This is a genomic window from Saxibacter everestensis (genome assembly GCF_025787225.1).
Taxonomy (GTDB): domain Bacteria; phylum Actinomycetota; class Actinomycetes; order Actinomycetales; family Brevibacteriaceae; genus Saxibacter; species Saxibacter everestensis.
Genome location: NZ_CP090958.1, coordinates 1369653 through 1484995, shown reverse-complemented (window position 1 = coordinate 1484995; position 115343 = coordinate 1369653). Strand labels below are relative to the sequence as shown.

Annotated in this window: 107 protein-coding genes, 1 tRNA gene, 1 other RNA gene and 1 riboswitch (2 of these 110 cut by a window edge); of the genes, 47 read left to right on the top strand and 62 right to left on the bottom strand. The window is 64.1% G+C overall.

The genetic code is table 11. The annotated features are described in order from the left end of the window. Both LWF01_RS07155 and LWF01_RS07150 read left to right on the top strand, forming a co-directional pair. On the top strand, nt 1–637 hold the end of the coding sequence (locus LWF01_RS07155; RefSeq protein ID WP_349640346.1) for an FAD-dependent monooxygenase. 1073 nt of this gene lie to the left of the window's left edge; only the last 637 of its 1710 coding nucleotides appear in the window; its start codon lies beyond the left edge, outside the window; its stop codon occupies nt 635–637. 75 nt (nt 638–712) lie between these two features. Further along, nucleotides 713–1990, top strand: coding sequence for an aspartate aminotransferase type Ic (locus tag LWF01_RS07150; RefSeq protein WP_349640345.1), 1278 nt, complete (start codon nt 713–715; stop codon nt 1988–1990). Between the two features lies 1 nt (nt 1991). Here LWF01_RS07150 and LWF01_RS07145 read toward each other — a convergent pair whose 3' ends face one another. From LWF01_RS07145 to LWF01_RS07130, 4 genes are all read right to left on the bottom strand, one after another. Further along, the gene (locus tag LWF01_RS07145) at nt 1992–2789 is read right to left on the bottom strand and encodes an SDR family oxidoreductase (protein ID WP_349640344.1); all 798 of its coding nucleotides are present in this window, start codon (nt 2787–2789) and stop codon (nt 1992–1994) included. Continuing rightward, nucleotides 2789–3643 (bottom strand): 3-hydroxybutyryl-CoA dehydrogenase, encoded by an 855-nt coding sequence (locus LWF01_RS07140; RefSeq protein WP_349640343.1) that lies wholly within the window; start codon nt 3641–3643, stop codon nt 2789–2791. The genes LWF01_RS07145 and LWF01_RS07140 overlap by 1 nt, the downstream gene beginning before the upstream one ends. Nucleotides 3644–3712: 69 nt before the next feature. Further along, entirely contained in the window at nt 3713–4204 is a 492-nt protein-coding gene (gene def / locus LWF01_RS07135; RefSeq protein WP_349640342.1) for a peptide deformylase, read from the bottom strand. Next, nucleotides 4197–7598, bottom strand: coding sequence for a pyruvate carboxylase (locus LWF01_RS07130; protein ID WP_349640341.1), 3402 nt, complete (start codon nt 7596–7598; stop codon nt 4197–4199). The genes def and LWF01_RS07130 overlap by 8 nt, the downstream gene beginning before the upstream one ends. 164 nt (nt 7599–7762) lie before the next feature. Between LWF01_RS07130 and LWF01_RS07125 the strand changes: the two genes are divergently transcribed. From LWF01_RS07125 to LWF01_RS07115, 3 genes are all read left to right on the top strand, one after another. After that, nucleotides 7763–8932 (top strand): metallophosphoesterase family protein, encoded by a 1170-nt coding sequence (locus LWF01_RS07125; protein ID WP_349640340.1) that lies wholly within the window; start codon nt 7763–7765, stop codon nt 8930–8932. After that, a complete protein-coding gene (locus tag LWF01_RS07120; RefSeq protein ID WP_349640339.1) occupies nt 8929–12090 on the top strand; it encodes an AAA family ATPase in 3162 nt (1053 codons plus the stop codon). The genes LWF01_RS07125 and LWF01_RS07120 overlap by 4 nt, the downstream gene beginning before the upstream one ends. A 95-nt stretch (nt 12091–12185) precedes the next feature. Further along, nucleotides 12186–12986 (top strand): ParA family protein, encoded by an 801-nt coding sequence (locus tag LWF01_RS07115; RefSeq protein WP_349640338.1) that lies wholly within the window; start codon nt 12186–12188, stop codon nt 12984–12986. Nucleotides 12987–13368: 382 nt separating this feature from the next. Here the strand turns inward: LWF01_RS07115 and LWF01_RS07110 are convergent, their stop codons facing one another. Continuing rightward, complete coding sequence (locus LWF01_RS07110) at nt 13369–13947, bottom strand: MerR family transcriptional regulator (RefSeq protein WP_349640337.1); 579 nt, start codon at nt 13945–13947, stop codon at nt 13369–13371. A 201-nt stretch (nt 13948–14148) separates the two neighbouring features. Beyond that, a complete protein-coding gene (locus tag LWF01_RS07105; protein ID WP_349640336.1) occupies nt 14149–15030 on the bottom strand; it encodes a lysophospholipid acyltransferase family protein in 882 nt (293 codons plus the stop codon). 122 nt (nt 15031–15152) lie between these two features. On the opposite strand from LWF01_RS07105, the gene LWF01_RS07100 reads away from it, so the two are divergent. Both LWF01_RS07100 and LWF01_RS07095 read left to right on the top strand, forming a co-directional pair. After that, a complete protein-coding gene (locus LWF01_RS07100; RefSeq protein WP_349640335.1) occupies nt 15153–15905 on the top strand; it encodes an alpha/beta hydrolase in 753 nt (250 codons plus the stop codon). After that, nucleotides 15902–16498 (top strand): hypothetical protein, encoded by a 597-nt coding sequence (locus tag LWF01_RS07095; RefSeq protein WP_349640334.1) that lies wholly within the window; start codon nt 15902–15904, stop codon nt 16496–16498. The genes LWF01_RS07100 and LWF01_RS07095 overlap by 4 nt, the downstream gene beginning before the upstream one ends. Before the next feature lie 9 nt (nt 16499–16507). Here the strand turns inward: LWF01_RS07095 and LWF01_RS07090 are convergent, their stop codons facing one another. After that, nucleotides 16508–17539, bottom strand: a complete 1032-nt coding sequence (locus LWF01_RS07090) for an ROK family glucokinase (protein ID WP_349640333.1) — start codon at nt 17537–17539, stop codon at nt 16508–16510. Further along, a complete protein-coding gene (locus LWF01_RS07085) occupies nt 17539–18546 on the bottom strand; it encodes an ROK family glucokinase (RefSeq protein ID WP_349640332.1) in 1008 nt (335 codons plus the stop codon). The genes LWF01_RS07090 and LWF01_RS07085 overlap by 1 nt, the downstream gene beginning before the upstream one ends. Nucleotides 18547–18653: 107 nt before the next feature. Between LWF01_RS07085 and LWF01_RS07080 the strand changes: the two genes are divergently transcribed. Beyond that, nucleotides 18654–20453 carry an AMP-dependent synthetase/ligase gene (locus LWF01_RS07080; RefSeq protein WP_349640331.1) on the top strand — a complete coding sequence of 600 codons (1800 nt, stop codon included), beginning with the start codon at nt 18654–18656 and terminating at the stop codon, nt 20451–20453. A gap of 108 nt (nt 20454–20561) precedes the next feature. On the opposite strand, the gene LWF01_RS07075 is transcribed toward LWF01_RS07080, so the two are convergent. After that, nucleotides 20562–20900 carry a hypothetical protein gene (locus LWF01_RS07075; RefSeq protein WP_349640330.1) on the bottom strand — a complete coding sequence of 113 codons (339 nt, stop codon included), beginning with the start codon at nt 20898–20900 and terminating at the stop codon, nt 20562–20564. A 177-nt stretch (nt 20901–21077) separates the two neighbouring features. On the opposite strand from LWF01_RS07075, the gene LWF01_RS07070 reads away from it, so the two are divergent. Both LWF01_RS07070 and LWF01_RS07065 read left to right on the top strand, forming a co-directional pair. Then, nucleotides 21078–22913: a DEDD exonuclease domain-containing protein gene (locus LWF01_RS07070; RefSeq protein WP_349640329.1), complete on the top strand. Its 1836-nt coding sequence runs from the start codon at nt 21078–21080 to the stop codon at nt 22911–22913. A gap of 56 nt (nt 22914–22969) precedes the next feature. Next, nucleotides 22970–23251, top strand: coding sequence for an Lrp/AsnC family transcriptional regulator (locus LWF01_RS07065; RefSeq protein WP_349640328.1), 282 nt, complete (start codon nt 22970–22972; stop codon nt 23249–23251). A gap of 2 nt (nt 23252–23253) precedes the next feature. On the opposite strand, the gene trpD is transcribed toward LWF01_RS07065, so the two are convergent. Continuing rightward, the gene (gene trpD / locus LWF01_RS07060; RefSeq protein WP_349640327.1) at nt 23254–24336 is read right to left on the bottom strand and encodes an anthranilate phosphoribosyltransferase; all 1083 of its coding nucleotides are present in this window, start codon (nt 24334–24336) and stop codon (nt 23254–23256) included. 233 nt (nt 24337–24569) lie between these two features. Between trpD and ctaE the strand changes: the two genes are divergently transcribed. The 5 genes from ctaE to LWF01_RS07035 all read left to right on the top strand — a co-directional run bounded on the left by ctaE (nt 24570) and on the right by LWF01_RS07035 (nt 30240). Beyond that, nucleotides 24570–25208 carry an aa3-type cytochrome oxidase subunit III gene (ctaE, locus tag LWF01_RS07055; RefSeq protein ID WP_349640326.1) on the top strand — a complete coding sequence of 213 codons (639 nt, stop codon included), beginning with the start codon at nt 24570–24572 and terminating at the stop codon, nt 25206–25208. A gap of 44 nt (nt 25209–25252) precedes the next feature. Beyond that, complete coding sequence (gene qcrC, locus LWF01_RS07050; RefSeq protein WP_349640325.1) at nt 25253–26038, top strand: cytochrome bc1 complex diheme cytochrome c subunit; 786 nt, start codon at nt 25253–25255, stop codon at nt 26036–26038. 49 nt (nt 26039–26087) lie between these two features. Beyond that, entirely contained in the window at nt 26088–27131 is a 1044-nt protein-coding gene (gene qcrA, locus LWF01_RS07045) for a cytochrome bc1 complex Rieske iron-sulfur subunit (protein ID WP_349640324.1), read from the top strand. Beyond that, nucleotides 27128–28822, top strand: coding sequence for a cytochrome bc1 complex cytochrome b subunit (gene qcrB, locus LWF01_RS07040; RefSeq protein ID WP_349640323.1), 1695 nt, complete (start codon nt 27128–27130; stop codon nt 28820–28822). The genes qcrA and qcrB overlap by 4 nt, the downstream gene beginning before the upstream one ends. Before the next feature lie 311 nt (nt 28823–29133). Next, on the top strand, nt 29134–30240 hold the full coding sequence (locus tag LWF01_RS07035; RefSeq protein ID WP_490384689.1) for a DNA polymerase IV: 1107 nt from the start codon (nt 29134–29136) through the stop codon (nt 30238–30240). Between the two features lie 287 nt (nt 30241–30527). Here the strand turns inward: LWF01_RS07035 and LWF01_RS07030 are convergent, their stop codons facing one another. The 6 genes from LWF01_RS07030 to LWF01_RS07005 all read right to left on the bottom strand — a co-directional run bounded on the left by LWF01_RS07030 (nt 30528) and on the right by LWF01_RS07005 (nt 36150). Then, nucleotides 30528–30929, bottom strand: coding sequence for a cytochrome c oxidase subunit 4 (locus LWF01_RS07030; protein WP_349640322.1), 402 nt, complete (start codon nt 30927–30929; stop codon nt 30528–30530). Continuing rightward, complete coding sequence (gene ctaD, locus LWF01_RS07025; RefSeq protein ID WP_349640321.1) at nt 30926–32644, bottom strand: aa3-type cytochrome oxidase subunit I; 1719 nt, start codon at nt 32642–32644, stop codon at nt 30926–30928. The genes LWF01_RS07030 and ctaD overlap by 4 nt, the downstream gene beginning before the upstream one ends. Beyond that, a complete protein-coding gene (ctaC, locus tag LWF01_RS07020; RefSeq protein WP_432762002.1) occupies nt 32641–33456 on the bottom strand; it encodes an aa3-type cytochrome oxidase subunit II in 816 nt (271 codons plus the stop codon). Before ctaC ends, ctaD begins: the two co-directional genes overlap by 4 nt. Before the next feature lie 163 nt (nt 33457–33619). Next, nucleotides 33620–34279, bottom strand: a complete 660-nt coding sequence (gene aat, locus LWF01_RS07015; protein ID WP_349640320.1) for a leucyl/phenylalanyl-tRNA--protein transferase — start codon at nt 34277–34279, stop codon at nt 33620–33622. 31 nt (nt 34280–34310) lie between these two features. Next, a complete protein-coding gene (locus LWF01_RS07010) occupies nt 34311–34667 on the bottom strand; it encodes a HesB/IscA family protein (RefSeq protein ID WP_349640319.1) in 357 nt (118 codons plus the stop codon). Nucleotides 34668–34785: 118 nt separating this feature from the next. Then, on the bottom strand, nt 34786–36150 hold the full coding sequence (locus LWF01_RS07005) for a dipeptidase (RefSeq protein ID WP_349640318.1): 1365 nt from the start codon (nt 36148–36150) through the stop codon (nt 34786–34788). A 22-nt stretch (nt 36151–36172) separates the two neighbouring features. On the opposite strand from LWF01_RS07005, the gene LWF01_RS07000 reads away from it, so the two are divergent. Next, nucleotides 36173–36763: a DUF3043 domain-containing protein gene (locus LWF01_RS07000; protein WP_349640317.1), complete on the top strand. Its 591-nt coding sequence runs from the start codon at nt 36173–36175 to the stop codon at nt 36761–36763. Here LWF01_RS07000 and LWF01_RS06995 read toward each other — a convergent pair. Both LWF01_RS06995 and LWF01_RS06990 read right to left on the bottom strand, forming a co-directional pair. Further along, the gene (locus LWF01_RS06995) at nt 36760–37032 is read right to left on the bottom strand and encodes a hypothetical protein (protein ID WP_349640316.1); all 273 of its coding nucleotides are present in this window, start codon (nt 37030–37032) and stop codon (nt 36760–36762) included. The two genes, LWF01_RS07000 and LWF01_RS06995, sit on opposite strands and share 4 nt — an antisense overlap. Before the next feature lie 7 nt (nt 37033–37039). Then, complete coding sequence (locus tag LWF01_RS06990; protein WP_349640845.1) at nt 37040–38092, bottom strand: quinone-dependent dihydroorotate dehydrogenase; 1053 nt, start codon at nt 38090–38092, stop codon at nt 37040–37042. A gap of 162 nt (nt 38093–38254) precedes the next feature. On the opposite strand from LWF01_RS06990, the gene LWF01_RS06985 reads away from it, so the two are divergent. Next, on the top strand, nt 38255–39808 hold the full coding sequence (locus tag LWF01_RS06985; RefSeq protein ID WP_349640315.1) for a leucyl aminopeptidase: 1554 nt from the start codon (nt 38255–38257) through the stop codon (nt 39806–39808). A gap of 13 nt (nt 39809–39821) precedes the next feature. Here LWF01_RS06985 and LWF01_RS06980 read toward each other — a convergent pair whose 3' ends face one another. Then, on the bottom strand, nt 39822–40190 hold the full coding sequence (locus LWF01_RS06980; protein ID WP_349640314.1) for an oxidoreductase: 369 nt from the start codon (nt 40188–40190) through the stop codon (nt 39822–39824). A 137-nt stretch (nt 40191–40327) separates the two neighbouring features. Between LWF01_RS06980 and lpdA the strand changes: the two genes are divergently transcribed. The 3 genes from lpdA (at nt 40328) to LWF01_RS06965 (ending at nt 44628) form a co-directional block, all read left to right on the top strand. Next, nucleotides 40328–41725, top strand: a complete 1398-nt coding sequence (lpdA, locus tag LWF01_RS06975) for a dihydrolipoyl dehydrogenase (RefSeq protein ID WP_349640313.1) — start codon at nt 40328–40330, stop codon at nt 41723–41725. Between the two features lie 32 nt (nt 41726–41757). Then, complete coding sequence (sucB, locus tag LWF01_RS06970) at nt 41758–43605, top strand: 2-oxoglutarate dehydrogenase, E2 component, dihydrolipoamide succinyltransferase (RefSeq protein WP_349640312.1); 1848 nt, start codon at nt 41758–41760, stop codon at nt 43603–43605. A gap of 129 nt (nt 43606–43734) precedes the next feature. Next, entirely contained in the window at nt 43735–44628 is an 894-nt protein-coding gene (locus LWF01_RS06965; protein ID WP_349640311.1) for a TIGR01777 family oxidoreductase, read from the top strand. A gap of 7 nt (nt 44629–44635) precedes the next feature. Here the strand turns inward: LWF01_RS06965 and LWF01_RS06960 are convergent, their stop codons facing one another. Continuing rightward, on the bottom strand, nt 44636–46186 hold the full coding sequence (locus LWF01_RS06960) for a serine/threonine-protein kinase (protein ID WP_349640310.1): 1551 nt from the start codon (nt 46184–46186) through the stop codon (nt 44636–44638). A 103-nt stretch (nt 46187–46289) separates the two neighbouring features. Between LWF01_RS06960 and lipB the strand changes: the two genes are divergently transcribed. The 3 genes from lipB to LWF01_RS06945 all read left to right on the top strand — a co-directional run bounded on the left by lipB (nt 46290) and on the right by LWF01_RS06945 (nt 48845). Then, nucleotides 46290–46949 (top strand): lipoyl(octanoyl) transferase LipB, encoded by a 660-nt coding sequence (lipB, locus tag LWF01_RS06955; RefSeq protein WP_349640309.1) that lies wholly within the window; start codon nt 46290–46292, stop codon nt 46947–46949. Nucleotides 46950–47058: 109 nt separating this feature from the next. Then, entirely contained in the window at nt 47059–48066 is a 1008-nt protein-coding gene (lipA, locus tag LWF01_RS06950) for a lipoyl synthase (RefSeq protein ID WP_349640308.1), read from the top strand. A 41-nt stretch (nt 48067–48107) separates the two neighbouring features. Further along, the gene (locus LWF01_RS06945) at nt 48108–48845 is read left to right on the top strand and encodes a DUF4191 domain-containing protein (RefSeq protein WP_349640307.1); all 738 of its coding nucleotides are present in this window, start codon (nt 48108–48110) and stop codon (nt 48843–48845) included. A gap of 62 nt (nt 48846–48907) precedes the next feature. Here the strand turns inward: LWF01_RS06945 and LWF01_RS06940 are convergent, their stop codons facing one another. Further along, the gene (locus LWF01_RS06940; RefSeq protein WP_349640306.1) at nt 48908–49348 is read right to left on the bottom strand and encodes an RDD family protein; all 441 of its coding nucleotides are present in this window, start codon (nt 49346–49348) and stop codon (nt 48908–48910) included. 258 nt (nt 49349–49606) lie between these two features. On the opposite strand from LWF01_RS06940, the gene glnA (LWF01_RS06935) reads away from it, so the two are divergent. Beyond that, the gene (gene glnA, locus LWF01_RS06935; protein WP_349640305.1) at nt 49607–51031 is read left to right on the top strand and encodes a type I glutamate--ammonia ligase; all 1425 of its coding nucleotides are present in this window, start codon (nt 49607–49609) and stop codon (nt 51029–51031) included. A 313-nt stretch (nt 51032–51344) separates the two neighbouring features. On the opposite strand, the gene LWF01_RS06930 is transcribed toward glnA (LWF01_RS06935), so the two are convergent. Beyond that, complete coding sequence (locus LWF01_RS06930) at nt 51345–52004, bottom strand: formylglycine-generating enzyme family protein (RefSeq protein WP_349640304.1); 660 nt, start codon at nt 52002–52004, stop codon at nt 51345–51347. Nucleotides 52005–52169: 165 nt separating this feature from the next. On the opposite strand from LWF01_RS06930, the gene LWF01_RS06925 reads away from it, so the two are divergent. Then, the gene (locus tag LWF01_RS06925; protein WP_349640303.1) at nt 52170–52559 is read left to right on the top strand and encodes a DoxX family protein; all 390 of its coding nucleotides are present in this window, start codon (nt 52170–52172) and stop codon (nt 52557–52559) included. Between the two features lie 10 nt (nt 52560–52569). Further along, nucleotides 52570–53985 carry a mycothione reductase gene (locus tag LWF01_RS06920; protein ID WP_349640302.1) on the top strand — a complete coding sequence of 472 codons (1416 nt, stop codon included), beginning with the start codon at nt 52570–52572 and terminating at the stop codon, nt 53983–53985. Between the two features lie 18 nt (nt 53986–54003). On the opposite strand, the gene LWF01_RS06915 is transcribed toward LWF01_RS06920, so the two are convergent. Further along, nucleotides 54004–55701 (bottom strand): MFS transporter, encoded by a 1698-nt coding sequence (locus tag LWF01_RS06915; RefSeq protein ID WP_349640301.1) that lies wholly within the window; start codon nt 55699–55701, stop codon nt 54004–54006. Nucleotides 55702–55810: 109 nt separating this feature from the next. Between LWF01_RS06915 and LWF01_RS06910 the strand changes: the two genes are divergently transcribed. Beyond that, complete coding sequence (locus LWF01_RS06910) at nt 55811–57019, top strand: sensor histidine kinase (RefSeq protein ID WP_349640300.1); 1209 nt, start codon at nt 55811–55813, stop codon at nt 57017–57019. Beyond that, nucleotides 57016–57684 carry a response regulator gene (locus LWF01_RS06905; protein ID WP_432762001.1) on the top strand — a complete coding sequence of 223 codons (669 nt, stop codon included), beginning with the start codon at nt 57016–57018 and terminating at the stop codon, nt 57682–57684. The genes LWF01_RS06910 and LWF01_RS06905 overlap by 4 nt, the downstream gene beginning before the upstream one ends. A 42-nt stretch (nt 57685–57726) precedes the next feature. Here the strand turns inward: LWF01_RS06905 and LWF01_RS06900 are convergent, their stop codons facing one another. The 11 genes from LWF01_RS06900 to glgA form a co-directional block, all read right to left on the bottom strand. Further along, nucleotides 57727–58137: a hypothetical protein gene (locus tag LWF01_RS06900; protein ID WP_349640299.1), complete on the bottom strand. Its 411-nt coding sequence runs from the start codon at nt 58135–58137 to the stop codon at nt 57727–57729. Between the two features lie 112 nt (nt 58138–58249). Continuing rightward, complete coding sequence (locus LWF01_RS06895; protein ID WP_349640298.1) at nt 58250–59386, bottom strand: hypothetical protein; 1137 nt, start codon at nt 59384–59386, stop codon at nt 58250–58252. Continuing rightward, on the bottom strand, nt 59386–60513 hold the full coding sequence (locus LWF01_RS06890; RefSeq protein ID WP_349640297.1) for a phosphotransferase family protein: 1128 nt from the start codon (nt 60511–60513) through the stop codon (nt 59386–59388). The genes LWF01_RS06895 and LWF01_RS06890 overlap by 1 nt, the downstream gene beginning before the upstream one ends. Then, nucleotides 60510–62327: an ABC transporter ATP-binding protein gene (locus LWF01_RS06885; RefSeq protein ID WP_349640296.1), complete on the bottom strand. Its 1818-nt coding sequence runs from the start codon at nt 62325–62327 to the stop codon at nt 60510–60512. Before LWF01_RS06885 ends, LWF01_RS06890 begins: the two co-directional genes overlap by 4 nt. Beyond that, on the bottom strand, nt 62324–63478 hold the full coding sequence (locus tag LWF01_RS06880) for a glycosyltransferase family 4 protein (protein ID WP_349640295.1): 1155 nt from the start codon (nt 63476–63478) through the stop codon (nt 62324–62326). The genes LWF01_RS06885 and LWF01_RS06880 overlap by 4 nt, the downstream gene beginning before the upstream one ends. Further along, a complete protein-coding gene (locus LWF01_RS06875) occupies nt 63469–64698 on the bottom strand; it encodes a glycosyltransferase family 4 protein (protein ID WP_349640294.1) in 1230 nt (409 codons plus the stop codon). Before LWF01_RS06875 ends, LWF01_RS06880 begins: the two co-directional genes overlap by 10 nt. Beyond that, entirely contained in the window at nt 64685–65893 is a 1209-nt protein-coding gene (locus LWF01_RS06870) for a glycosyltransferase family protein (protein WP_349640293.1), read from the bottom strand. Before LWF01_RS06870 ends, LWF01_RS06875 begins: the two co-directional genes overlap by 14 nt. A 168-nt stretch (nt 65894–66061) precedes the next feature. Beyond that, on the bottom strand, nt 66062–66730 hold the full coding sequence (locus LWF01_RS06865) for a response regulator transcription factor (RefSeq protein ID WP_349640292.1): 669 nt from the start codon (nt 66728–66730) through the stop codon (nt 66062–66064). Beyond that, nucleotides 66727–68190: a sensor histidine kinase gene (locus tag LWF01_RS06860; RefSeq protein WP_349640291.1), complete on the bottom strand. Its 1464-nt coding sequence runs from the start codon at nt 68188–68190 to the stop codon at nt 66727–66729. Before LWF01_RS06860 ends, LWF01_RS06865 begins: the two co-directional genes overlap by 4 nt. Next, a complete protein-coding gene (locus tag LWF01_RS06855; RefSeq protein ID WP_349640290.1) occupies nt 68156–68815 on the bottom strand; it encodes a DedA family protein in 660 nt (219 codons plus the stop codon). Before LWF01_RS06855 ends, LWF01_RS06860 begins: the two co-directional genes overlap by 35 nt. Before the next feature lie 113 nt (nt 68816–68928). After that, on the bottom strand, nt 68929–70116 hold the full coding sequence (gene glgA / locus LWF01_RS06850; RefSeq protein ID WP_349640289.1) for a glycogen synthase: 1188 nt from the start codon (nt 70114–70116) through the stop codon (nt 68929–68931). Between the two features lie 83 nt (nt 70117–70199). On the opposite strand from glgA, the gene glgC reads away from it, so the two are divergent. Continuing rightward, nucleotides 70200–71468 (top strand): glucose-1-phosphate adenylyltransferase, encoded by a 1269-nt coding sequence (gene glgC, locus LWF01_RS06845; protein ID WP_349640288.1) that lies wholly within the window; start codon nt 70200–70202, stop codon nt 71466–71468. Here glgC and LWF01_RS06840 read toward each other — a convergent pair. The 9 genes from LWF01_RS06840 to LWF01_RS06805 all read right to left on the bottom strand — a co-directional run bounded on the left by LWF01_RS06840 (nt 71465) and on the right by LWF01_RS06805 (nt 80932). Continuing rightward, nucleotides 71465–72859: a dicarboxylate/amino acid:cation symporter gene (locus LWF01_RS06840; RefSeq protein WP_349640287.1), complete on the bottom strand. Its 1395-nt coding sequence runs from the start codon at nt 72857–72859 to the stop codon at nt 71465–71467. The two genes, glgC and LWF01_RS06840, sit on opposite strands and share 4 nt — an antisense overlap. A 99-nt stretch (nt 72860–72958) precedes the next feature. After that, the gene (locus tag LWF01_RS19255) at nt 72959–73042 is read right to left on the bottom strand and encodes a putative leader peptide (RefSeq protein WP_432762015.1); all 84 of its coding nucleotides are present in this window, start codon (nt 73040–73042) and stop codon (nt 72959–72961) included. A gap of 37 nt (nt 73043–73079) precedes the next feature. After that, a complete protein-coding gene (locus tag LWF01_RS06835; RefSeq protein WP_349640286.1) occupies nt 73080–73985 on the bottom strand; it encodes an LLM class flavin-dependent oxidoreductase in 906 nt (301 codons plus the stop codon). Then, nucleotides 73982–74875, bottom strand: coding sequence for a 5-oxoprolinase subunit C family protein (locus LWF01_RS06830; protein WP_349640285.1), 894 nt, complete (start codon nt 74873–74875; stop codon nt 73982–73984). Before LWF01_RS06830 ends, LWF01_RS06835 begins: the two co-directional genes overlap by 4 nt. Then, nucleotides 74875–75504, bottom strand: coding sequence for a 5-oxoprolinase subunit B family protein (locus LWF01_RS06825; RefSeq protein WP_349640284.1), 630 nt, complete (start codon nt 75502–75504; stop codon nt 74875–74877). The genes LWF01_RS06830 and LWF01_RS06825 overlap by 1 nt, the downstream gene beginning before the upstream one ends. Continuing rightward, nucleotides 75501–76265, bottom strand: coding sequence for a LamB/YcsF family protein (locus tag LWF01_RS06820; RefSeq protein WP_349640283.1), 765 nt, complete (start codon nt 76263–76265; stop codon nt 75501–75503). Before LWF01_RS06820 ends, LWF01_RS06825 begins: the two co-directional genes overlap by 4 nt. A gap of 19 nt (nt 76266–76284) precedes the next feature. Beyond that, nucleotides 76285–79347 carry a bifunctional [glutamine synthetase] adenylyltransferase/[glutamine synthetase]-adenylyl-L-tyrosine phosphorylase gene (locus LWF01_RS06815; protein ID WP_349640282.1) on the bottom strand — a complete coding sequence of 1021 codons (3063 nt, stop codon included), beginning with the start codon at nt 79345–79347 and terminating at the stop codon, nt 76285–76287. Then, entirely contained in the window at nt 79334–80671 is a 1338-nt protein-coding gene (gene glnA, locus LWF01_RS06810) for a type I glutamate--ammonia ligase (protein ID WP_349640281.1), read from the bottom strand. The genes LWF01_RS06815 and glnA (LWF01_RS06810) overlap by 14 nt, the downstream gene beginning before the upstream one ends. A gap of 63 nt (nt 80672–80734) precedes the next feature. Beyond that, on the bottom strand, nt 80735–80932 hold the full coding sequence (locus LWF01_RS06805; RefSeq protein ID WP_349640280.1) for an SPOR domain-containing protein: 198 nt from the start codon (nt 80930–80932) through the stop codon (nt 80735–80737). A 260-nt stretch (nt 80933–81192) separates the two neighbouring features. Here LWF01_RS06805 and ald point away from each other — a divergent pair, with 260 nt between their 5' ends. Then, nucleotides 81193–82311 carry an alanine dehydrogenase gene (ald, locus tag LWF01_RS06800; RefSeq protein ID WP_349640279.1) on the top strand — a complete coding sequence of 373 codons (1119 nt, stop codon included), beginning with the start codon at nt 81193–81195 and terminating at the stop codon, nt 82309–82311. Between the two features lie 290 nt (nt 82312–82601). Here the strand turns inward: ald and LWF01_RS06795 are convergent, their stop codons facing one another. Continuing rightward, nucleotides 82602–84518, bottom strand: a complete 1917-nt coding sequence (locus tag LWF01_RS06795; protein WP_349640278.1) for a DUF222 domain-containing protein — start codon at nt 84516–84518, stop codon at nt 82602–82604. An 852-nt stretch (nt 84519–85370) separates the two neighbouring features. Next, a complete protein-coding gene (locus LWF01_RS06790; RefSeq protein ID WP_349640277.1) occupies nt 85371–86108 on the bottom strand; it encodes a FadR/GntR family transcriptional regulator in 738 nt (245 codons plus the stop codon). A gap of 108 nt (nt 86109–86216) precedes the next feature. Here LWF01_RS06790 and map point away from each other — a divergent pair, with 108 nt between their 5' ends. Then, nucleotides 86217–87092 (top strand): type I methionyl aminopeptidase, encoded by an 876-nt coding sequence (map, locus tag LWF01_RS06785; protein ID WP_349640276.1) that lies wholly within the window; start codon nt 86217–86219, stop codon nt 87090–87092. Between the two features lie 70 nt (nt 87093–87162). After that, entirely contained in the window at nt 87163–88029 is an 867-nt protein-coding gene (gene ppgK / locus LWF01_RS06780; protein WP_349640275.1) for a polyphosphate--glucose phosphotransferase, read from the top strand. A 29-nt stretch (nt 88030–88058) separates the two neighbouring features. Here the strand turns inward: ppgK and rnpB are convergent. Then, nucleotides 88059–88455: RNase P RNA component class A (gene rnpB / locus LWF01_RS06775), an RNA gene on the bottom strand. 18 nt (nt 88456–88473) lie between these two features. Then, the gene (locus tag LWF01_RS06770) at nt 88474–89925 is read right to left on the bottom strand and encodes an RNB domain-containing ribonuclease (RefSeq protein WP_349640274.1); all 1452 of its coding nucleotides are present in this window, start codon (nt 89923–89925) and stop codon (nt 88474–88476) included. Between the two features lie 57 nt (nt 89926–89982). Between LWF01_RS06770 and LWF01_RS06765 the strand changes: the two genes are divergently transcribed. Next, nucleotides 89983–90744: a YaaA family protein gene (locus tag LWF01_RS06765; protein ID WP_349640273.1), complete on the top strand. Its 762-nt coding sequence runs from the start codon at nt 89983–89985 to the stop codon at nt 90742–90744. Between the two features lie 6 nt (nt 90745–90750). On the opposite strand, the gene LWF01_RS06760 is transcribed toward LWF01_RS06765, so the two are convergent. Next, nucleotides 90751–91518 carry a zinc ribbon domain-containing protein gene (locus tag LWF01_RS06760; RefSeq protein WP_349640272.1) on the bottom strand — a complete coding sequence of 256 codons (768 nt, stop codon included), beginning with the start codon at nt 91516–91518 and terminating at the stop codon, nt 90751–90753. Then, a complete protein-coding gene (locus LWF01_RS06755; RefSeq protein ID WP_349640271.1) occupies nt 91494–92381 on the bottom strand; it encodes a Nif3-like dinuclear metal center hexameric protein in 888 nt (295 codons plus the stop codon). Before LWF01_RS06755 ends, LWF01_RS06760 begins: the two co-directional genes overlap by 25 nt. 17 nt (nt 92382–92398) lie before the next feature. Between LWF01_RS06755 and LWF01_RS06750 the strand changes: the two genes are divergently transcribed. Then, a complete protein-coding gene (locus tag LWF01_RS06750; RefSeq protein ID WP_349640270.1) occupies nt 92399–93913 on the top strand; it encodes a fatty acyl-CoA synthetase in 1515 nt (504 codons plus the stop codon). 89 nt (nt 93914–94002) lie between these two features. After that, a tRNA-Val gene (locus tag LWF01_RS06745) sits at nt 94003–94076 on the top strand. Nucleotides 94077–94236: 160 nt separating this feature from the next. Here the strand turns inward: LWF01_RS06745 and LWF01_RS06740 are convergent. Both LWF01_RS06740 and LWF01_RS06735 read right to left on the bottom strand, forming a co-directional pair. Next, the gene (locus LWF01_RS06740; protein ID WP_349640269.1) at nt 94237–94917 is read right to left on the bottom strand and encodes a response regulator; all 681 of its coding nucleotides are present in this window, start codon (nt 94915–94917) and stop codon (nt 94237–94239) included. Continuing rightward, complete coding sequence (locus LWF01_RS06735; protein WP_349640268.1) at nt 94914–96062, bottom strand: sensor histidine kinase; 1149 nt, start codon at nt 96060–96062, stop codon at nt 94914–94916. Before LWF01_RS06735 ends, LWF01_RS06740 begins: the two co-directional genes overlap by 4 nt. 257 nt (nt 96063–96319) lie before the next feature. On the opposite strand from LWF01_RS06735, the gene LWF01_RS06730 reads away from it, so the two are divergent. Beyond that, the gene (locus LWF01_RS06730; RefSeq protein WP_349640267.1) at nt 96320–97708 is read left to right on the top strand and encodes a serine hydrolase domain-containing protein; all 1389 of its coding nucleotides are present in this window, start codon (nt 96320–96322) and stop codon (nt 97706–97708) included. Here the strand turns inward: LWF01_RS06730 and LWF01_RS06725 are convergent. Continuing rightward, nucleotides 97694–98875: a PEP/pyruvate-binding domain-containing protein gene (locus LWF01_RS06725; protein ID WP_349640266.1), complete on the bottom strand. Its 1182-nt coding sequence runs from the start codon at nt 98873–98875 to the stop codon at nt 97694–97696. The genes LWF01_RS06730 and LWF01_RS06725 overlap by 15 nt on opposite strands. Before the next feature lie 58 nt (nt 98876–98933). Here LWF01_RS06725 and LWF01_RS06720 point away from each other — a divergent pair, with 58 nt between their 5' ends. Both LWF01_RS06720 and LWF01_RS06715 read left to right on the top strand, forming a co-directional pair. Further along, on the top strand, nt 98934–99329 hold the full coding sequence (locus tag LWF01_RS06720; protein ID WP_349640265.1) for a DNA-binding protein: 396 nt from the start codon (nt 98934–98936) through the stop codon (nt 99327–99329). Beyond that, nucleotides 99326–99973 (top strand): transcriptional regulator, encoded by a 648-nt coding sequence (locus LWF01_RS06715; RefSeq protein WP_349640264.1) that lies wholly within the window; start codon nt 99326–99328, stop codon nt 99971–99973. Before LWF01_RS06720 ends, LWF01_RS06715 begins: the two co-directional genes overlap by 4 nt. Nucleotides 99974–100127: 154 nt before the next feature. Here LWF01_RS06715 and LWF01_RS06710 read toward each other — a convergent pair whose 3' ends face one another. Both LWF01_RS06710 and LWF01_RS06705 read right to left on the bottom strand, forming a co-directional pair. After that, entirely contained in the window at nt 100128–100301 is a 174-nt protein-coding gene (locus LWF01_RS06710) for a hypothetical protein (RefSeq protein WP_349640263.1), read from the bottom strand. A 690-nt stretch (nt 100302–100991) separates the two neighbouring features. Then, nucleotides 100992–101582, bottom strand: coding sequence for a VOC family protein (locus LWF01_RS06705; protein WP_349640262.1), 591 nt, complete (start codon nt 101580–101582; stop codon nt 100992–100994). Nucleotides 101583–101665: 83 nt separating this feature from the next. On the opposite strand from LWF01_RS06705, the gene LWF01_RS06700 reads away from it, so the two are divergent. Further along, a complete protein-coding gene (locus LWF01_RS06700) occupies nt 101666–102631 on the top strand; it encodes a helix-turn-helix transcriptional regulator (RefSeq protein WP_349640261.1) in 966 nt (321 codons plus the stop codon). 28 nt (nt 102632–102659) lie between these two features. Further along, nucleotides 102660–102806 carry a hypothetical protein gene (locus LWF01_RS06695; protein WP_349640260.1) on the top strand — a complete coding sequence of 49 codons (147 nt, stop codon included), beginning with the start codon at nt 102660–102662 and terminating at the stop codon, nt 102804–102806. A gap of 279 nt (nt 102807–103085) precedes the next feature. Here LWF01_RS06695 and LWF01_RS06690 read toward each other — a convergent pair whose 3' ends face one another. Further along, a complete protein-coding gene (locus LWF01_RS06690) occupies nt 103086–104060 on the bottom strand; it encodes a helix-turn-helix transcriptional regulator (protein ID WP_349640259.1) in 975 nt (324 codons plus the stop codon). A gap of 134 nt (nt 104061–104194) precedes the next feature. Between LWF01_RS06690 and LWF01_RS06685 the strand changes: the two genes are divergently transcribed. Further along, nucleotides 104195–104590: a RidA family protein gene (locus LWF01_RS06685; RefSeq protein ID WP_349640843.1), complete on the top strand. Its 396-nt coding sequence runs from the start codon at nt 104195–104197 to the stop codon at nt 104588–104590. A 34-nt stretch (nt 104591–104624) separates the two neighbouring features. Here the strand turns inward: LWF01_RS06685 and LWF01_RS06680 are convergent, their stop codons facing one another. The 4 genes from LWF01_RS06680 to LWF01_RS06665 all read right to left on the bottom strand — a co-directional run bounded on the left by LWF01_RS06680 (nt 104625) and on the right by LWF01_RS06665 (nt 107880). Next, nucleotides 104625–105626, bottom strand: a complete 1002-nt coding sequence (locus LWF01_RS06680) for a MerR family transcriptional regulator (RefSeq protein ID WP_349640258.1) — start codon at nt 105624–105626, stop codon at nt 104625–104627. A gap of 4 nt (nt 105627–105630) precedes the next feature. Continuing rightward, entirely contained in the window at nt 105631–106203 is a 573-nt protein-coding gene (locus LWF01_RS06675) for a HEAT repeat domain-containing protein (RefSeq protein WP_349640257.1), read from the bottom strand. Between the two features lie 148 nt (nt 106204–106351). Beyond that, on the bottom strand, nt 106352–107302 hold the full coding sequence (locus LWF01_RS06670; protein ID WP_349640256.1) for a DMT family transporter: 951 nt from the start codon (nt 107300–107302) through the stop codon (nt 106352–106354). Continuing rightward, nucleotides 107299–107880, bottom strand: coding sequence for a TetR/AcrR family transcriptional regulator (locus LWF01_RS06665; RefSeq protein ID WP_349640255.1), 582 nt, complete (start codon nt 107878–107880; stop codon nt 107299–107301). The genes LWF01_RS06670 and LWF01_RS06665 overlap by 4 nt, the downstream gene beginning before the upstream one ends. A 121-nt stretch (nt 107881–108001) precedes the next feature. On the opposite strand from LWF01_RS06665, the gene LWF01_RS06660 reads away from it, so the two are divergent. The 5 genes from LWF01_RS06660 (at nt 108002) to ribH (ending at nt 112001) form a co-directional block, all read left to right on the top strand. After that, nucleotides 108002–108181, top strand: coding sequence for a hypothetical protein (locus LWF01_RS06660; protein ID WP_349640254.1), 180 nt, complete (start codon nt 108002–108004; stop codon nt 108179–108181). A 93-nt stretch (nt 108182–108274) separates the two neighbouring features. After that, a riboswitch (FMN riboswitch) is annotated at nt 108275–108402 on the top strand. A gap of 140 nt (nt 108403–108542) precedes the next feature. Next, nucleotides 108543–109589, top strand: a complete 1047-nt coding sequence (gene ribD, locus LWF01_RS06655) for a bifunctional diaminohydroxyphosphoribosylaminopyrimidine deaminase/5-amino-6-(5-phosphoribosylamino)uracil reductase RibD (protein WP_349640253.1) — start codon at nt 108543–108545, stop codon at nt 109587–109589. Nucleotides 109590–109600: 11 nt separating this feature from the next. Next, nucleotides 109601–110215, top strand: a complete 615-nt coding sequence (locus tag LWF01_RS06650; RefSeq protein WP_349640252.1) for a riboflavin synthase — start codon at nt 109601–109603, stop codon at nt 110213–110215. Beyond that, entirely contained in the window at nt 110212–111507 is a 1296-nt protein-coding gene (ribB, locus tag LWF01_RS06645) for a 3,4-dihydroxy-2-butanone-4-phosphate synthase (protein WP_349640251.1), read from the top strand. Before LWF01_RS06650 ends, ribB begins: the two co-directional genes overlap by 4 nt. Next, nucleotides 111504–112001, top strand: coding sequence for a 6,7-dimethyl-8-ribityllumazine synthase (ribH, locus tag LWF01_RS06640; RefSeq protein WP_349640250.1), 498 nt, complete (start codon nt 111504–111506; stop codon nt 111999–112001). Before ribB ends, ribH begins: the two co-directional genes overlap by 4 nt. A gap of 39 nt (nt 112002–112040) precedes the next feature. On the opposite strand, the gene LWF01_RS06635 is transcribed toward ribH, so the two are convergent. From LWF01_RS06635 to LWF01_RS06625, 3 genes are read right to left on the bottom strand one after another with little or no spacing between them, the layout of a single operon-like run. Next, complete coding sequence (locus tag LWF01_RS06635; protein WP_349640249.1) at nt 112041–112475, bottom strand: HIT family protein; 435 nt, start codon at nt 112473–112475, stop codon at nt 112041–112043. A gap of 31 nt (nt 112476–112506) precedes the next feature. After that, a complete protein-coding gene (locus tag LWF01_RS06630; protein WP_349640248.1) occupies nt 112507–113052 on the bottom strand; it encodes a redoxin domain-containing protein in 546 nt (181 codons plus the stop codon). Next, the gene (locus LWF01_RS06625) at nt 113052–113477 is read right to left on the bottom strand and encodes a DUF3052 domain-containing protein (protein WP_349640247.1); all 426 of its coding nucleotides are present in this window, start codon (nt 113475–113477) and stop codon (nt 113052–113054) included. Before LWF01_RS06625 ends, LWF01_RS06630 begins: the two co-directional genes overlap by 1 nt. 235 nt (nt 113478–113712) lie before the next feature. Here LWF01_RS06625 and aceE point away from each other — a divergent pair, with 235 nt between their 5' ends. Continuing rightward, nucleotides 113713–115343: the 5' portion of a pyruvate dehydrogenase (acetyl-transferring), homodimeric type gene (gene aceE, locus LWF01_RS06620; RefSeq protein ID WP_349640246.1), read on the top strand. The gene runs 1132 nt beyond the window's last position; the window shows 1631 of its 2763 coding nt (coding positions 1–1631); it begins with the start codon at nt 113713–113715; the stop codon falls past the right edge of the window.

Here is a 115343-nt window from a genome sequence, read left to right as displayed (position 1 = left end):
GCAAGGCATGAATACTGGACTGCAGGACGCCCACAACCTCGCCTGCAAACTCTCTGACGTGATCCGCAACCATGCGCCGGACAGCTATCTCGACCGTTACGGCGCCGAGCGACGACCCGTCGCACTCCGGATAGTGGCCAGCACAGACCGGCTATTTGGCCTGGTGACTTCGGAGAATCAGCTGGCTCGCCTAGTCCGCAGGTTCGGCCCGCGGTTCATCGGTCCACTGCTGATTCGCATCCTGCCGAGGCTTTCCGGTTCCGCCCGGCTCTTTGGGTATATTTCGCAGACCCGCATTCATTACTGGATGAATGACGATGCGAAGGCCGCCGCCGGTGGAAAACGCGGCCGAATCGTCGGGCGCCGTTTGCCGTGGTCCGGCGCGAACTACACCTGCTTACAGGATCTGTCCTGGCAGGTCCACACCTACGGCGATGTCGATGCCGCCTCCGTTGCACGGCTGCGCAGAAACCTCGCCCTCGACATCCATTGCTTCCCGGACGCACGGAACAACGGACTCGAACCAGGACAGTTCTATCTGGTGCGCCCCGACGGTTTCGTCGCTGCCGCCGCACCTGGCGACCTTGCCGAGGCCGCCATCCGCAAGGCGTTGCCCTACCCGACCAGCGAACCATGAGGATTCAGCGAGATTGGCGTTCGATATGCTGAACGTAATCTTTGGTTCCAAGCCCCTGAAGGAGGCTCTCGTTTCATGGCGCTCGCTACGCTCACCCCGGAACGGCTCACACAACTCCATTCCGAGCTGAAGTCCAGCTACGAAGCGCTGAAAGATCGAGACCTGAAGCTGGACCTCACCCGCGGTAAGCCCTCTCCGGCTCAACTCGATCTGTCGGCCGACCTTCTAACTATCGTCGGTCCGGACTCTTACACCAGCGCCGAAGGCACCGATACCCGCAATTATGGCGGCCTCGACGGGCTGGTCGAGCTGCGAGAGATCTTCGCCGAACTCCTCAACGTGCCGGTCGATCTGCTCCTCGCCCAGGGCAGTTCGAGCCTCACCCTGATGTACAACACGATGAGCTTTGCCATGCTGCATGGCGTTTCGGATCAGGCCACCCCGTGGATTCGGTCGGACAATGCGCCGAAGATCTTGTGCCCCTCCCCCGGCTACGACCGGCACTTCGCGCTCTGCGAATCCCTTGGCATCGAACTCGTTCCCGTCGCCATGCTCGATGATGGGCCGGATCTCGAAGCGGTGCGGGCGCTTGTCGCGAACGACCCCGCCGTCAAGGGCATCTGGGCCGTCCCTGCCTATTCCAATCCGACCGGAGCCGTGTTCGGTGAGGACATCACCCGCGAACTGCTGGCGATGCCGACCGCCGCCGACGACTTCCGGATCTTCTGGGACAATGCCTACGGGCTGCACCATCTCACCGATGACGAGGCTCCCGTCCTCGACGTGCTGGACATTGCGGCTGAGGCCGGTCATCCCGACCGTGTCTTCATCTTCGCGTCGACCTCCAAGATGACGTTCGCCGGTGCGGGTGTGTCGTTCTGGGGCAGCTCGCCGGCAAACGTCGCCTGGTTCAAGCGGCATCTCGCCGCGCAGTCGATCGGCCCGGACAAGATCAACCAGCTGCGTCACGCACGGTTCTTCGGCGATGCGGCAGGGGTTCGCGCCCACATGGCCCGGCACCGCGCGATCATCGAACCGAAATTCGCCATCGTGCACAAAGTCCTCGAGGATCGGCTGGGCGACTCCGGCGTCGCACACTGGTCCTCGCCTCGCGGTGGCTATTTCGTCAGCCTCGACGTCCTTCCGGGCACCGCGGATCGAGTGGTCAGCCTGGCGAAAGACGTCGGCGTAGCGATGACCCCGGCGGGAGCGGCCTTCCCGTACGGGAACGACCCGGAGGACAAGAACATCCGGATTGCGCCGACCATGCCAACCGAGGACGACGTCGCCGTGGCCATCGACGTGCTGGCAACCTGTGTGCTGCTGGCGGCAGCCGAAAAGCTCGCAGCGTAAGCTACTTCTCCGACAGCCACTGGCCGAACGTGACGCCGTTGGTTACGGCGTCATCGGGAACCAGGTTGCGCCCCGCCCGAAGGAAGGCGCCAAACTTTCCCGGCACATGCACCGGAACTGTAAGCGCACGGTGCCGGGTCTTGCCCTGCGCTTGACGGGCGAAAGTCCACTGCCTCGCGAGCTCGCGCATGGAGAGGATTTCCGGGCCGCCGATGGTGATCTGCTGGCGTCCGCTACCCGCACCCAGGCTCTCACTACGGGCGGCATCGACCACCGCGGCGGCTACATCCCGAAGGTCGATCGGCTGAAAGCTCGTGTGCGTGAACACCGGTAGCACGCGCGCCCGGGACGGGGTACTCCACATCATCCCGAGGAACTCGTGGAATTGGGTCGAGCGCACCACCACGTTGTTGCGGTTCGCTGTGCTGAACAGTCGTTCCTGTTCCGCCTTTGCCCGGTAGTAGCCAAGCGCGCACTGATCGACATTAACGATCGAAAGCAGCACGGCCCGCTCCACGCCGGAAGCCCAGCACGCCTGCATCAGGTTCTCGGCCCCGTCGGTCAGCACTCGCTGGGATCTCGGCGTTTTGCCGTCGCTGGCGTCGATCACGGTATGAACATTCGCGGTTGCCTCGGCTAGCCCGGCACCTGTCAGCAGGTCACCACGCACAAAGCTGACGCCGTCATCCTTGGCGCGCCGGTTGCCGCGAGTCAACACCCTGACCTGCATGCCGCGGGAAACCAGCTCGGCGACGATCCGGCTTCCCGCCGCACCAGTGCCACCCACCACGAGATACATCAGCGATAGTCGTCGTAGAACCCTCGGCCGGCCTTCTTGCCGAGGTAACCGGCATCGACCATCCTGCTGAGCAGGACCGGAGGTGCGTAGGCCGGGTCGTTGGTTTCGCCGTGCATGGACCGGGCGATTGCCAGCGTGGTATCGAGGCCGACGAGGTCGTTGAGTCGCATCGGGCCCATCGGATGAGCGCAGCCGTTGATCATTCCGGTATCGATATCTTCGAGGGACGCCATTCCGGATTCGTACATCCTGATGGCGCTGAGCAGGTACGGCACCAGGAGTGCATTGACGATGAATCCAGGCCGGTCCTTGGCACGAATAGTTGTTTTCCCGAGGGTGTCCCGTGCGAAAGCCTCACCTCGGTCGGTAACCTCGGGTGCGGTCAGCACGGACGAGATGATCTCCACCAGCGGCTGCACCGGCGCGGGATTGAAGAAGTGCATTCCGATCACCTGCTCCGGGCGGCTGGTGGCCTGCGCAAACCGGACAATCGGCATCGACGACGTGTTTGACGCAAGGATCGCATCACCATTGCTGACGATCCGATCGAGTTCGGCAAACAGCTTCTTCTTGATCTCTTCGTTCTCGCTGGCCGCTTCGATCACGAGGTCACGATCGGCCAGGATGTCGAGGTCCGTGCTGAACGTCATCGATTCAAGGGCGGCGTCACGCGCGTCCGGCTCTAGCTTTCCCCGTTCGACCGCCCGGCTCAGCGAGGCTTCAACCCTTTTTCGGCCGGAAGCCACGGCTTCCTCGCTGATGTCGCGCACCACGACATCCAGTCCGGCCCGAGCCGCGACCTCCGCGATGCCTGAGCCCATCAGCCCGCATCCGACTACGCCGACTTTTTGCACGCGCAACTCCTATGATTTTGTGACAATCGCCATACCCATCCTATGCGGGGGGCCAGGCGGCTTTGAACCCTAGAACCAGTCCGATTTCCGAACCTGTTTCAGCGCCTCACGCCGGTTCGGTTTGCTCAGTCGATCGAGGTAGACGTATCCGTCCAGGTGGTCGGTCTCGTGTTGCAGACACTGCGCCATGATGCCGGAACCTGAGACGGTAATCGGCTCGTTACGCAGGTCGACGCCTTTGACAGTGGCATGTTCATAGCGAGGCGTCGGGAACCAGAGCCCAGGCACCGAGAGACACCCTTCCTCGATTTCGCGCAGTTCACCTGAGGTCTCGACGACTTCGGGATTGATCACGTAACCGAGCTCATCGTCGACGTTGTAGCTGAATACGCGCATCGACACCCCGATCTGGGTGGCTGCCACGCCTGCCCGCCCGGGCAGTGCCGTGGTATCGAGCAGGTCTTCGACAAGGTCCTTCAGCTTCTGATCGAAGACCGTCACCGGCGTGGTCGCCGATTTCAGCACCGGGTCGCCGAAGTACCGGATATCTCGTTCAGTCACCGATGACCGCCACCAGGTCGCCACCCTCTGCTTGCTGCACATCGGCAAGCGCGATTCGCTGCACCGTTCCGGCGACCGGCGTCGTGATCGACGCCTCCATCTTCATCGCCTCGATCGTGGCAATTGTTGCGCCGGCTTCGACCGAGTCGCCGACGGCCACCGATATCGTCACGACTCCAGCGAATGGCGCCGCTACCTGCCCGGGGTTGCTGGTGTCGGCCTTCTCCGCTGTCTTCACATCCACCGTGATCGACCGGTCCCGGACGGACAGCGGACGGAGCTGGCCATTCAGGGTGCACATCACGGTGCGCATGCCCCGTTCATCGGGAGCACCGACGGCCTGCAGCCCGGCGATCAGCCGCACGCCCTTTTCCAACACGATTTCGTGCTCTTCGCCCTCACGCAGGCCATACAGGTAATCGGTCGTTTCAAGGACAGACGTGTCGCCGAACGTCAGGCGCGCATTGTCGAATTCCTTCGTAGGTGCGGGAAACAGCAGACGGTTGAGCGTGTGCTGCCGGGCGGTGCCCTTGTCGTCAAGAGCGGCCAGGTCATCCTGGCTCAGGTCGGCTATCGCCTGCTTCGAGGTACGGCCCTGCAGGGCCTTCGTCCGGAACGGCTCGGGCCAACCGCCCGGTGGATCACCGAGGTCGCCGTTGAGGAAGCCGATCACCGAGTCAGGGATATCGTAGGAACCGGGGTTCTCGGCGAAGTCGGCAGGATCGGCGCCGACCGCCACCAGGTGCAGTGCAAGGTCACCGACCACCTTGGACGACGGCGTCACCTTGACCAGGCGGCCAAGAATGCGATCGGCCGCCGCGTACATCCGCTCGATCTCTTCGAACTTCTCCCCCAGGCCGAGTGCCACCGCCTGCTGCCGGAGGTTCGACAGCTGCCCACCGGGGATCTCGTGCTCGTAGACCCGCCCGGTCGGCCCTGGCAGGCCCGATTCGAACGGCCCGTACAGCCGGCGCACCGACTCCCAGTAGGGTTCCAGCTCGCCGACTTTGCTCAGCGACAGACCGGTGTCGCGCTCGGTGTGCGCGAAGGCTGCCACCACGCTTGAGAGTGATGGCTGGCTCGTTGTGCCGGACATCGATGCGGTTGCTGCGTCCACCGCGTCGGCGCCAGCCTCGGAAGCCGCGAGCAGTGTGGCCAACTGACCGCCCGGAGTGTCGTGCGTGTGCACGTGCACGGGAAGGTCGAAGCGTTCGCGGAGCGCACCGACCAGGGTCCTGGCCGCGGGGGCGCGCAGCAGGCCGGCCATGTCCTTGATACCGATGATGTGCGCGCCTGCGTCGACGATCTGCTCGGCCAGGCCCAGGTAGTAGTCGAGCGTGTACAGCTTCTCGCCTGGATCGCTCAGGTCACCGGTGTAACAGAGCGCGACCTCGGCCACGCCGGAGTTGGTGGCGCGCACCGCGTCGATGGCGGGACGCATCTGGCTGATGTCGTTGAGGGCATCGAAGATTCGGAAGATATCGACGCCGGTCTCGGCGGCCTCGGCAACGAACGCGTCGGTGACCTCGGTCGGGTACGGCGTGTAGCCGACGGTATTGCGACCGCGTAGCAACATCTGCAGCGCGATATTCGGAACCGCTTCGCGGATCTGGGAAAGTCGCTCCCAGGGATCTTCGGCCAGGAAGCGCAGCGCCACGTCGTAGGTTGCGCCACCCCAGCACTCGAGGCTGAGCAGTTCCGGGGTAAGCCGCGCGACATGTGGCGCGACAGCGAGCAGATCCCGGGTTCTGACCCGGGTCGCCAGTAGCGACTGGTGTGCATCCCGGAACGTGGTATCCGTGACGGCAAGCCGTTTGCTCGCGCGAAGATCGGCGGCGAATCCTTCTGGGCCGAGTTCAAGCAGCCGCTGCCGGGAGCCGGCGGGGGCCGTAGCTTCAAGGTCGACGGCGGGAAGCTTCTCGCGTGGATCGACCGAAATCGGGGCATCGCCATATGGCTTGTTGACGGTGACGTCGGCGAGCCAGCTCAGTAGCTTGGTGCCCCGGTCCGCGCTGGTTCTGGCCACCAGCAGCTCCGGACGTTCCTCGATGAATGCCGTCGAGAGATCGCCTGCGGCGAAGGCGGGATCGTCGAGCACCGCCTGCAGGAATGTGACGTTCGAGCTGACGCCGCGGATCCGGAATTCGGCCAGCGCGCGTTTCGCCCGGTTGACGGCGAAACCGAAATCCCGGCCGCGGCAGGTGAGCTTGACCAACATGGAGTCGAAGTGTGCGCTGACCTCGGCTCCGGCGTAGACAGTTCCGCCATCGAGCCGGACTCCGGCACCGCCTGCCGAGCGGTAGGCGGTGATCATTCCGGTGTCTGGCCGGAAGCCGTTTGCCGGATCTTCCGTCGTGATCCGGCACTGCAGCGCGGCGCCGACGACCCGGACGGTGTCCTGGCTCAGCTCGAGGTCGGCCAGCGTGTCGCCTGAGGCGATCCGCATCTGCGACTGCACCAGGTCGACTTCGGTGATTTCTTCGGTGACCGTGTGCTCGACCTGGATCCGCGGATTCATTTCGATGAAGACGTGCTGACCGGCCCGTTCGCCGGCCGTTTCAAGGAGGAACTCGACGGTGCCGGCGTTCTGGTAATTGAGCGCGCGGGCGAACTTCAGGGCGTCGGCATGCAGCGCGGAGCGAATATCCTCGTCGAGGTTGGGCGCCGGAGCGATCTCAATGACCTTCTGATGCCGGCGCTGCACGGAACAGTCCCGCTCGAACAGGTGGATCGCCTCGCCGTTGCCGTCGGCGAGGATCTGTACCTCAATATGCCGGGGACGCTGCACAGCCTGCTCAATGAACACGGTCGGATCGCCAAAGGCGCCTTCCGCCTCGCGCATAGCGGCGTTCAGCGCGTCCTTAAGTTCCTCGGCCTTGGCGACCCGGCGCATGCCGCGGCCACCGCCGCCGGCGACTGCCTTCACGAACAGCGGGTAGGCCATGTCCGCCGCGCCTGCCAGCAACTCGTCGACGTCGGACGAAGGTTTGGTGGAATCGAGTACCGGGATGCCGGCAGCCTTGGCGGCCTGCAGTGCCTGGACCTTGTTCCCGGCAAGTTCCAGCACGTCGGCTGGCGGCCCGATGAACGTGATGCCGGCGTCGTCGCAGGCTCGGGCCAGGTCGGGATTCTCCGAGAGGAAGCCGTAGCCGGGATAGATGGCGTCCGCGCCGGACTCCTTGGCGACCCGCATTATCTCGGCAACGTTCAGGTACGCGCGGACCGGATGGCCCTCCTCGCCGATCAGGTAGGACTCGTCCGCTTTGAGGCGATGCTCGGAGTTTCGGTCTTCATGCGGGAAGACCGCAACGGTGCGGGCACCCAGCTCGTAGGCGGCGCGAAACGCACGCACCGCAATCTCACCGCGATTGGCGACTAATACCTTGGAGAACATGAGGGCAGGCTCCTTCAGCGAGTCAGTGCCTCGCATCATTACGTTATGACTGATAGTTACCGTACCGGGACGCCGGTGCCGGTCACTAATCAGGCCGGGCTACCGGGCGGCACACCCGGCGAGCGTCCCGGGCAGTGTCAGAGCTGCGTCATAGAGTCGACAGTATGAGAATCCTGCACACTTCCGACTGGCACCTGGGGCGGTCATTCCACGGCGTGGGGATGGCGGAGGCTCAGCGTCAGTTTCTCGATTTTCTGATTACCACCGTCGCCGAACAGGACGTCGACGTGGTTGTCGTGGCCGGTGACGTCTATGACCGTGCGCTGCCGGCGCCGGACACAGTGGATCTGCTGGATGACGCACTGCACCGGCTGATCTCTGCCGGTGCCAGGGTGTTCGTCACCAGCGGGAACCACGATTCGGCCAGGAGACTCGGCTTTGCCCGGCGGCTGGTAGAAGCTTCAGGCCTGTCGCTGCGGACCCGGCTGGAGGATATCGCCGTGCCGCTGGTGCTGGACGACGAATACGGTCCGGTGCTTTTTTACGGCATCCCCTACCTCGAGCCGGCACTGACCACGGAGATACTCGGGGCCGCCGAACGCAGCCATACAGCGGTTCTCACCGCGGCCACCGCAGCGATCCGGGCAGACCTCGAGCAGCGCAGCGCCGCGGCTGGTGGCCGGCCGCTGCGCTCCGTGGTTGCGGCGCACGCATTCGTATCCGGCGCGGAGGCCAGCGAATCGGAACGGAAAATCGCGGTGGGAGGGGTTGAATCCGTGTCCCGGTCCGTGTTCGATGGCTTCGATTACGTTGCCCTCGGCCATTTACACGGCAGGCAGCGGTTGAGCGACAACGTCCGGTATTCAGGCTCGCCGCTCCCCTATTCATTTTCCGAAGCAGCGCACACAAAGGGCGCCTGGCTGATCGACCTCGATGCGTCCGGAGTAAGCGACGTCTCCGCGCTCGATGCCCCGGTCTATCGTCGGCTTGTCGATCTGGAGGGCGAGCTGGAGCACCTGCTGGAAGGCGCCGACTATTCACACGCCGAAGACGCATTTGTTTCAGTGACCCTGACGGATGCCAGCCGTCCCAAGGCTGCGATGGAACGGCTCACCGGACGTTTCCCGCACACGGTAGCGCTGAAGTTCGCGCCCGCCGGCAGGCCGGATCAGCCGGAGCACAGCTATTCCAGTCGGCTCCGGGCGGCAAAGGACGACGTGGACGTGTGCACGGGTTTCGTCGAACACGTCTCGGCCACTGCCGTCACACCGGCCGAGCGGTCCGAGCTACGGGCAGCGGTCGAAGCCGTACGGCTTGAAGAGGCAGAGGTATGAGACTTCATCGGGTATCAATCCAGGCGTTCGGTCCTTTCGCCGGGCGGGTCGAGATCGACTTCGACCGGCTTTCCGAGCAGGGGCTCTTTCTGCTGCACGGACCCACCGGCGCAGGAAAGACCAGCATTCTGGATGCCATTTGCTTCGCGCTGTATGCGAAGGTTCCTGGCGCCCGCGCCGACGCGAAGCGGCTGCGCAGCGACCATGCCTCGTCGGGCGTCGCACCCGAAGTAGTCGTCGACTTCAGCGCCCGCGGCCGGCGCTTCGAGGTGACCCGTTCGCCGGAATGGGACCGGCCCAAGACCCGCGGTGACGGGCAGACTAAGGAAAAGGCTCGCACCCTGCTCCGGGAGTTTGCCGACGGACACTGGCTCGAGGGAACCCGCGATCACCGGGAGAGCCAGCTGCAGATCACCGAACTGCTGGGCATGAAAGTCGAACAGTTCACCCGGGTCGTGCTGCTTCCCCAGGGTGAATTCGCCACCTTCCTGAGGGCCGATGCGGCAGACCGGGCGAAACTGTTGCAGCAGCTGTTTTCGACCGAACGATTCGAAGCCGTTGAGGACTGGCTGATCGCTCGGGATGCCGAGGCCCGGGACGCGGTCGACTCGTTGCACGCCCAATGGCGCGAGCTGGCCGCCCAGGCCGCGCAGACCGCGACAGTGCTCACGGCAGCCGACCCCACGGCTGAGGACGGGGACAGTGGAACCGAGGGCGGCCGCGTCAGGAGCGATGCCGGTGAAAGCGGCGCGGAGGCAATTGTCGGCGCGGAGGCTGGCGGCGCGGCTATTGTCGGCGCAGTGGCCGCCGGCGCGGAGGCTGGCGGCGCGGAATCTGACGCCGCTGTGCTCCGGGAACGTCCCGACTCCGTCGATCCGAATGAACTGCGTGACTATCTCGAATACCTCAAACACCGGTTCGCCCGCCGCCTAAACTCGGCGCAGCTAGCGGCAGCCGGAAAAGAAGCCAGGGTCAAGGAACTCTCGAACGAACTCGAGGCATTGCGGGCCCGGTCGAAGCGGGCAGCGGAGCTGGACGAGCTGATAGAGCGCGAGCACCGTTTTCAGGATGCGGCAGACGCACGCGCCGACCGCGATGCCCAACTGAAGCTGCATCAGCAGGCCGAGCCGCTTCGCGAGCTGCTCGAGAGCGCGGAACGAGCCGAGACAAGCCATGAAGACGCTGTCCAACTTGTCGGATCGATGCAGGACGAGGCCGGCTTCGATCAGTCGCCGACAGCAGAAGACATCACTTCCGAACTGGCGAGGCTCGATCCCGAGATCGTCCGGCTCGAAGACTCCGTTGCGCAGGAACGTGATCTGCTGGCACGCAGGGAGAACCTGGCCGCCGAACGCCGGGCCTTGGCCGAGAGTGAAGCTCTCGCCGACCAGCAGGAAACCGAATTCACAACGCTGGGCACAACGCTGTCTCAGCTGGCTGAGGAAATAACCCAGCACGTCCCGGTCGCCTCCCGCCTCGAAGCCTGTCGCGCCGCGCACGCAGCCGCCATCCAGCGACACGATGCCGCAGCAGTGGCAGCCTCGCTCGAAGCCGATGTCGCACTATTGCAGGCAAAGACGGATGAGCTATGGGATAAGGAACGGGCCGCGCATACCGCGTTTCTCGACCTGCGCGCCGCGCGACTCGACCAAATGGCTAGCGAGCTGGCCGCCGGATTGCAGGCCGGGTGTGCCTGCCCGGTCTGCGGCAGCACCCGGCATCCGCGAAAGGCTGAGCCGGTGGACGGCGCCGTTACCGGCTCGGACGAGAAACGGGCAGAGAAGTTCTTTTCCGAAGCCCAGTCCAGACACAGAAAGGTTCAGGCCGAGCTCAGCGTGGCGCAGTCAAAGGCGGCCGAGGCCCGCGGACGATCCGGCGACCTCAGCTGTGACGAAGCCTCCGGCCAGCGGGACGCTGCCCAGGCAGAGCTTCGGCTCGCCGAGCAAGCGACATCGCGTGTCCTCGAACTGCACGATGAGAGTGATGCGATCGAACAGTCCAGGTCACGGCTGAAGCCGGAGATCGAAAGGCGGCGTGCGCTGATCATGCAACACGGGGCCACCCTAGTGGCCGCCGCCGCTGGCATCGAGCAGATGGCAGACAAACTCGCTGGACTGCGCGGCGATGACGAGAGCCTGATCACCCGGCTACGACGCCTGACTCTCCGACGCACGATCCTGCAAAAACTGCAGTCGGGCATCTGGGAATTGGCCCACGCTGCGGCTGAGCGCACGAAGACAAGACAGCATGTGGCGCGGCGGGCCGCCGAAGTCGGATTCGGCTCGGTCGACGAGATGCGCGCTTCGCTGCTAAGCACAGCCGAAACGACGAAGCTCCTCGCGGGCCGCGATGCGGACTTCACGCTTCGTGCTGAGTTACAAGCCTCCCGACGGCGTCCAGAGATCGCATTGGCCGCCGAAGAGGCACCGGCCAATGACGAGTTGCCCGACCTCCTGGCCAGAACGGTGACCGAGCACGGTTCGGCTAGCGCAGCACTCGTTGCGGCGCGGAATGCGGTTGCTGTCCTGCAGACCGCGCAGGAAGCGCTGATCGACAAGGCTACGCAACTCGAAGCATCGATTGCCGGAGGTCAGGCCGTTCACGACCGCTACGAACTCAATCACCGGCTGGCCGAACTGGCCCGAGGTGGCACCGACAATGCGCTGCGAATGTCATTATCGAGCTACGTGCTGGCCGCACGCCTGGAAGAGGTTGCCGCAGCGGCGACCCAGCGTCTGCTGGTGATGAGCGATGGTCGTTACGAACTGCGCTACAGTGACTCGCTCGCCACCCGCGGCAGGAAGTCCGGGCTGGGCCTTGAGATCCTGGACGGCTACACCGGACTGAGCCGGAACCCGAAGACGCTCTCAGGTGGCGAGTCATTCCAGGCGTCGCTGGCACTCGCGCTGGGCCTCGCCGACGTGGTCAAGGCTGAGTCAGGCGGAATCGATCTGGAGACGCTCTTTGTCGATGAGGGTTTCGGCACGCTCGACGAGCAAAGTCTGGAAAAGGTGATGGACATCCTGGATGACCTTCGCTCCGGCGGACGAGCGGTCGGCGTGATTTCCCATGTCGCCGAGATGCGGTCCAGGGTCACATCCCAACTCGAGGTGCTGAAGACCCGCGATGGGTCTACCCTGCGCGAGATCCAGAGCTGATTGTCTTTCAAGTTTCGCCGCATCGATCGCGGAATTTGCTTCGGCTCGGAGTGCCCTTAGAAGATCGGCAGCCGTCGTCGTATAGCGTTTACCGTGTGCTTGTTTTAAGTGTTAGCAGCCTAAAGGGCGGGGTCGGCAAGACATCTGTGACATTGGGCTTGGCTTCGGCCGCCTACGCCAGAGGGATTCCGACCCTCGTTGTGGACATGGATCCGCAGGCAGATGCCTCTACCGGACTGGAGATTCCTTCCTCCACCCGCAGCGACCTGTCAGACGTTCTGGCCGCGCCCAAGTCGCGGACGCTTGAAGCGACGATTACCCCAAGCGGCTGGGTCGGCGACCAGCTTGGACACCTTGACGTTATTCCGGGCTCGCCACGCTCCGCGGAGTTCGACCGGCCCTCGCTCTCGGACAAGTACCTGCGTCGACTCGAGGACGCGCTGCAAAAGGTCGACCACGGATACCGTCTGGTGCTGATCGACTGCCCACCGTCGCTGAACGGATTGACCCGCACGGCCTGGGCAGCAAGCAACCGGGTACTCGTCGTCACCGAGCCCGGGCTGTTCTCGGTTGCCGCGGCTGACCGCGCCCTGCGAGCCACCGATGAGCTGCGGCGCCAGATCGCCAGCCAACTCCAGCCGCTCGGCGTCGTCGTGAATCGGGTCCGGCCGCGTTCCATTGAGCACGAGTACCGAATTAACGAGCTTCGGGAAATGTTCGGCCCGCTCGTACTCAGCCCGCCGGTTCCGGAGCGCAGCGTGCTGCAACAGGCCCAGGGCTCGGCCCGTCCAATACATTCCTGGCCTGGCGAAGCGGCCGCCGAGCTGTCGTCGGTGTTCGACCAGCTTCTGGACCGCGCGCTCCGCACCGGTCGGCTCCGTCACCGCGGACGGTAGACGCAGCGCACTCAGCACAGCCCGGCGGTAGACACGACGCACCCACGCGACACAACACCCCAGCGCGGCCCGGCAGTAGACACACCGCACCCAGCGCAGCCCGGTAGTAGGCACGGCGCACCCACGCGACACAACACCCCAGCGCAGCCCGGTAGTAGGCACGGCGCACCCACGCGACATAACGCCCCAGCCCGGCCCGGGGCCCACACGGTAGACGCGCCGCCCGGACAACGCGGCTCCCCCACCCCGGCGCGGTCCAGCGGTAGATGCAGCGTCCCGAAGCGATAAGACACTCTCGCTGCGCAAGCGGCCACCAAACAGACAGGGTCGGAATCCCCTGGATTCCGACCCTGAAAAAACTGTTAGGCGCTAGCCGATGCCACTAGCCAATCTTGCGTGCTTCTCGACGCTTGGCCAGCTCGTCATTGACGTGAGGCTGTTCTTCCTCGACCCGCTCGCTGGGCAGATCGGAGAGGCTGCCTTCAACCTCGCGCCACACCCTGCCGACTGCGATCCCGAAGACTCCCTGGCCGCCCTGAAGCAGGTCAATGACCTCATCGGCCGATGTGCATTCATAAACGCTGGCGCCATCGGACATCAGGGTGATTTGGGCAAGGTCTTCGACACCACGTTCCCGCAGGTGTTCGACGGCCGCGCGAATCTGCTGAAGCGAGACCCCGGTATCCAGCAGGCGCTTGACCACCTTGAGCACCAGAATGTCGCGGAAGCTATACAGGCGCTGGCTGCCGGATCCGGCAGCGCCCCGAACAGCCGGGACCACCAGGCCGGTGCGGGCCCAGTAATCGAGCTGACGGTAGGTAATGCCTGCAGCGCCGCAGGCAGTCGGACCGCGGTAGCCGACCTCGTCGTCCAGAACTGGCAAGTCTTCGTCGAAGAGCAGCCCCTGGGCGTTGCCAGGCACAGCGCTAGCGCTAAGTGGTTCTTCGCTTGAGCGGTTCACACCGGCTCCTCCTTATCATGCCCCGCGGGGGAAGTGTCCTCCACGAAAGGCCTCTCTATCAGGTTAACCGATTTCAAGGCGATTCCACGGCAGAACGTGGGGACTTCAGATATGAACCTAGGCGGGAGCGGGGTCCGGGTCAACGACCGAGGCTGTTTCGGGGCCGCGTGTCGCGCAATCAACGATTTCCCGGTAGGCGTGTCACGCGACGTCGGACCCCTTGTCCTCTTGTCCATCGCCGTCGTCTTCGCTGTCTGCCGTCCTGCCGGACCTGTCCGGATCCTTGCCGCCGATCACCCCATCCGAGGCCGGAATGCCGCCAGCGGCTTTATCTGTTGGTGCGGGTCGGCCGCCCGGCGCCTCCGGCCCGGCAGCCTGCTTCTTCGCAATCGCTGCCTTCTTGCCGGCGATGATCCGCTGCTTGGCCGTGGAAGCGTACATATCGACGTACTCCTGGCCCGATAGCCGCATTAACTCGTACATCAGTTCGTCGGTGATGGCGCGCAGCACGAAGCGGTCCGCTTCCATCCCTTCATAGCGCGAAAAGTCCATCGGCTTCCCGATCACGACACCAACGCGTCGAACCTTCGGAATAACCCGGCCCTCGGGCTGGATGATGTCCGTGCCGATCATTGCGACCGGGATAATCGGAACTTTCGCCTCCAGCACAAGTCTCGCCACACCGGTTCGCCCGCGGTACAGCCGTCCGTCCGGGCTGCGGGTGCCTTCGGGGTAGATGCCGAGCAGGGTGCCTTCGTTGAGCACGCCGAGACCTGACCCGAGGCCATCAGCCGATGCCTTGCCGCCGGAACGATCCATCGGCAGCTGGTTCGTCAGCTTGAAGAACCAACGGGTGAAGCTCCCCTTGACGCCCCGGCCGGTGAAATAATCTTTTTTGGCCAGGTAGACAACCGGACGGGGGACTACCAACGGGAGAAAGATCGAGTCAGAAAACGACAGGTGATTTCCGGCAACGATGGCACCGCCCTCTTCGGGGATGTTTTCCAGCCCGCGAACCCATGGCCGGAACACGATGCGCAGAAGCGGACCCACAAAGATCCGCTTCATCATCCAGTAGAACACCGTCACCTCCGTTACGACCCCGCGATGGGCCGCAACCAACTCTAAGACGAAAGCCGGGCCGTTGTCGCGGCAAGGTCTGCAATTGGCATTTTCCGGTCAGGAAAACATGTCAGACTTCTGTCATGGTGACTACGCCGGGAACCGAAGAATATTTCTATGACGCCAAAGGCTCAAAGGCGATCGGCGTGCTGTTGATACACGGATTCACCGGTTCCCCATTTTCGCTGCGTCCCGTCGCCGACGCCCTGGTAGACAGCGACATCACGGTCAGAGTACCGCTCCTCCCCGGCCATGGCACCAGCTGGCAGGAGATGAATCGGTCGACCTGGCACCAGTGGCTGGAAACGGTTAAGACGAGCTACGCCGAGCTTTCGGCCAGCTGCGACAAGGTCATCGCTCTTGGCATTTCCATGGGCGGCGGGCTGGCGCTCCGAATGGCAATTGAGCATGCAGACATCGCCGGCGTCATCCTGATCAATCCGGCGGTGATGATCAAGGACCCCCTACTGCCGTTGCTCCCTGCCTTGCGACGGGTCCTGCCGTCAGTCGCAGCCATCGGCGATGACATCAAGAAGCCGGGCGTCACCGAACACGCCTATCCGCGTACACCGCTCAAAGCGGTTCATTCGATGCTTGAGCTCTATCGGGACACAAGGCAGAATCTGGATAAGGTCACCCAGCCGGTACTGCTCTTCAACTCGACCATCGATCACGTCGTTCCGCGGGAATCGACAGAAATCATCTGGAAGAAGATCTCCTCACATGACAAAGAAAAGGTAATGCTCCGCAATAGCTACCATGTGGCGACCCTCGATCACGATGCGCCCGAGATCATCCAGCGTTCCCTGAAATTCGTCGAAAGGTTGAGCAGATGACCGGCGACGATCCGCGCCATAACGTCAGCGATGAGGAATGGGCCGATCTGGTGGCACGGATGCGCGGCGACGATGACGGCGGAATCTTGGTTGAACCGGAGCCTGCCAGCGCAGGCCGCCCTCCCGAGGGCGAACAGCCTTCAGATCCCGAACCGGACGAAATGGATCCCGGGCGATCCATCAGTGACGACGCCGGGCCCGGAGAGGTTGCGACCGGAAAGCCTTCCGACGATCGGAGCAAGCCTGCCGCCGACAGGTTCGACGCCGCGGAGGCAGACGACGACGGCTGGGACGATATCAAGCCGGCATCCTCCGTGGCTGACGATGTCAGTGAACCCGACGCCGCTGAGGACAAGTTCGAGCCGCCGGAGCCGCCCGAGTTCGATCTGAGCAGCACATCTCCGCTGCTCGTCCTGTCCTGGTTCTGCGCCCTTGCGTCACCCGCATACATTGTCGTGGTCGCACTGTTCTGGCGCGCCGCACCGACCTGGACGATCGGACTCGGGATCGCCCTCTTCGTCGCCGGGGTGACCGGCCTGCTCTGGCACCTGCCGACCAAGCGCGACAACAACGACGATGGCGCAGTGGTCTAGCGTTCGACGTCAGCCACCGGGAACGCTCCGCGCCCATCGGCGAGAGGCAGCAACCCTTGCCAGGTCGGCCGCCCCGACCAGACCTGCATCCGGGCCGAGGTGCGCCAGCCGGATATCGGCTGCCGGTCGGTAGCCGCGACCGGTCAGGTTCCTGGCGAAACTTTCCCTGGTCGGTTTCATCAACAGCTCACCCGCGCTGCTGACGCCACCGCCGATAACGAATGTCCCGGGGTCGAAGGCCGCAGCGAGATTCGCCAACCCCAGGCCGAACCAGTCGCCGACCTCCGTGAAGAGATCACAGGCCGCCCTGTCGCCGTTACGGGCCGCCTCGGTGACCAGCGGCCCGCGGATCTCGTCGACATTCCCATTGGCCCGCTCCAGGATTTCCTGCGCTATCGGTGATCCGGCCCGGGCAAGCTCCCGTGCCTCCCGCCCGAGGGCGTTGCCGGAGGCGTACTGCTCCCAGCAGCCGCGGTTTCCGCACTCACACCGGTGCCCGCCAGGCACGATGACCATGTGCCCGAACTCGCCGGCGGCTCCATAGCGGCCGCGTTCGACTCGACCGTCGATGATGATCCCGCCGCCGATACCGGTGCCAAGAGTTACGGCAAGCAGCCGGTTCTCGCCCTGTCCGGCGCCAAAGCGCCATTCCGCCCACGCCGCGGCGTTCGCGTCATTCTCAATCAGTACTGGGCGCCGGAGCTGCGACTGCAGTGCTGCCTGCAGCGGTTCGTTACGCCAGGCAAGATGCGGCGAGAACATCACGCTTGAACCTTCGGTGTCCATCCAGCCAGCCGCTCCGATACCGATCGCCACGATGTCGGCATCCCTGGTCAACTCGTCGACCACCGTGCCAATTGTCTGCTCCACCGCGCGCGCATCCCGGCTCGGAGTGTCGGTGCGCGCCATCGTAAGAATCCGGCCGTCGATATCGACGATGCCGCCGGCGACCTTCGTGCCACCGATGTCGATACCGAGCGCGAGCCCGCGCTCTCGCACCCGCCAGGGAGCACGAATCCCCCGGTCCTCTTTGCCGCGCACTAGCCGGCGCTGCTTCCTGCCCCACGGCCGACGCCGGAACCTCGCGAGGCGAGAAGGCCTAGGTCGGCGGCGCCAATCATTCCGGCGTCACCCCCAAGTGTCGCCACCGAGAGGGCAAGTTCCGGCCGTTTGGCCCGAGCCGGTAAATGTTCGCGCAGCGCGTCGCGGGCAGGCTTCAGCAGCAGTTCGCCAACCTCGGAAAGTCCCCCGCCAATCACGACGAGGCTTGGATCGAGTACGGCTGCGAGCTGTGCGATGCCGACGCCCAGCCATTCACCGAGGCCGGCTAGCAGCTCGGCTGCCTCCCGGTTCCCCTGCGCAGCAGCTTTCGACACCAGCTCGCCGGTGATGTCATCACCTTCCGCTCCGATCGCCGCCCGGAATCGCTCCGCTTCCGGGCTGTTCGCCGCGGCGAGCTGCTGTGCAGACGCGGTAAGGGCCGAACCGGAGGTGTACTTCTCCCAGCAGCCGCGATTCCCGCAGCCGCAGAGGATGCCGTTCGGAACGAGCCTAAGATGTCCAAGCTCGGCAGCCATTCCAAACCCGCCTCGAAGCAGCTCACCTTCTGCGATGATCGCCCCGCCGAGCCCGGTGCCGAGGGTCAGCAGCACCAGATCTTCGGCGTCCCGGCCACCGCCGAACTGGAACTCGGCCCACCCGGCGGCGTTGGCATCGTTTTCAACCACGACCGGAAGGCCAGTCGCCTGCTCCACCGGTTCCTTCAGGTTCTCGTCCCGCCAGGCAATATTCGGCGCGAACATCACGGTGGACCGCGCCGCGTTCACAAATCCGGCGGCCGCGATCCCTACGCTTTCCACCGGGTATTCGTCGGCGAAAGCACGGATTTCGGCGATCAGAACCTCAAGCAATGCCTTCGGATCATCCGCCGGCGTCGGCTTCCGGCTCGATTTCAGCAGAGTGCCCGCCGGGTCGACGAGCCCGGTGGCGATCTTGGTGCCGCCGATATCCACGCCAAGACCGAGCTGTTCGGAAGAAATAGTACGCATGCCTCTTACCGTATCGGCAATTCGCACTGTCACCGCAGGGATGGTGGCGTGTCAGCGTGAACGGTTGGTTGTGTGCCGGCCCCGCGGCATCAGTAGGATCGGCTTCTGTGCGGGAAAACTCAATTGAACAAGTAATCAGTGCCGACGCTTCATCGAATATCACCGATTTGCTGCTGGATCGGGTAAGCCGGCTTCCAGATCACCCGCTGTTCGCGCTCCGAAAGGACGACCACACCTGGGCGGACGTCACCGCCCGGGAGTTCCTCGAGACGGTGCACGCCGTTGCCAAGGGATTCATCGCCGCGGGCCTGCAGCCCGGCGATCGGGTCGGAATACTCTCGCGTACCCGCTACGAGTGGACGATAACCGATTTCGCCCTGTGGTTCGCCGGCGCTATCTCCGTGCCGATCTACGAAACCTCTTCCGCTCAGCAGATCGCCTGGAACCTCGGCCAAACCGGAGCAGTCGGCGTAGTCGTGGAGTCCGCACACCACCAACAGTCCACGCTCTCGATCCAAGCCGGGCTGCACGCTCTGACGAATATCTGGTGCATTGAATCCGGTGCCCTCGAGCAGCTGAAGGCGCGTGGCGCGGAGGTAACCGATGACGTTCTGGAGGCTCGCCGCCGCAGCGCCACGGCTCAGGACACCGCAACCATCATCTTCACCTCAGGTACGACGGGCGCACCCAAGGGGTGCGAGCTGAGTCATGCCAACTTCGTCGACCTGGCCCTGAGCGCCCGGCAGCGCATTCCGGAGGTGGTCATGAACGACGAGCCGAGCAGCCTGCTATTCATGCCACTGGCGCATGTTTTTGCCCGTTTCATCGAAGTCCTCAACGTTGCCTCCAACGTGCGCACCGGCTTCACCGCGTCAACGGCGGACCTGCTCGACGATCTGGGCAGCTTCAGGCCGAGCTTCATCCTGGCCGTGCCGCGGGTGTTCGAGAAGGTTTACAACAGTGCGGCCAAAAAGGCCGGATCGGGCAGCCGGGGAAAGCTGTTTTCAGCAGCGGTGAACACGGCCATCGACTTTTCGACGGCCCTCGACAGCGCGCGCGGACCCTCGATCGGGTTGAGAATGCGTCACGCGCTGTTCGGCAGGCTTGTCTACTCGAAGCTCAAGTCCGCTATGGGCGGCCGGCTTGGCTATGCCGTGTCCGGCGGAGCATCGCTCGGCGCGCGGCTGGGGCACTTCTACCGGGGCATCGGTCTGACGGTTCTGGAAGGATACGGCCTGACCGAGACCACTGCGCCGATAGTGGTCAATTGCCCGGACGCCCAGCGGATCGGCACGGTCGGCCCTCCGCTGCCAGGTTCGGCGATACGCATTGCCGACGATGCTGAGATCCTGGTTCGCGGAATCGGTGTTTTCCAGCGGTACTGGAACGACCAGGCGGCTACCGCAGCGGCGTTCACCGACGGCTGGTTCCACACCGGTGACTTCGGTTCGATCGACGACAACGGCTATCTCTCTGTGATCGGCCGCAAGAAGGAGCTGCTGGTGACCGCCGGTGGCAAGAACGTATCGCCGTCAGGAATCGAGAACCGGGTCAGCGCCGAACCGGAGGTGGCCCAGTGCATGCTGGTCGGCGACGGCAGGCAATTCATCGCGGCTCTGGTAACACTCGATCGGGACATGATCGAGCGCGACAGGTCCAAGGACTCCCCGGAGGTTATCCAGGCCGTGCGCACGGCCTTCCAGGAAGCGAACCAGTCGGTTTCCCGCCCTGAACAAGTGAAGAAATTTCTGATCCTCGATTCCGAGTTCACCGAGGCGGATGGAACGCTGACTCCGTCACTGAAGCTGAAGCGCAACGTGATCGCGGAACGGTTCGGTTCGGACATCGACGCGCTGTACGCCACAGCCGGACACGACGTGACACCGAGGGAGAACGCCCCGGCTTAGCCGCCGTACCGAATTCTGCTCGACGCAGTTGACGAAGAGGCGCTAGTTGCCAGAGCGCTAGCCGAAGAACGGCACCAGTCGCCGAAGCGCCAGCCGAAGAACGGCAGCCTAGCCGGCGTGACGTATCTGCCCGCGGCCGTTCCAGCGCCGGCTGGCGCCTGTCACCGGCCAGGCATCGCTCGGATAGTCCGCCTCGTCGGCGTGATCAATCGTCGAAACATACGGCGGGATCAGGCCGGCATCCGAGAGCACGGCGAGTGCGTCCAGTTCCCGTGCGTCGAACGTCGCCGGAGCATCGAGAATCCAGTCGGGGCGATAGGCCGGTTGCTCAAGCAGTGGTTCGGGCAGATTGTGGACAGCTGCCACCAGGCAGCTTTCGCAGTGCTCGGCGCCTCCGGTACCCCCAGGTTCGAAACCATTGTCGGTGTGATTGCACTCGATGATCATTTTCAGCTCACCCTTCCTTCGCGTGCGGTTATCTGATGTCGGCCGGAGCGTTCCTTCCGGATTCCGGCGAGGCACCGGACACTCTGGCAGTTCATGGCGGTAGATCGACTAAGACAAATCACACGTTAGGGTGCGTCACTGACATCGACTGTCAGAGCCGGCTGGCAAGCTGATTTCATGCAGGAACGAATGAAGGCCCTTCCCGGCCACCGAGCCGGCCAGCGAAGCGGGTATCGAGCCGGAACCCTGCCGACCGGGAACAGCCCGGCGTCAGACGCAGCGGCTGCTTTCGGCGCCGTGCCGGACGGCTATCACCTGGATCAGTTGACGATCGACGACCTGGGGACCCCGCTGATCGACGTGACGTTCGTGGTCGTCGACCTCGAGACCACCGGCGCCGCGGCATCGGCCAATGCGATAACCGAGATCGGCGCGGTGAAGGTACGCGGTGGCGAACAACTTGGCGAATTCCAGAGCCTGGTGAAGCCCGAAGGCGAACCAATCTCACCGTTCATCACCGCGCTGACCGGAATTTCGAATGCCATGGTGGCAAACGCACCGTCCACCGCCACGGTTCTGCCGATGTTTTTCGAGTTCGCCCGGGGATCCGTGCTGGTGGCGCATAATGCTCCGTTCGACATCGGGTTCCTCAAGGCGGCAGCAAAGGCACTGGAGATTCCGTGGCCCAACTTCCAGGCAATAGACACCGTGAAGCTGGCCCGCGCCACGGTCAGCAAGGATGAGGTCCGAAATCACAAACTGTCGACGCTTGCCGGTTTTTTCGGCGCGTCGACCGTCCCCGATCACCGCGCGCTTGCCGACGCGAAGGCCACTGTCGATGTCCTGCACGGCATTATCGGTCGCCTCGGTTCGCAGGGCATCTCCAGCCTCGAAGAGCTCAGCCAGGTCACATCGACGGTCACCGCCACCCAGCGCCGGAAGAGCTACCTCGCAGATGGCCTGCCGACCGGCCCAGGGGTCTATCTCTTCACTGACGGCGCCGGTCGCATCCTCTACATCGGCACCTCCGGGAACGTTCGCAACCGGGTCAAGAACTACTTCACCTCATCCGAGCGACGCTCCAGGATGTCGGAGATGGTGGGCATCGCGGAGAAAGTCACCGCTATCTCGTGTTCAACCCTTCTGGAGGCCCAGGTCAGGGAACTGCGGCTGATCGCAGAACACAAACCGCCCTATAACCGCCGGTCCCGCCTGCCCGAGCGCGCCCCCTGGGTGAAACTCACGGTCGAAGACTTTCCCCGGCTGTCCATCGTGCGCAAGGTCTCCGACGACACCGGAGACGGTGCCGCCTACCTCGGCCCGTTCTCCTCACAGCGCACGGCCGAGGCCGTTGTGATCAGCCTGCAGGACACCTTTGCCCTCCGCCGCTGCCGGAAGCCGTTGTCGGCTGGCACGATCGCCGGTCACCTCCCATGCCCGGCCGCCGAGATCGGCAAATGCGGCGGGCCCTGTGCGGGCATCACGGACACCGCAGCGTATTCCGCTGTGGTGGACGAGGTGCGGGCCGCAATGACCGGACGCACCAGCACCGTCGAGGGTCAGCTGCACAGCAGAATCGCGAAGCTGGCCGCCCAGCAACGGTACGAGGAGGCAGCCGAATCCCGGGACGCCCTGATCGGCTTCCTGCGCTCATATCAGCGCACGGACGAGGCCCGGATGCTGGCTGAATGCGACGAGATCGCTGCCGCGCGCAGAATCAGCTCGGGTCGGCTGGCGGGCGGCTGGGAAATCGTTCTGGTCCGGTATGGCCGGCTTGCCGGGACAACAGTTTGCCGACCCGGCGATAATCCGCGTGCGGCACTCGCCGCGCTGGCCCACACCGCAGAGTCCGTTGAACGGCCCCCGGCGCCCTTGACTGCTGCCTTGCCGGCTGAGTCAACCATGGTCGCCCGCTGGCTGGCCGAAGAGGGAGTTCGGCTGGTGGAAGTCTCCGGCCTTCTCCGTTGCACGGTGAGCCCCGCACACTCCGCCCTGGTTAGGCTAACGGCATAGTTGTACGCGGGCCCGACTATCCGTGGCTAAGCGAAACGAGCAGTGAGGAACCGAAGATGATTACCGCCATTGTGCTGATCTCGACCGCAGTTGACCACATCCCGGAGACGGCAAGCATGCTTGCCGAGGTGGACGGCGTCAGCGAAGTGTACTCAGTCACCGGCGATCACGACCTCATAGCACTCGTCCGGGTGTCCGCCCACGAGCAGTTGGCCACCGTCATCTCGGACAAGATGTCCAAGGTGCCCGGGGTTGTCGCCACGACAACGCATATCGCGTTCAAGGCCTACTCGAAGCACGACCTCGAGGCCGCGTTCGACATCGGACTCGAAGACTGAGCTCAGCGGAAGCTGTGGCTCTTCGCCACGAGCTCTTCGAGCTTCCTGGCCGCCTTGCCCGAGTCGATCAGCTCCCCCGCCTCGCCATAGGCACGAGCCAGCCGTTCCGGCAGCGGGCTCGATAGGTCGTCCCGCCGGGCGGCAACCATGGCGGCGGCCGCATTCAGCCGGACGATATCGCGCACCGGGGACGCTTCACCGTCGAGCACGCGCCGGGTCACATCCGCGTTGAACGTCGCGGCGGCCCCACGCAGGTCGGCGACCGTGGCCCGCGGAATACCGAGGTCGAGCGGTTCGAAATGACTGTGCGAAACCTCGCCCGCCCGCACTTCCCAGACATCGCTTGGCGCTGTGGTTGTCAGCTCGTCCAGGCCGTCCTCGCCGCGGAAGACCAGCGCGTCTATGCCGGCGCGGCCGAGCACACCGGCGATCAGCGGAGCCATTCGGAGGTCGGCGACTCCGATCGCGGAGGATTTCGCCCGGGCAGGATTCGTCAGTGGCCCAAGCAGGTTGAATGCCGTCGGCACCCCCAGCTCGCGACGGGCGGCCGCCGCAAACCGCATAGCCGGGTGGAATACCTGCGCAAAACAGAATGAGATCCCGGCCAGGTCTGCCAGCTGCCCGACCTGCTCCGCGGTCAGGTTCAGATTGACCCCAAGTACTTCAAGCACATCCGCCGAGCCGGATGCCGATGATGAGGCACGGTTACCGTGTTTCACTACCCGGTAACCCGCGGCCGCAACGATCATGGCAGCGGTGCTCGAGATGTTGACCGTCTTCGCACCGTCTCCGCCGGTTCCGACGATATCGACGCTGTCTTCCAGCCCGGTCAGCGGCACTGAATGATCCAGCATCGCCTCAACCAGACCGTGCAATTCCTCGACTGTCTCGCCCTTGGCCCGCAGCGCGATCAGGAAGCCGGCGATCTGGGCGTCGCTCGCCTCACCGCCCATCACCTGGTCCATCGCCCACCTGGCATGTGCCGAATCGAGGTCCTGCCCGGCGAGCAGCGGCCTGAGGATCTTCGGCCAGGTCAGTTCGCCGGCAGCGGGTTCGGTCCCGGGAACTGATGAGCTGAGCGACACGTTGATCTCCTCGAAAACACTGATGGTTGTGACGGCTAAATGCTATCGGTAAGCCTTGTGCAGCGAGCGGGCGAAACAGTAAGGTTTACCTTATTCGTAGCGACTAAGGTAATCCTAAGACCAAGGCAGAGAACCGCAGCAATTCGGGGTTTTCGCTACACGACGTAGAAAAAACCGACCCCAACCGCGGGGTCGGTGATGAATATCCGTCCGAGACCCGTAATAATGAATGCGTGTCAACAGCGACTGCACCTCACTCAGCACCTGCCCACCCAACGGTGAATCGGCCCAATACCGTCTCCGTCGGCACCATCGTCTGGCTGGCCAGCGAACTCATGTTCTTCGCTGGACTCTTCGCCATGTACTTCACACTTCGCTCGGTTGTGCCCGAGCTGTGGACGACGGAAGCCGCGAAGCTCGCCATCCCGTTCTCGACCGTGAATACGTTGATCCTGGTATCCAGCTCGTTCACCTGCCAGTTCGGCGTCTTCGCCGCCGAACGGTTCCAGGTGCACCGCCAGGGATCCGTGTTCAACCCGGTCAAATGGGGCATGACCGAATGGTTCGTCCTGACATTCATCCTTGGCGCGACATTCATCGGCGGTCAGGTGTACGAGTATGCGACGCTCGTCAGCGAAGGCGTCAGCCTGTCATCGCACGCCTACGGTTCTGCTTTCTACCTGACGACCGGATTCCACGGCCTGCACGTCATCGGCGGCCTGGTCGCCTTCCTGTTGATAATCGGCCGCGGTTTCGCAGCCAAGAACTTCGGCCATTTCGAGGCAACCTCGGCAATCGTCGTGTCGTACTACTGGCACTTCGTCGACGTCGTCTGGATCGGGCTGTTCATCGTGATCTACCTGATCAAGTAAGAGATTTAAGCATTAGTACCAACGCACGAGACGAGGAATAACCAGTGAAGGCACTCGCGGCCAGACGCAGGCACCCGATGGCTATCGGTGTGCTTCTCCTGCTGGGACTCTTGGTGACGGGTGGGGCCTACGCCCTCTTCACCAACGACAGTTCTGCTCAGGCCCAGACCGCAAGCGCGGATCAGATCGATGAAGGCGAAAAGCTCTTCATCGCCAACTGCGCCACCTGCCACGGCATGAGCGGAGAAGGAACGGATAACGGGCCTTCGCTGATCGGGGTTGGCGCTGCCGCGGTCGACTTCCAGGTCGGGACCGGCCGGATGCCGCTGCAGATGCAGGGACCACAGGCACCGGTCAAGCCAGGCCAGTTCACCGATGAGCAGACCAAGCAGCTCGCTGCCTACGTCGCCTCCCTCGCGCCGGGGCCGGCCATTCCGGACGACGAGTTCCTGGATACCGCGGAAGGCGACGCGGCCGAGGGCGGAGCATTGTTCCGCTCCAACTGCGCGATGTGCCACAACGTGGTCGGTGCCGGAGGCGCCCTCACCCGCGGTAAGTACGCCCCGAATCTTAGTGACGTTTCCGCAGCCCACATCTACGAGGCGATGCAGACCGGACCGCAGAACATGCCGATCTTCAACGATGCCAACCTGACGCCGGAAGACAAGCGCGACATCATCACCTACCTGCAGACAGTCAGTGAAGACGACTCGCCAGGCGGTTTCAAGCTTGGTTCACTCGGCCCGGTATCTGAGGGCCTCTTCGTCTGGGTCTTCGGACTGGGCGCGGTTATCGCGATCACCGTCTGGCTTTCAGCGCGGGCGAAGTGATGGACCAATTAACAATGTATTCAGCAGCTTCGACTAGACGAGGAAGATCATGACCTCGAATGAGCAAACGCCAAGCGGCAATAGCTCTCTCGCGACAACCGACGGCGAACTAGAGCGGTTCGAAAATCCGGGCTTCCCCGAACACGGCCATCGGCTGACCGACATCGACCCGATCGCCGCCAAGCGATCGGAACGGCAGATCGCCGGCCTCTTCGTCGTCTCGATGCTTGGCACACTTCTCTTCATCGTGTCCTACTTCGTGTTCACGCCCGAAGAGTCGATGTCCAGCATCCGGGTATCGAACCTGATGCTCGGCCTCGGGATGGGAATCTCGCTCTTCGCCATCGGCGTCGCAGCGGTGCTCTGGGCCAAGAACCTGATGCCCGACCACGAGTTCGTCGAAGAACGCCATGACATCCATGGCTCAGAAGAAGACCAGGCCGTTGCGCTGGAGATCATCAACCAGGGTAAGGAAGAGTCGGGCATTGCCCGCCGGCCTCTGATCAGGAACACCCTGATCGCCGCCATGGCGCTGATGCCGCTTCCGGCCGTCCTGGTCTTCCGCGACCTGGGCCCGCTGCCCGGCAACAAGCTGCACGAGACGCTCTGGGACAAGGGCATCCGGTTGGCCAAGGACCCTGGCGGTATTCCCGAGTCCCCCGGCCTGATCAAGGCCTCGGACGTTACCATCGGCTCTGTTTTTCACGTCATCCCGGAAAACCTGCACGATGCCGAGCACGCACTTGAGGAAAAGGCCAAGTCGGCCGTTCTGCTGATGCGCCTTGACCCGTCCGACCTCAAGGAAGACGAAGACCGGAAGAGCTGGTCGTACAACGGAATCGTTGCCTACTCGAAAATCTGCACGCACGTCGGCTGCCCGGTGGCGCTATACGAGCACCAGACACACCATCTGCTCTGCCCGTGCCACCAGTCGACGTTCGACGTCACCGAACACTGCAAGGTGATCTTCGGACCGGCAAAACGGCCACTTCCGCAGCTGCCGATTACGGTAGACTCTGAAGGGTACCTCGTTGCTCAGTCGGACTTCCCCGAACCCGTCGGCGCTAGCTTCTGGGAGCTGAATCAAAAATGAGCACAGTAAGTAATCCCGGGCCGACGACGAAGATCGGCCAGTTGGCGAATTTCGCCGAGACCCGCGTGGGCGCCTCGAAAATGGTGCGGGAGTTCGGTCGCAAGATCTTTCCGCAGCACTGGTCCTTCATGCTCGGTGAAGTCGCACTGTACAGCTTCATCGTGCTGCTGCTGACCGGAACCTTCCTGACATTCTTCTTCCTTCCCGCGATGGGCGAAACCCACTACGAGGGGCCGTACGCGCCGCTGCGCGGCATCGAGATGTCGGAGGCGTACGCGTCCACCCTGGAGATCTCGATGGAGATCCGCGGCGGCCTGCTGATGCGGCAAATGCACCACTGGGCGGCCCTGCTCTTCATGGCCGCACTTTCCGTGCACATGCTGCGGGTATTCTTCACCGGCGCGTTCCGGAAGCCACGCGAGCTCAACTGGGTCGTCGGTTCGGTTCTGTTGATCCTCGGCATGGCTGCCGGGTTCACCGGGTACTCGCTCCCCGATGACCTGCTCTCCGGTAACGGTCTGCGAATCATCGACGGAATCATCAAGGCCATCCCGCTGATCGGAACCTACATTTCGTTCTTCCTTTTCGGCGGCGAATTCCCTGGTACCGACATCGTGTCCCGCCTGTACACACTGCATATTCTCCTGGTGCCGGCGCTTATCCTGCTCATGCTGGTGCTGCACCTGATGATGGTCGTCATCCATAAGCACACCCAGTACCCCGGCCCAGGCAAGACTGAGCAGAATGTCTCCGGCGAGCCGGTTCTTCCGGTCTTCATGGCGAAGGCTGGCGGTTTCTTCTTCCTGGTCTTCGGCGTCATCGCTTTCATGGGCGCCGCGTTCACGATCAACCCGATCTGGAACTACGGACCTTACGACCCCACGCCGGTGTCTGCGGGAACCCAGCCTGACTGGTACATCGGGTTCCTCGACGGTGCGCTTCGCCTGATGCCGGGCTGGGCCGAGTTCTACATCTTCGGGTACCCGATCTCACTGAACGTGCTGCTGCCCGCATTGGGCTCGGCCGGAATCCTGTTCGGTCTGATGTTCGCCTACCCGTTCATTGAACGGTGGATCACCAAAGACAACCGGGACCACCACATCCTGGACCGTCCACGCAACGTTCCGACCCGCACCGGGATCGGCGTCGCTGGCATCGTCTGGTACTGCGTTATGTGGGCTGCCGCTGCCGGAGATGTTATCGCCGTGGAGCTGCATTTGTCCTTGAACGATGTGACGTACATCCTGCGGTTCCTGTTCTTCGCCGGACCAGTCTTCGCGTTCTGGGTGACGAAGCGAATCTGCTTGGGCCTGCAGCGTAAGGATCGCGAGATCGCATTGCACGGTCGTGAGTCCGGCCGTATCGTCCGGTTGCCGCACGGTGAGTTCATCGAGGTGCACGAACCGCTCAGCGATCATGACCGCTGGACGCTCGTCGGCTTCGAATCCCCGGAGCACATCCCCGCCCAGCCAAATGGCGACGGGGTGGTCACTAAGAACGAAAAGCGCCGCGCCCTGCTGTCCCGGCTGTTCTTCGAGGACCGGGTCGCTCCGGTTACTCCGGCTGAACTCGCAGCTGGCCACCATGCGCACGGCGATGCGGAAGCACACGCCGTCGAGGCTAGCCATGGCCATGACGAGGAGTTCCACGGCGCGATCATCGGGCGCGAGGACACCAGCTACCGAAGCTAGTCTCCAGCTACCTTGCCTGTGGGCTGTCCGGATTCGTCCGGACAGCCCACAGGCATTTTCTGCGTGCGATCCATCGGAGATGGCTACCTGCCCGACGCTGACAGTGCCGGGATCCAGCAACCGGGCCGCGAGCTGCAGCCGCAAGTGGCGGAGATACTGCATGGGCGGCATGCGAACGTAGGTGCCCGGCGCCACTGGTCTTAGGAACACGTCAACATGCTGGGCCGTTACACCTTCACCGCAGGCCCCGTAGGCATGCGGCTTCGGCCCAGGAGGATGCGGGCTCTGTGACCAAGCTAGGTTGAGAGCCGATGTATGCCAGGAACTTAAGGCAGACTGGTAGCGTGAGCGGAATCCGGTGGGTGCTGCACGTCGATCTCGACCAGTTCATCGCGGCGGTCGAAGTGCTACGGCGGCCGGAACTCGCGGGCAAGCCGATCATTGTCGGCGGTCGGGGCGATCCCACGGAAAGAGCTGTGGTGTCGACTGCATCCTACGAAGCCAGGGCCTTCGGCGTGGGTTCCGGAATGCCCTTACGCATTGCGGCCCGGAAATTGCCCGACGCTGTAATCCTGCCCGTCGATCAGGAGGCTTACCTCGCGGCGTCTGAAACGGTGATGGCTACCCTCCGCGCGCAGCCCGGCGCCACAGTTCAGGTGCTGGGTTGGGATGAAGCCTTTATAGGCACTGAGACAGAGAATCCGGAAGCCTATGCTCGGCAGGTGCAGGCCGCTGTCCTGGAGCGGACGCAGCTGCATTGCAGCGTGGGCATCGGCGACACCCTGATCCGAGCCAAGGTCGCCACCGGTTTCGGCAAGCCAGCCGGCGTCTTCCGTCTCACTTCCGGGAACTGGCACGACGTCATGGGCAATCGACCCACCAAGGACCTGTGGGGCGTCGGAACGAAAGTGTCGGGCCGGTTGGCCAAACTCGGCATCAACACAGTCGCCGAGCTCGCCGCGTCCGATCCCCAAGACCTGGTCCCGGAGTTCGGCCCCAGGATGGGTCCTTGGTACGCGGAGCTCGGACGCGGGGACGGCATCAGCGTTGTGGACAACACCCCGTGGGTTGCCCGCGGGCATAGCCGGGAGACCACTTTCCAGCGTGACCTGACCGAGCCTGCCCAGGTGGACGACGCCGTGAGGGAGTTGACAGCGCGTGTCCTTGAGGATGTTGTGTCCGAAGGGCGGGCCGTGGTTGGGCTGACCCTCAAGGTCCGGTACGCACCGTTCTTCACCAAGACCCACGCGAGGAAAATTCCCGAGACATTCGACCGGAACGACATACTTGTGCGGGCCTTGGACCTCGCAGCCGGAATCGAGGCGGGCCGTCCGATCCGGCTCCTAGGCTTGCGGGCCGAAATGGCAATGCCCGACGATGCCCGAAAGGGACATACGCCGACGCGCGGCGGTTGGTGACGGCGGCGCTGCCTTCCTTACCAGCGCGGATGAATCGCATCGCGGAAGCAACGGCCGTAGATGCCCTGTGCGCCGGTGGCAAGCCCGGTGTCGACGTCGTACATCGCTCTCTCAGCAGCGTTTGCCCTAGCTTACGCCGCGGAACGGCACCAGGAAGCGTCTCGAGTGCTCGGGCGGACATGGCGACGCGGAACGCGCCGTTGACGACCGAGCCGTTCTCCCGCTAAACGACTCTGGCCCGCAGGCAGTCGGTTGACTGCTTGCGGGCCAGCGTAACGCTTAGAGGTTCAGTGCGCGTGGTCTCCGCGCGAGTACTCATATACCCAGCCAACGATGGCAACGATGCCGATGAATGCGCCGATCGCCATGATCCAGTAGGCCACAGCGAGGCCGAGGAACATGATCGCCGCGGATCCGGCGAGGATGATCGGCCACCAGCTCCAGGGGCTGAAGAATCCCAGCTCGGAATCGCCGTCTTCGATCCGGGCGTTCGGGTTGTCTTCCGGCCGCTTATCGATCCGGCGCGAGGTCTGGTACAGGTAGCCACCGATCAGCAAGGCCAGGCCAGCTGTCAGAAACAGTGCGGCCGCGCCGACCGGCTCCTGCCAGTCGGTCAGGATCGAATAAACGATGGCCACCGGGGCGAAGAAGCCAACTCCGCCGAGGAATAGCCAGGTCTCGAATTTCACTGGTTATCTCCTACTTCTGCCGGCCCAAGTAATTTCGAGCCCACCGGTGCGGTTGAGCGATGTTCTGCCGCAGTCAATTCAGGGTGGTTCTGGTCGAAGGCCGGGCGCTCGGAGCGGATCCGCGGCATCGTCACGAAGTTGTGTCGTGGCGGCGGGCAGGACGTTGCCCATTCGAGCGAACCGCCGAAGCCCCACGGATCATCGACCGTGACTTTCGGAGCCTTACGTGCGGTGCGGAAGACATTCCAGAAGAACGGCAGCAGCGAGGCGCCCAGGACGAATGAGCCAATCGTTGACAGCTCGTTCATCCAGGTGAAGCCGTCCTGAGGCAGGTAGTCGGCGTAGCGGCGAGGCATCCCCTCGACGCCGAGCCAGTGCTGGACCAGGAATGTGCCGTGGAAGCCGAAGAACAGCATCCAGAAGTGGATCTTCCCAAGACGCTCGTCGAGCATCTTTCCGGTCCACTTCGGCCACCAGAAGTAGAAGCCGGCGAACATCGCAAACACCACGGTTCCGAACACCACGTAGTGGAAGTGCGCCACGACGAAGTACGAGTCAGACAGCTGCAGATCCAGCGGCGGGCTGGACAGAATGATGCCGGTGATACCGCCGAAGGTGAAGGTGACCAGGAACCCGATCGCCCACAGCATCGGGGTTTCGAACGTCAGCGACCCTCGCCACATCGTCCCGATCCAGTTGAAGATCTTCAATCCGGTCGGAACGGCAATCAGCATCGTCATGAAGGCGAAGAACGGCAGCAGCACGGCACCGGTGACGTACATGTGGTGCGCCCACACCGACACCGACAGGGCAGCGATGGCGATGGTGGCGTAGACCAGGCCCTTGTAACCGAAGATCGGCTTACGGCTGAACACCGGGAAGATCTCGGAAACGATGCCGAAGAACGGCAGCGCGATGATGTAGACCTCAGGGTGGCCGAAGAACCAGAACAGGTGCTGCCAGAGAACCGGACCGCCGTTCTCGGCGTCGAAGATATGCGCACCGAACTTTCGATCGGCGCCAAGCGCGAGCAGAGCTGCGGCAAGCGGCGGGAAGGCCATCATGACGAGCACGGCCGTGATCAGGGTGTTCCAGGTGAAGATCGGCATCCGGAACATCGTCATGCCGGGGGCGCGCATGCAGATAATCGTCGTAATGAAGTTGACCGAACCAAGGATGGTTCCAAAGCCGGACAACGCCAGACCGAACACCCACAAGTCACCGCCGGCGCCAGGAGAATACGTCGTGCTGGACAGCGGCGAATAGGCGAACCAGCCGAACGACGCGGCGCCCTGCGGCGTCAGGAAGCCGCCGAGTACCATCAGGCTGCCAAACAGGAACAGCCAATAGGCAAACGCGTTCAGCCGCGGGAACGCCACATCCGGCGCACCGATCTGCAACGGCATCACCACATTGGCAAAGCCGGCGAACAACGGGGTCGCGAACATCAGCAGCATGATTGTGCCGTGCATCGTGAACATCTGGTTGTACTGCTCTTTGGTCTCCAGGATCTGCATGCCCGGCGCGAAAAGCTCCGCGCGGATCAGCAGGGCCATCAGGCCACCGAAGCAGAAGAACACGAACGAGGTAATCAGGTACAGGTACCCGATCGTCTTGTGGTCAGTAGAGGTGATCCACGAGACGACGACCTTGCCCTTGCTCCTTGGGACGACCGGTGCCATTTCTGTCATCGGGCGGCCAGCTGTTGTCGTCATGACCCGACCTTCTCTTCTTGTCCAGGGTTGCGGTCGTACTCTGGGCCGAGCTGACCGACGTTACCCTCAGCTTTCAGTTTCTGAATGTATGCGTCGTACTCGCTCTTTGGTACGACTTTTACATTGAAGAGCATCTCGGAGTGGTACTCGCCGCAAAGCTCGGCGCACTTACCGACGTAGGTGCCCTCCTTCTGCGGTTCGAAGTAGATGCTGGATTCCCGGCCGGGAATCATGTCGCGCTTCTGCAGGAAGGCCGGAATCCAGAATGAGTGGATGACATCGCGTGAGCGAAGCTTCATTTCGATCCGCTCCCCTTCCGGCAGGTAGAGGACCGGGCTGTTCTTGCCAGGCTCCTCCGTGCCGTCCAGGTTGGTCTGCACTCCGGCGTAGTAGACATTGTCAGTGACGTAGTTGAAGTCCCACGCCCACTGTTTTCCAACTGCCTCGATGACCACAGTCGGATCATTCGGCTTCTGGATGGCCTCCTGGTCGCGGACCGTGAAGAAGAACAAGACCATCACCATCAGGACCGGTACCACGATGTAGAACGTCTCGATCGGCATGTTGTAGCGCAACTGCACTGGCATGCCGGTCTCGCCTTTACGACGGCGGTAAACGACGACACACCAGATAATGAGCGCCCAAGTGATCACGCCGACGATCAGGCCGGCGGCCCAACTGCCGTTCCACAGGGTCATAATCCGGTCGGTGTGGTCGGTCGCCCCAACGGACTCCTCGGGGAGGTAACCACGTTTGAACTGCGCCATGGAGCAGCCGGAGGTCAACAGCACCGCAGCGGTCACAGCCGCCACAGTCAACTGCTTCGATCGAGACCATTTGGTCCGATCTGGGGATCGATACTGAGAGCGCACGCGCAGCCTTTCCCAGGTTTTCTCAAGTCCGTGTCGCAGCGGAACGGGCGTCCGTCGCGGCACAAGGAACATATACGTCAAGTTCGTCGTTCTAACCCTACCGCTACGTTCGGTAGAAATCGGTGTAAGGGTCACCTATGTTGGCGATTCGAGCCGGTTTTCTTACCCGCAGCGCCTCGGCCAGAAAGTTCTGGTACTCGGCCCGCGAAATCGATTCGATTCCCAATGACGCCAGATGACTGGTATTCCACTGCACGTCGATGATTCGCCGCGGGTCTGGATCTTCCTGCAGAAGTTCGACGAGTCCCATCAGCGCCACCTTCGATGCGTCGGTGCGGTGATGGAACATCGACTCTCCGGCGAAGAGGCCGCCGACGGCGATCCCGTAGAGCCCACCGGCCAAACCTTCCTGGTCCCAGGCCTCGATGGAGTGCGCCCAGCCGGCCCGATGCAGGCTGGTGTAAGCCTCGACGATGTCGTCGGTGATCCAGGCACCCGGACGGGACTTGTCGGCGCAGGCGCTGACTACCGCTTCGAATGCAGTGTCCACCCGGATCTCGAAACGGCGCCGGGCCTTCCGCAGTGACCGGGACACGACGAGGCGTTCTGGGAACAGCACACCGCGTTCTTCCGGAGACCACCAGCCGATGGGTTCCGCGCCGTCGTCGCCGAGGCCCATCGGGAACAACCCGGCCCGATACGCAGAAAGGACCCGCAGGGGCTCGAGGTCTCCCCCGACAGCCCGCAAATCCTGCGGATCCATTCTGGTATGTCTTCTGCAGCCGGCTTAGCGGCTAGTGGAACGAATCGCCGCAGGCACACGAACCGCCGGCGTTCGGGTTATCGATGGTGAACCCCTGCTTTTCGATCGTGTCGGAAAAGTCGATCGTCGCACCGTCGAGGTACGGGACACTCATCCGGTCGACGACGACCTCGACGCCATCGAAATTACGTACAGCATCGCCATCGAGGAAGCGCTCGTCGAAGTACAACTGATAGATCAAGCCGGAGCATCCGCCGGGCTGGACGGCGACCCGCAGCCGCAAGTCGTCGCGGCCCTCCTGCTCAAGCAGGCTCCTTACCTTCAATGCTGCCTCGGCGCTCAGGCCTACACCGTGCTGTGCGACGTCGGGTTCGTTGACAACTGTCATCGCTTTATGCCTCCTCGTCCGCAGATCAATGCGGGTACAACGTGCTTATGTGTTCCTACACGGATAACGCTTCGCTAAAAGAATCTCTTCCAGAGTAGGCCCTTTGCCGCCCAAATCGTTAGTCCTGGCCGCCCAGCCGGGCTAGCAGCAGCGCCTCCGCGACGATGGCGTTCTGGAAGTCGGGCAGGTGCAGCGATTCATTGGCGCTGTGTGCCCGGGAGTCCGGGTCCTCGACCCCGGTGACCAGGATCTCTGCGGCGGGAAACACCTCAAGCAGGTCAGCGATGAACGGAATCGATCCGCCGAGGCCAATATTCACTGACTCGGTTCCGAAGGCGTCGCTGAGGGCAGTGTGGGCAATCTGCACGGCGGGCGAGTCGAGGTTAGCCGACCACGGTTTTCCGGCCTCCTCAGCACCGAACTCCAGCCTGGCGCCGAATGGCACATTCTCGATCAGGTGCTTCTTCAGCGCCTCCAGCGCGGACTCCGGATCGTCTCCCGGGGCGAGCCGCACCGAGATCTTCGCCTTGACGCTTTCCCGGATCGTGTTCGAGGCGACAGCCACATCCGGAAGGTCTAGTCCGATCACCGCGACCGCGGGTTTGGCCCACAGCCGCTCACTGATCGATCCGGTTCCGATCAGCTCGACACCGTCGAGCAGGCCCGAGTCCTTCCGGAATGTCGCCTCGTCGTAGTCGAGTTCTGGCCTGGGAGCAGTCGCGAGACCGTCGATCGCGACATTTCCCGCCTCGTCGTGCAGAGTGGCGAGCAGCCTGAACATCGCCGTGGCTGCATCGGGAATCGGGCCGCCGTACATCCCTGAGTGCACGGCGTGATCCAGGGTGGCGAGCTCGATGTCAAGCGAGGCCAGGCCACGCAGCGACGAGGTGAGCGCCGGCACGCCGATCGCCCAGTTGGAGGAATCAGCAACCACAATCACATCTGCATCGAGCTTCGCGCGGTAAGTCTCGAGAAAGTTCCGGAAGCTCGGACTACCTGCCTCCTCCTCGCCTTCGAAGAACAGCGTCACCCCGACGTTGAGCGAATCGCCCAGCGCACGGATGGCGGCGAGATGGGCCATGATCCCCGCCTTGTCGTCGGCTGCACCGCGGCCGAACAGCCGCGTCTCGCGGCGCTCGGCGGTAAACGGCTCGGTCAGCCACAGCTTCCTGTCACCTGGCGGCTGCACGTCATGGTGCGCGTACAACAGAACAGTCGGCTGCCCGGCGGGCGCCGGCCGACTCGCCACGATGGCAGGGGCTCCGGGCGTTCCCTCCGGCGTCGTAGCCCGCAGAATTTCCACATCGGCGAATCCGACGTCACGGACGAGCTCTGCCACCGCGTTGGCAGACCGCTCGACTTCGGCGGCATCGAAGGCGTCCCAGGCAATGCCCGGGATCGCCACCAGAGCGGAAAGGTCGTCGACAGTTGATTCAAAGTTGGCTGCTACGGAGTCACGCAGGCTTTGTGCGAAGTCAGTCATATTGACACGGTAGTCTTGTGAGGTGTTCGGACGTAAACAGACTCCTCCAGAAGCTCCCGGGCCAGCCCCCGAAGATCAGCCTGCCGGCCCCGGCGTCGGCAAGGGGCGGCCGACTCCCAAGCGGAGGGATCAGGAAGCGGCGCGCAAGCGTCCCCTGGTTCCCAATGACCGTAAGGAGGCCGCCCGGCGTTCCCGTGAGCAGGAGCGCGAGCAGCGAGGCAAGGCGCGCGAAGCCATGCTGTCCGGCGATGAGCGATACCTGCCAGCCCGGGATCGTGGTCCGCAGCGTCGTTACGTTCGTGACGTCGTCGACGCCAGGGTCTCGGTCGGCGAGTTCTTCATGCCAATGGCGATCGTCGTGCTACTGCTGGGATTCATTCAGGAGCCGGCGTTCCGCTTCTATTCACAGATGGCGCTGTATGTCGTCGTACTGCTTGTGATTGCGGACGCCACGATCATTGGTTTCACGCTCAAGAGCCGGCTGAAGAAGAAGTTCGGCACCGGAGAGGTCGAGCGCGGCGTCGTGTTCTACGGCATCATGCGCAGCCTGCAGATCCGGCGGCTGCGCCTACCCAAGCCGATGGTCAAGCGCGGCAGGCTCAAAGACGACTAGGCCTCCGCCTGCCGGGTTCCCTCAAGCGTGAGCGTGTACAGTCGCTGGCCGCGGTGCCGTAACTCGACGGCGAGCACTCCGTTGGCCGCCAGCGGACGCCAGTTCTCACCGATCCAGGCCTCGGCATCGGCCTGGGCCGGGAAGCCGGCTACCATGTGCGCCCCATATTCCGGTGTTTCGCCGTGCTGCCGGGCCAAAAGCTGCTTTGCCTGGTCCGAGGCGCCCTGTGACTCGGCAAAGGACCAAACATATTCCGTTGTTTCCGCCATTGATTCCCTAGCTCTCTAATGCGCTGGCGGCGAGGCCGGAAGTGACCCGGTTCGCCCAGAACGGACCCTGGTAGAGGAACGCAGTGTAGCCCTGCACGAGGTCGGCTCCTGCGTCCAACCGCTCGATCGCATCCTGAGCGGTGGTGATGCCGCCGACGGCGACCAAGGTCATGTCATCTCCAGCCCGATCCTTGAGCAGCTTCAACACCTCCAGGGCACGCTGTCTGACCGGGGCTCCGGAAAGTCCGCCCGCTCCTGCCTTCTCGATGAGCGCCGGTGCGCTGCGTAGCCCGTCCCTGCTGATAGTCGTATTCGTGGCAATCAGTCCGTCCAGCTTAAGCTCGGTGGCGAGGTCGGCGATCGCCAACAGGTCGGCGTCGGCCAAATCAGGCGCGATCTTCACCAGCAACGGAACATGTCCCAGCGAGCTGGCCGGGTTCGTCACGACGCGATCCGCGGCCTCGCGGACAGCCCTGATCAGCGGCCGAAGCGCCTCAACCGTTTGCAGGTCCCGAAGCCCGGGCGTGTTCGGTGAGGAAACATTGATCACCAGATAGTCGGCGAGCGGCGCGAGTAGTTCGGTGCTTCTGACGTAGTCGTCGACCGCGTTCTCGATCGGCACCGCCTTTGTCTTGCCGATATTGACGCCGATCACCGGGCGAATCCCGCGGGGCACATGCTCGAGCTGCTCGCGGGCGGCCGAGATATTGGCGGCGACCGCTTCGGCACCTGCGTTGTTGAAGCCCATCCGATTGATCACGGCGTGATCTGCTACCAGCCGGAAGAGTCGCGGCTTGGGGTTCCCTGGCTGAGGCTGGCCCGTGACCGTGCCGACCTCGATGGCCCCGAACCCCAGATTTCCGAGTGCACAGACGCCGACCGCGTTCTTATCGAATCCGGCGGCCAGGCCGAAGGCAGAGGGAAAATCCAAGCCGAGGGCCCGCACCCTGTGGTGGCGCTTTGGATAACAGAACCGCCGCACCAGCTTGCTGGTGACCGGCATGCGATTGAGGATACGGATGGCGGCAAAGCCGATGCTGTGCGCCAGCTCCGCGTCCATCCATGAAAACAGCGCTTTGAATACCAAGGGATACACGAGACGTAACCCTAGCTAACCTGGCCGGACCAGTACACCGGGCGACCGCCGGCAGTCAGCACCTGATGCACGGATAGCATCGAGAGATCGACTTACACCGACGTGGGAAGGAAGCTGACTCATACCGTGAGCACAGACAAGAAAACAAGCGCTGTCCTGGCCAATAAGAATGTCGCCAAATTTGGAGCGGACGTTCTGGTCCTTGGCATCACCCCGGCCGAGGCTAAAGGAGGCAGCCCCTCGGTGGTATCTGCCACCGACCTGCCGACTGACCTGGCCGCTCGGCTCAACAAGGCGGCTGCCGCCTTGAAACTTACCGGCGCGCCGGAAGAGTTTCACCGCCTGGCAGGCATGGACGGCATCGCCGCGGACAGCGTCGCCCTGATCGGACTTGGCAAGGACGCCGACGATGAAGCCAGCCGGCGTGCGGCCGGCGCGGCCACCCGGCAACTCGCGGGGGCCGGCCACGTTGCGATCGCTCTTCCTGCGTCCAGCACCGAGACGCTCGGCGCAGTCGCCGAAGGCGCGCTGCTCGGAGCATACTCATTCGACAATTTCCGCTCGGCAACAAAGGCCGACCGGAAGGCTCCGGTTGAGAAACTCACGATTCTCAATCCGCAGGCCCGGGAAAAGTCAGCACAGGCCGCGCTGTCCAGGGCCGTCGCCGTCGCAGCCGCAGTGCACGGCACCCGGGATCTGGTCAATCAGCCGCCGTCGCACCTGTTCCCGGCGAGCTTCGCCGAAAGCATTCGGAATCAGGCTAAGGGACGTCCGGTGAAAGTGACCGTTCTGGACGAGGGTCAGTTGGCCAAGGACGGGTACGGCGGCCTGATCGGCGTCGGCCAGGGCTCAAGCCGGCCGCCCCGCCTGGTCAAGGTGGCATATACCCCCGCCAAGCCGGCGGCACACCTGGCCCTGGTCGGCAAAGGCATCACTTTCGACTCCGGCGGGATCTCGCTCAAGCCAGCCGCGGGCATGGAAGAAATGAAGATGGACATGGCCGGCGCGGCATCCGTCGTCCAGGCGCTGTTCGCCGTCGCGGACCTGCAGCTTCCGGTTCGGGTGACCGCCTGGCTCGCACTGGCCGAGAACATGCCGTCCGGCACGGCCCAGCGGCCTTCGGATGTGGTCTCGATCTACGGCGGCCGCACTGTCGAGGTGCTCAACACGGATGCCGAAGGTCGTCTGGTCCTGGCCGACGGCATCGTCGCCGCGAGCGAGGAAGACCCCGATCTGATCGTCGATGTGGCAACGCTGACCGGCGCGCAGATGGTTGCCCTAGGCAACCGCGTCTCCGCGGTGATGGGCGACGACGACACCCGGGACAAGGTTGTCGCAGCAGCGAAGCGGGCCGGCGAGCAGTTCTGGCCGATGCCACTGCCCGCGGAACTCCGCAAATCACTGGATTCAGCGGTCGCGGACATCTCGAACATCGGCGAGCGGTTTGGCGGAATGCTCGTCGCCGGCCTTTTCCTGCAGGAGTTCGTAGGACGCGTCGGTGCCAAGCGGGGCGCCGACTCGGCATCTGACGATGGCGCGCCGCGCATTCCATGGGCGCATCTCGATATCGCCGGTCCCGCATTCAACAGCGGGACGCCGCACGGCTACACCCACAAAGAAGGAACCGGAGTGTCGGTGCGCACGCTGGTCGCCCTGGCCGAGGACCTGGCCGGACGCTAACAAGCGGGGGCCGCTAGTCGCCGCGTTTTTCCTGATCGCGTTTGGCTTTTGTCCAGGCGCGCATTCGCGGCGGGTAGCCGGTCTGGTTCACGTCGTACACCGGAATGGACAGCTCGCGGGCCAGGTTCCAGCCGACTTTCTCGGATGGGACCGCCCTGCGGGTCCACTCCCCCGTTGTCGCGATCAGCAGCATGGTGGCCGGAGTCGACGCCGTGGCAGGTTCGATGTATGCCTCGACGCCGACCCTGGTGTCCCTGAAATCCCGGATGTGCGAGATGGTTGCCGCCTTGCGGGAGCGCGGGCTGTCATCGTCGGACCCAGTTGCCGGCTGGGACGCGTTTCGCCGGAAGATCGATTTCATTCGGCTCGAAAATCTGCTCATGTACGTTCCTCTCTATGAGCATTTGTTCACATGTGATCAGCCAGACACAACCGCGGTTGCGCTATTGCACAGCACTAGTGGAAAGATAGATTCCGCAATCCATTATTCAAAACGTCTTAGACGCGAGGGAGCGTTCCGTGAGCGGTACTGAACAGGAACAATACGATCTCGTCATCCTCGGTGGTGGCAGCGGCGGATACGCCGCGGCTCTTCGGGGAAGCGAGCTGGGCCTGTCAGTGGCCTTGATCGAAAAAGACAAACTCGGCGGAACCTGCCTGCACCGCGGCTGCATTCCGACGAAGACCCTGTTGCATGCCGCCGAGGTAGCCGATGCGGCTAAGGAAGCCGGCCAGTTCGGCATCAAGGCAACTTTTGACGGCGTGGATATGTCCGGCGTCAATAGCTTCAAAGACGAGGTAGTCAACCGGAATTACAAAGGCCTTCAGGGTCTGGTGAAGGCCCGCGGCGTCAAGCTGGTCGAAGGCACCGGCAAGCTGGTCGGCACCGACACCATCGAAGTCACCGGCGCCAACGGCACGGAGAGCTACAAGGGCAAGAACATCATTCTCGCGTCCGGCTCATACTCGAAGTCGCTTCCCGGTCTGGAAATCGGCGGCCGGGTCATCACGTCGGAGCAGGCACTAGAGCTCGACTACGTTCCTGAGCGGGTGGCAGTTCTCGGCGGCGGCGTGATCGGCGTGGAGTTCGCCAGCGTCTGGAAGTCGTTTGGGGCCGAGGTCAGCGTCATCGAAGCGCTGCCACATCTCGTGCCGAACGAAGACGAGGCGATCTCGAAGGCGCTTGAGCGCGCGTTCCGCAAGCGCAAGATCAACTTCTCGGTCGGAGTCCGGTTCAAGGGCGTCGAACAGGATGACAACGGGGTCAAGGTGACCCTCGAAGACGGCAAGACCATAGAGGCAGACCTGCTCCTGGTCGCCGTCGGCCGTGGCCCGGTGACCGACGGTCTCGGCTATGAAGAAGCCGGTGTGACCCTCGATCGCGGCTTCGTGATCACCAATGACCGCCTGCACACCGGTGTCGGCAACATCTATGCCGTCGGCGATATCGTTCCAGGCCTGCAGCTCGCGCACCGCGGTTTTGGGCAGGGAATCTTCGTCGCAGAGGAAATCGCCGGACTCTCCCCCGCCCCGATCGACGAATCTGGAATTCCCCGGGTTACCTACAGCGAGCCGGAGATCACCTCCGTCGGGCTCTCGGAAGCGCAGGCGAAGACGAAGTTCGGCGACGACAAGGTCGAGACAATCGAGTACAACCTCGGTGGGAACGGCAAGAGCGTCATTCTGAAAACCACAGGATTCGTCAAGCTTGTCCGCGAAAAGGACGGACCAGTGGTCGGCGTGCACCTGATCGGCGCTCGGGTCAGCGAGCAGGCCGGAGAGGGACAGCTGATCGTGAACTGGGAGGCATACCCTGAAGAGGTTGCCCAGCTCATCCACGCTCACCCGACTCAGAACGAGGCAATGGGAGAGGCCCACCTCGCACTGGCGGGCAAACCGCTGCACTTCCACTCATAATTCATCCCCTACCAGGAGAGACCTAAGCGATCATGTCGAACTCCGTGCAGATGCCGGCCCTCGGCGAAAGCGTCACCGAGGGCACCGTTACGCGCTGGCTCAAGCAAGTAGGTGACGAAATTGCAGTAGACGAGCCACTACTCGAAGTTTCCACCGACAAGGTGGACACCGAAATCCCTTCGCCCTACGCAGGCGTTGTCGAGAAGATCCTCGCCGAAGAGGACGACACTGTCGAGGTCGGCGGCGACCTGGCCATCATTGGTGATGGCTCCGGATCGGACGACTCCGGCGCTGAAGATGAGGGTGCCGCGGACGACGCGGGCGAATCCGCTGAATCCGGCGCGGAAGAAGCACCGGCCGAAGAAGCCCAGGACTCCGGCGCGGAAGAATCCGCGGAGGAAGCACCTGCAGAAAAGGCTCCCCAGGCCGATGCTTCACCTGCCGGCGGTTCGGCAGAGGGCACCGAAGTCAAGATGCCTGCGCTCGGCGAAAGCGTCACCGAGGGCACGGTGACCCGCTGGCTCAAGCAGGTCGGCGAAGAGGTCGCGGTCGATGAGCCGCTGCTCGAGGTTTCGACCGACAAGGTGGACACCGAGATTCCCTCGCCGGTAGCCGGAACTATTTCGAAGATCCTGGCCGAAGAAGACGAGACCGTCGAGGTCGGCGGCGCCCTTGCCATTATCGGCGGCTCGGACGCGGGTTCCGACGACGCGGGGTCCGACGACGCGGGTTCCGAAGAACCGGCGCAGTCCGCTACCGACCAGGCCGAGGAGGCAGCAGCCGAGGCAGAGGACGAAACCGTCCAAGCTGAGTCGGCCGCACAGCCTGCCCAGCAGGAGACTCCGGCCCCGAAGCCAGCAGTTAAGGAACAGCCTGCACCGGCAAAATCGGAGCAGGAGCCAGCCGCTCCGGTGGCACCGCACTCAGCGGCCAGCACGGCCGCCAAGGTCGGCGAGGGCGCCGGATACATTACCCCGCTCGTGCGCAAGCTTGCCGGACAGCACGGTGTCGACCTCTCCGACCTTGACGGCACCGGCGTCGGCGGACGGATCCGCAAGCAGGATGTCCTCGATGCGGCGGCCAAGGCGAAGGAAGAGGCTCCGGCGGCTGCTGCCGCACCGGTGACCGAGGTCCAGGTTTCGGATGAGGCTGCCAAACTGCGCGGCACTACGCAGAAGGCTCCGCGGATTCGCCAGACCATTGCCAAGCGGATGAAGGAATCGCTTGACGTGTCGGCGCAGCTGACCCAGGTGATCGAGGTCGATATGACCCGGATCGTGAAGCTGCGGAACAAGGCAAAGGACACTTTCTTAGCCAACGAAGGCGTGAAGCTGACCTTCCTGCCATTCTTCGCCAAGGCAGTTGTCGAAGCGCTGAAGCAGCATCCAAAGGTCAACGCCTCGTACGACGAAGAGGCAAAGGAGATCACCTATCACAACGCCGAGCACCTGGGTATCGCAGTCGATACCGACCGCGGTCTCCTGGCTCCAGTGATTCACGATGCCGGTGGCCTGAACATTGCCGGTCTCGCGCACAAGATCGCGGATCTCGGGCAGCGCACCCGGACCAACAAGGTCAGCCCGGAAGAGCTTGGCGGCGGCACCTTCACGATCACGAATATCGGCAGCGTCGGAGCGCTGTTCGATACTCCGATCATCAACCAGCCGCAGGTTGGCATCCTCGGTACCGGAGCAATCGTCAAGCGTCCAGTGGTGCTGACAAATGCTGAGGGGGACGACACCATCGCTATCCGCTCGATGGTGTACCTGCCGCTGACCTACGATCACCGTCTGGTTGACGGCGCCGATGCCGGTCGCTTCCTGCAGACCATCAAGGCACGGCTTGAAGAGGGAAACTTCGAATCTGAGCTCGGCTTGTAAGTCAGCTCAACAAGTGAGGGGTCCGCCGGTTTCGGCGGGCCCTTCGCTGTTTCGCTGAACTGTTTGCTAGGCCGTATCCCGGCGCTGCCTCGTGTTCGGCCCGCCTACACCTCGTGCTTAGCTGGGGAGATGAAGATTCTCGTCGCCGGTGCAAGTGGCTTCATTGGCTCGGCTTTACTGCCTCACCTCGTGTCCGAGGGGCACGAGGTGACCCAGCTCGTGCGCAGGGCGCCACGTACTTCCGCAGAAGCACACTGGGATCCTGCATCGGGCCGGCTGGAACCTGCGATCATCGACGCCCACGATGTCGTGATCAATCTGGCCGGCGCCGGAGTCGGAGACCATCGTTGGTCGACGGAGTACCGACGGCTGATTCGCGACTCCAGGGTCGACACAACCACAACCCTGGCTAAGGCAATGACACAGGCCGCCCGGCCTCCGCAGGCCTTCGTGAATGCATCAGCGGTTGGTTACTATGGCGACCGCGGCGATCAGATTCTGGACGAGACCGCTCCCCCGGGCACCGGCTTTCTCAGCGAGGTTTGCAGCCAATGGGAATCGGCTGCAGATACCGCTCCCGACGGCGTCCGGATTGCCAAATGCCGGGTAGGCATTGTGCTGGCCCCGGATGGCGGAGCCCTGGCTCGGCTGCTCCCGCTGATCCGGTTCGGGCTGGGCGGGCCGCTCGGTAGTGGAAAACAATGGTGGCCATGGATCACCTTGCCGGACATCGTTCGAGCCTTCGCTCACGCCGCCACGAACGATAGCCTGGCTGGTCCGGTGAACTTTGTCGGACCGGCGCCCGCACGCAATGCCGATATCGTCGCTTCGCTGGCTCGGGCACTGCGCCGGCCGGCGGTTCTGTCGGTGCCGCGCTTCGCGTTGCGGGTCGCGGTCGGCGAACTTGCCGGCGACATTCTCGCCTCTACTCGTGCCGTTCCGGGCCGCCTGCAGGAATCCGGTTTCAACTACCGCCACAACTCGCTGACCGCAGCCGCCGCCTGGGCGGCGGGCGAGCCCTGAACCGCGGCTAATCCGCCGGTGCGGGCTCGATGTCCTGCACCACCCAGCGCCCGTCATGCCGGGCCAGAGTGAACACCAGCACGCGCGGTGGCTGCGCCGCGCCCCGCCCGGTTTCGTGACCGTCCGCGCCGACAATTCGATATTTCGACACGGAGGACTCCGCCGCAAGCCTTACACCGGTCGGGCCCGACGAGGAACGCTGCGCTTCCCCGGCCGGCAAAACCTTGATATCGGACAGTCGGAAACGCAGACCTTCGTAGGTCTGCCCCGCACGCTCAAGTTCCTGCAGCGACTCCTGGTCGGCAGCTCGGGCCGACGACGATGGCGCCGTCAGGAAGTCATGCCAGCGTTCGTCAGCGGTCGCGAACAGCTGTTCCCGCACCCAGGCAAGCGCGGTCAGCCCGGCGGAAGGATCCTCCGCGGCCAGCGATGCCGCGACCCGCTCCGGAAGTCCGAGCGGAGCATCTTCCCCTGACGGCTGATCATGCTGCCGGATGCCTCGCGCCGCGAAAAGCGCGCCGGAGAGCAATATCAGCACGCCGATCGCGGCGGTCACCGTCCGCTTCGAACCGAAGCGCTGCCTACGGGCCTTGCGTCCCCGTTCCCGGGCCTTGGGGCCGGGCTTTCGGGCCTTGGGGCCGGGCTTTCGGGCCTTGGGGCCGCGCTTTCGGGCCGAGACAAGCGTAGGCCGCCGGACCTGGCTATCCTGCCGGGAGCCCGCGATCTGCAAGGCGCGTCGCGTGGACGGGGGTCGAGCGCCTGCCACGTCCCGCCCAGCAATCGCCTCTTGCCCGACATCGACCGGGTCCAACCGGATCTCGGCGGTAAGCGCATCCGAGGGATGCTGATTCCGATCGGTAGCGACAATCCGGACCGGTTCCGCCGGGCAGGCGTCGAGCAGGGCCGCACCGAACTCTGCCGCGGAAATCCTGACTTCGCCGGTTGCAACTGACGAGATCAACTCGAGCAGCTCGGCGGGTACCTCAGGAACTATAAGCGACAACGGGATCAGATCCATCGAGGAATAGCTTCTGCCAGCAGCGAGTTCCAAAGCCGTCCTCGCCAGGTGCCGGACGTCCGCCGCCTGTCCTTCCGCTGCCGACCCTGCGTTGCCCGGGCCGAGCGGATACTCGATCGCCGGTTGGCCACTCGCGCGCAGGTTGATCGTCATGCCTGAGACCGCACCGTGTACAAAGCCTGCGTTGTGCAGAGCGGAAAGGGCCAGCGCCGTCGGCGCGGCCACCGTGACAACCTCACCTGGAGGCAGTCCCCCGCGGGCCAGAGCAAGCGGCCAGACCGCGCCGGCCGCGGCGTACTCGCTGATCACGGCCGTCCTGCCCGCGGCCGACACCACGTCATGCACCCGGAGAAGGTGACGATGGTCAATATCGAAAGACGCGAGCTGCTCAGGCAGGTCCAGGACAATCCGGGCCGCGTACGACGTGCCGCCGGCGCCCAGCAACCAGCAATCCGGTTCCGCACCGAGCGGGCGGAGCACCTCGTAGCCCGGTATCGACGGGGAATCCGGGGTGCCGGCTGCCTCTTCCGAACCGTGCATGCCCCTCACTCCTTCTCTTATACGGCTGTTTACCAGCGTTTAATTCTGTTTAGTCCGATTAAACACCCGAGACGTTTCTGTCGTCCAGGGTTAAAGTCGAGGAATGAGTCTTACGTTTACTGAGCTCGGCTTTGCTCCCGACTACGTGAACTACCTCGCCGGCTGGAATCACCAGCGACGGCTGCACGACGAAGTCGTCCGGGGAGTCACGGGCGATACGGTGCTGTTGCTCGAGCACGAAGCGGTCTACACAGCCGGGAAGCGCACGGAACCATGGGAACGTCCGGCCGACGGCACGCCGGTGATCGACGTGGATCGGGGCGGAAAGATCACCTGGCACGGGCCGGGCCAGCTGGTCGGTTATCCGATCATCAAGCTCGCCGATCCAACCGCGGTCAGGAAGTACGTCGAATCCCTCGAGGCCGCACTGATCGAAGTCTGTGCCGAGTATGGGATCGTCGGCGACCGGGTCGAAGGCCGCTCAGGCGTGTGGCTGGAGCCAACCGACACCAAACCGTCCCGCAAGATCGGCGCGATCGGGATCAGGGTCGATCACGGCGTGACAATGCACGGTTTCGCCCTGAACTGCTCCAATAGCCTCGACGGATACTCGACCATCGTGCCCTGCGGGATCGCCGACGCCGGGGTGACGTCGATCGCCGCCGAAACCGGCACGAATGTTTCTCCGTATGACACGCTGGCTCTCGTCAGGAAACGACTGGTTCATCACCTCGCTCCGGCGATCGAGGAGATCTCAGCCTGATCTGCCCGCACTGTGCTGTTCGCCACATCGCTCTGGTGAGTGCAGATGCCACCCGCTGTACTAGGCTGAAATTTGAGACGCCGCCGATGCCGTACTAGGGAGTGCGCACGTGACTATTGCCCCTGAAGGACGTCGACTCCTGAGAGTCGAGGCCCGTAACGCCGAGGTTCCGATCGAAGACAAGCCTTCGTGGATCAAGACCAAGGTCAAGATGGGCCCGGAGTACACCGAACTCAAAGGGCTGGTCCGATCCGAAGGCCTGCATACTGTCTGCGAAGAGGCCGGCTGTCCGAACATCTTCGAATGCTGGGAAGACCGGGAAGCGACATTCCTGATCGGTGGCTCGCAATGCACCAGGCGCTGCGATTTCTGCCAGATCGATACCGGCAAACCGGATGACTTCGATGCCGACGAGCCGCGAAGGGTTGCGGAGTCCGTTGCGCAGATGGGCCTGCGTTACTCGACCATCACCGGAGTAGCCCGCGATGACCTGGCCGATGGCGGTGCCTGGCTCTACGCCGAAACCGTCCGGCAGATCCACGGGCTGACCGAAGCCACCGGCGTCGAGCTGCTGATTCCTGACTTCAACTCCGACGACGAGCAACTCGCCGAGGTGTTCTCCTCCCGGCCGGAGGTTCTCGCGCACAACGTCGAAACCGTCCCCCGGATCTTCAAGCGGATCCGCCCGGGCTTCCGCTACGATCGCTCACTGTCGGTGATCACCAAGGCGCGCGACGCAGGTCTGGTCACGAAGTCGAACATCATCCTCGGGATGGGTGAAACCTACGACGAGGCAGTCGAAACTCTGCGCGACCTGCACGCAGCAGGTACGGACATCATCACGATCACCCAGTATCTGAGGCCGTCGCCCCGGCACCATCCCGTGGATCGTTGGGTAAAGCCCGAAGAATTCGTTGCACTGAGCAACGAGGCGGAGCAGATCGGCTTCCTCGGGGTAATGAGCGGGCCGCTCGTGCGTTCTTCCTACCGGGCCGGGCGCCTCTGGGCCGGCGCAATGAAGAAGCGGGGCTGGCAAATCCCGGAACACCTGCAGCACCTCGATCGGGACACCCCTGCCCGGCAGGAAGCGTCGGCGCTGCTGGCGGCCGAACGCTGAGGTGTCAATAGCCGGTATTTCTACCGCTTAGAATTGTGAGTATGTCAACCAGCAACGATTCCCCCAAGGGCGGACTGTTCCGTCGGAAGCCCAAGGACGAAAAGCCCAAGAAAGACGGCCGGCTGAAGCAGATCTGGTCCGTTTTCCAGATGACACGCCGCCAGAACCCGAATGTGGTCTGGTGGATGCTGCTCGCGTTCCTCGGGGTCGTCCTGATCGCGCTGCTGATCGGCCTCTGGTTCGGCCATCCGATCTACAGCAGTATTCTCGGCGCGGCCGTCGGCGTACTCGCGGCAATGTTCATCCTGGCGAGGATGGCAGAGCGGGCAGCATTTGCCCAGATCGAGGGACAGCCAGGGGCAGTCGGCGCTGCCTTGGGCACGCTTCGTCGCGGCTGGGCAGTTGAGGAACAGCCCGTCGCAATCGAGCCCCGCACGCAGGATGTTGTGTTTCGTGCCGTCGGCCGGGGCGGCGTCGTCCTGGTCAGTGAGGGCCCTCCACAGCGCGCCTCGAAGCTGCTCGCCAAGGAGAACAAGAAGACGACCCGGGTGCTGCCGAACGTTCCGGTGCATCTGATCCAGGGTGGCAACGCGGACGGGCAGGTTCCGCTGCGAAAGCTGCCGTCCACCGTCACCAAGATCAAGCCGACTCTGACCAAGGCCGAAGTTCTGGCGGTTCGCAAACGATTGACCGCTCTTGGCGGTGCGTCATTGCCGATTCCTAAGGGAATCGACCCGACGCGGGCTCGCCCCGACCGGAAGGCCATGAAGGGCCGCTAGTCGCGAGCAGACGAGAACGGGCGGTAAGGATATTTCCCTTACCGCCCGTTTCGTGCCTCAGCTCAGATCCGCACCAAAGCAGTTCCGGCAGCCTTGTCGTGCAGCCCGCGCTGGTCGGCATCCCAAATTCCTGCCGGGATCACCAGGCACAGCAGCACCGTGCGCACGAAGGCCCACAACGGCCCTGGCCACCGGCCGTCGAGCCGGATAACCCTGAGGCCAAGAATTCGGTGCCCGATCGAGTAACCGAGGGTTCCGACCAACAGGATCTGCTCGGCGGCAAAGATGCCGAGTATCGCCCACTGGTTACTGTCGAATGCGAACTTCGCAATGAGGAAGGCAAGGCCCCAGTCAATGATCAGGGCGATCAGGCGACGGCCGAAGCGCGCCATCGATCCACTGCCGTTTTCCGGTCGCCCCAACCGCTCCCCCGGCCACCGCACAGGTTCTCCGGGGGTAGGAGTGCCTTCGATCCATGTTCCGATATCGCGCCTGTCAACCACAGCCACGAGTTTACTCTGTGCCCGGCCGGTCTCGTGCCTTGTCACCTGCAGGCACCCGCCGTGCGCGTTGAGCAGACACGCTGTGTGATCGCCGAAGCACCCGCTGGACGCGCCAACCGCCGCGCTGGGCGTGTAACCTCGTTGAAACAAAGAAGACACAGAAGAGTAACCGGGTAACTCTACGCTTGCTTCGAAGCAGCTAACGAGCATGACTAAGCGTCGTGCCGGGTCGTGATCTCAAAGAAAACAAGGAGCTCCATGTTCAAGAACGCCGACGAACTTCTCACGTTCATTGCGGAGGAGGATGTTCGTTACGTTGACATCCGATTCTGCGATCTGCCGGGCGTCGTTCAGCATTTCAACATGCCAGCAAAGGCATTCACTGCGGACGTGTTCGAGGAGGGTCTGCTCTTCGACGGTTCCTCGATTCGCGGGTTCCAGGCAATCCACGAATCCGATATGAAGCTCATCCCGGATCCTGAGACGGCCTTTGTCGATCCGTTCCGCACCGAGAAGACGGTTGTCATCAACCACTCGATCGTCGATCCCTTCACCGACGAAGCGTACTCCCGCGACCCACGCCAGGTTGCGGCCAAAGCCGAGGCCTACCTGAAGAGCACCGGCATCGCCGACACGGCCTTCTTCGGCGCCGAAGCCGAGTTCTACGTTTTCGATGACGTCCGGTTCCAGACCGCCGCCGACCACAGCTTCTACAAGCTGGACTCGATCGAGGCTGCCTGGAACTCGGGAGCCGAAGAGCCAGGCGGAAACCTCGGCTACAAGACCCGGTTCAAGGGTGGCTACTTCCCGGTACCGCCCGTCGACCACTTCGCCGACCTGCGCGATGAGATCTCGACGACCCTCGACGAACTCGGCATCGAGGTAGAGCGCGCCCACCACGAGGTGGGAACCGCGGGCCAGCAGGAGATCAACTACAAGTTCTCCACCCTGCAGCTGGCCGCGGACCAGCTGCTGCTCTTCAAGTACGTGGTCAAGAACGTGTCCTGGTACAACGGCAAGTCGGCAACTTTCATGCCGAAGCCGCTATTCGGTGACAACGGTTCAGGAATGCACTGCCACCAGTCACTGTGGAAGGACGGAAAGCCGTTGTTCTACGACGAGAACGGTTATGGCGGACTTTCCGACCTTGCCCGCTGGTACATCGGTGGCCTGATCAAGCACGCTCCGGCACTCACCGCATTCACGAATCCGACCATCAACTCCTACCGTCGCCTGGTTCCCGGCTTCGAGGCGCCGGTCAACATGGTGTACTCGGCCCGGAACCGCTCGGCCGCGATTCGGATTCCGGTGACGGGTGCGTCGCCGAAGGCGAAGCGGATCGAATACCGTGCGCCTGACCCGTCATCGAACCCGTATCTTTCCTTCGCCGCCCAGCTGATGGCCGGCCTGGACGGGATCAAGAACCGGATCGAACCGCCGGAGCCGGTCGACAAGGACCTCTACGAGTTGCCGCCCGAGGAAGCGAAGAACATCGCGACCCTGCCCGCCTCACTCGACGACGCCCTCAACGCTCTTGAGGCAGACCACGAGTTCCTGACTTACGGGGATGTCTTCACGCCCGACCTGATCGAGACCTGGATCGACTACAAGCGCACTCACGAGATCGAGCCGGTTCGGCTGCGCCCGACCCCGCATGAGTTCGAGCTGTACTACGACATCTGATCAGACGATTTCCCTCGTCTTTCAGTAGTCGCCGAAAGCGGCGGCTGACCCTGCGAAAACGCGCTTGTCGCGTCTTCCAGTGTCAGCCGCCGTTTTCGTTGATCGGGGTCGCAAGTGCGGATGACGGCCGAGTGCGCGGGCGTAGAGCGCGAACCTTATGCTAGCGGGCGGAAAAGATCGCGGGCTCGATGTCAGGCCGCGCGCGCATTCAGGGGCGTTCCTGCACGAAGCTCGCGACCCTACCAACGTCCTGACGCCGGACCTTAGCGAGCTGTCAGCGACCTAAGGCCCCAGCACCCGGCCAAACACACAGCTATCCGCGCGCAATCCGGAATCCGACGTCATCGATCCGATACGTCGGGTGGCTGCGCCGCCGCACCGAGGCGCGGCAGCTCCAATGCTCGTCGAACCAGCCGCCGCCGCGCAGCACCCGATATGTGCCGTACACCTCGGCGTCGTAGATATCCCAGCACCACTCGAAGACGTTGCCCAGCATGTCGTACATGCCCCAAGCGTTCGGCTGTTTTCCGCCGACTTCGTGCGTCCGGCCGTCCGAGTTGGCGCGATACCATGCGATCGAATCCAGGTCGCCGTATCGAGGCCCGGTCGTTCCGGCCCGGCACGCGCGTTCCCACTCGGCCTCGGTCGGCAGCCGATATCCGTTGGCTGAGGACTCCCATCTAACGTTGTCGCCGTCTATGTCATAGGCGCTCACCAGTCCGGCGCGATCTGACAGGACGTTGCAGAACCGGATCGCGTCCCACCACGAGACGCCTTCAACCGGCAGTCGATCACCAGGGTGTGCGCTCGGCCGCTCCCCGATGACGCTGGCGTACTCCGCCTGTGTGAGCGGGTTTCTTGCGATCTCGAAGTCGGAGACGTCGACGCTCCAACTGCTGCGGGTCCGTCGATCCGAGAGGGTGACCGGACCTGCGGGGATGGCGACCATCTCCGGTGAAGCAAAAGTATCCATGGCAGAGCAGAGGCTACCAGTCGGGTAGTCAGCTCGGACTGCATTTCGTAACATCGTCACGATCTCCCAGCCCCTCCGGTCCAACGAATTACCTGCGGAAGACCACCGGCGGGCCCGCAACGGCTCGTAGGCTTAGCGATAATGCACATCCACGAGAGGCGCACCATGCCTAATGCCAAATCGTTCGTACTTTCCACGTTGCTGGGATCGGCAGGGGCCATGCACTTCGTGCGGCCCGGCGGCTTCGAAGCCATCGTGCCGCCCGGTATCGGCAGTCGACGATTTTGGGTCTACTCGAGCGGTATCGCCGAACTTGGCTGCGCGGCACTCCTTGTGAATCGACGCACCAGGCGCCTGGGCGGCATCGCAAGCGCGGCGTTGCTCATCGGCGTGTTCCCGGCGAACCTTTACAGCGTCAGGAAATTCCGCGGCGAGCCCCGAATCCGCGCCCTGGCCATCGCCCGGCTTCCGCTGCAGGCACCGCTGGTCGCACTTGCCTGGCAGGTCGCCGCAGAATCACCGCCGATGCGTAAACGCTTGTTACCGGGCCGATAGTCTAGGCATCGTGACTCACTACGACCTGATCATCATCGGAACCGGCTCGGGCAACTCGGTTTTGGACCAGCGCTACGACGGGCTCAAGGTCGCCATCGTCGAGAAGGGCACCTTCGGCGGGACGTGTCTCAATGTCGGCTGCATCCCCACCAAGATGTTCGTTTACTCCGCCGAGGTGGCCGGCACGGTCCGCGACTCAGCACGGTTCGGGGTCGACGCCTCGGTGAACTCAGTGCATTGGCCTGAAATCCGGGACCGGATCTTCGGCCGGATCGACCCGATCGCCGAAGGCGGACGCAAGTACCGCGCAGAGGACAGCCCGAATGTCACTGTGTATGCGAGCCAGGCTCATTTCACCGAGCGTAAGTCGCTGGAGACCGCCGACGGACGAACGCTGAGCGCGGACAAGATCGTGATCGCCACCGGCTCCCATGTCAGCTTGCCGCCCGTCGATGGCCTGACCGACGACGTCATCGCCAATCCCGCACTGCCGGTGCACACCTCGGACACGGTGATGCGGCTCGAGAGCCTGCCCGGGAGCATGCTTGTCCTTGGTAGTGGTTACATTGCCGCCGAAATGGCGCATATCTTCTCGGCTCTCGGCACCAGGGTGACGCTTATCGCCCGTTCCGGCGTGCTGCTGAGCGCGCAGGACGGCGACATCAGCCGACGGTTCACCGAAGACGTCACCGATCGATGGGACGTGCGCTTCAACGCCTCGACCCAGAGCGTTCGGGCGACCCCGTCCGGTATCGAGCTCGACTACACAGACTTCGATGGCGAATGCGCTACCGTCGCGGCCGATGTACTGCTGGTGGCGACCGGACGACGTCCGTCGACCGACGCACTGCGGCTGGATGCCGCCGGCTATGACACCCACATCGATGGCCGGGTAGCGGTCGACCAATATCAACGGGTGCTCACCGACGGCAATCCCGTAGACGGCGTCTTCGCGCTGGGCGACGCTAGCTCTGAGTACCAGCTGAAGCATGTCGCCAACCATGAAGCCCGGGTCGTCGCCGAAAACCTGCTGGCAGCCGAGGAAGGCGAGCTGATCAGCCACGACCACCGCTTCGTTCCCTCGGCCGTTTTCTCGCACCCCCAGATAGCCTCGGTCGGGCTGACCGAGGAACAGGCCAGGCACGCGGGAATCAACTACGTCACTGTCGTCCAGGACTACGGCTCGGTCGCCTACGGCTGGGCAATGGAGGACAGCAGAAGCTTCGCGAAACTGATCGCTGACAAGTCCACAGGTCAACTCATCGGCGCGCATATCATCGGCGGATCAGCCTCGATGATCATCCAGCCGATGATCCAGGCCATGGCGTTCGGCATCCCCGCGAAGGACCTGGCGCGTGGACAGTACTGGATCCACCCGGCGCTACCCGAGGTACTTGAGAACGCCCTGCTTGAACTCCAGCTCTAGCCTCGTCCGGCGACGGCTCTAGCCTCGTCCCGCACCCCTGGGGCTCGAGCCGCCCTCCCCCGCACCGCGACCCGATCGCCGGCCGCCACTCGCCAATGTCCAGATCGTGTCGACGATCCACACGATGGTCCATATCCTGCTGGTGTGCGGCCAGATTCCTGGGTTTTCGCCGGAGCTGGACAGGATGCTGGTCGGCGGCAGGTTCCCCTGCAGAACTTCCCACGGCCAGGAGACCGCCGTGGACGCAAATACGATCTGGGCAATGACGAAGATGGCGGTATGAATCAGCCAATTACGCATATAGCTCTTTCCTCGGTTCTTTAGCTTTGGGGTCGAGTCCCTGGACGAAGTTGCGGACGGACCTTCCGTGCCAGGCTCGGTCTTCGGTCCGGAGAGTGTTTCCGCCACATGAACGGACGGTGTTTCCGCCGCGTGGCCCAGCGAAGTTTCCGCCGCCTGAACGGTCGGTGCTTCCGCCGTTGACGGCTCTGCGCCGGGCAGGTTCGCCACCATCCGGCTGCGCAGCGCGAATGGAGCGGCCACAGCTGCCGCAACCAGCACCGCCGCGCACGATAGACAGGCAAGCAACCAACCGCCAGGCAACGGATAGCTGACGCCCGCCAGCACAAGGCCCGCGGTGGCCCCGAGCAGTTCGGCGCTTTCGTAGCGGCCGAATCCCCGCCCCGGCATATCTGCCGATAGCTCCGCGATTACGCCCTGCTGGACCGGAATCGTCACCGCCCAGCAGGCGGCCGAAAGCACCCAGAGTGCAGCCAGGACGATCGGGTCGGGCGCAAGCGACAAGGCGGCGGCGAATACCGCGCTGCAGACATAGGCGACGATGAGCATTCCGCGCCGGCCATAGCGCCTCACCAACCTGTGCATCATGCCCGGCGCGGTGGTGAACACTATGAAGCCCGGCAGAAACACCATCGCGATCTCGCCGAGCTGCAACTGATGTTCGCGCTGCAGCAGGAAGAGCAGGAGCAGGCCGACCGCGGATTCGGCAAAGGCTACTCCCGCGACCAGAAGCAGAATCGGCCGCAATTTCTGGGTCAGTCCGCTTGCGCTGATCACGGCCGGAGGACCGTTGCCAGTGAGGTCGGCCAGGGTAGCTGCGCGCTCTCGTCCCGATGCCCGGCCCAGTGCGATCGCGGCAGCGAAGCAGGAGACAGCCCCGAGCGCGAAGACCGCCTGGTATCCAAGGGCGCCTGCCACCGGGATGGCGACCACAAACGCGATCCAGCTACCGCTGCCTTCCGATTCCAGCAGACGCGCGAACACGGCATGGTCGGACGCGGAACGTTCGGCAAGCGCCGAGCGAAGGCTCACCCAGAACACCGCGCCACCGATTCCTCCGAGGACCGCGGCCAGATAGGCGGGCAGCACGGACGGCGTCAGCGCATAACCGAGAAGCGATAGGCCGTACAACGCCGCACCGAATCCAGCCAGGCGAAGCCGATTGCCTCGATCGGCGGCGTGCCCGGCGATCGGGCGCGCCAATAGTGAGACCAGGGTTTCGGTTCCGGCCAGCAGTCCGACCTGGGCCGGCGAGGCACCCAGCATGCCGCCGGCGAAAAGCGGCAACATGAAGTCGAGCACCTCCATCGGTCCCTGCGTCAACGCCGCCGCGACGTTGTGTGGCGCTGCTCGACGCTCCGCCAAGGCCCTGTCGGGATCGATCTGCCCGGCGAGGGGTTTCTTCTGCTCGGTCACAGTTAGGATCCTGCCGGATGCGGTCGAGCCGATCGTCCCCGGAATGCAGGAGGACGGCTCATCACTTCGGAGGACCCCGCGCCCGTTTCGCCCCGATTAAGCTCATGTCATGAGCAGAGGCATAACCGCCGGGATATCCAGGTCCGATGCGGCAACGGCGGCCCTGTACTTCGTGTTCGTCACCCTGCTGCATCTCTCGGGTTACGCGGAAGATCTGCTCAACCTGAATCGCGGCGTTCCGCTTATGCCCTGGCTACTCGCTCTCGCGATCGGCTGCTTCGGCGTGCTGTTCCGCAGTAGCAGACTTCCGGTAATGCTGCTGGTTACCGGCACCGGCATAGCACTCGACCTGGCACTGGGGCTGAGCCTGACCAGCGTCTTCCTGATCTACGAAATGCTCTTCGCGGCAACGTTGGGCGGTGGACCTCGGTTGAGCCGTGTCGCCGAGTACACCGGTTTCGCCGGCGCGGCCGGCATGCTGGTCGGGTCATTGGTATTGAGCCAGGACTGGCGGATTTCCCTTGTTTTCGCGCTGCAGGGACTGTTGATCTTCGTGGTGCCCGTGCATTGGGCCAGCAATGTTCGTGAGCACCGGAACGTGGCGATCGCCGAACGGGCCAAGGCTGAAGCCGAACGGCTGAGCGCCGCCCGGGCGGCAGAGCTGGCCGAGCTCGATCTGCAGCTTGCGCTGACGGCCGAACGATCGCAAATGGCCCGCGATCTGCACGATGTGATCGCCGGACATCTGTCCGCGATCGCGATCCAGTCCGAGGCGGCCCTGAATCAACGCGGCGCCGAGCTGAGCCGCAGGGTAATGACGGCGGTTCGGGAGAACAGTATCGCGGCACTGGCCGAGATGCGGTCGATGATCGATCTGCTCAACGAGGAAGCACGCGGCCCCGGCGAGGACACACCGGAAAACAGCGCCGGTGACCTTGGCGCCATCGATTCGCTGCTCGCCTCTGCCGCCGCCGCAGGCCTCCGAATCAATTCGGACTTTGTACTCCATCATCTACGCGATGTGCCGAGGACGGTCAGTCTCACGGCTTACCGAATAGTCCAGGAGGCGCTGACCAACGTGATGAAGCACGCTCCGGGCTCCGACGTCTGGCTCCGGTTGACCCTTGAACGTTCCGCCCTGCAGATCATGGTCCGGAACTCGGTTTCCTCCGCGCAGCGGAATACCGAAACAGAAGGAAAGGGATTGAAGAACATGACAATCCGCGCGAACCGGCTGGGCGGGTCTCTTGCCGTCGAATCCGATCACGGGATCTGGGCTATCCATGCCGAACTCCCGTTCGACGGGGCGTTGGTGTGAGTACGATCCGTGTGCTGATCGCCGATGACCACAGTGCGATCCGAGCAGGACTTCGGATGATCCTGGAGTCGTGCGAAGATATCGAGGTCGTGGCCGAAGCCGGCGACGGTGCCACCGCGCTCCGGATGGCCGAAGCCTGCAAGCCGGACGTGATCCTGATGGACATCCGGATGCCGGGGCTCGACGGCATCGCGACAACCCGCCAACTAGTGCAGGAATCGGCCGCCCGGGTCATCATGCTGACCACTTTCGACATCGACGACTACATTTTCGCCGCGCTGAAGGCCGGTGCAGCCGGCTTCCTGCTCAAGTCGATCGAGGCACCGGCACTGATCGACGCCATACGCACCGCCCATGCCGGTGACGGCGTGCTATCCCCCGCCGTGACAAAGAAAGTTCTGCTCAGGTTTGCCAGCCTGCCGGAGGCTCCAGTGGCACCGGAGCTCCCGGCCGAGCTTTCCGGACTCACCGAACGTGAGTTCGATGTGCTGCGGTGTCTCGGGGCCGGCTTGAGCAATGTCCAGATCGCGCGCCGGCTGGTCGTGGCGGAAACAACCGTGAAAACGCATGTCTCGCGCGTGCTGTCGAAACTTCAACTGAGTTCACGGGTTCAGGTGGCGCTGTTCTGCCGGGAGCACGGAATCGACGCCGTGGAGGCAAACTGAACCACGATCGGCCTGCGGTAACCGCCGCAGGACGATCGTCGGTCAGTTGTCGTCGGCACCGCCATCGTCATCGTCAGCGCCGTCGTCGTCAGCGTCGTCATCACCGGCGCCATCGTCGTCGGATCCATCGTTTTCGTCGTGGGGCTCGACATCAGGCGCGACCTTCTGGGGTGGCGTGTCCTTCTGGGGTGGCGTGTCCTTCTGATTGCCTTCGTTGCGCTCATCGCTCAGCGACGACTCGGCCGTCGGCTTGGTGGCAGGAGTGGATGATGTGCCGCCAGGATCGGTTGGTTCGCTGGTTGGTGATTCATCGGTCACCGGGCTTCCGGGCGTGGTCGATACATTGACCGGTTCGCCGTTTGCGGCTGGCGGCGACGACGTCGCCGACAGCCACAGTCCGAGGCTGGCCAGCGACACCAGCACCAGGGCAAACACGCCGAGCATAATCTTCACTTGTCCCACCTCCGAATCAGGTCATTTTCATCCGGGCAACGACCGGCAGCATCGCAGATGACCGGTAACGACATCACCGACGGGCAGCGCCCTTTAACGACCGGCGGCAACGTCATTTACGACACAATTCCAGTATCCTGCCCACTGCAAGCCCTGCCCATCTCGGCCGATAGGCATACAGACATGCCATCCGGAGCCTCGTGGCATCCGAATACGCGACAAACCGACTCGGAGTCACATCCAGCGCGGCACATGCAGAGTCAATGGCGCGTCTGCCGATCCGCCATCTTTCGGCGCTCAACAACCCCTGTGCGTACCGAAACTCGAGATGCACCGCCAGGTTCGCAAGGTCAAGAGCGGCTTCACTCCGCGCGGTGGTGTCAAAGTCCAGCAGACCGATGGGCACCTCGCCGACCGGCCCTGGCTGTACCAGAATTTGCTTGTCGTGCAGATCCCGGTGGGCGATCACATGCTGATCAGATTCGCCGCGCAACAGTGCATCGATAATCCGCCCCGCTGCGAGGTTCAGCCGTTCGGTCGGCACCGGGAAAACGTCGAAAGCTATCGCCTTGCGCACCGCATTGTCCAGTAGCTCGGCCTCCCGGAGGGCGTCGTGCAGCGGTGGCCAAACCGCGGTCGTCAGCTTTTCCCGGCCGCCGGCGACGAACCGTGGCCACGCGTTCGCCCATTGCTCCCAGACCGCCCGCCACTGCCCAACCGACGCGTTGGACATGCCAAGCTGCAATAGCGAGGTACCCGGCAGCTCCGCATGCTCGATCCAGTCATCTGCCACACGCAGCAGGCGCGGTGCCTGGAAGCCCGTGCCTGCTGTCAGCTTCGCGGCGAGACGGGACTGATCGGCCAGTTCCTCCGCCTGGTTTCGGCGAACAACCTTGACGTACGATCCCTCGCCCCGGCGGACGACAGCCCGCTTGCCACGTCGGTGCACGATCACCTGCCCGTCGGCGGCAAATCTCGATAGTGAATTCAGCCGCGGGTCGGTGCCCGGCGGGTCGATTGCATGCGTGCCATCGGCGAAGATTCGTCCGGCAGTAATCTGCTGCACCGTCTGCCCGTCCTGCATGGCGTGAAGTTCGACGACGAGTTCGCCGGCCCGTCCCGGCCACGCCCGCTTGACTTCCCAATCCCGAAGAGCTTCATCCTTAAGCAGCAGCGGTAGCGCAGCCCCGCTGCGGGCGCGCGTCCACATGGCTGCGAGACCACGGCCGGCCCGAGTATCGGCACTCATCAGAGCAGCCCGTCGATCAGGTCGAGCCGATGCCTCAGCTGCTCATCCCAGCCGGACTCACGGTCGCGAAAGGGCTCCAGCAGGCGCAACGCCACGCCGAATGCAGTCCAGGCAGCCAGGTCGTCCATCCGGAAGCTGGTTCCTCCGCCGCCTGCCGCATAACCCTCGAGCAACCCGGCAGTCAGGAATTCCTGATCATCGAGGATGGCTGCAGCCGCGAAGCTGCCCAGGTCCATCAGCTGAGGTCCGGCCATAGCCCGGTCGAAATCGACAAACCGCACCTCGGCGTCATCGACCAGAACCTGATCCGCTGAAAAGTCCCCGTGCACCAGGCCAGTGGATTGCGGCAGCTCCGATATCCGACCAGAGATTCTGCCGAGAGAAGCGGTCGCCGCGCCCAGGCTGTCCGGCAGAATGTGCTTGATCGCCTTCAGCTGGTTGTGCAAGCGGTGCGAGAGCCGGCTTGGTTGCCGCAGGGGCAGCCAGTCGGGGGCAGCTCCGCCGTGGATGGCGGCGAGGGCGCGGCCGGCCGTTTCGGCTGTTTTGGTTTCCGGCAGATCGGCAAGGTTGGCTTTGCCCCACCAGGAGGTGGCTGTGACGCCATGATCCGCTCCGGCATAACCTGCGACGGGCGGCAGCACCCAGTCATGGCTGGCAGAGAGGTGGCTGGTGACCGCGGCGTCGGCCTGTTGGCTTGGCCTGGTCACTTTCACTGCAAGCTGACCGAACCGGCTTTCGACCCGCAGCACGGCACGGCGGTTCGGGTTGTACCTGACCAGCTGCCAGTCAGATTCGAGCCGGCGCAGCGGCCGGTGCAAGGCACGATCCGCCCGCAGCGGGCCCACCGCCGCATAGCCCGGACCGTCCGGTAGCTGCAGCACCCGGGCGCCATCGCCGAGCTTTTCCAGTTTGGCGAGCGCGTGCGGAGCATACCCCGCGATCCAGTCATCGGCGCCCCCGGCATCATGACTGAGTTTTGCCACAATTGAGGTTCCGGGCTTGTACCGGATTCTGCTCACCACGGCCGGATAGCCGACCAGCGCGCACAGTACCTCTGGATCCAGAACCGGCCGCAGCGCGGGCAGGTCCGGATCGGCGACGAGGAGTCTGCTGTCGGCGGGGTTCATGGCTGCTCGGCCATCTGACGGTGCGCCGGATCATGATCCGCCAGCCATCCCGCGAACAGCGAGCCGGGCCGCCGGGCCAGATCCTGCGGCCTACCCTGTTCCAAAACCCGGCCGCCATCGATCCAGACGACCAGGTCGCTATCGAGGGCGGTGACCGCATCGTGTGTGATGCTCAGCGTGGTGCGGGTGCTGGTGAGTTCGCTGAGGGCGGCGAGTACCTTGCCCTTTGCCAACGGATCCAGGCCACTGGTCGCCTCATCGAGGATGACGATCGGCGCATCGCGCAGCAGTGCCCTGGCAACCGCTATCCGCTGCCTCTGGCCGCCGGAAAGCGTGTCACCCCCTTCGCCGAGCACTGTGTCGTAACCGTGCTCGAGGTCCCGGATAAACCCTGCAGCCTGTGCAAGTTCGGCCGCCCGTTCGACCTGTTCGTCGTCGGCATCGAGCCGGCCGAACCGGATATTCTCCCGGACGGATTCCGCGAACAGGATCGAATCCTGCAAGATGATCGACACCTGGCCGCGCAACGAGGAAAGGGTCAGCTCCCGCACATCGGTGCCGTCGAGCCGCACGCACCCCTCGGCGGGGTCGAGCAATCGTATCGCGAGCGCTGCCAGCGTCGACTTCCCTCCGCCGGACGGCCCCACCAACGCGATCCGCTGACCCGGCCGGATATCGAGGTTCAGCCCGTCGAGTACTCGCTGCCCGTCGATGTATTCGGCGGTCACGCCCTCGAACGTCAGCCGGCCACGCACGTTCCTGGCGGCACGGGCATCCGGCCGGTCTTCGATATCCGGCGCCTCGTCCAGCAGGTCGGCTACCCGCTCGCCCGAGGCACTGGCCCGGGCAATCCGGCCGATGTACTTGGCCAGGTCGCGCATCGGCTTCATTGCCGTCTTGAGGTAGGTCATGAATATCACCAGGTCTCCCGGGGTCATCTCCCCGGTGGACACGCGCCAGCCGCCGCCGGTGAGCACGACGGCGGTGGCAATCCCGACGATCACGTCGGTGCGGCGTTCCAATGCCGCCGCCAACCGGCGGGATTTCACCCCTTCGGTCAGCGTTATGCCGTTGCTCGCGCTGAACCGTCTGGAGACTGCGTCCTCAAGTCCATATGCCTGCACGACCCGCATCGCCCCTAGGGCTTCCTGCGCGGTGGTTGCCAGCGATCCCTCGCCTTTGCGGGTCGACCGGGCTGCCGCTGTTATCGCTCCCGCGCTGCGGTGCGAGATCAGCCAGAACGACAGCGCGGCGACAAGGAGCACGACGGTCAACAGCGGGTCGAGCCAGAACATGACCGCCGACATTGCCAGTAGGGTGACAACGTTCGCGATCAGGGGCAGCCCAGCGGTGACGGCAACCTCCTGTAGCCGAGAGATATCGCCGATCAGTCGCTGCACCGTGTCGCCCCTGGACGAACGGGCGTGATATCGCATCGACAAGCCCTGCACATGCCGGAACACCCGGGCACGAAGGTCAGTTGCCACCCGGGAACCGACCAGGGCGAAAGCAACCGTTGACAGGTAGTTCGACAACGCGCGGGCTCCGGTCAGTGCCACGACCGCGAGGCCACAGGCGAGCAAAAGCGAAAGGGACGCGGCGGGCCCGGGTGCGCCGAGATCGGCGCCGAGGCTCCTCGTCACGGCATCGACGACGATCTTGACCGGCCAGGGTTCGAGGATTCGGAACAGCACTTCGGCGAAGAGCGCCGCCAGGCCGCCGCCGATCATCAGCTTCTGTCCCGATAGGTGAGGTTTGATTGCGGTCAGGGTGCGCCGTAACGCCGAGACCTTGAGCCGGCTCTTCGGCATCATCGCACCCCCTGCTCTATCGGCCGTCGGTCAGTTCGAGCCGCGGCGAGGATTCCTTCGAGCACCCGGTCCCAGTTGTGCCTGGTCACCGCGGCTTCCCTGGCGGCCGCTCCCAGTCGACGCCGGAGGCCCGGGTCGTCATCGAGCCGGGCGATCGCCTGGCCAAGTTCGGGCACCGATCGCGGATCGACCAGGAGCCCGGTGACCTCGTGCTCAATCACCTTCGGCAACTGTCCGATCGCACTGGCAACTACCGGGAGACCGGCCGCGAAGTACTCGTAAACCTTCAGCGGAGAGAAGTAGTGGGCGGTCCCGCTTTCAGTCGGCGGATACGGCGCGACGGCGACGTCGCAGCGGCGAAGCATCGAAGGCATTGCCTCCGGCATGACGGCGCCGGTGAATTCGACGTCCAGTCGCAGCGTGTCCGCCTGGCTGCGGAGATCATCCGCCATCGGCCCGTCACCCACGATCAACAGCTTCCAGTCACGACCAGTCAGCGCGGCAGCGTCGAGCAGGCGATGCACGCCGTGCCAGGGTTTCAGCGTGCCGACGAAGCCGACGGTCAGCCCGGCCGCGCACCCTCCAACTGCCGGGGTGATCCGCTCGGTGTTCACGCCGTTCGGGGCCACGATCGTGCACGCCTCAGGCACCGCTCCCCGCAGCCAGCTCTGCACCTCGGCAGAGACGCAGGCGACGACGCTCGCCGCCCGGGCCGCGCCAAGCAGGCAGCGCTCCGCGGCCGCGCGGTCGGCGAGGACCCGATGCCGAGCCTGCTCGTCGATCAGTGGGGCGTTGACCTCGAGGATCGCCGGGATACCGAGCCGACCGACGGTGAGCTCGAGCGTCCTGCTGAACAGAGAGAATCGTTCATAGACGAGATCGGTGCCGGCTGCTTCGATCAGCCCGGCAAGCTGTACCGAGCGCCGTTCGGTCTCCGACTCCCGGTCGCCGGCCGACTCCGCGCGCACGGGAAGTTCAACGATGTCCAGGTCGTCGAGGTCTGCCGGCACAGCGGAGCCGCGCCGGGTGCAGTACACGGTCACCTGGGCGCCGCGTCTCCGCCAGGCGCGGATGATTTCCTGAACGTGAACCGAGCCTCCCTTGGCTCCGAACACTGGAATGCCGGGATCGACACAAACGTAGGCTACGCGCATGTCGGCACCTCGGCTCCGACGAGAAGCCTGGCGAGCTGCCTAGCCTGGTGGCGCGAGTCGAATTCCTGCTCGATCAGGGCTCGGGCGTTCTTCGTCAAAAGGCATCGATCAGCCTCCCCCGAGGCAATCCTGCCGATCGCATCGGCCAGTGCCGCGGCGTCACCGGGCTGGATCAGGATTCCGGTCTCCCCATCCCGGATCACCTCGGGAATGCCGGTGACCCCGGTGGCAACACAGGGAACCCCACTGGCCATCGCCTCGAGCAGCACCGTGGGAAGCCCGTCGGCATTGCCATCTGAACCGTGCACGCAGGGCGCGACGAAGACGTCAGCGGTGCCAAGCAGCTCGGCAACCCGGTGCTGCGGCTGTGCACCGAGCAGCGTGATGCGACCGGACAGTCCTGCGGAGGCGATCTGCTGCCGCAGTTCGTCTTCCAGCGGGCCACCGCCGGCGATCACCGCCTCGACACCTACACCTGCTCCGGACAGTTTCTTCACCGCCCGGACCAAATCGGCGAAACCCTTCTTCTCCACGAGCCTGCCGATGGCGACGATCCGGATCGGTTCATGCAATTCTGCGGGTTCGCGGTAGGGGAACCGCTCCAGCAGCAGCCCGTTGTACACCCTGCGCACCTTGGCGGCGTCCGCACCGAACCGGGTGAGCAGATAGCTGAGGTTGAAGTCACTGATGGTGACGACGTGGTCGGCTGCGCGCAGCTTGGTGCGCAGCTCAATTTCGTCGACGCTTTCGTGGAACAGGTCCTTGGCGTGCGCCGTGAACGAGAACGGGACGCCCGCTATCATCGCTGCCAGCCTGGTAACACTCGTCGCCACGCTGGCGAAGTGGGCGTGCAGGTGGGTGATTCCACGCTCAAGAACGTGCCGGGCAAGGCAGATCGCCTGGAATGCGTTATCGGCACTTGCCGCGAACAGCTCGTCGAGGTGTGCAGCCAGCATGTCCGTGAATCCCGGCACCGCGGCTGTGCAGTCACGTACCAACTGGAAGAATGTCTCGGCCTTGTTCGGCCGATCAAGGTACGTCACTGGCGCGCGTACCTCGGCCAGCGCGGCATGAAAACGGGGATCGACCGGTGGCCGCAGCGAGAAGATCTCAAGCTCCTCGCCTGCGGCCTCACGTGCGAGCATCTCGGAGACGATGAATGTCTCGGAGAAGCGCGGGTACATTTTCAGCACATAGCCGATCCGTTCAGACTGCCGCACTTTCCGCCACCTCCCGAGCAGAATACGCACGTGCCGATGGCGGCGAGCCATCGAGTAGCTGTGCAGCAAGTTCGCCGGCGACGCGCAGCCCGGAAAGCTGCAGACCGCCGCGAAGCACCCGCTTGTCCAGGTTCCGGGCGAACCACTCGGTCAGCCGGGCCGGGCTGAGGTCCCGCTGCCGGCAGTGTTCGACCAGGCCGGCCGCGGCCAGGCCTTCGGCCCGAAGACGTTGCTCGGCCCGGACCGAAGACCGCGGCACGATCAGGGCCGGCACGTTGGTGCCCATCAGCTCGCACACCGAGTTGTAGCCACCCATCGAAACGACCGCCTTGCTGTGCCTGATCTGGCTGATCATGTCGGGCACCGTCTGCACCACGGTTGCCCGCTCTCCCGCTCGCGCCTCGACCGCTGTGCGGTCTTCGTCGGTCATCTGTGGACCGGTCACTATCAGATGCCCGACTCCCGGCGGTGGTTCGGCTTGCGCGGCCAGTTCCGCCAGCGCCCGACCGTCAGAGCCACCGCCGACCATAGACATGACGTAGCGGCCGGTCAGCAGCGGCGGACCCGCGACGTGCGCTCGTCCGGCCGCGAGGTACCCGGTGAAGTCGGCCATACCCTGCAGTTCCCCGGGGACCTCCCCGGTTGCAAATGGATTGTGGATCGCCGGATCGCCGTAGATCCAGATTCGATCGAACAGTTCCTTGATTCGCCCCGGGCCGCCGACTGCAGTCCATTCGGGCGCCACGGCCCCGGGTGAGTCCAGGATCTCACGTAGGCCGAGAACGGTTCGGCAGTTTGGCACCTCGGTGCGCAGGGCAGTTAGCGCGTTCTCGAGTTCGCCGTGCACGCCGGTTGGATGGCGGTCGACCACGAAAAGATCCGGTGAGAACCCCAGCAGAACAGCCGTGAGCAGGTCGGAACGGAGGCTGGTGAAGTTGCCCATATCCATTTCGAGCCGCCGCGGTCGGTAGCCCGCACTGCTTTTTCTGATACCGGGCAGGACGCACCAGTCCCAGCCGGCCGGAGCGGGAAACTTCGTGGCAGCTGCCTCTCCGGTGACCAGCAGTCCGCTGACGTGGACGCCGAGCAGCCCAGGCAGCGAATCGCTCAGCGCGTGGGCGAGGGCAAGGTTGCGCCGAATATGTCCAAGCCCGACCGAATCGTGCGAGAACAAAACAACCTTGAGAACCCTCATTGTCACTCCTGAAGCTGGTGCCCGCGCCGGTATCGGCGCGATATAGGCGAACGACGCCGAATCACTACTAAGTCTGCGCAGCGGGAAATGAAGTGAAGATGAGACGGCGATGAGAACTTTCTCATCTGCCGTGACGGCGGGCCGGCAAATCCAGCCAGTCAGGAGCTGCTACGGGATATCGACCAGGCGATATCCGGCGCCACGCACTGTGACAAAACGTTCGGCTCCCAACTTGAGCCGCAGGTACCGCACGTAGACGTCGACCACGTTTGAACCGCCGTCGAAGTCGTAGCCCCACACCCGGCTCAGCAGCTGCTCCCGGGACAGCACCTGTCCCGGATGGCGCATAAAGGCGTCCGCCATAGTGAACTCGCGACCAGAGAGTTCAATCTCCCGGCCGGCTACTCTGGCTACCCGGGTTCGGACGTCGAGCTCCAGCCCGCCGCAGCGCAGCACATCGTCGGCGCCGGCGCCGCCCTGGTCCTTCAGCCGGAGCTTTACCCGGGCGAGCAATTCCTCGAACCTGAACGGCTTAGGAATGTAGTCGTCGGCGCCACCCTCGAGGCCGGCTACCGTGTCATCGATCGAGTCCCTTGCCGTCACCATCACCACTGGTAGCCGGGATCCCCGGGAACGGAGCTCTCTCAGCACACTGAAACCGTCCAGCCGCGGCAACCCGACATCCAAAATCATCAGGTCGAAATCGGCGCCTGACGCGTAGTCGAGCGCCGTTATCCCATCGTCGACCACAGTCGGGGTGAAGCCAGCCGCCTTGAGGCCCTTCAGCATGAACATTGAGATTCGCTGTTCGTCCTCAGCAATCAGGATTCGCTTCACGACTTCTGCTTTCCTAGCGTATGCATCGGGATCACCAGGATAAACGTCGCTCCCTGGCCCGGAACTGAGTCCAGCTCCACCGCCCCGCCGTGTGCATCGGCGATGGCGGAGACAATCGACAGGCCCAGGCCGGAACCTTCCACGCCGCGGCCAACGTCCTTCGCGCGACCGAATCGCTCGAAGATTCGTTCCCGGTCATCCGCCTCGATCCCTGGACCGGAATCACGCACCCACAGCCGCACCGTGGCCTCCGTCTCGTCCACCGCGGAGCCGAGCGCAATAGTGTCGCCCGCACCGGTGAACTTCACCGCGTTCGCTGCCAGCTGAATAAGTGCCTGGGTGAGCCGCTCCCGATCGGCAACTATTATCGCGCCGGCGCGTTGGTCGAACGTCCAGTCCCGTCGGGCGAGCAGCCGCACCCGGTCGTGGACATCGACGACGAGCTGTTCGAGGTCAACCGGGCCCGGCTTGATGAAATCGGGCCGCCGAGCCTTGGCGAGAAGCAACAGGTCGTGCACCAGCCTCTGCATCCGATCCAGCTCGTCGAGCACTAGGTGCCTGGTCTGGCGGACGTCCTCCGGGTCATCGACCGCGAGTACCTCGAGGTGGCCGCGGACAATCGTCAGCGGCGTGCGCAGCTCATGGCCCGCATCGTCAAGGAAGCGGCGTTGCTCCTTGAAACCGAGCTCGAGCCGGTCGAGCATCATGTTGAAGCGGCCGGCCAGCTGGGCCACGTCGTCGCCGCTATCCGGTACCTCGACCCGCCTGGTCAGGTCTTCGAGGCTCGCCTGCTCGGTCGCCTCGCGGAGCCGTTTGATCGGTCGGAGCAGACGGCCGATCAGCACGGCGCCGACCAGCCCGGAAAGCGCGACCGTTGCCAGCGACACCAGGGCATACGTCTGCGCGGCGCGATAGATGTTCGACCGCTGGGCACCGATCGCGTTGCCGATCACGTAGTAGCCCTGAGCCTGATCGCCTTCGACGGTGGCGGGGACAATGGCAAGCCGAACGGTCTCGCCGGCGGCCCGGGTATCCGTCGTCACGATCCGGTCGGGTGAGGCCTGGTCCAGCACCGCGCGGACGATCCGGCCATCGCCAAGGTCGATATCGTGCTGTCCGGCGGGAAGGTACCGCACCTTGCCATCGATGATCGCCACGAACGATTCGTAGCCGGCCGGGATACCACTCTGCATCGCCGTCTTCAGCAGGCTGTCGACCGTGATGTGCGGCGACACACCGGCATTGGTGACGACACCCCGCTCGGACACCCGGCGTAGTTCGTCGATTTCCTGCAGCAGGTCTGAATTCACCCGCTCGTTCAGCGCAGCGAGCTGGAGCGAGTACGACACGCTGCCCGCGATGATCAGACCGGCCGTCATGAACGCGAGCATTGCCGCGAGCATCCGGGCCCGGACCGTGCGCGACTCACTGCGTAGGCGTGAAATCGTGGCGTTCGGCACTCTTGGATTGTTCCACGGCAGCCGCCCGGCGGTCGATTGCCGACCTGCGCTGCGCCACGGCATCGATGATCAGACCAACCGTAACCGCCAGAACGATGCCGACCACGACCGCCGCGACGGTGCTGTGAGCTCCGAACCAGACATGGCCGACCAGCGCGAAGAACAGCGCCTGCGCCGTCCACAGGCCACCTGAGATCACGGTCGCAATGAAGAATCGGCGCCGCTGGTAGCCCAGTGAGCCGGCAGCCATGTTCACCGCGACACGGCCGATCGGGATGAAGCGAGCCGTCAGGATGACCGAGGTGCCGCGACGCAGCAGGGCTTTCTCCGCCGTGGCAACGGCGCGCTGCGCACGGGGGCCGGCGAAGAGCCGGAGCCGATGGAACTTGCACCGCCGGCCAATCAAGTACGCGAGGTTATCCCCCGCAACCGCGGCTGCCCACCCCAGCAGCGCGATCGGAATCAATCGCCACGGGTCGACGCCAAGGGCAACTGTCGACATGCCGATCACGAGCGACTCGCTGGGCACCGGCGGGAAGAAGCCATCGATCACCGTGCAGATGAACATCACCGGTAGTGCCCAGGGTCCGGATGCGAGCGTCTCAATTACCGCGTCGAGATTCATGCTTTCACGCTATGTGTGCGCCACGGGCTGGCACCATGAGGTACGACCCCCAACTTCTCCGGGGTCATCCCCCAGCGGAAGGCGGAGGCTATCGGCACGACAAGCCGGGCGGCTCAGCCGCGCAGCGCGGCCTCGTAGACTTTGATGGTGTCCTCGGCGATGCTGTGCCAGGAAAACTGCTGCCTGGCCCGCTCCAGTCCGGTGAGGCCCATTTTCCGGGCCCGCTCGGGATCGGCCACCATCTCGATCAGGGCGGCCGCAAGGTCGGCGACGTATTGATCCGGGTTAGTCGGGGTACCCGTGCCGTCGGTCAGCTGATCGATCGGCACGATCCGGCCGGTGACGCCGTCCTGCACCACCTCCGGAATGCCGCCGGTATTCGTGCCGACCACTGCAGCGCCGCACGCCATCGCCTCAAGATTCACGATGCCCAGCGGTTCATAGATCGATGGACAGACGAACACGGTCGCGTGGCTGAGCACCTGGCAGAGTTCGGCACGCGGCAGCACCCGATCGATCCAGACAACGCCCTCGCGTTTACGCTGCAACTCACCGACCAGTCCGCTGACCTCGGCTGCGATCTCCGGGGTGTCTGGGGCGCCCGCGCACAACACCAGCTGAACCTCGGCTGGCAGCCGGGCGGCCGCGCGCAACAGATAAGGCAGACCCTTTTGCCGGGTGATCCGGCCAACGAACACAACGCTGGGCCGGGCCGGGTCGATGCCGAGCGGCCGAATCAGCTCGGTGCCCTCGTCTCGTCGCCAGGCGTCGGTGTCGATGCCGTTGTACACCACGTGCACCTTCTCCGGATCCAGCCGCGGGTAGGCCCGCAGGATGTCCGCGCGCATCCCGTTCGAGACGGCGATCACGGCCGCCGCGCCCTCGTACGCGCTGCGTTCCGCCCAAGATGACACCGCGTATCCCCCGCCGAGCTGCTCTGCCTTCCAGGGACGCAGCGGCTCAAGGCTGTGTGCGCTCACGACATGGGGTATGTCGTGCAGCAGCCCGGCCAGATGCCCGGCCATATTGGCATACCAGGTGTGTGAGTGCACGACATCCGCACCGGCCACGTCGCCAACCATGCTCAGGTCCACACCGAGCGTTCTCACCGCGGGGTTCGCGTTCTCCAGCTGCGGAAGGTCCGGATAGGCAGTGACGTTGCTGGCGGCACGCTCGGCGCCGAAGCAGCGGACCCTTACGTCCAGGCGTGCGGCGAGCACGGCGCTCAGCTCTGCCACGTGCACGCCGGCGCCACCGTAAACCTCTGGCGGAAATTCTTTGCTTATTATGTCTACTCGCACGAGTCCTAATCTAGATCACCGCAGGACTTGTTAGGCTCATCAAGCTACGAACTGAATTGCGCTCGCGACGGAAGAGGACGGATATGGCCAAGACCAAGGTGCTCTCGATAGTGCTGGCGGGCGGAGAAGGTAAGCGTCTTTTGCCGTTGACCCTTGACCGCGCCAAGCCCGGAGTTCCGTTCGCCGGTGGCTATCGACTGATTGACTTCGTGCTGTCGAACCTGGTGAATTCCGAACTGCGGAAAATTGTCGTGCTCACTCAGTACAAGTCGCACAGCCTGGACCGGCATATCTCGGAAACCTGGCGGTTCTCGATTCAATCGGGAAGCTATATCGCCTCTGTTCCTGCGCAGCAGCGGGTCGGCAAGAGCTGGTTCCTGGGCAGCGCAGACGCGATCTACCAGAGCCTCAACCTGATCTATGACGCCAAGCCCGATGTTGTCATCGTCGCCGGTGCCGATCACGTCTATCGGATGGACTTCCAGCAGATGATCGACGAGCACGTGGCGTCCGGGATGGACGCCACAGTTGCCGCGGTCCGCCAGCCGCTTGACCTCTCCGACCAGTTCGGTGTGATCGAAACCGAAGTCGACGATCCACGACGGATCGCCGCCTTCAGGGAGAAGCCCGAGCACACCGAGGGACTCAGCGACTCGCCCGGTGAGTTCCTTGCCTCGATGGGCAACTATGTTTTCAGCGCCAAGGCTCTCGTGGACGCGGTCCGCGCCGACGCCGAGAATGAGAACAGTGCCCACGATATGGGCGGCGACATCATTCCGGAGTTCGTCCGGCAAGGCCGGGCCAACGTCTATGACTTCAGCAACAACGTGGTGCCCGGCAGCAGTGGCCGTGACGGGCAATACTGGCGTGATGTCGGGACGATCGACTCGTTCTACGACTCGCATATGGACCTGATCTCGCCGGTGCCGGCCTTCAACCTCTACAACCTGGAGTGGCCGATCTACACCCGGCAGGACGCGCTACCGCCGGCTAAGTTTGTGCACGATGACCAGCAGCGGCCGGGACGTGCGACGGACTCCATCGTCGCCCAGGGCGTGGTGATCTCCGGCGGGCACGTCGACCATTCGGTTTTAGCGCCCGCGGTGAGCGTCGAGTCGATGGCCTCGGTGACGTCTTCGGTGCTGATGGATAACGTCAGCATTGGCGAAGGCGCCCGCGTGCATCGCGCCATCCTGGACAAGAACGTCGTCGTCCCGCCGGGCGAGACTGTCGGAATCGACCATCAGCTCGATCGGGCGCGCGGCTTCACGGTGACAGACAGCGGCCTGACCGTCGTGGCCAAGAACCAGGTCGTGAATGACGACGAGGACGACGACGTCGTCCAGCTTTAGCGGCTGGGCTCCAGATCCCGCGCGCCGTCCTGCTCGGCAGCGATCGTCTCGCCCGCCTCGGGAACGAAGCCGTTATCACTGCGCACAGCGTTGTAGCGGTCGACGTCGAGAATCTTCTCCTGCTTGGCCACGAGGGTCGGGATCAGGGTCTGCCCGGCCACATTTGTCGCCGTGCGCATCATGTCCAGGATCGGATCAACCGCGAGCAGCAGGCCGACGCCGGCCAGCGGCAGACCGAGCGTCGACAGTGTCAGGGTCAGCATAACGATTGCTCCGGTCAGTCCTGCGGTCGCCGCCGAACCGATCACGGAGACGAAAGCGATCAGCAGATAGTCGCTGATCTGCAATTGAATCCCGAAGAACTGAGCGACGAAGATGGCTGCCAAGGCGGGGTAGATCGCTGCGCAGCCGTCCATTTTCGTGGTCGCGCCGAACGGCACGGCGAAGGAGGCGTATCCCTGCGGGACACCGAGGTTGCGTTCGGTCACGCGCTGGGTCATTGGCAGAGTGCCCACCGAGCTACGGGATACGAAGCCGAGCTGGATGGCCGGCCAGGCGCCACTGAACCATTTGCGCGCCGAGAGACCGTGGGCCTTGGCCAGCAGCGGGTACACCACGAACATAACGATGGCGCAGCCGATATAGACATCGACGGCGAAGACGGCCAGCGGCGACAGGGCTTCCCAGCCGTAATTCGCCACCGCGTTGCCCAGCAGGCCTACGGTTCCGATCGGCGCGAGCCGGATGACCCACCACAGCACCTTGGAGACTATGGCAAGGAGCGAGCGGTTGAAGGCGAGGAACGGCTCGGCGGGCTTGCCGACCTTCAGCGCGGCGATCCCGATCACCAGGGCAAGGACGACGAGCTGAAGCACGTTGAAGCTCAGCTCGGTGCTGGCGACAGGCGCCCCTCCTGCGGCCGGGGCTTCCAGGCTGGTGTCGGCGGAGAGTCCGAGGATATTGACCGGGAACAGACCGGTGAGGAAGTCCGACCAGCTGCCAGTGCTCTCCGGATTCTGGGCGGCGTCCTGACTGATCGTCGTATTGGCGCCCGGCTGGGTGACCAGGCCGATTGTCATTCCGATCGCCACCGCGATCAGGGCGGTTATGCAGAACCACAACAGCGTCTTGCCGGCGAGCCGTGCTGCGTTGGTGACGTTCTTCAGATTGGTGATGCTGGCAATGATCGCGGTAACGACCAGCGGGATGACGATGACCCGGAGCAGCTGGACGAACAGTTCGCCGATGGTGGCCAGCGTTGCGCCCAGCCAGTTGCTTTCCGCGCCCTCCGGCACCGGAAGTTGCTGGGCCACCAAGCCCAGTCCGATGCCTAGAACGAGGGCGATCAGGATTTGCCACCCGAAGGTGACGCGTTTCAATGCGGAGGTCACGAGAGTGAGCCTTTCTGCAGGCAGGAGAAAACTAGGAGAGAGTGGGATGATGTGAGGCCGCCGCGGTACAGGTGCGCGCGGGGCGGGGCGAAGCGGGCGCTAATTCGCGCTGGCGACGCGTGCGAGGTCGACGTGCAACCGGCGGACCAGCAACGGGTCCGCAGGGAAAAGTTCGAGATGCACGTTCAGCACAAAAGACTCAACCCCGCTGGATCGCAGATTATTCCAATTCACTTTTCTGCCTGTGCCTATCGGCCAGATCGGCGGCAATGTCGTCGAGGATCCGCTCGTCACCCGCGTAGATCCCCTCCGCTCGCGGCCAGTGACTGACGATATCGCTGAAACCGAGCTCATCCGCCCTGCCGTAGGCGTCACGGAATGCTTCGATGCTGTCCAGCGAGTATCGCGGGGCCGCGTCGAGGCTCAGGCAGCGTCTGATCGTGCCGGGGTCGCGTCCTGCGGCGTCCAGGGTGTCGTCAAGCCGCCGCCGAAGCTCCGCGACGCCATCCCACCAGCCCTCGAGTGACTCGGCCGATCTGCCGGTGGTGACCCAGCCCTGGCCGTGCCGGGCGACAAGACGGAGGCCCTTCGGCCCGTTGGCCGCAATCAGAAACGGGAGTCTTGGCCGCTGCACCGGTTCGCCGACCATTCGGGCCTCGCGAGCGGTGAACCACTGGCCCTCGAAGCTGATCGGGCCGCCCACGCCTTCGTGGCGCAGCAGGACGTCGAGCCCTTCGACGAACTCGGTGAATCGCTCGTGGCGCTCTCGTGGGGACAGATCGGGCTGGCCGAGCACATGAGCGTCGAAACCGGTTCCACCCGAACCAACACCGAGTGTGATCCTGCCTTGCGCGATATCGTCGAGAGTGGCGAGCTCCTTGGCGAAGGTCACCGGATGACGGAAGTTCGGTGAGGCCACCCAGGTGCCCAGCGAAATGGTGGACGTAACCATCGCTGCCGCCGTCAGGGTCGGCACGGTGGCATGCCACGGCTCACCGGCCAGCGACCGCCAGGAGAGGTGATCGTAGGTCCAGGCGTGGTCGAACCCGAGGCTTTCGGCCCGTTGCCACTTCTTTGCCGCGTCTGCCCACCGGTCCTGCGGCAGGATGACGATGCCGAATCTCACCAGGTCACAACTTTCTGTTCGAATCTCAAGTGCTCCCCCGGACGCAATTGCGCGGCGTCTGCGAGCGAACCGGAATCAAGCACACCGATGACGGGATAGCCGCCGGTTACCGGATGATCTGCCAGGAACGCGATCGGCTTCCCGTCGGCCGGTACCTGGATCGCTCCGGCCAGCACGCCCTCGCTCGGAAGTTCCATCGCTATCGTACGCGTCAGCGGCTCTTTGCCATCCAGCCGGATCGCGACCCGGTTGGACTGCGTTGTCACGGTCCAGCGCTGGGAGAACAACAACCGGATCGACTCGGCGAGGAACCAGTCGTCGCGCGGTCCCAGGATTACCGACAGCAGCAGGTCGGCGGTGCCCCGGCCGAGCTGAGCCGGCCAGTGCGCCAGATCCACAACCGGCCAGCCGGCGAACGAACCGGCCAGCTCGAAGTCCTGGCCGGCAGTGACGGCGCGCGGCCCAAGGCCGGACAATGTGTCGGTACTCGAGCTCCCAAGCACCGGTTCGGACCGCAGCCCGCCGCGAACCGCGATGTAGTTCCGGAGTCCGGCGGACGGCGTTCCGGCGCGCAGTTCATCCCCCGGGCGAAGGGTGAGAACGCTGTGGGTGGCCGCGCCGACCCGTCTCTGTCCCCGGAGCACTGTCAGTTCGACCAGCGCTCCGGTGACGGCGATCGTCAGGGTGACATTTGCCCGAAGCCGAAAGCCGCCGAAGGTCGCCTCAAGCTGGGTGGCGTCCCCCGGATTGCCGACCAGCCGGTTCGCCAATGCGGCGCTTCTGCGGTCGGCGGGGCCGGATGGTCCGACGCCATAGCGCGCATAGCCGCTTCGGCCGGCGTCCTGAGTGGTCATCAGGGTGCCCGGAGCGAGCACTGTCAGAGCCGGCATCAGCCAGCCTGCGCAATCGTGAACCGCACCCGGGCGCCGGGCACCAGCAGTGCGGGCGGCTCCGCCTCAGGCGAGAACATCTGCACCGCGGTGCTGCCGATCAGTTGCCAGCCGCCGGGCGAATCCTGCGGATAGACGGCACTGAACTCGCCCGCCAGTGCCACCGAGCCGATCGGCACGACCGTGCGCGGGGTCTCGCGTCTGGGCATGGCGAGCTTCCAGTCCTCGGCGACCAGGTAGCCGAAGCCCGGCGCGAAACCGGTGAATGCGACAGTCCAGTTCGCCTCGGTGTGCGCGCGGACCACGGCTTGCGTGCTGATGCCATGGTGCCGGGCAACTTCATCCAGATCGGCGCCGGCGTATGTCACCGGGATGAGGATCTCGCTGGCTTGGGCAGCGTCCGGTTCAGCGGATTCGAGCTCTTCCAGTTGCTTTTTCAGCGACCCGGCGCTCACCACGACTGGGTCGTAGTCGATCAGAACCGTACGCGCGCCGGATACCAGCTGGCGGATACCGGGAAGGGCAGACGCATCCAACGCTGCGTAATAGCCCAGCGCGCTGTTCAGGTCATCGAGCTCAACCAGAATTCCGTGCTCGCCGTAGCGCAAGATCCGCCGGCTCGCGGTCATACGAACGACCGGACCCGGATGTCGCTGTCGTCCAGTCGTGACCTGACGGCGGCGGCGATCAGCGCGGCATCGGCGGTGTCGGAATGCAGACAGATCGAGTCCGGGCGGACGCTGACTGTCTCCCCGGTGATCGCCACCACCTCGCCCGCCGTGACGATCCGCAGCACCCGTTCGGCCACGGCATGTGGATCGAAGAGCACCGATTCCGGCTCGCGCCTTGACACCAGCGTTCCCTCCGCCGTGTAGGCGCGGTCGGCGAACGCCTCGGCGACCGTGCGTAGTCCCTGCTCGGCCGCGATCCGCAGCAATGCCGAATCCGGCAGGCCGAGCACGGGCAGAGACGCATCGTATTTCGTGATTGCCGTGACGATGGCCGCTGCCTGCGATTCATGCGTGACCACCGCGTTGTACAGGGCGCCGTGTGGTTTCAGGTAGCGCACCTTACTCCCGGCAACCCGGGCAAGACCGTCGAGGGCCGACAGCTGATAGAGCACATCCGCCGTGAGTTCATCGGGGTCCACATCCATGAATCGGCGCCCGAAGCCGGCCAGATCGCGATACCCTACCTGCGCCCCGATCACCACGCCGTTCGCCGCCGCGGACCGGCAGGTCGAGAGCAGAACGGAGGGATCGCCGGCGTGGAAACCGCAGGCGACATTCGCACTGGAGACAATCCTGAGCAGTGCGGCATCGTCGCCAAGCTGCCAGCGACCGAAGCTTTCGCCCATGTCGGCGTTGAGGTCCACTATCCGACCATTCATCGAAGTTTCCTAAGCTCGTTTAAAAGAAGATCCGTTCGACCACCCGGCGCGCCTGCCTGGTGGATCTGAGGTAATCGTCCTCCAGTCGCACCGCGCTGTCGGCCGGGTAGCCAAGCAGCCTGGCTACGGCTTCCAGATCCAGCCGATCGGTCGGCAGTGACTGCGCCACCCGTCCCCGCCACAGGACGGCGGCGTTGCGCACCCGACTGGCAAATATCCAGGCCGCGGAGAGCACGTCCCGATCCGCCGGATCCAGCAGATCGTGCTCGACGGCGGCGTTCAGCGTCGCCAGCGTTTCGGTCCGGCGCATCGATACCACCGTGTGCGCGTTCCGCATCTGCAGCAGTTGGGCAACCCATTCGACATCGCTCAGTCCGCCGCGGCCAAGTTTCAGGTGCCGGTTCGGGTCTGCGCCGCGCGGCAGCCGCTCGGATTCCATCCGCGCCTTCAGACGGCGCATCTGCATTACCGCGCCCTCACTCATCGTCTCGGGGTAACGCAATGGATCGATAAGGTTGATGTACTCGGCGCCCAGGGACTCATCGCCTGCGATCGGCCGGGCGCGCAGCAGTGCCTGAGCTTCCCAGGGCTCCGACCATTGCTCGTAGTACCGGGCATATGAGGTAAGGGTCCGGACCAGGATTCCCTGCTTGCCTTCGGGGCGGAGCCCCGCGTCCAGGACGATGCCGCGTTCCTCCCGGGGTTCCTTCAGTGCCGAGGTCAATTCAGACCCGATGGCGGCGACTGCCTTGCCGACCAGGTCGGCGCCCGGTTCGGTCTCGTCGACGTCGTAGACGAACAGCACGTCTGCGTCGGAGGTGTAGCCGATTTCCCGGCCACCGAGGCTGCCCATTGCGACTATCGCGAACCGGTAGTCCGGGAGCGGGGTGCCCTTGTCCCGATAGCGGTCCTCGACGTCATCCCGGACCGCGCGCAAGGCGTGTTCGATCGAGAGTTCCGCGACGAGCGACAGTTCGCGGGCGATCTCGGTCGGGTCGGCAAGTCGCAGCACGTCCCGGATGGCGATCCGCAGCACCTCACGCGTTGAGATCGACCGGATCATGGTGATCGAGTCCTTTGTCGCGCGATGGCGCTCCCATGAGCCGCCGATTTCGGTGTCCAGCCCCTCGCGGGTTCGTGCCTGCAGCGCTGCGTCGTCGTCGAGCCAGGCGACCGCGGTGGGGCGGGTCTCGAGCAGATCGGTGACGAACCGCGAGACGCTGAGGATTCTGGTCATCCGCTGCGCCGCGACCCCGGAGTCCCGGAGCATTTTCAGGTACCAGTGGCTGGTGCCGAGTCCGTCGCTGAGCTTGCGGAACGCCAACAGCCCGGCGTCCGGATCCACCCCCTGGCTCAGCCAGTCCAGCAGCACCGGAAGCAGGTGGCGCTGGATGGCCGCTCGCCGGCTCAACCCTGAGGTCAGCGCGGTCAGGTGCCGGATCGCACCTTCCGGATCACGGTAACCAAATGCGAAGAGTCGGTCCCTGGCACCCTCGAAGCTGAGTTTCGCCTCCTCGCCGGTGAGCTTCGCCGCCATCGCCAGAACTGGCCGGTAGAAGATCTGCTCGTGCAGGGCCCGGACACTGCGGCCATGCGCCTTGCGCTGCTTTTCAAGCTGCTCGCCGGTGCGCTCACCGGAGCCGTCGGGATAGACGGCACGTGCCAGCCGGCGCAGCGCGTCCTCGTCCTTCGGGACCAGGTGGGTGCGTTGAAGCTTGCTCAGTTGCAGCCGGTGTTCCACCACCCGAAGGAATCGGTAGGCGACATCGAGTTCTGCGGTGTCGTCTCGCCCGATGTAGCCGCCCGAGCTCAGACGCTCGAGCGCCTGCCAGGTGTTGGCGACCCGAAGCTGGTCGTCGACCCGGCCGTGCACCATTTGCAGCAGCTGCGCGCTGAATTCAACGTCGCGCAGTCCGCCTGGCCCGAGCTTCAGCTGCTGGGGCAGTTCGCGGTCCGGAATGTTGTCGGTGACCCGCAGTCGCATCTTCTGCACCGATTCGACGAATCCCTTGCGGGAGCTCGCCTGCCAGACCAGCGGATTGATAGCGTCATAGTATGCGGTGCCAAGCTCACGGTCACCCGCGATCGGCCGGGCTTTCAGCAGGGCCTGAAACTCCCAGTTGTCGGCCCAGGTGTCGTAATAGTGCAGGTGCTCGTCGAGCGTTTTGACCAGCGCGCCCTTCTTTCCCTCCGGGCGCAGTGCTGCATCCACGACCCAGAGCGCCGGTTCCGCGGCGGGTTCGGCGCAGACAGATGAAAGCTTCGACGCCAGTTTGGCACCGACCTCCGACACCAGGTGCGGATCGACATCCGGACGCGCTGCCTCGGCAACGAAGATCACGTCGACGTCGCTGACGTAGTTCAGTTCGCGCCCTCCGCACTTGCCCATCCCGATCACCGCGAGGGTGACGTCTGCGGCCGCGTCGCCGACGTCCGCCCGAGCAATGGCAAGTCCGGCGTCCAGTGCCGCGCCGGCAAGGTCGGCGAGCACCCTCGCAACGTCAGGAACAATGATCGATGGATCGGGCGCTGACAGGTCGTCGGCCGCGAGCCGCATGAGCAAGGTCCGGTATTCGGCCCGCATGGCGGACTGTGCCTCGTCGGGCGCCAGGGTGGCCGTCGGCTGCAAGGCCGCAGGGTCGGCTCCGGTCGCCGAGACAAGGCGGTGGCGAATTGCGGCTGTTTCACTGTCCGCTGTCCCGAGGAAGACATGTTCCTTGGCGGACGACAATTCCCGCCAACTGGCCGGATGACGCATCAGGTGGTCCGCCATCGCGGCAGAAGCGCCGAAAATGCTGATCAGCCGGCTGCTGAGCTGGGGCTCGGAGCGCCAGGAATCCGCAAAACCCGTTGCCGCTTCCGGCGTGCGCTCAAGGGTCTCGACGAAGTTGAGCAGTCCGAGCAGCGCGCCATCCGGATTCGCGGCCGCGGCGAGCAACTTGAGCAGCTCGGGTGATTCATCACCGTCCGGCAATAGCTCGGCATGTCCGTCCAGATCCGCGAGGAACCGCTCTGCCCGCCCGGCGTCGTCGAAACCCGCCCGGATCAGCCGCGAGTAGAGGGTGGCCTCAGAGCGTGCCAAAGTGCATCTGTAGCTCGAAGGGGGTGACGTGTGACCGGTAATCGTCCCATTCCTGATGCTTGTTCCGCAGGAAGAAGTCGAATACCTGCTCGCCAAGTGCCTCGGCGACGAGATCGGAAGATTCCATGATCTCCAGCGCGTGGTGCAGGCTGGTCGGCATCGAACCGATGCCAAGGATTTTTCGTTCGGCGCGGGTCAGCGAGGCGACGTCGTCCTCGGCGCCCAGCGGCAGCTCCATCTCCTGCTCGATGCCTGCGAGCCCGGCCTGGAGCAGGACGGAATAGGCGAGGTAGGGGTTGGCGGCGGAGTCGATGGCTCGATACTCGATCCGGGACGAACTGCTCTTGCCCGAGTTGTACTGCGGGACCCGGATCAGCGCCGAGCGGTTGTTGTGTCCCCAGCAGACATAGCTCGGCGCCTCGTAGCCAGACCAGATCCGCTTGTACGAGTTCACGAACTGGTTGGTGACAGCCGCCAGTTCCGGCGTGTGTCGCAGCACGCCAGCAATGAAGTGCCGGGCGGTTTTCGACAGCTGGTACTGCGCTCCGGCCTCGAAGAAGGCGTTGTTCTCGCCCTCGAACAGCGACATGTGAGTGTGCATGCCCGAGCCCGCGTGCTGCGCAAGCGGCTTCGGCATGAAGGAGGCGTAGACGCCTTGGGCCAGCGCCACCTCCTTGATCACGGCCTTGAACGTCATCACGTTGTCGGCCATGGTCAACGCATCGGCGTAGCGCAGATCGATTTCGTTCTGGCCGGGACCTGCCTCATGGTGGGAGAACTCGACGGAGATGCCCATCGATTCCAGCATGTTCACCGCCGCGCGACGGAAGTCGTTCGCCGTGCCGCCTGGGACGTGGTCGAAGTAACCGGCGTGATCGACCGGGATGGGTTCACCGCCCTCAAGCTGAGAAGATTTGAAGAGGTAGAACTCGATTTCGGGGTGGATGTAGAAGGTAAAACCCATTTCGCCGGCTTTATCCATGGCTCGTTTGAGCACGTTCCGCGGATCACCCGCGGCTGGAGCGCCATCGGTGGTGTGCACGTCACAGAACATCCGAGCGGTGCTTTCAACCTCACCACGCCATGGCAGCAACTGAAAAGTGGAGGGGTCCGGGCGCAGCACCATGTCGGATTCATAGACCCGGGCGAAGCCTTCCATCGCCGAACCGTCGAAGCCGATGCCCTCAGAGAATGCTCCCTCGAGTTCGGCTGGGGCAATCGCCACTGACTTCAGCTGGCCCTGCACATCCGTGAACCACAGCCGGATAAACCGCACGTTTCGTTCTTCCACAGTGCGAAGAACATACTCTTGCTGCCGATCCATCGTTCCCCTTTGTCGTATTGGTTCACGGGCATTTCCGGCCCAATCACACTGTACCCGTCCGGGCTATTTCCACTTGTCGTCCTCCGCCTGCCAGGCATCGTTCCGGGCCTCGGCCTTTGCCAGCGCGCTCGCTGCTTCCGCCTCGGTTGCGTAGGGGCCCATCAGGTGGGTCCAGCTGCTCTTATGGCCCTTTTCCACCTCGCGGGTCTTCGTGTTGTACCAGTACTGCTCGTCGCCCGGAAGCCGCTGTGAATCACTCATCGTCGGATCCTCGTCTTTCGTCATCGATTGCCAAATGCTCCTACCGTCTCAGCAATCCACATCACAGCAGTCTCCGTCAAGCATGGGCTCGGCCGATACCGGCGACGAGCCCGACAATGCCCGCGACGCGCCTTGGTCACGCCGACGCGAGCGACTCATAAGGTATTGCGTTCAGACCTTTAAGGCCCTAGTGTCATCTTGTATTCAGGCTGTGCATCAAGGGCGAGCACGGTCTGCCACTCGTTACAAGGAGAAATATTGTGATAATCGGCGTCCCACGCGAAGTCAAGAACAACGAATTTCGCGTCGCCATCACCGCTGCAGGTGTGCACGAGCTGACCAGCCGCGGACACAGCGTGGTCATCGAAACGAATGCGGGATCCGGCTCGCATATTTCGGACGAGGAGTACGCCGCCGCTGGCGCAAAGATCCTTCCCAATGCCGACCAGGTGTGGGAAAGCGCCGACATGCTGCTTAAGGTCAAGGAGCCTGTGGCCAAGGAATACCACCGGCTGCGCGAAGACCAGATTCTGTTCACCTACCTTCACCTTGCGGCCGACCGGCCTCTGACCGACGAACTGCTGAAGAGCCGCACGACGTCGATTGCTTACGAGACGGTGCAGACCGCTGATCGCCGGCTGCCGCTGCTGGCTCCGATGAGCGAGGTCGCCGGCCGGCTTTCCGCTCAGGTCGGTGCCGCCTCGCTGTTGGCTCCGGCCGGTGGCCGCGGCGTGCTGCTCGGCGGCGTCCCGGGCGTGCACCGGGCGAAGGTCGTCGTGCTTGGTGCCGGTGTGGCCGGAACCAACGCTGCCAAGATCGCCCTTGGTCTCGGTGCCGAGGTCAAGATCCTCGACATCAACGTTGATCGACTGCGCTACCTCGAGGATGTCTTCCAAGGACAGCTGCAGACAGTGGCCTCGAACACGCTCGAGGTGGACAAGGCAGTTGTGGATGCCGATCTGGTTATTGGCTCGGTGCTGATTCCGGGTGCCAAGGCGCCGAAGCTGGTCACGAACGAGCTGGTGAGCCGGATGAAGCCGGGCAGCGTGCTGGTGGACATCGCTATCGACCAGGGTGGTTGCTTTGAGGATTCCCGTCCGACCACCCACCAGGATCCGACCTACACGGTGCACAACTCGACTTTCTACTGTGTGGCGAACATGCCAGGCGCCGTGCCGAACACCTCAACCTATGCGCTGACGAACGTCACGCTGCCCTACGTTGCCGCGCTCGCCGATCGCGGTCTGCAGGCTGCGCTTGCGGCCGATCCGGCACTCCGCCAGGGCCTGCACACGCACGCCGGGTCGCTGACCTACAAGTCGGTTGCCGACGCACACGGCATCCCTGCGGTAACGCCCGAGCAGGCACTCGCGCTCTAAGCTGATCCCGAGTCTGATGGTTTAGCTGGGCCTCCGTCTGGTGGTCTAGCTGGGCCGGGGATCTGGCAGCTCGTACGTCCGACGGCTTCTTGCGGTCGTTGCAACACCCAGAACTTCAGGGAGTTGCAACGGCCGCATCGCATTCTGTGGAGGATCCGCAGGCTGACTCGCGGCCGACCACCGGCAGAACGTAAGGTCCTGAGGATCAGGACAGGTTTCTTGCAGTCCTTAACCGTGTCGGTACCGTCAGGCTGCTGCGTGTCCGACCGGTGGCTCATTCCAGTGGCAGTTCAGCTGCCTCGTTCCCCCGACAGTTCGGCTGGTGGGGCTGGGCCCTCGCTCCGGCGATGGGTACGTCCGATACGTTTACCGCTCTGGCATGCTCGCCGGTCGCCGGCACGTAAATCGCCCGTAGCAGTGCTGTCTGCTCTGCCATCACCGGTACTGCCGGTACTGCTACCGACACACCCGTCGCCGGCGCTCCTGCTGTCGAAACGCCCGTCGCCAGCGGGTACTTCTCCGGTATCGCGGCTTCCCGCGCGCCCGTCATGTATACCACTGCTACCGGCACGCCCATCTTCGCAGGAATCACTACTGCCGCCGGCTCGATCATCGTCGAGTCCGGGTCCGAGTCCGAGTCCGGGTCCGGCTCTGGGTCTTGGTCTTGGTTGTCGGGGCTGTTGCCGACTGGCATGGTGTCGAAACTGGTGTTCGCCGATCAGCACACCATCGGCGCTAGTGAAACGGAAGCCACCCGGGATCGGGGTGATCACCGCCCTGGTCGCGTGGAGCAGGTGATGGTGAAAGGAACACAGCAGCAGCCCGTTATCCACACTCGTCGAACCCTGACCGGCCGCCCACTCGTTGATGTGGTGCCCGTCGGTGAACTGGGCCGGCATCCCACACGCCGGCCAGGCACACCCACCATCCCTCAAATGCAGGGCCTTACGCAGCGAACCGGCAAACGTCCGAGAATCCCGGCCAAGACTCACCGGCTGATTCTCCGCATCCAGCACAGCACGCATCACCACCGAATCACACAGTAGAACATCCAACTCCACCGGCGGCACCGGAACCCCATCCCCCAGCACCGGCACCCCACCAGCCCCGGCTAAGATACCGCCATCGGCGCCCGCCGCTGCAGCACCATCCGCTGCCTGGCCACCGGAAACTGCCAAGCTGCCAGCCGCCGCAGCGTCGTTGTCGGCATCGGTCGGGCCGGTCGTCCCGCGCATGAACGCGGAACCCCCGACTCCCGGGCCACCGGGAACTGTCGAATTACCTGCTGGCGTGTCTCCTGCCGGAGAACTGCCGCCAGCCGCGCGTTGCTCCTGCTGGTGTTTCTGCCGGTGTTTCCAGTGCTGCCACGCGGCCCACTGGCCCTGGGTCAGGGTGACCATCACATGCGGGCGGACCTGCCCACCCGGCTTAAACTCCCCAAGATTCAACAACGCCGACGCCAGAGTCTCCAAGGCATCCGCCCGCAACTGATCCGGCGACCGCCCATCGCCGGCCCCCGGCCGCGGCGACGCCGCATTCAACGCGACCGCGAGTTTCTCCCCCGCGACCGGATCCAGCAACGCCTCCAACACCACCCCGCCACACCGCTTGAACACCCGCGCATACCGACGCTCACGCACCGCATCCTGACCCCGCTGCAGCTTCGCCGCGTCCACCGCAGCCATCCGGTGTTTCAACGCTTTACCAAACACCCCGGCATCCGCACCCTTCGCGCCTCGCAGCAGTTCTGCTTGGCCCTGCGGGCTAGTCAGTGCGGCGCGTTGCGGGGCAGAGGCGTGCTCGAACTGCCGGGACACCACCCGGACATGCTCCCCACTCACCTCACCGGACTCCAACGCCTCCCCCAACGCCGGAAGCTCCGCCAAAGCACGAGACACCGCCAGATCTGCCTTCGCTTTTCCGTACCCGGACTTCGTCTGTTTCCCCAGCCACGACTCGATAGACCGCTCCCCGTCGCCCTGCCAGTCACCGGAGCGCTCCTCGGCCGCGATCAGCCGCGCCTGCACCGACTCCAACAACCCAGCCATTTCCCCGAGCACCCGCAGCGCGTCCCGCCGAGTACCCCGATCCCAAGACCCGATCACCGCGGCAGACGACAGCGACACCTCATCGGCCAACGCCCGCGCGAGGACAGCAAACGGCGACCCGCCCGCCGCCTGCCCAGCCGCCGCCTGCCCAGCCGTCACTGCCCTCACCCCCTTCCCGCCATCGAAGCCAGCCCGTAGAAACACGGTCCCTTACTTCTACTTCAAACGTATCCTTCAGCACTGACAGTGCCTCAAAACCCAGCTAATATCTTCATCAGCATGAGACCGTCGTTTTGTCTACTTGTTGTTCTATTCATAATCGTGTGCTGCGACACTGACAGTCGCCTCGAACCCTGTCGCACGGTCGGAGGACCCGCTAGCCAACAATGGGAGCGATGACAAGTAACCGCACACAGAACGGTCCACTATCTCCCGCGAACCGCACACACGGGCGCCGAACTCGTCGACATTGCGGACCGTTGCGCGACCCAAACACGCCAGCCCACCCCCGAAACCGCCAGCCCAGCGCGGCCCGAACCCACCAACCCAGCCCCGAACACGCCAGCCCAGGCCCGAGCACGAGGCCGGAATCCGATCACCAGCCCGACCCGAAACGGTCCCCTATCCTCGCAGCGGACGCTCAAAGATGCCGACCTCCTCGATATTGCGGACCGTTTCGTTCCCAAGCACGCCACCTGCGTTCGAGTAGCCCGTTTCGCGACTGAGAACGCTACTCTCGGGCCGAGCACGTTACGCCGGGGGCACAGTGAACCGACGTCGGGCGGCCCAGCTCATTAACGGGCGCAGTCCGTCAACCAGGCGTAGTGTGCCACGCCAACGCCTGGCCGCAGCGCATCAACGGGCGTCGCGTGCTACGCCAGCGCTGGCCGCAGCATCAACCAGGCCCAGTGCGTGAACCGAGCACGGCACCACACCAGCCCGCGGTACTCACACCAGCCCGCGGTACTCACACCACCCCACGCCCCTCACACCGAGACGCGTTCGAGCCAGCTAATTCCCGCTGCGGAGGGGTTCCATCGTGGTTGACCGGAAGTGCCGATCGGCGAGCCGGCCAGCCTCATCCTCGTCGCGCAATTCGATCGCGGCAACGATGGCGGCGTGCTGTTCGACGGCCTGCTGATGCAGCTGCGTCGAATAGGGGTCATGCCGAAAGCCGAGATTGATCGCCCGGTCGAGGTCGGTCGCCATCGTCAGCAGGTGCACATTGTGCGCGCCCTCGGCGAGCCTGTTGTGAAATATCCGGTCTGCGGCGCGCGCCGTGGCGGCCTCGTCTGCCTGCTCATAAGCCCCCAGCGCGTTCCGAATGCTCGCCAGATCGGACTCGGAGCGTCGCACAGCTGCTGTGCGCCCGATCTGCTGCTGGATCAAGGCGCGTGCATCGAGCAGCGACTCCCGCTCCTGCCAGAACGGCGCCAGGTCGGTGACTGCTTTGCTGAAATCGTGTGAGGTGAGCTCGATGTCGTTGACGAAGGTTCCGCCCGACTTGCCGCGTTGCCTGGTGACCACGTTCAGCTCGCTCAGCCGGTCCAGGGCAATCCGCACGCTCGACCTGCTCACGCTGAGCGCGTCTGCCAGCTCACGTTCGGCCGGCAGTCTGGTACCCGCAGGAAGGGCGCCGACCGCGATCGCGGACAGAATGTGATCGCTGATCTGTTCGGGAGCGCTCTTCTGCTGGACGACGCCGTCAAAGGCTTCCAGATCAAGCGGGCCACGGGTTGATGTCGACATAATGTCTTCAGGGTACCCATTCGACCGCGATCGCCGGTATCCACCGCGGGAGAATAGTATCCACCGTGGGAGAACGATCCGTACGTCAATCGATAGACTGTCGGCATTATGGCCTCATTGACTACTGCCCCACTGGGCAAGCTCACCCCGGGAACCATCTCCCCCACACGACAAGTACCCGCGGACATCCCACGGCCGGATTACGTGGGAAAGCCCAGCCCACCCACCTACTCCGGTGGGGACATCCAAACGCCGGAAACGATCGAGAAGATGCGAATCGCCGGAAAGATCGCCGCTCAGGCCATCGCGGCGGTCGGCGAGGCGATCAAACCCGGCGTGACCACCGACGAACTCGACCGGGTCGGTCACGAGTTCCTGCTCGACCATAAGGCGTATCCATCGACGCTCGGTTACCGGAAGTTTCCGAAATCCCTGTGTTCGAGCATCAATGAGTGCATTTGCCACGGCATTCCGGATACCACCGTGCTCGAAGATGGCGACATCATCAATATCGACATCACGGCTTTCATCAACGGCGTGCACGGCGACACCAACTACACATTTCTCGTCGGTGATGTCGACCAGGAATCGCGGATGCTTGTCGAGCGCACGCAGGAAGCACTTAACCGCGGCATCAAGGCCGTACGCCCCGGCCGCGAGGTGAACATTATCGGCAGGGTGATCGAGTCCTATGCGCGCCGCTTCGGCTACGGTGTCGTGCGCGACTTCACCGGGCACGGCGTCGGTCCCGCTTTCCACTCCGGCCTCGTAATCCCGCACTACGATTCCGCACCCGCTCACTCCGATGTGATGGCCGTGGGCATGACATTCACGATCGAACCGATGCTTACCCTAGGCACTCATGAATGGGATATGTGGCCGGACGACTGGACAGTCGTGACGAAAGACCGCAAACGGACGGCGCAGTTCGAGCACACGCTCGTTGTGACCGAAACCGGCGCAGAAGTCCTCACCCTGCCCTAAGAAGCTTTGCCTTAAGGAACTCTGCCTAAAGCAACCTGCCCTGAAGGAACCCTGCCCCTAAAGGAGCGATATGAGTAAAACGACGCAGCAGTCGCGTCTCGCTATCGGCATCGATGTCGGCGGCACCGGCATCAAGGGGTGTGTGGTCGACCTCGAGCTGGGCCAGTTGGCCTTCAAGCGGATCCGTATCCCGACCCCGCGTCCCGCTCATCCTGACGATGTCGTCACGGTGATCGGCCAGGTTGTCGAACAGGTACTCAGCACCGCTGTCGAGACCGGGGTGGCCGACGCGGGGGAACTCGAGACCGCGCCACTCGGACTGACCTTTCCCGGCATCATGAAGCGGAACGTGGCGTATTCAGCGGCGAATCTTGGCGACGACTGGATCGGCGTCGACATCGGCAAGGCCGTTAAACAGAAGACCGGGCACACGGCGTTTGTGATTAACGATGCCGACGCGGCTGGTGTTGCGGAAATGCATTTCGGCGCGGGAACGAAACGCAATAGCAAAAAGCCAAGCAATAAGCCACGAAAAGGCGTAGTCATTATGACGACCCTTGGCACCGGAATCGGTGTGGCGATATTCCTGGACGGAAAGCTCCTGCCAAATGCCGAGCTGGGCCACCTTGAGATCCATGGACACGATGCCGAGACCAGGGCCGCGGAGTCCGCGAAGGTCCGGGAGGACCTGAGCTGGGCCGCCTGGGCCGAGCGGCTGCAGAGCTACTATTCCCATTTGGAGTTCCTGCTCTCCCCCGACCTGTTCATCGTCGGCGGCGGCATTTCGAAATCGCACCAGGAATTTCTGCCTCTGCTGGATTTGAAAACCGAAATCGTGCCCGCAGGCCTCTTCAACGGCGCCGGGATTGTCGGCGCGGCGGTACTCGCCGCAAAGGCCAGCGAGAGAAAGGCCAGCAAGAACAAGGCCAAGAAGTAACCGCACGGACGGTAATGATCCGGCGCGGACGGATGGGTCGCCCGGTACGCCGGGTTCTGTGCCCATGTGCGGTTGCCCGACATGGGTGGCGGTCATCTATCTCGAAGCGCCGTTACCGGCACTTTCCAGCAGTCCACCCAACAACTCGGGCGAGCAGCCCTCAAACGCTGTCTGTCTGACCTTGCTCCGGGCGGGGTTTACCTAGCCGAATCAGTCACCTGATTCGCTGGTGGTCTCTTACACCACCGTTTCACCCTTACCGCCGAACGGCCGATGGCGTATCCGGCGGCGGTCTGTTTTCTGTGGCACTGTTCCCGCGGGTTACCCCGGGTGGGCGTTACCCACCACCCTGCTCTGCGGAGCCCGGACGTTCCTCGGCACCGTACGGCTCTCGCCTAACGATGACGCGACCGCCTGGACGACCCATCCGCCTCAGCAATAGTACTAGCTGTCGACCCCAGCCGCCGAGCCGCTCACGGTGAACCTCAGCGACGGCGCCGAAACATCGACGTCTTCGAGTCGCGCCTTCACGTTCTCACCCGGTTCCTCGGTGCCGTCCGCCCGCGAAAGGACGGCGGGCGAGGTCAGTTGAATCTGCAAGGGGTTCTTCTCCCGCTTGACGTCACGTCCGACCACGACGGCATCGAAAGTCTCACCGACCCTTTCCTCAAGCACGAGTGCCTCAGTCACGGCGATGACGCTCCGCTCAACCAATCCTGTCTTCCGGTCTGACTCCTCCATCAGACCCGGCAGGCTGTCCAATGCCTCCAGCGCCCATTGCGGAGCTCCCTGGCCGGAAAGCAACCCGTGGCAAATCGCCAGCCCGAACCGGTCGACGAGCCGACGAATGGGCGCGGTGACGTGCGCGTAGGGCGCGCCGACCGCAGCCTGCATGTTCTCTTCCGGTACGGATCCGTTGAACGCGGTATAGCCGGCGCCTCGGAACAGGCCCGGCGAGCGGTACAGCAGGGCGAGGTGCGCAGGGTTGCTTTCATCCAGGCTGCGCAGCAGGTTCTGATAGCTTCCGTTCGCCGGCACGCCGAGGCTCCTGGCCGCCGTGAAGAAGTCGTCGACGGCGCTTTGGTCCGGGCCGGGAAGGGTGCGCAAGAGGCCCACCTTCCCGTCGAGCATGATCTGGGCGGCGCACATCCCGGCCAGCAATGAAATCTGAGCGTTGGCGTCCTCAACCGGAAGCCGAGGCCGGAACTGCAGCTCGAATCCGCCATCGGCGGCGCTGACTTCCTGATCCGGGATGCGGAGGTCGGCTCCACCTCGTTCTTCCTCCTGCGCCCGGCGCAGGACGCCGATCTCGAGCAGGCTGTCGATCGATTCGTGCAAGGTGCCGGCATCCGCGTCAGCCTGCACGGACTCATAGTCCAACTGGGCTACCGAGCGAATCTGTGCGGATACGAGGTCAGTTCCAGTCGCGTGCCCGGCCTCATCGAGATCGATGATCCACACCAACGCGGGCCGTAGTTCTCCGGCGAGCAGCGAGGCGGCGTTCTCGCTGATCACCTGCGGATGCAGCGGCACGCGCCCATCGGGAAGGTAAATGGTCTGGCCGCGGCGCCGCGCCTCGAGGTCCACCAGGCCGCCGGGCTCGATGAAGAAGGGCAAATCAGCGATCGCGTAGTGCACCCGGAACCCAGAGCCGCGGCGTTCCAGATACATCGCCTGGTCAAGGTCCGTGGAACCGGGTGGGTCGATGGTTACGAACGGGATCTGGGTGAGGTCCTGCCTGTCGGCAGAAAAATCCTCTGCCGCAACTTGCTCGGCTTCGCTGAGAACGTCGGGGGGAAATGAATCCGGCAGATCCGCGTCCTTGCGGATTTTCGTGTAGGCGCCGGCAAATCGTTCCGGCGTCGCGCCTGGCAGGACGACCTTGTGTAGGATCACGAATCCAACATTAGGTCAGATGTGCGTCTGATGGCACGGCTTGGCTAGGGTTTAGCCGTGCTGATATTGCTGCCGCCCTCTGAGGGCAAGACCCCGGTCGCGTCGGGACGGCCCGTCACCCTCGAGTCCCTCACCTTTCCCTCGCTGGCCACCGATCGCGCCGAGCTGATGAAACGGCTTGCCGAGGTCTCGGCCGCGGATGACGCTCTGGAGATCCTCGGGGTCGGTAGTTCACTGCTCGACGATGTCCGGCGAAACACCGGTCTGGAGTCGGAACCAGCAGCGACCGCCGCCAGAATCTACACCGGCGTGCTCTTCAACGCTCTCGGCGCTGCCAGCCTTTCTGCTCGCGGCCGGAAACGCGCCAGGGAATCAGTGCTGGTGTTTTCCGGACTCTGGGGCGCCGTCGGACTGCGGGACAGGATCCCGGCATACCGGCTCTCGATGGCCGCCGCGCTGCCAGGGACCGGCAAGCTGGCCAGCTGGTGGAAGCCGCGGCTGACCCCGCTGCTCGACCAGGCGTCGGACGGCCAGCTTGTGGTTGACTGTCGCTCATCGACCTATTCCGCTGCCTGGAAGCCACCGACGGATCGGACCGTGGCGGTCCGGGTCTTCCGCGAAGCTGCCGGCAGCCGCAGCGTCATTTCGCATATGGCCAAGGAAACCCGGGGCGAACTCACCCGGCACCTGCTGGAGCGCGATGGCCGGCCACCCCGGACGCCGGCCCAGCTGCTCGCGGCGGCGAATGAAAAGTGGACGGCGGAACTCGTCCCTGTCCGCGGCGGCACACCTTGTCAGCTCGATATCGTGCTGAAATAGCGATGTCTACAGCCTGACCAGGATCCGGTCGCACTCCTCGCACCGCACGATATCGTCATCCGCCCGGTCCTCGATCTCATTCAGCTGGGTCGGGCTGAACTGCTGACCGCAACCTTCACAGGCGTTTCGGCGCAGCGCGGCCGCACCAACCCCGTCAAGGGTTGACCGGAGCTTCTCGTAGAGCCGCACCAGATCGGGATCGATGCCGGCGACCGCGGACGCACGCTCAGTTTCGACATCGGCACGTTCGCTCTCGATCTCGGACAGCGCCTTGTCCCGGGCGGTTTCTAATTCGGCCGATTCGGCATCGATGCCAGAACGTTCCTGCGTCAGCGCGTCGACAGTTTCGCTGACCGCCTCGACCGCCTCCATGTGCTCCAGCTCGATCAGCTCGAGGTCACCGCGCCGCTCGCTGAGGTGCGCCACGTCCGTCTGCAGCGCTGTCAGGTCCTTCGAACTTCCGGTGCCGGTGTCCAGCCGGGACTGGTTCCTGTCGATCCGGCTCTGCACCGCCGCCACTTCCTGTTCGGACGATTGAAGCGCCGAAGCAGCGGCCTCAAGCTCGCGCTCCGAGGCCGAAAGTCGCTCGTTGAACTCTGCACGGCGTTCGGCGAGCTTCGCCAGATCGGCAATTTCCGGCAGCGACTTCGCCTTGTGTGCCAGCTGAAGGAGTTTCGAATCCAGGCTTTGGACGTTCAGCAGGGCATGTTGATCAGCGGCGGAGGCTTTTGCCACGACGATCTCACTTTCTAAGTCGGCAGGCGAAGCGTCCATGGATCGGTCACCACGGAACTCACGATTGTCTCCACAGTAGTACCTTGCTGGGCGAGCGCACTACGGATTTCGGCCGCCGCCGCGTGCAGCCACAGCGACTCACTAGCCCAATGCGAGACGTCGATCAGATGCGGCGTTCCCGCAGCGCCACGTCCGGCGGATTCCAATGCCGGCCGTGCCGCCTGCTCACGCGCTTCCGAGGCAGGATGATGGCGCAGATCCGCCGTGACGTACACGTCGGCGCCGGCCGCCCGGACCTGGTCGAAGTAGCCGTCACCCGCCCCACCACAGACCGCTACCCGCCGGACGTCGGCGTCGAGGTCGCCGGATACCCGGACGCCGCCCTTGGTGGCTGGCATTGCAGCAGCCACAGTCTCGGCAAATTCGCGCAGCGAGACCGACGTCGGGAGGTTGCCGACCCGGCCGATGCCAAACACAGGTTCGATCGAGTCAGGGTCGTCAAGCGGTCGCGACCTGGTAATCCCAAGCGCTTCGATCAGTACCTCGGAGACCCCGCCGATAGCGCCATCCGCGTTGGTGTGGGCATTGAACAGGGCAATGTTTCCGCGGATCAGTCTGTCGATGGCGCCACCCTTGGTGGTGTTGGCGGCCACCGATGTCACCCCGCGCAGCAACAGCGGATGGTGAGTGAAGAGCAGGTCAGCGCCGACCGCTTCCGCCTCGGCGATAGTCGCATCGACCGGGTCGACGGCGAACAGAATGGTCCGGATTTCCCGGCTGGGATCGCCGACCGCAAGGCCGACGACATCCCAGCTTTCGGCTGTGTCGTAAGGCCAGAGCCGTTCCGCAACTGCGAGCACCTGCGCGAGTGTCGGCCCCTGGTCTGTATTTTTCGCTAGCATCCCTCTACGTTAAGGGCATGGATATGCGAGGAAGCGTCATCGGTGATCTTTTGCAGCGCAGCAGCGAACGACACCCCGGCAAGACCGCGATTCACTTCGATGATCGCTCCTGGACGTTCCTCGAACTCGACCGTGCGGTTTCCGCGGTGGCGGTCCGGCTGCTCGAAGCCGGGATCGCGCCGGGCGATCGCGTCGCCGCGTACGGAAAGAACTCCGACGCCTACCTGATCGGCTTTCTGGCGTGCGCCCGGGCGGGCGTGATCCACGTTCCAGTGAACTTCCAGCTCAGCGGAGATGAGCTGCGCTATCTTATTCAGCAGTCCGGCGCGGCCGCGGTCCTGGTCGACGACGAGCTCCGCGGCAATGTCGAGTCCGTCGCCGGCCCGGAATCGCTCCGCCTTTTCAGTCTGAGTGGCCAGGAAGACAGCGTGTTGGACTGGGCCGAGAACGGCCGGTCGGACGAGCCGATCGACAACAGCCTGTTCAATGTCTCCGACGGCGATGTCGCGCAGTTGCTCTATACCTCCGGTACGACCGCGGCACCGAAGGGTGCCGTGATGACGCACCGGGCGCTGATCCATCAGTACGTGTCATCGGTCATCAGCCTCAACCTTGACACCGACGACTCTCCGCTGCATGCCCTGCCGCTCTATCACTCAGCTCAGATGCATGTGTTCCTGATGCCATACCTGGCGGTGGGAGCGACATCCCGGATTCTGACCGGCCCGGATCCCGCGACGGTCTTGGCGACAATAGAGGAACAAGGAATCGATTCATTCTTCGCCGCGCCGACGGTCTGGGTGGCGATCGCCAACCACGAGGAGCTGAGTAGCCGGAACCTCGACAGCCTGCGTAAGGCGTTCTACGGGGCGTCGATAATGCCCGGGCCTGTTCTGTCCCGGTTGCAGCAACGCTTGCCACAACTCGGCTTCTACAACTGCTTCGGACAGTCCGAAATGGGGCCGCTGTGCACGGTGCTTACCCCTGCGGACCATGCGGCACACCCCGAGTCGGCCGGACGGCCGGTGTTCTTCGTATCGATCCGGGTGGTCGATGCCGATGGAAACGACGTGGCGGATGGCGAGGCGGGCGAGATCCTGTACCGCTCACCCCAGCTGTGCGAGGGCTACTGGGAGAAGCCCGATGAGACGGCAGAGGCGTTCCGAGATGGCTGGTTCCATTCCGGGGATCTCGTGCGCCGCGACGAAGCCGGTTACATCACCGTGGTGGATCGGGTGAAGGACGTGATCAATACCGGTGGCGTGATGGTCGCATCCCGGCAGGTCGAGGACGTGATTTACGAACTGGATGGCGTTGCCGAGGCAGCCGTAGTCGGTGTGCCGGACGAGAAGTGGATCGAGGCGATCACCGCTTTCGTGGTGACGAAAGGTGAGCTGACCGGGGACCAGGTGATATCGCACGTCAAGGACCGCCTCGCCGGCTTCAAAGTGCCGAAACGAGTGGAGATCGTCGGCTCGCTCCCCCGCAATGCGAGTGGAAAGATCCTTAAACGGCAACTGCGAGATGCGTAAGTGCTGGCCGGAATTGTGCCGGTCGAAAAAACTATGGCAGAATCATTCTTCGTTGCCACTGGCGATCGAATGATCCGCGGGCGGCGCACGGGCCTATAGCTCAGTTGGCTAGAGCATCTCGTTTACACCGAGAGGGTCGGGGGTTCGAGTCCCTCTGGGCCCACAATGGAAAATGGCTCCGACCGCTCTTTGGTCGGGGCCATTTTCCAATATCTGACCGAGCATGAGAACCCCTTGGGTGGGCCCCCGCTGCGAGCGCCAGCGAGCAGTAGGGGATCGAGTCCCTCTGGGCCGAGCACGAGAACCCTTGGGTGGGCCGGAATTTACATCAGGCCGGCTTGATGGGCGAGCACGGCCGCCTGCACCCGGCGGGTCACGTTGAGCCGCTGAAGAATCTCACTGACGTATCCCTTGACCGTTGCATCGGCGAGATGCATATTTCGGGCAATCTGAGCATTCTCCTCACCGCGTGCGATACCCAGGAGCACCTCCTGTTGCCGCTCGGTGAGTTGCGAAACAGCCTGACGGGCGTCGGCCTGTCGTGTCATCGGCCCGGCCGCATTCTCAAGCAGCCAGCGGGCAACGACCGGTGAGAGGGCTGCCCCACCCGCATACACGGTGCGCACCGCGGCAATGAGGTCATCGGGGGCGCTTGCCTTTGTCACGTACCCGTCCACGGACGCCTCCACGGCCCGTCGCAGGTACTCTGCGTCAGCGAAAGTGGTCAAAACAACGAGACGCGCCGAGATCCCGGCAGCGCGTAAGTCATCGATCGCGTCCAGCCCGGAGCGCCCCGGCATCCGCACATCCATCAAGACCACGTCGCATCCGGCCCCCTGGACGGCAGAAACGGCCCCGAGACCATCTCCATGTTCGAGCACCACCCGGATTGCCGGGTCAGCTTCGAGGATCGTGCGCAGTCCGGCCCGGATGAGAGGTTCATCGTCGATGAGCCCGACCCGGATCGGCGACGGAACGGCATTTTCAGCAGCGGTGGGCGTCATGGCGCTGGGATTATCGTCTTCGAACCGACCTGGCCGCCGGTGAAGCACACCTCGTACACCTCCGTGCGCTCAAAAGGACTGAAGGTTGCTTCATAATGGTGGCACGATCCCGCACCAACCTGCGGTGGCGGTGATTGCATGTCCATCACCGGTAGCCGAGAACGGGCGTCTCCCTCTTGCTGACCGATGCTGATAGCTGCAAGGTCCTCTGCGGAAATGCGGGAGAGGGCCGCCTGACCGAGCACCGCCCCCACCGGAAGCGCGACCATGACTACCGCAGTCACCAGAGGGAGTACGACTAGCATCCTCCGCGTGCGACGACGACGGATCGAAACCACGCGGCGAGCCTCGTCAACCCTGGCCGTGGGATGAGACGGGATGCGGGCCTGAACGAGCCACCCGTCATCACGAGGTCCTGCCCCTAGCGAGCCCCCGATTTCCTCGACTTGGTCAATTAGTCCTTGGAGGCCATGACCGCTCCCGGTCGGGAGTACGGAAGGATCGGCGGCGGTGTCAGCTCCAAGGTTCTCCACTGCGACCACGACGTCGTCCTGTTCCCTTCGGACCCGAACACGGATCGGAGATCCCGGGGCGTGCCGTAGCACATTAGTACACCCCTCCCGCACGACTGCGACGGCGGCGGCACTCGCGCGAGCCGATGATGTTGGCCCTGCAGATTCCGATATCGCGTTCAGACCGGTTTGGACCTCGACCTGCACCGAAGCACCAGCCCGGCGGATACCGGCGGCGATCTCGTCGATTCTCTCCGCCAGCCCGGCATGTTCGTCCTTGGTGCCGAGTCCGGTGACCGATCGGTTCAGTGCTTCCACGCAGCCTGCGATCGAAGCACGCAACTGCTCAAGAGCGGGTGCGAGGTCGTCACCGGCCCGGGTGCGCAAAGCAGCGGCCTCGATCGAGGCAAGCGTCAGACGGTGCCCCAGGTCGTCGTGCACCGTGCGGGCAAGTTCGGCGGCGTGTTCGGAGCGGATGCGCTGTTCTGTTTCCGCGGCCCTCGACTCCTTCTGTGCGGCCAGTTCCCAGCCGAGTTCTGCCTCGCGTCGTTGCAGCAGCAGCAGACGCCCCGTAAGCACTGCGGCTACGAGAACCGGCAGAAGGATGGCGACCCAGGCCAGAACATTAGACATGCCTTCCAGTCTCCCAGCATCCACGGCCCACGCACACCCGCCGTTCGGAGGGTCCTGACCCATGACAAGAGGGGCTGGACGGCTCTGCCCGAGGGCGGATACGCGCTCCTAAAGTAGTCGCCATGAGCAGAACCTCACCCACGTCCATAGACCGAATAGAGCATTACACCGGCACAAGGAGCTGGCCAAGACTCGCAAATGCACGCACCCGAATCTTGCGGCCGCTTCCTCTCGCCTGTGGGCTGATCTTCGCTCTCGTGGCGCAGTTCCTTCTGCTGACGTTGCCCAGTCGTGCCATGGCGGCGCCGGCGAAGGATGTTCACGCATGGCTGGAAGAGGTGAGCGCGGGTGGAGTTCCGGCAACCGCGGTGGTCGTCACTCGGGGTGACGAGGTGGAAGTTGAAACAGGAGCCGGCAGTATCGGCGGACGCCCGGTCGATGAACACACTCCCTTCCGTATCGAATCGCTCTCGAAGTCCTTCACAGCCACGGCCGTCATGCAACTAGTCGAGGAGAAACACATCGACCTCGACACCCCGGTCGTCGAGTATCTGCCCGACCTTCGGATCGACGATTCTCGCGCTGAAACGATCACCGTGCGAGAGGTGCTGAACCAGTCGAGTGGACTCACGGATGCGAGCCTTGGTTTCAATCAGTACAGCGCCGGGCCGAGTTCCCCACGGGAAGCCGTGGCCCTCCTCTCGCGCAGTCACCTGGACTTTGATCCTGGAACCGACTGGGCCTATTCGAATCCCAACTACTGGATCTGCGCGTGGCTCATCGAAGAAGTCTCCGACATGGACCTGGAGACCTACCTGGAGCGGAAGATCCTCGACCCGCTGGGAATGACAGAGACCACGAGCGCACCCACCAGGGACCAGGTTGGAGGTGCGGACGGGCACACGTACGCCTACGGGGTGCCGGTTCAAGTCACCGCTCCGGATGCCGTGGTGGCTGGCAGTGGCGGAATGACATCGACCGCTCACGATATGGGGATTTGGTTACGCTTCCAGCAGGGCGCCCTGTCTGACGGTGAGGGCGTGCTTTCGACCGGGATGCGGGAAGAGATGCATCACCGTCAAGCACCGGTAGGGGGGCTCTATGCGCTGGGTTGGTACAGCGGGCCTCCGGCGGATGGGGGCGTCGAACGAGTCTCACATTCCGGGGTGGGAGCCGGAACCGGTGCCTATCAGGGGCTCTTTCCCGACGGAGTCGGCGTGGCAGTTCTGCAAGCGAGTTCAGCCCCCGACCCGTACAAGGTCGCGGCCGCCCTCTATGACTATTCGGAGGGCGGAACGCTTGGAGCGGCGCCTTCCGTGCCGGGCCCCGGCCGCGACCTCATTATCACGCTCATTGTGCTCGTGGTCCTCGCTATGTGTGCGCGAGGAGTGGTGCGTAGTCGGCGCTGGGCGTCACGGGCCAAGAGGGTCCGGGCGTCCCTCACACTCGGGGCTGGGGCACTTGTAGCTACAGCAGGGTTCACAATCCCCGTCTGGGGATCTCTCCTGCTTGGACGCGCCGCGGCCTGGCCAGTCCTGTTCGCTGGAGCACCGGTTCCGGTGATCGCCATCCTGGCAACATCGCTCAGTATCGGTGTCCTCACTATCGTTCGTCTCGCACGACTCGGGCAGTCAGTGCAGCGTTAGCGTTCCCGCTGAGCCGTTGAGCGTGATGCGGGCACCGTCTCGTATGCGCGTTGTGGCGCCCGAGACGCCGAGGACGGCAGGGATACCGTATTCGCGGGCGACGATCGCCGCATGGGAAAGCGCGCCGCCGGTCTCGGTGACCACGCCGGCAGCGATCGTGAACAGGGGTGTCCATGCTGGATCGGTGTACGGACAGATAATGATGTCGCCGATCTCGACATGCCCGAAATCGGAGGGACTGCTGACGATGCGGGCTTTCCCGGTCGCCGCACCATGAGCGCCCGGGATTCCACTCAGCAAGGCATCGTCTGAAATCGAAGCTTGGCTTGGCATCGGCGGGAGCGGTGCCGTGACAGGCCTGGATTGGAGCAGCCATATCGTTCCGTCCGCGATCGCCCACTCGATGTCCTGCGAACCCCCGAGAAGTTCCGTCACGCGGTTTCCGAGCACAGCGAGCCGTACTGCGGTGGCGTCGTCCAGCGCCGACAAAGTCTGCTGATGCTCGGGAACATCGTGCCGGATCACGCCCGTGAGGCCTTCGCCCCGATCCAAACGTGTCGTCTTTCGACCGATGGTGCGCCGCACAGTTCCGTTCGGTGCAATCTCGAAGGTATCCGGGGTGACGGTTCCGCCTACCACGCCGAGGCCGAGACCCCAGCTCGCTTCGATCCGGGTGTGATCGCCGGGTCGCGCGGGAGTGAACATGACGCCCGAGATATCGGCATCGACAAGGCGCTGAACGAGCACCGCCATCTTCGCCGGTTCCGCTCGCGTCCCGTCGCCTCCAGTTCGGTTCCAGTAGTTCGCAACTCGGGCCGAGGACGCCGACGCCCAACAGTCGCGGATCGCGTCAGCCACGGCCTCCACGCCCTGGACGGCGAGGATGCTCTCATACTGACCCGCCGCCGAAGCGTCTGCACTGTCCTCATTCGCGGCTGAGGAGCGCACTGCCATCGGAGGATCCCCCATCCGTGCAAGCGCTCCTGCCACCTCTCGCCTGAGCGCAGCTGGCAACCGCCGGTGAGGTTCTCTACCGGCGGCGTGATGCGCGGCGATCGGCACCACGAATCCCTCGGGCACCGGCAATCCCTCCCGCAGCAGCGCGCCAAGCGTCGCCGCCTTGCCGCCACAGGTCTCAGGAATCGCATCCAGAAGTGTCGTTACCATTACCCCATCCATCAACGTTATGTTGACAACATTACGTTGATTGTGCAGGATGAACTGTATGGAAGGCAAGCACGAGCTATCGCAGACCAGCGGCGTAGATCACATGCAGATGCAGCGCGAACGCGAGGCGCAAGGCCGACTTCTGGAACTCGGCGCCGACGAGATGGAGCGTCGGCCGTGGAGGCCAGCCCCTGCACCACCCACTGCCGTCGATCTGACTCAGTTCGCACTCTGGCGATCCGCGGACCTCGACCCAGACGATCTGCTCACCGCGCTCGCGCTGCTGCCCGCCGCGCGTACCGAGGTCGAGGGCGTGGAGATCGGCCTGCTGTTCACGGCACGAAACGCCGGGCTCACCTGGGCGCAGATCGCTGAGGCGACCGGGTTTCGTTCGCCCCAGGCCTGCCAGCAGTACTACACCCGGCTGAACGCACGACAGAGTGAGAGTTCATGACCCGGCAATCTCCGCCTGACCTGCGGATACTCCACGCCACGCGGCTGCTCGGCTTCGGGAACAGCACCTTGATCGCCGAACGTGCCGAGACCTCTCGCGACGAGGCCGTGAGCGTGCTTCGCGAGGCTGAACGTCAGGGCTGGACGCAACACAGCGCGTTTGCCGATCTAGAGGGCTGGTCGCTCACCGAGGAGGGACGAGCCGAGAACGAACGCCAGCTCGCACGCGAACGCGCCAGCACAGACCCCGAAAACAGGATCGAAGAGGTCCACCGCGAGTTTCTGCCGCTCAACTCCCGGCTTCTGCGCGCATGCACCGACTGGCAGATCAAACCCACCGACGAAGATCAGTTCGCACCCAACGACCATGCCGACACCGCCTGGGATCAACGCATCCTGGTGGATCTCGCCGCGCTCAGCGACGCGCTCTCACCTCTGATCGGTCGCCTCTCCGACGTGCTGGCGAGATTCGGCGGATATGACGTCCGCTTCGAGACGGCCCGCCAGCGAGCGCAGAGCGGACAGCACCACTGGATCGACAAGACGGACATCGACTCCTGCCACCGCGTCTGGTTCCAATTCCACGAAGACCTCATCGCCACCCTTGGTATCGACCGCGGCGCCGAGAGCACCGCTGGTTCCTGATAGGCCGCGGGAGGCGGATAGGTATCCACACCGTCGTCATCAACTACCTCTGTGCGATGCCCCATCCGAGCCGGTGAGATCGTGATGATCGCCCAGGAGTGATCAGTGGCTGGATCCCGAGGGTCACAGCCTTCATAACAGCCATCCTCCCTCCTCAGAGGGCGGCGAGGCGCCGGGAGAACGTTGCTAGAGCGTCGGCGATGGCGTGCACGTCGGTGGTGTCACTGGCGGCGAGGCGTTCGGAGATCCAGGTCCGCGCTAGCGTGGAAGCGGGAATGCCTGCGCGTTCGGCGGCGGCTTCGAGCGCGGAAATCTCTGATTCAGTCAAGGGTTGGTTTCGGCTGCTTCGGACTCGGCGCGAAGAAGATCGGCGAGATTGCCGATGTTGTCGGTCATGGTGCATCGCCTCCTGTGGTGTAGCGGCCTTGGTCAGTGGAGTTCGCGGACCATCCGTTCACTCCGTAGCGGACGCCATCGTGGTCGAGAACGATGACGGTGACGATGCGGCCGGTGTATTCTGCGCGACCGATGACGCGGATGCTCCTCCCAACGGTCGATCGATGTCAGGTTCAGCTCATCCCTTGCTCCGCCTTCTCCCACAGCGTCACGCGGCGCAAGTCGAAACCGTCTGGTGATCGACAGGACACTCTCGCCGTTTACTCCCCTCGACGTTTACTCCCCTCGACGTTTACTCCCCTCGACGTTTACTCCCCCTCGGCGACCTGTCTCGTCTGATGCCATGCGCAACCAAGCCGTTCAGGCCGCTGCCAGGAGTTCGGTTTGAGTCCAGTCGAATCCACCAAGAGGTCGTTGTTCAAACCAACGACATCACCGGTTTGAGTTCCAGATTCCGCCGTCCGCCCGTGTTGGCGGACGGCGAGGTCTTGGACTTCCGGGTTGAGGAACATGTTGAACGGCAGGCCGGGCTTGCCGTGGATGGTGTCGTCGTCGAGCCATGACGACAGAATAGGTCCGAGCCGTGGGCAGAATAGGTCCGAGCCGTGGGCTCGCCCGGGGATCATTCGGCGCGGGGGTCGCGCAGGCGGGTCATCGCCTCAATGAGGCTGGAGTGGATGTACTCCAGTTCGGGCGAGGTGACGGATTCCCAGGACTGGCCGGAGTCGGCGGAGGCGTCCTCCCCCGGGGCCCAGTCCGTACCCTCGTCGGATCCCTCGTCCGCGGACTGGCCGGTGGGTTCGTCCCAGACGGCCGCACCGGGATTGTGCTTGTAGACCCACCACAGGTGCCCGAAGGGGTCGGCGAAGCGGGAGAGCACGTCGCCGAAGAAGTCGGTGGGCGTGGTAACGATCCGCCCGCCCCGCTCTTCGGCGCGGCTCAGGACGGCCTCGGGGTCGTCGACGTAGACCCGGACGAATGCCGGGGTGTATGGCCAGCCGGGTTTGCGATCGGCGATCGTGAGCGTGGAGTCTCCGATGAGCAGTTCGGAGTGCAGGACGAGGCCGTCGCTGTCGGCGGTGCGCGCCTCCGGCACCTCGACGGCGCCGAAGACGGCGACGAGGAAGTCGATGAGGGCCGCCGCATCGTCGGTCCAGATGAAGGGGTCGACGGTGGCAGATCCGGTGGGAGCAGCAGGGATTCGAGTGGACATGGTGTCCCTCCTTTCGTTGGTAGCTCAACCCTCTCGGGTATTGCGGTCGTTATATGGCCACTAATTGAAATAGACTGTTTGGCATGTCCACCTCCGTCCGGCTCCTGGAGCTGCTCGCGCTGCTGCAGAACCACCGCTACTGGGCGGGCGAGGACCTCGCCCACCGCCTGGAGGTCAGCCCGCGCACTCTGCGCCGCGCTGTCGAACAACTACGCGACCACGGCTACCCCGTGCACACTGCCCGTGGCGTCGGCGGGGGCTACCAGCTCGTCCCCGGCGCAGTGCTGCCGCCGCTGGTGCTCAGTGAGGCCGAAGCCGCCGCTGTCGTCCTCGGGCTCAAAGAAGTCGCCTCCGGCGTCTACCCCACTTCGGCAGACGCTGCGGTCAGCGCGATGGCCAAGATCGTCCAGGTGCTTCCGATGCGCATCCGCCGCCGCATCGACAGTCTGCGGACCGTCGCCATGCCCCGGGCCGAGCGTCAGCAGGCAGGAGTCGCCGATGTCGCGGCGTTGACAACCGTCGCGCTCGCCTGCCGCGACAACGAGGCACTCAGGTTCGCCTACCGGGCGCGAGATGGCCTGGTTTCCGAGCGAGTTGTCCACCCGCACCGAACGACCAGCGTGGACCACCGCCTCTACCTCATTGCGTGGGATCTGGACCGAGCAGACTGGCGCACTTTCCGCATCGACCGGATCGACAACCCGATTCGGAGCGGCAAGAGGTTCACCCCACGCCAGCTTCCCGACTCCGACCCCGTCGAGTACGTGCATGAGCAGATCAGATCACTGCCTGCGCGTTACCCGATCCGCGCCACAGTCCAGGCGCCAGCCGAACGGGTCAAGCGGGAGGTCGCGCAGTACGGGACGGTGGAACCCATCGATGACGGGTCATGCGGGGTCTACATTCCGGCCGACTCTCTCGACTGGGCAACCTTCTGCCTCGGAGCCATCGGAGCTCCCCTGGTGGTCCACGGCCCGCCGGAGGCCATCGACTACATCCATAGCTGGGGTCAACGACTCATCGCCGGCACGGAGAGCAGAACATCCTGAGGCGCAAGGCTGATGCTCAATGATGAGGATGGTCACAGATCAAGAGCGCCGTGCTCGGCTGGGTGTCAGGCACGCTCTTGCCCGGTCGGCCAGGGTGCTGTCGCCGGAGGACGCTGCCCGTGCGGTGGTCTGCCTGCACGCCACTGATCCGCCGAGCATGCACCTGTCCTGCTAGGCGCGGATCTACCCATCGCCGGCCATGCAGCCGGGCGCCAGTCGACGCCAGCCTGGTGAGAGGTCCTCGCCAGCCACGATCTGTTTCGCGCCCTGATGCGAACCCTTGAGAACACGTGAAATCAGCGTCCCGAGCGGCTTCCGGGGGTTTGAGAAGCACCCACGGAGGTCCACCAGAAGTTCCTTACGGGAACAGACGATCTGACAATGCCGGTGGCGTGGCGGCACTCTAGAGGCGCGAATCTGCGTCGGCGCCGGACCACAGAAAGGTGACGGCCCTTCAGAACGAGTCTCCGTATCGGGTGGCAATCGCAGCAGCGCGATCGCGTAGCGCGGTGCGCAATGACTGCGGAGTCAGCGCTTCCACGCGCGTGCTGAGCTGCCACAGCGCCCATTCGGCGTGTCGCAAATCCTGGAAGGTCACCTCAAGCCGCAGCCAGCCGTCTGTGTCGGCCTCTTCGGCGACGACAGCCAGCGCGGTGCCCACCAGCTCCTCCCGTCGTGCCGGGTCCACCCGGACCAGCACGGCGACTTGGTTGCCGCCGGTCCGAAACCGGGTGCTGCGTTCCTGCCAGACCTGGCCCAGATCGACTTTGTCTGGTCGCTGTGCGGGTTCGGGGAGCTCCTCCGCGGCCAGGATCCGAGACAGCCGGTAAGTCCGATCCGCGCCGGACGTCGTTGCCAGCAAGTAGCCCTTGTTACGCACGGTGACCAGGCCGATCGGGTCCACCGTGCGCCATTTCGCGGCCCGGTCCACCGCCGCATAATGAATGCGCAGCTTGTGCCCGGCAAGCACCGCACGCCGGACCTCGATCATGATGGAGTCGGGTACTTCCTCAGTGTCCTGCCGGCGTGCGAGCAGGTCGGTCTCCGGGTCGACGAGAAATCGCTGAGCCACGTCGCTCGCGGTGGCCTGGTGGCCTTCGGGCAACGCGTCGACCAGCTTGCGCATGGCTGAAGCAAGCGCCGAGCCGAGGCCGAATACCTGCTCGCCGCGCCCCGATCCGGCGGTCAGCAGGGCAAGGGCCTCGTCGTGATTCAGCCCGGTCAGCTCGGTCCGGAAACCTGGCAGCAATGCGAAACCGCCGTGCCGGCCGCGTTCGGTGAAGACCGGGACGCCTGCCGCGGAAAGCGCCTCGATGTCACGCAGCACCGTGCGGGTGGATACCTCCAGCTCGCGGGCCAGCGCGTCCGCGGACAGCCGACCGCGCTGGCGCAGCAGCAGCACCAGCGAGACCAACCGATCGGCACGCATACAAAAACTCTATCGGAATACATGACACAGGATGTCGTGATTTGTTGCCAGGCTGGTTAGCACGACGTCAAAGATGGCGGCTACCGAGCCGACGGGCGTGCGTACTCGATGAATCGAATGGAGTCGATATGGCAATCGAACGAACGGCAGTCAACCCGGTGACGTGGTCACAGGCGTTGGGATTCAACCAAGGTGAGGTCGTCTCTGGGCACGCCCGGACCCTCTACATCTCGGGGCAGACCGCGATGAACAACGACGGCAAGCCCCAGCATGACGGTGACATGGCGGCACAGTTGGCGCTGAGCCTCGACAACCTGGAGGCCGTGCTCGACGAGGCCGGCATGTCGCTGGCGAACCTGGTCCGGCTCAACGTCTACACCACCGACGTCGATCTACTCTTCCCGGACTACGGCGTCCTGGCATCGCGGCTGGGTGCAGCCAGTGTCGCGCCGACCACCACGATGCTCGGGGTGACCCGGTTGGCGATCCCAGGCCAGATGGTCGAACTCGAAGGAACCGCCGTCGCGTAATGCGACATCGCCGCCTCGAAAGTGAGCCAGACAATCAGTCGTCGGACTGTCGTGCCTTGAGCACAAACGATGCGGTCAAGGCAACACTGCGAGCCGGATCCTCTGCAAGCATCGTCAAGGTCGTCTGGGCCCGCAGACCGGGGATTCCTGCGAGCACTGCCGCGAGGCGCTGGCGAGCCGTGTCGGTTGCGCCGACCAGCTCGTTAGCGATTGCGTTTGCAATCTCGTCTGCGCAGCCGTGCCGGTTGGCGAGCAGCTCAAGTACGTCAGCGGCTTCGACATCGTCGCTTCCCTCGACAACCAGGGTGAGAAGCGCAGGGATGGCATCGGCCTGACCGCTTGTGCCGCGCGCGAGTACGGCTCGTCGGCTTACCAGCGGATCAGGGTGACGGAAGGCATCGGCGAGGGCAGCAGCAGCCCGTGGAGAGTTGATCTTTTCCAGCGCCGCCACCGCACGATGTCTCCGATTGGCGATCGGAGAATTCAGAGCTTCCGTGAGAACCGGGAGCGCACTGTCGCCGAACCGTGCCAGGGCCCAGTAAAGCGCGCCGGCGGCAAAGGGATCGGCCTCGTGCAGCGCCGCTTCGGCAAGATGGATGGCGTCGCCCTCCTCCTTGCCTGCGACTGACAGGGCGAAGCGTTGGCGCGCGGAGGGGTCGTTGGCGTCGAGTCCGCGAATCAGTCCGATGATTCGCAGTACGTCGGACCATGCAGTGGGGTCGCTTGCTTGCACCTGACCAAGTCGGCGAAGCAGTTCCTCCTCGCGGCCGAGGCGGTCTCGGGTGCGGGTGATGAGCTGTTCAACAATGGATGCCGGGCTGAACGAGAGGTCCGCGAGTACGTCCGCGATCTCGTGCAGGCTCAGTCCGAGCGAGCGGAGTCCTTCCACCTGAAACAGCCGACGGACATCCTGCTCCGAGTACTCGCGGTACCGGCTCGGGGTCCGCTCGGATGGCGACACCAGCCCGAGCCGGTCGTAATGGCGCAGCATCCGAGTACTGATGCCAGACTGTTCAGAGACTTCGCCGATCAGCACCGGTTCACTCCCCGATGACCGGTGCGCCAAGAAGCGCAACGGTCCGGCGCGCTTCGGCGATCGCGGCGTCGAATCCCTCGTCGGGATACTGGATCAGGTGCTCGGTGGCGATGGCGTGTGTGCGCACGGCATCGTCACTATCGGCTTTCGCTCGCTCGACAACGGGCGATGCCGCCGGGCCAAGAGCGACGAAGGCGCGGCTGAGGCTCAGCTGCATCTCGCGGTCCCCCCGGTTGAACTGGGTCGACAATGTCTCAGCGAGTTCAGCTTCACGCCCCGCAGGGACGAGTCCGGCCGCGGTACGCCACGCAGCGCGGGCGACCTCGTCGTTCTCATCCTGCAGCAGGTCCGTTGTGATCGCGGACCACACCCGCCGGTCACCGATCTTCGACAGCGTGTGGAGCGCCTGACTCCGGGCCTGCGCCGTTTCCGACTTGAGCTCGATCAGCAGCCGATCCACGGCTGAATCTGCATCGTGCCGCGTAAGCGCCCAGGTCAGCATGTCGCGCACGTAGAAGTCCGGCTCTACCCCGCACTGCTCCACCAGGACATCGACGTACTTGGGCGCGGGATGCATGCCGGCAGTCAGTGCAGCTTGAAGTCGGGCCGACGGGTCCCCTGCTTCTAGCGCAGTCTTCAATCGCGACGCGATCTGGTTGTCATGTTTCTGGATCACTTCTGGACCACCTCCGCCTTAGATTCAAAACCTTGTCACAGTGTCAAGGTCAAGTGCGGATGACTCCACCGGAGCGGCGAGCTCCTCGAACACCATCGCTTTCGGCCTGCGGAATGTTCGTCGGCGCGAGTACCAGGACGACGAGGGCGGCTGAGATGACACCGAGCCCGACCCATCCTGCGGCAGTCAGGCGTTCGCCGACCACGACAACTGCGAGGATGGCGGCCACGGCAGGCTCGCTCAGCGTGAGGGTGGTCGCGGTGCTGGGTTTCACCCGGCTCAGGCCGTACCCGAAGAGGAAGTACCCAAGGAACATCGGTATCAGAGCCATATAGGACGCGACCACGAATGACTCGGCCGAGGCTACCAGCGGTGCACCCGTGATCAGCAGAACCGGAACCAGCAGAGCGCCACCAGTGCCGAAGACCGCGCCCATCGATGCGGCTCGGCCAGCGCCGTTCTGCATAAGCCGGTGCACCACCCAGGAGTACGCGGCATAGGTGCCACCCGCCAACAGCCCCAGCACTATGCTTGCGCCCGTCGCCAATGCCGAGGACGGTAGCTGGCTCAGCCTCGACAAGCACAGCAGCAGGCCGCCGGTCACTCCGAGCACCGTTGCCAGCATCCACCAGCGACTCAATGCCCTGCGCTCCAACACCCGCTCAAGTACCCCAGACGCCAGCGGGGCCGAGGCGAGCGAGACCACAGTGCCGATCGCCACACCGCCCAGATGCATCGAGCTGTAGAACGCCAACGGATAGATGGCGACCGCCACGGCGCCAGCAGCGACCATAGCCGCGTTGGTCCGAAGTATCGACCATGAGCCCCGCAGCGCGGGAATGGCAATAGCCGCCTGCAACAGTCCCCCGATGCCGAGCGCGGCCGCGCCGATGGCCAACGGGCCTGCATCGGGAGCGAACGTCGCCGCCGTGCCCGTCGTGCCCCAAAGGAACGATGTGGTCAGGATCGCGGCCACGCCCGCGAGCCTGCCCTGGTTCACAGCGCATCCACCATGCCGGAGGCGATCGAGCGGGCACGGATCAATCGCGACGGGTCACCTTCGAGCCCCGCGCGCGCCATCGCGCCCTCCAGCAGGAAGCAGAAGTGCTCCGCCAGTTCTCTCGCCCGGTCTGTATCGGTCAGCTCGGCGAGGTGCGATGTCAGGATTTGCTCAACCTGCTCCTTCTGCCCTCGCACCGCCTCGCGCGCCGGGTCGCCAACCGGGAACTCCGCCGCGGCGTTCAGCAGGCCGCATCCACGGAACCCGTGCTCATAGGCGGTCGAGGCGTGATCGATGTAGGCGTCAAACACCGCCAGCACCCGCTCCCCCGAGGTCGACGCATCGGCAAGCCTGGCGCGGTAGAGCTCAAGCCATTCCTGGTGCCGTGCCCCGATATACGCCAGAACCAATTCTGACTTCGAGGCGAAATTGTTGTACAGGCTCATTTTCGCAACACCGGCCTCGGCCGTGATCGCATCGATGCCCGTCGCCCCCACACCGTCGGCGTAGAACCTGCGCGCCGCCGCATCCAGCAACCGCGAACGCGCCGATGCTGCACGTTTCTGCTCAGTTCCCACAGTTGCCACCCGCGCCTTTCATCGATTAGGTAGATCAGTCTACCCAGCCGCGCTCAAGCGATCGGGACCGTGCCGGAGTGTCGTGGCGCCGGATGTCAGTGCCTGGTCGTAATCTGCCGTCATGGAGATCAACTATTGCCCAGAGTGCGGAACTGATGTCGTCTACATCGGCCTGGCCCGCTGGCCCGATACCGACGAACTGGTCAACGTCGCCCAGTGTCTGGCCGAAGATTGCGGATGGGCCGGCGCGGATATCGAAAGCGATTACCCGGTGCTGGCGGTAAAGCAGTCAGCAGCCTGAGCCGAGTCTGCGAGCAGACCGAGCACCAGCCCTTCACCGCAGCACTCTCAGTTTGTGCTTGTGTTCTGCCCGGAGTTACCCTCATCCAGTAAGAACGTGCTCCGGGGTCGGTGAAAGTCCGAACCGGCGGTGATAGTCCGCGACCCGGCCATTTCGGTGGCCGGTTGACTCGGTGAAACTCCGAGACCGACGGTTAAAGTCCGGATGGGAGGCAGCACGCGTGCGAAACGGCGGAAGTGGATAGGTGACCGGTCCCCTATGTCAGGGGTGACGTCTCCCTATTCATCGACGACGGCAGACACGCAACGGCATTCCTCACCCCGGTTCACTCCATCGACTTATCGATTGCGAGGGACCAGCGGTGACAACCGACGCAGCCGCTATGACGCGCGCCATCGAGCTTTCCCTGCTCGGCGCCAATGGTTGCGCACCCAATCCGCGAGTCGGCGCCGTGATCCTTGATCCGCACGGTGACATCGTCGGCGAAGGCTGGCACGAACGGCCCGGCGAACCACATGCCGAAGTTCACGCACTACGCGCCGCCGGAGACAGGGCCCGGGGCGGAACCGCCATCGTCACGCTCGAGCCGTGCAATCATCATGGCCGCACTCCGCCCTGTTCCGCGACGCTGCTGGAGGCCGGGATCGCCCGAGTCGTCTACGCGGTCGCCGACCCGACCTCCGATGCGCAAGGCGGCGGAGCCAGCCTGGCCGGCAACGGCATCGACATTTCCTCGGGCATGCACGAGCGCGCCGCGCGGGCCGCCAACCAGGAATGGCTTACCGCCGTCGCGCGTCGCCGGGTGCACCTGACGTACAAGGCAGCGATGACGATCGACGGCAGGATTGCAGCCGAAGACGGCACATCGCAGTGGATTTCCTCGGCAAGTTCACGTGCTGACGTCCACCGCTTACGCGGCCAGGCCGACGTCGTCATCGCGGGCCGTGGCAGCGTCTTGCTGGATGGCGCGCGGCTAACCGCCCGCGACGCAGCCGGCCGACTGCTCGACCACCAGCCCCTGCGAGTTGTCGTCGACTCGCAAGGCAGGACCCCACCCGACGCACCGGTTCGCAACGACGATGCGCCGACCCTGATCGCCACCACCGCCGAGTTCGGCGCGGGTGACGACGGCCGGGTTGATCTGGAATCGCTGAGCCGGGTGCTCTTCGATCGCGGCCATCGAGGCGCGCTGCTGGAGGGCGGGGCCACACTCGGCTCGGCGTTCCTGCGCGCCGGTCTGGTCGACCGGCTGATCCTCTATGTCGCGCCGCTGATGCTGGGCAGCGGCACCAGCGTGATCAACGATCTCGGCCTGCACACCCTTGCCGACGCCACGCGCTGGCAGCTCGACGACACAACGATTCTCGGCGGCGATGTCCGCCTCAGCTACACGCTGGAAGACAAGTGAAGGAGCCCGCAATGTTTACCGGAATTATCGAGGAACTGGGCACGGTGGCCGGAATCGATGTCAGTCCCGAAACACAAAGCGCCACACTGCGGATCGACTCCACCCTGGTAGTCAGCGACGCCGCGGACGGAGACTCTATTGCAGTCAATGGCGTCTGCCTCACCGTCACCGGGTTTTCGGCCAGCCAGTTCGCCGTCGACGTGATGAACGAAACCCTGCAGCGGTCGGCGCTGGCGCGGTTGAGGGCCGGCGACCGGGTCAATCTCGAGCGGGCCATGCCAGCGTCGGGACGATTCGGCGGCCATATCGTCCAGGGGCACGTGGACGGAGTGGGCACACTGCTGACTCGCGAGTCCACGCCGAAATGGGACATGGTTCGGATCTCACTTCCGCCGGAACTCCGCCGCTACGTCGTCGGCAAGGGCTCGATCACCGTCGATGGCACCTCGCTCACAGTCGCCTCCGTTGACCAGCAGACGATCTCGATCGGCCTGATCCCGTCGACACTGGCGAAAACGACCCTTGGCACCCGGGAGATCGGTGACCAGGTCAACCTGGAGGTCGATGTGCTCGCGAAATACGTCGAAAACCTGATCAGCATTCCGAACGCCGGGAGCACATCATGAACGTCAGGCTGGATACGATTCCCGAGGCATTGGCCGCCCTCGCGGCAGGAAAACCGGTGGCTGTCGTCGATGACGCCTCCCGGGAAAACGAGGGCGACCTGATCCTCGCCGCAGAACACGCCAGCGCGGCCAGCATGGCCTTTCTGGTTCGGCACACCTCCGGCGTGCTCTGCGCGCCACTTCCGGCCAGCCGGCTTGACGCGCTCGCGCTGCCACCGATGACGGCGATAAACGAGGATGCCAAGGGAACCGCATACTCGGTATCCGTCGACGCCCGAATCGGGGTGACAACAGGGATCTCGGCCGCGGACCGCGCCCGAACATGCCGGCTGCTCGCCTCCGCCGAAACGACGCCCGCGCAGCTCACCCGGCCTGGGCACGTGTTCCCGCTCCGGGCCAGGGAACACGGTGTTCTTGCCAGACGCGGGCATACTGAGGCGGCGATCGACCTCACCCGGTTGGCCGGCTGTAGTCCGGCAGGCGTGATCGGCGAGCTCGTCGCGGACGACGGGAGCATCATGGATGCACCGGCGACCCGCGAGTTCTGCGACAGTCACGGTTTGGTGATGATCTCTATTGAGGACCTGGTGGCCTATCGGTACCTGATCGAATCTCCGCTATCGGCCAGCCCGGCAGTGCTTCTGCCCAGCACGCTGGCACAATCGTCACCGGGCGACGATGCTCCCCGGTTCATGGCGACCGCCTACCGCAACGAGGTCAGCGACGACGAACACCTGGTGCTGACCCTCGGCCTGGATGCACGCTCAGATGAGGCGCCGCTGGTGCGGGTTCACTCGGAATGCCTCACCGGGGATGTCTTCGGATCCAGCCGCTGCGATTGCGGAAACCAGCTGCGCTCCGCAATGCAGGAAATCGCCGAGGCAGGTCGCGGTGTGCTCATCTATCTTCGCGGACACGAGGGCCGCGGCATCGGACTGACCGCGAAGCTCCAGGCGTACGCTCTGCAGGAAGCCGGCCGGGACACCGTCGACGCAAACCTGGATCTCGGCCTCCCGGTCGACGACAGGAGCTATCACGCGGCGGCGGCCATCCTTCGGGACCTTGACGTCACCCGGATCAGGCTGCTTTCCAACAATCCGGGAAAACGGGCGGCGTTGGAAAAAGACGGAATCGAAGTGACGGCGCAATTGCAGCGGCCGTCGATGGCGACGCCGGAAAACCTCGCCTACCTCACCACGAAACGGGACCGGATGGGGCATGTCATCGACATCGGGGACCTGCCCGCACCCGGACGCTCGTCGGGAACCACACAGCTAGGAGTCGCACCATGAGCAATGCAGGAACGCCGGGAATCGGAATCAACGAAGGCCGCCTCGCCGACGGCACCACTATTCCCCGGCTACGGGTCGGAATCGTTGCCGCGAGCTGGCACACAACGGTGATGGACGGACTGATTGCCGGCGCCAAACGTGTCTGTGAACTTGCCGACCTCGAGCCGACTGTGTTGCGGGCTCCGGGCAGCTTCGAGCTACCGGTGTTCGCCTCGCGAATGGCGCGAGCCGACTATGACGCGATAATTGCGCTGGGCGTCGTCATCAGAGGCGGCACGCCGCACTTCGACTACGTATGCCAGGCTGCGACAATCGGCCTCACCGATGTTTCTACCCGGACCGGCATTCCGGTCGGCTTCGGGCTGCTGACCTGCGACGACGAGCAGCAGGCGCTTGATCGCGCCGGTCTGCCGGGGTCAATTGAGGACAAGGGCGCCGAAGCCGCCGAAGCCGCGATCAGTTCGGCCGTCGTGCTCAAGGCAGCCCGGCTCTAACCGCGAAAGCCCGGCTCTAACCGCGCACTGCTCGGCGTATCACTCGTCGGCGTCAGGCACAGCCTCGCCATGACCGGCGGCAACCAGTGCCGCCCTGAGCCGGGCGGCGTTGTCATCCAGCTGCTTCGGATCCGGATTCTTGTTGGCGTTGGCCAGGTTGAAGTCCGCCGGGCCGTTCGCCGGCCACACGTGCAGGTGAAGGTGCGGAACCTCGAAGCCCTGAACCATCAAGCCGACTCGTTCACTGCCGAATTCCAACCGTTGCGCGGAAGCGATGATTCTGGCCACCGTGTAGAGCCGAGCGCTCAATTCATCGTCGGCGTCCATCCAATGATCGACTTCCTTGCGTGGCACAACGAGGGTGTGCCCGTCAGTGAGCGGACCAGCGTCGAGGAAGGCAACCACCTGGTCATCCGCCCAAACGAACCGGGCCGGGATCTCGCCGTCGATAATCTTTGTGAATATGCTGCTCATAGCCGGCCTTCCTTGTTCTGGTCAGTTCTAGTCAGTTCTGGTCAGAGGATTTCGTTTGTCCGAGATCAGTCGCGGCCTCGTGGGCCTCAGGAGCGTCGTCCGCGAGGAACTGTGAGAAGTCTCTCGCCTGCGCCGCGTCACCCACCTGGCGGGCGGCGATCCGCCGATCGCTGGAAACCAGGAAGGTGCCACGTTCGGCCCGGCCGAGCTCCTGGTTGAACACGCCGTAGAGCTGTGCGACCGCACCGTGCGGCCAGAAGTCGCTCAGCATCGGGAAGTCGAGGTTCTCTGCCTCGGCATAGGCTCTCAGCGCGAATTTAGTATCCACCGACACTGTCAGCAACGACATCCCGCGTCGGGCGAATCCGGCGCTCAGTTCTCGCAGCCGGGTCAGCTCGGTTCCACAGACCGAGGAGAATGCGAACGGGAAGAACACCAGCAGAACATCGCCATCGCGGCACAGCGTCGACAGCCGGACCGACGATCCGAATTGACCCGGCAACTCGAAATCGGGTGCAAGGGTCCCTTCGTCCGGCAACCGGCGCTCGGGCATCGGGAAGCTGCGCCCGGCAGGCATCAGCGACTTTTGCGGCTTACCAAACGCGTGCCGGACCAGTCGCCGGATGCGCTGATTGAAGAGGTGACGTGCATGCCCGCGGTCGGCGCGGCTTCCGAAATCTCACCGGCGGGCACATGCCCGGGACGCGACGGCTTCGGCGTGAGCAACCAGACGACGCCACCCTCGTCCAGCGTCGACAGCGAATCCACCAGGGCATCGATCAGGTCGTCGTCGTCTGATCTCCACCACAGGATGACGGCGTCAACTACCTCCTGCGAGTCTTCGTCCTCGAGCTCACTGCCGATGATTCCCTCGATCACGTCGCGCAGATCGAAATCGACGTCATCGTCATACCCGAGCTCCTGAACGATCTGTCCCGCGCGGAATCCGAGGTTTTCGCCAAGGTTCTCCTGCGCCGGCTTTGCGGAGCTGTTGCCGCTCACGTATCGCTTCCTTTCATGAAGATGAGTGTTCCGCACATCACTCTATGCGCACAACCCGCCCGAGGCATCTTTCAACCTGCGTTTTGCATCCCGCCTGCGCAGAGCCACCGAGCAGGTGGAAGCATTGTTCATGGTGTGCAAGATAGGATGCCACCGATACCATCGCACGAATCGACGTCGTCAGCGCGAAGCAGACCAAAAGCCTGTCAGCGCGCGAAGAATTGAGAGGAAGCTCGTGGCTCGCGACGAAGCAGGACCAATCCTCAACGGCTTACCCAGCCAGATACCCGACATCGACCCCGAAGAGACGGCGGAATGGCTCGAGTCCCTTGACGGACTGGTTGACGAAGGCGGCCGCACCCGGGCGCGCTATGTGATGCTCAGCCTGCTTCAGCGGGCACGCATGCGCAACGTCGGCGTGCCCAGCCTGACGGCGACCGATTACATCAACACCATCGGTCCGGAAAACGAGCCCTGGTTCCCGGGTGACGAAGAGGTCGAACGACGCTACCGAAAGTGGCTTCGCTGGAACGCCGCTGTCATGGTGCACCGCGCCCAGCGCCCGGATATCGGAGTCGGCGGGCATATCTCGACCTACGCGGGTGCCGCGACGCTGTACGAAGTGGGCTTCAACCATTTCTTCCGTGGCAAGAACCACCCGGGCGGCGGCGACCAGGTCTTCATGCAGGGCCACGCCTCCCCCGGCATGTACGCCCGGGCCTTCCTGGAAGGGCGGCTCTCAGAGGACCAGCTCGACGGGTTCCGCCAGCAGGCATCCCACCTCATCGACGGTGAACCCGCTGGCTTGGCTTCCTACCCGCACCCACGCCACATGCCGGACTTCTGGGAGTTCCCCACCGTGTCCATGGGCATCGGGCCGATGAATTCCATCTACCAGGCGCAGTTCAACAAGTACCTGGATTCCCGCGGAATCAAGGACACCAAGGATCAGCACGTCTGGGCGTTCCTCGGTGACGGCGAAATGGATGAGCCGGAGAGCCGCGGCCTGTTGCAAGCCGCCGCGAACGACGAACTCGACAACCTGACATTCGTCATCAACTGCAATCTGCAGCGTCTGGATGGTCCTGTCCGCGGCAACGGCAAAATCGTGCAGGAGCTCGAGTCGTTCTTCCGCGGTGCCGGCTGGAACGTGATCAAGGTCGTCTGGGGACGCGAATGGGACCCCTTGTTGGCGGCGGACCGCGATGGTGCGCTGGTCAATCTGATGAACAAGACGCCCGATGGCGATTACCAGACCTACAAGGGCGAGTCCGGCGGTTTCGTCCGGGACAACTTCTTCGGACGCGATCCGCGCACGAAGCAGATGGTCGAGGACTACAGCGACGAGCAGATCTGGAACCTGAAGCGCGGCGGCCACGACTACCGCAAGGTCTACGCCGCATACAAGGCCGCGATGGAACATACCGGCCAGCCGACCGTAGTGCTTGCGATGACAGTTAAGGGTTACGGTCTCGGTCCGCACTTCGAGGCACGCAACGCCACCCACCAGATGAAGAAGCTGACGCTCGAAGATCTGAAGCTGTTCCGGGACCACCTGCAGATCCCGATTGACGACGCTGCTCTGGAAGCCGACCCGTACGCGCCGCCGTACTACCATCCGGGAGCGGACTCCCCCGAGATCCAGTACCTGATGGACCGGCGCAAGGCTCTGGGTGGGCCGCTGCCTGAGCGCCGCGCAAAGCACGCCGAACTCCAGCTGCCGGGCGAGAAGGCGTACGAGGTGGTCAAGCGCGGCTCCGGCAAGCAGGAAATCGCCAGCACGATGGCGTTCGTCCGCTTGCTCAAGGATCTGATGCGGGACAAGGAATTCGGCAAGCGCATTGTGCCGATCATTCCGGACGAGGC

What these genes read in the sequence shown, in the direction of transcription:
- LWF01_RS07005 (WP_349640318.1), bottom strand. Translation starts at nt 36,150, where the DNA reads ATGACTGACTTCGCACAAAGCCTGCGTGACTCCGTAGCAGCCAACTTT.
- LWF01_RS06635 (WP_349640249.1), bottom strand. Translation starts at nt 112,475, where the DNA reads ATGAGCAGCATATTCACAAAGATTATCGACGGCGAGATCCCGGCCCGG.
- LWF01_RS06980 (WP_349640314.1), bottom strand. Translation starts at nt 40,190, where the DNA reads ATGAGCAGATTTTCGAGCCGAATGAAATCGATCTTCCGGCGAAACGCG.
- LWF01_RS06715 (WP_349640264.1), top strand. Translation starts at nt 99,326, where the DNA reads ATGACCCGGCAATCTCCGCCTGACCTGCGGATACTCCACGCCACGCGG.
- LWF01_RS06910 (WP_349640300.1), top strand. Translation starts at nt 55,811, where the DNA reads ATGAGCAGAGGCATAACCGCCGGGATATCCAGGTCCGATGCGGCAACG.
- LWF01_RS07125 (WP_349640340.1), top strand. Translation starts at nt 7,763, where the DNA reads ATGAGAATCCTGCACACTTCCGACTGGCACCTGGGGCGGTCATTCCAC.
- LWF01_RS06700 (WP_349640261.1), top strand. Translation starts at nt 101,666, where the DNA reads ATGTCCACCTCCGTCCGGCTCCTGGAGCTGCTCGCGCTGCTGCAGAAC.
- LWF01_RS06945 (WP_349640307.1), top strand. Translation starts at nt 48,108, where the DNA reads ATGTCAACCAGCAACGATTCCCCCAAGGGCGGACTGTTCCGTCGGAAG.
- LWF01_RS07070 (WP_349640329.1), top strand. Translation starts at nt 21,078, where the DNA reads ATGCAGGAACGAATGAAGGCCCTTCCCGGCCACCGAGCCGGCCAGCGA.
- LWF01_RS07010 (WP_349640319.1), bottom strand. Translation starts at nt 34,667, where the DNA reads ATGACAGTTGTCAACGAACCCGACGTCGCACAGCACGGTGTAGGCCTG.
- qcrA (WP_349640324.1), top strand. Translation starts at nt 26,088, where the DNA reads ATGACCTCGAATGAGCAAACGCCAAGCGGCAATAGCTCTCTCGCGACA.
- LWF01_RS06650 (WP_349640252.1), top strand. Translation starts at nt 109,601, where the DNA reads ATGTTTACCGGAATTATCGAGGAACTGGGCACGGTGGCCGGAATCGAT.
- LWF01_RS07095 (WP_349640334.1), top strand. Translation starts at nt 15,902, where the DNA reads ATGACCGGCGACGATCCGCGCCATAACGTCAGCGATGAGGAATGGGCC.
- ribH (WP_349640250.1), top strand. Translation starts at nt 111,504, where the DNA reads ATGAGCAATGCAGGAACGCCGGGAATCGGAATCAACGAAGGCCGCCTC.
- LWF01_RS06690 (WP_349640259.1), bottom strand. Translation starts at nt 104,060, where the DNA reads ATGCGTGCCGATCGGTTGGTCTCGCTGGTGCTGCTGCTGCGCCAGCGC.
- ribB (WP_349640251.1), top strand. Translation starts at nt 110,212, where the DNA reads ATGAACGTCAGGCTGGATACGATTCCCGAGGCATTGGCCGCCCTCGCG.
- ctaD (WP_349640321.1), bottom strand. Translation starts at nt 32,644, where the DNA reads ATGACGACAACAGCTGGCCGCCCGATGACAGAAATGGCACCGGTCGTC.
- LWF01_RS06830 (WP_349640285.1), bottom strand. Translation starts at nt 74,875, where the DNA reads ATGCCGGCTCTGACAGTGCTCGCTCCGGGCACCCTGATGACCACTCAG.
- LWF01_RS06720 (WP_349640265.1), top strand. Translation starts at nt 98,934, where the DNA reads ATGGAAGGCAAGCACGAGCTATCGCAGACCAGCGGCGTAGATCACATG.
- LWF01_RS06660 (WP_349640254.1), top strand. Translation starts at nt 108,002, where the DNA reads ATGGAGATCAACTATTGCCCAGAGTGCGGAACTGATGTCGTCTACATC.
- LWF01_RS06695 (WP_349640260.1), top strand. Translation starts at nt 102,660, where the DNA reads ATGGTCACAGATCAAGAGCGCCGTGCTCGGCTGGGTGTCAGGCACGCT.
- LWF01_RS06925 (WP_349640303.1), top strand. Translation starts at nt 52,170, where the DNA reads ATGCCTAATGCCAAATCGTTCGTACTTTCCACGTTGCTGGGATCGGCA.
- map (WP_349640276.1), top strand. Translation starts at nt 86,217, where the DNA reads ATGGCCTCATTGACTACTGCCCCACTGGGCAAGCTCACCCCGGGAACC.
- LWF01_RS07065 (WP_349640328.1), top strand. Translation starts at nt 22,970, where the DNA reads ATGATTACCGCCATTGTGCTGATCTCGACCGCAGTTGACCACATCCCG.
- LWF01_RS06750 (WP_349640270.1), top strand. Translation starts at nt 92,399, where the DNA reads ATGGATATGCGAGGAAGCGTCATCGGTGATCTTTTGCAGCGCAGCAGC.
- LWF01_RS06825 (WP_349640284.1), bottom strand. Translation starts at nt 75,504, where the DNA reads ATGACCGCGAGCCGGCGGATCTTGCGCTACGGCGAGCACGGAATTCTG.
- LWF01_RS06675 (WP_349640257.1), bottom strand. Translation starts at nt 106,203, where the DNA reads ATGCATCCCGCGCCCAAGTACGTCGATGTCCTGGTGGAGCAGTGCGGG.
- LWF01_RS06880 (WP_349640295.1), bottom strand. Translation starts at nt 63,478, where the DNA reads ATGCGCGTAGCCTACGTTTGTGTCGATCCCGGCATTCCAGTGTTCGGA.
- LWF01_RS07075 (WP_349640330.1), bottom strand. Translation starts at nt 20,900, where the DNA reads ATGATCATCGAGTGCAATCACACCGACAATGGTTTCGAACCTGGGGGT.
- LWF01_RS06820 (WP_349640283.1), bottom strand. Translation starts at nt 76,265, where the DNA reads ATGAATGGTCGGATAGTGGACCTCAACGCCGACATGGGCGAAAGCTTC.
- LWF01_RS06965 (WP_349640311.1), top strand. Translation starts at nt 43,735, where the DNA reads ATGAAGATTCTCGTCGCCGGTGCAAGTGGCTTCATTGGCTCGGCTTTA.
- LWF01_RS06885 (WP_349640296.1), bottom strand. Translation starts at nt 62,327, where the DNA reads ATGATGCCGAAGAGCCGGCTCAAGGTCTCGGCGTTACGGCGCACCCTG.
- glnA (WP_349640305.1), top strand. Translation starts at nt 49,607, where the DNA reads ATGTTCAAGAACGCCGACGAACTTCTCACGTTCATTGCGGAGGAGGAT.
- LWF01_RS06960 (WP_349640310.1), bottom strand. Translation starts at nt 46,186, where the DNA reads ATGCACGGTTCGGAAGAGGCAGCCGGCACCCCGGATTCCCCGTCGATA.
- glgC (WP_349640288.1), top strand. Translation starts at nt 70,200, where the DNA reads ATGGCCAAGACCAAGGTGCTCTCGATAGTGCTGGCGGGCGGAGAAGGT.
- LWF01_RS06930 (WP_349640304.1), bottom strand. Translation starts at nt 52,004, where the DNA reads ATGGATACTTTTGCTTCACCGGAGATGGTCGCCATCCCCGCAGGTCCG.
- glnA (WP_349640281.1), bottom strand. Translation starts at nt 80,671, where the DNA reads ATGGATCGGCAGCAAGAGTATGTTCTTCGCACTGTGGAAGAACGAAAC.
- LWF01_RS06735 (WP_349640268.1), bottom strand. Translation starts at nt 96,062, where the DNA reads ATGTCTAATGTTCTGGCCTGGGTCGCCATCCTTCTGCCGGTTCTCGTA.
- qcrB (WP_349640323.1), top strand. Translation starts at nt 27,128, where the DNA reads ATGAGCACAGTAAGTAATCCCGGGCCGACGACGAAGATCGGCCAGTTG.
- LWF01_RS07120 (WP_349640339.1), top strand. Translation starts at nt 8,929, where the DNA reads ATGAGACTTCATCGGGTATCAATCCAGGCGTTCGGTCCTTTCGCCGGG.
- LWF01_RS06890 (WP_349640297.1), bottom strand. Translation starts at nt 60,513, where the DNA reads ATGAACCCCGCCGACAGCAGACTCCTCGTCGCCGATCCGGACCTGCCC.
- LWF01_RS06995 (WP_349640316.1), bottom strand. Translation starts at nt 37,032, where the DNA reads ATGGCGGAAACAACGGAATATGTTTGGTCCTTTGCCGAGTCACAGGGC.
- LWF01_RS07145 (WP_349640344.1), bottom strand. Translation starts at nt 2,789, where the DNA reads ATGTATCTCGTGGTGGGTGGCACTGGTGCGGCGGGAAGCCGGATCGTC.
- sucB (WP_349640312.1), top strand. Translation starts at nt 41,758, where the DNA reads ATGTCGAACTCCGTGCAGATGCCGGCCCTCGGCGAAAGCGTCACCGAG.
- LWF01_RS06630 (WP_349640248.1), bottom strand. Translation starts at nt 113,052, where the DNA reads ATGCCTGCCGGGCGCAGCTTCCCGATGCCCGAGCGCCGGTTGCCGGAC.
- LWF01_RS06705 (WP_349640262.1), bottom strand. Translation starts at nt 101,582, where the DNA reads ATGTCCACTCGAATCCCTGCTGCTCCCACCGGATCTGCCACCGTCGAC.
- LWF01_RS07035 (WP_490384689.1), top strand. Translation starts at nt 29,134, where the DNA reads ATGTATGCCAGGAACTTAAGGCAGACTGGTAGCGTGAGCGGAATCCGG.
- LWF01_RS07130 (WP_349640341.1), bottom strand. Translation starts at nt 7,598, where the DNA reads ATGTTCTCCAAGGTATTAGTCGCCAATCGCGGTGAGATTGCGGTGCGT.
- LWF01_RS06895 (WP_349640298.1), bottom strand. Translation starts at nt 59,386, where the DNA reads ATGAGTGCCGATACTCGGGCCGGCCGTGGTCTCGCAGCCATGTGGACG.
- LWF01_RS07085 (WP_349640332.1), bottom strand. Translation starts at nt 18,546, where the DNA reads ATGCGTACTATTTCTTCCGAACAGCTCGGTCTTGGCGTGGATATCGGC.
- aat (WP_349640320.1), bottom strand. Translation starts at nt 34,279, where the DNA reads ATGGATCCGCAGGATTTGCGGGCTGTCGGGGGAGACCTCGAGCCCCTG.
- LWF01_RS06755 (WP_349640271.1), bottom strand. Translation starts at nt 92,381, where the DNA reads ATGCTAGCGAAAAATACAGACCAGGGGCCGACACTCGCGCAGGTGCTC.
- LWF01_RS06855 (WP_349640290.1), bottom strand. Translation starts at nt 68,815, where the DNA reads ATGAATCTCGACGCGGTAATTGAGACGCTCGCATCCGGACCCTGGGCA.
- LWF01_RS06725 (WP_349640266.1), bottom strand. Translation starts at nt 98,875, where the DNA reads ATGGTAACGACACTTCTGGATGCGATTCCTGAGACCTGTGGCGGCAAG.
- LWF01_RS06760 (WP_349640272.1), bottom strand. Translation starts at nt 91,518, where the DNA reads ATGGACGCTTCGCCTGCCGACTTAGAAAGTGAGATCGTCGTGGCAAAA.
- LWF01_RS06740 (WP_349640269.1), bottom strand. Translation starts at nt 94,917, where the DNA reads ATGACGCCCACCGCTGCTGAAAATGCCGTTCCGTCGCCGATCCGGGTC.
- LWF01_RS06990 (WP_349640845.1), bottom strand. Translation starts at nt 38,092, where the DNA reads ATGGACGCGGAGCTGGCGCACAGCATCGGCTTTGCCGCCATCCGTATC.
- LWF01_RS06790 (WP_349640277.1), bottom strand. Translation starts at nt 86,108, where the DNA reads ATGTCGACATCAACCCGTGGCCCGCTTGATCTGGAAGCCTTTGACGGC.
- LWF01_RS06870 (WP_349640293.1), bottom strand. Translation starts at nt 65,893, where the DNA reads ATGAGGGTTCTCAAGGTTGTTTTGTTCTCGCACGATTCGGTCGGGCTT.
- LWF01_RS07100 (WP_349640335.1), top strand. Translation starts at nt 15,153, where the DNA reads ATGGTGACTACGCCGGGAACCGAAGAATATTTCTATGACGCCAAAGGC.
- LWF01_RS06805 (WP_349640280.1), bottom strand. Translation starts at nt 80,932, where the DNA reads ATGAGTGATTCACAGCGGCTTCCGGGCGACGAGCAGTACTGGTACAAC.
- LWF01_RS07150 (WP_349640345.1), top strand. Translation starts at nt 713, where the DNA reads ATGGCGCTCGCTACGCTCACCCCGGAACGGCTCACACAACTCCATTCC.
- ppgK (WP_349640275.1), top strand. Translation starts at nt 87,163, where the DNA reads ATGAGTAAAACGACGCAGCAGTCGCGTCTCGCTATCGGCATCGATGTC.
- lipB (WP_349640309.1), top strand. Translation starts at nt 46,290, where the DNA reads ATGAGTCTTACGTTTACTGAGCTCGGCTTTGCTCCCGACTACGTGAAC.